Annotated in this window: 117 protein-coding genes and 4 pseudogenes (1 of these 121 only partly in view); 51 read left to right on the top strand and 70 right to left on the bottom strand. The window is 75.0% G+C overall.

The features are described 5' to 3' along the window. The 4 genes from ACFY00_RS16010 to ACFY00_RS15995 form a co-directional block, all read right to left on the bottom strand. Positions 1-243, bottom strand: partial view of an enolase C-terminal domain-like protein gene (locus tag ACFY00_RS16010; RefSeq protein WP_388031710.1) — the start only. The gene continues 915 nt to the left of window position 1, outside the view; only the first 243 of its 1,158 coding nucleotides appear in the window; its start codon is at positions 241-243; its stop codon lies beyond the left edge, outside the window. Positions 244-248: 5 nt separating this feature from the next. Next, the gene (locus ACFY00_RS16005; protein WP_388031708.1) at positions 249-1,544 is read right to left on the bottom strand and encodes an ABC transporter substrate-binding protein; all 1,296 of its coding nucleotides are present in this window, start codon (positions 1,542-1,544) and stop codon (positions 249-251) included. 120 nt (positions 1,545-1,664) lie between these two features. After that, positions 1,665-2,549 (bottom strand): carbohydrate ABC transporter permease, encoded by an 885-nt coding sequence (locus ACFY00_RS16000; protein ID WP_388031706.1) that lies wholly within the window; start codon positions 2,547-2,549, stop codon positions 1,665-1,667. Beyond that, on the bottom strand, positions 2,546-3,484 hold the full coding sequence (locus tag ACFY00_RS15995) for a carbohydrate ABC transporter permease (RefSeq protein ID WP_388031705.1): 939 nt from the start codon (positions 3,482-3,484) through the stop codon (positions 2,546-2,548). The genes ACFY00_RS16000 and ACFY00_RS15995 overlap by 4 nt, the downstream gene beginning before the upstream one ends. 198 nt (positions 3,485-3,682) lie before the next feature. Between ACFY00_RS15995 and ACFY00_RS15990 the strand changes: the two genes are divergently transcribed. Continuing rightward, positions 3,683-4,612: a 5-dehydro-4-deoxyglucarate dehydratase gene (locus ACFY00_RS15990; RefSeq protein ID WP_388031703.1), complete on the top strand. Its 930-nt coding sequence runs from the start codon at positions 3,683-3,685 to the stop codon at positions 4,610-4,612. Positions 4,613-4,738: 126 nt separating this feature from the next. Then, the gene (locus tag ACFY00_RS15985) at positions 4,739-5,887 is read left to right on the top strand and encodes a hypothetical protein (protein WP_388031702.1); all 1,149 of its coding nucleotides are present in this window, start codon (positions 4,739-4,741) and stop codon (positions 5,885-5,887) included. A gap of 68 nt (positions 5,888-5,955) precedes the next feature. Here the strand turns inward: ACFY00_RS15985 and ACFY00_RS15980 are convergent, their stop codons facing one another. After that, on the bottom strand, positions 5,956-7,275 hold the full coding sequence (locus tag ACFY00_RS15980; protein WP_388031700.1) for a polysaccharide lyase family 1 protein: 1,320 nt from the start codon (positions 7,273-7,275) through the stop codon (positions 5,956-5,958). Between the two features lie 221 nt (positions 7,276-7,496). Next, entirely contained in the window at positions 7,497-8,294 is a 798-nt protein-coding gene (locus tag ACFY00_RS15975; protein WP_388031698.1) for an IclR family transcriptional regulator, read from the bottom strand. A gap of 185 nt (positions 8,295-8,479) precedes the next feature. On the opposite strand from ACFY00_RS15975, the gene ACFY00_RS15970 reads away from it, so the two are divergent. Then, positions 8,480-9,955: an aldehyde dehydrogenase family protein gene (locus tag ACFY00_RS15970; protein WP_388031695.1), complete on the top strand. Its 1,476-nt coding sequence runs from the start codon at positions 8,480-8,482 to the stop codon at positions 9,953-9,955. 60 nt (positions 9,956-10,015) lie between these two features. Here the strand turns inward: ACFY00_RS15970 and ACFY00_RS15965 are convergent, their stop codons facing one another. Continuing rightward, positions 10,016-10,309 (bottom strand): DUF1330 domain-containing protein, encoded by a 294-nt coding sequence (locus ACFY00_RS15965; RefSeq protein WP_388031693.1) that lies wholly within the window; start codon positions 10,307-10,309, stop codon positions 10,016-10,018. A gap of 159 nt (positions 10,310-10,468) precedes the next feature. On the opposite strand from ACFY00_RS15965, the gene ACFY00_RS15960 reads away from it, so the two are divergent. Beyond that, on the top strand, positions 10,469-11,371 hold the full coding sequence (locus tag ACFY00_RS15960; RefSeq protein WP_388031692.1) for a LysR family transcriptional regulator: 903 nt from the start codon (positions 10,469-10,471) through the stop codon (positions 11,369-11,371). A 30-nt stretch (positions 11,372-11,401) separates the two neighbouring features. On the opposite strand, the gene ACFY00_RS15955 is transcribed toward ACFY00_RS15960, so the two are convergent. The 17 genes from ACFY00_RS15955 to ACFY00_RS15875 form a co-directional block, all read right to left on the bottom strand. Beyond that, positions 11,402-12,079 (bottom strand): 4'-phosphopantetheinyl transferase family protein, encoded by a 678-nt coding sequence (locus ACFY00_RS15955; RefSeq protein ID WP_388031690.1) that lies wholly within the window; start codon positions 12,077-12,079, stop codon positions 11,402-11,404. A gap of 7 nt (positions 12,080-12,086) precedes the next feature. Further along, positions 12,087-13,193, bottom strand: coding sequence for an alpha-hydroxy acid oxidase (locus ACFY00_RS15950; protein ID WP_388031688.1), 1,107 nt, complete (start codon positions 13,191-13,193; stop codon positions 12,087-12,089). After that, a complete protein-coding gene (locus ACFY00_RS15945) occupies positions 13,190-13,864 on the bottom strand; it encodes a hypothetical protein (protein ID WP_388031685.1) in 675 nt (224 codons plus the stop codon). Before ACFY00_RS15945 ends, ACFY00_RS15950 begins: the two co-directional genes overlap by 4 nt. Then, complete coding sequence (locus ACFY00_RS15940; RefSeq protein ID WP_388031682.1) at positions 13,861-14,139, bottom strand: phosphopantetheine-binding protein; 279 nt, start codon at positions 14,137-14,139, stop codon at positions 13,861-13,863. The genes ACFY00_RS15945 and ACFY00_RS15940 overlap by 4 nt, the downstream gene beginning before the upstream one ends. 28 nt (positions 14,140-14,167) lie before the next feature. Then, a complete protein-coding gene (locus ACFY00_RS15935; RefSeq protein ID WP_388031680.1) occupies positions 14,168-15,106 on the bottom strand; it encodes a 3-oxoacyl-[acyl-carrier-protein] synthase III C-terminal domain-containing protein in 939 nt (312 codons plus the stop codon). An 82-nt stretch (positions 15,107-15,188) separates the two neighbouring features. Next, entirely contained in the window at positions 15,189-16,742 is a 1,554-nt protein-coding gene (locus tag ACFY00_RS15930) for a hypothetical protein (RefSeq protein WP_388031678.1), read from the bottom strand. Beyond that, positions 16,739-18,418, bottom strand: a complete 1,680-nt coding sequence (locus ACFY00_RS15925) for a class I adenylate-forming enzyme family protein (RefSeq protein WP_388031675.1) — start codon at positions 18,416-18,418, stop codon at positions 16,739-16,741. Before ACFY00_RS15925 ends, ACFY00_RS15930 begins: the two co-directional genes overlap by 4 nt. After that, entirely contained in the window at positions 18,415-19,452 is a 1,038-nt protein-coding gene (locus tag ACFY00_RS15920; protein WP_388031674.1) for an alpha-ketoacid dehydrogenase subunit beta, read from the bottom strand. The genes ACFY00_RS15925 and ACFY00_RS15920 overlap by 4 nt, the downstream gene beginning before the upstream one ends. Position 19,453: 1 nt before the next feature. Beyond that, positions 19,454-20,467: a thiamine pyrophosphate-dependent dehydrogenase E1 component subunit alpha gene (locus ACFY00_RS15915; RefSeq protein ID WP_388031672.1), complete on the bottom strand. Its 1,014-nt coding sequence runs from the start codon at positions 20,465-20,467 to the stop codon at positions 19,454-19,456. After that, positions 20,457-21,392 carry a phytanoyl-CoA dioxygenase family protein gene (locus tag ACFY00_RS15910; protein WP_388031669.1) on the bottom strand — a complete coding sequence of 312 codons (936 nt, stop codon included), beginning with the start codon at positions 21,390-21,392 and terminating at the stop codon, positions 20,457-20,459. Before ACFY00_RS15910 ends, ACFY00_RS15915 begins: the two co-directional genes overlap by 11 nt. Beyond that, positions 21,389-22,456, bottom strand: coding sequence for a 4-hydroxyphenylpyruvate dioxygenase (hppD, locus tag ACFY00_RS15905; RefSeq protein ID WP_388031666.1), 1,068 nt, complete (start codon positions 22,454-22,456; stop codon positions 21,389-21,391). The genes ACFY00_RS15910 and hppD overlap by 4 nt, the downstream gene beginning before the upstream one ends. A 63-nt stretch (positions 22,457-22,519) precedes the next feature. Continuing rightward, on the bottom strand, positions 22,520-23,809 hold the full coding sequence (locus tag ACFY00_RS15900; protein ID WP_388031663.1) for a beta-ketoacyl-[acyl-carrier-protein] synthase family protein: 1,290 nt from the start codon (positions 23,807-23,809) through the stop codon (positions 22,520-22,522). Continuing rightward, entirely contained in the window at positions 23,806-24,399 is a 594-nt protein-coding gene (locus ACFY00_RS15895; RefSeq protein ID WP_388031661.1) for a beta-ketoacyl synthase chain length factor, read from the bottom strand. Before ACFY00_RS15895 ends, ACFY00_RS15900 begins: the two co-directional genes overlap by 4 nt. Beyond that, positions 24,396-25,565: a beta-ketoacyl synthase N-terminal-like domain-containing protein gene (locus tag ACFY00_RS15890; RefSeq protein WP_388031659.1), complete on the bottom strand. Its 1,170-nt coding sequence runs from the start codon at positions 25,563-25,565 to the stop codon at positions 24,396-24,398. Before ACFY00_RS15890 ends, ACFY00_RS15895 begins: the two co-directional genes overlap by 4 nt. A 141-nt stretch (positions 25,566-25,706) precedes the next feature. Further along, positions 25,707-25,931: an acyl carrier protein gene (locus ACFY00_RS15885; protein WP_388031656.1), complete on the bottom strand. Its 225-nt coding sequence runs from the start codon at positions 25,929-25,931 to the stop codon at positions 25,707-25,709. 2 nt (positions 25,932-25,933) lie between these two features. After that, on the bottom strand, positions 25,934-26,215 hold the full coding sequence (locus ACFY00_RS15880; protein ID WP_285737253.1) for an acyl carrier protein: 282 nt from the start codon (positions 26,213-26,215) through the stop codon (positions 25,934-25,936). A gap of 60 nt (positions 26,216-26,275) precedes the next feature. Beyond that, positions 26,276-27,655, bottom strand: a complete 1,380-nt coding sequence (locus tag ACFY00_RS15875; protein WP_388031653.1) for a class I adenylate-forming enzyme family protein — start codon at positions 27,653-27,655, stop codon at positions 26,276-26,278. Positions 27,656-28,194: 539 nt separating this feature from the next. Here ACFY00_RS15875 and ACFY00_RS15870 point away from each other — a divergent pair. The 9 genes from ACFY00_RS15870 (at position 28,195) to ACFY00_RS15830 (ending at position 35,698) form a co-directional block, all read left to right on the top strand. Beyond that, a complete protein-coding gene (locus tag ACFY00_RS15870; RefSeq protein ID WP_388031650.1) occupies positions 28,195-29,112 on the top strand; it encodes a methyltransferase domain-containing protein in 918 nt (305 codons plus the stop codon). Further along, entirely contained in the window at positions 29,109-30,653 is a 1,545-nt protein-coding gene (locus ACFY00_RS15865) for a glycosyltransferase (protein WP_388031647.1), read from the top strand. Before ACFY00_RS15870 ends, ACFY00_RS15865 begins: the two co-directional genes overlap by 4 nt. A gap of 74 nt (positions 30,654-30,727) precedes the next feature. Next, the gene (locus tag ACFY00_RS15860) at positions 30,728-31,492 is read left to right on the top strand and encodes an ABC transporter permease (RefSeq protein ID WP_388031645.1); all 765 of its coding nucleotides are present in this window, start codon (positions 30,728-30,730) and stop codon (positions 31,490-31,492) included. A 36-nt stretch (positions 31,493-31,528) separates the two neighbouring features. Then, positions 31,529-32,491 carry an ATP-binding cassette domain-containing protein gene (locus ACFY00_RS15855; RefSeq protein ID WP_388031642.1) on the top strand — a complete coding sequence of 321 codons (963 nt, stop codon included), beginning with the start codon at positions 31,529-31,531 and terminating at the stop codon, positions 32,489-32,491. Between the two features lie 2 nt (positions 32,492-32,493). Continuing rightward, the gene (locus ACFY00_RS15850) at positions 32,494-33,489 is read left to right on the top strand and encodes an NAD-dependent epimerase/dehydratase family protein (protein ID WP_388031932.1); all 996 of its coding nucleotides are present in this window, start codon (positions 32,494-32,496) and stop codon (positions 33,487-33,489) included. Positions 33,490-33,598: 109 nt separating this feature from the next. Beyond that, positions 33,599-33,994: a transposase gene (locus ACFY00_RS15845; RefSeq protein ID WP_388031639.1), complete on the top strand. Its 396-nt coding sequence runs from the start codon at positions 33,599-33,601 to the stop codon at positions 33,992-33,994. A 12-nt stretch (positions 33,995-34,006) separates the two neighbouring features. Further along, positions 34,007-34,477, top strand: a complete 471-nt coding sequence (locus ACFY00_RS15840) for a hypothetical protein (protein WP_388031637.1) — start codon at positions 34,007-34,009, stop codon at positions 34,475-34,477. Beyond that, positions 34,452-35,351: an NAD(+) diphosphatase gene (gene nudC, locus ACFY00_RS15835; protein WP_388031635.1), complete on the top strand. Its 900-nt coding sequence runs from the start codon at positions 34,452-34,454 to the stop codon at positions 35,349-35,351. Before ACFY00_RS15840 ends, nudC begins: the two co-directional genes overlap by 26 nt. Before the next feature lie 119 nt (positions 35,352-35,470). Beyond that, complete coding sequence (locus ACFY00_RS15830) at positions 35,471-35,698, top strand: hypothetical protein (protein WP_388031632.1); 228 nt, start codon at positions 35,471-35,473, stop codon at positions 35,696-35,698. A 119-nt stretch (positions 35,699-35,817) separates the two neighbouring features. Here ACFY00_RS15830 and ACFY00_RS15825 read toward each other — a convergent pair whose 3' ends face one another. Beyond that, positions 35,818-36,588 (bottom strand): alpha/beta fold hydrolase, encoded by a 771-nt coding sequence (locus ACFY00_RS15825; RefSeq protein WP_388031629.1) that lies wholly within the window; start codon positions 36,586-36,588, stop codon positions 35,818-35,820. 60 nt (positions 36,589-36,648) lie between these two features. Here ACFY00_RS15825 and ACFY00_RS15820 point away from each other — a divergent pair, with 60 nt between their 5' ends. Further along, positions 36,649-37,089, top strand: coding sequence for a MarR family winged helix-turn-helix transcriptional regulator (locus ACFY00_RS15820; protein WP_388031627.1), 441 nt, complete (start codon positions 36,649-36,651; stop codon positions 37,087-37,089). Positions 37,090-37,132: 43 nt separating this feature from the next. Continuing rightward, positions 37,133-38,227, top strand: coding sequence for a polyprenyl synthetase family protein (locus tag ACFY00_RS15815; protein ID WP_388031626.1), 1,095 nt, complete (start codon positions 37,133-37,135; stop codon positions 38,225-38,227). 25 nt (positions 38,228-38,252) lie between these two features. Here ACFY00_RS15815 and ACFY00_RS15810 read toward each other — a convergent pair whose 3' ends face one another. Continuing rightward, positions 38,253-39,176, bottom strand: coding sequence for an alpha/beta hydrolase (locus ACFY00_RS15810; RefSeq protein WP_388031623.1), 924 nt, complete (start codon positions 39,174-39,176; stop codon positions 38,253-38,255). 67 nt (positions 39,177-39,243) lie between these two features. Between ACFY00_RS15810 and ACFY00_RS15805 the strand changes: the two genes are divergently transcribed. Then, complete coding sequence (locus ACFY00_RS15805; protein ID WP_388031621.1) at positions 39,244-39,720, top strand: MarR family winged helix-turn-helix transcriptional regulator; 477 nt, start codon at positions 39,244-39,246, stop codon at positions 39,718-39,720. Positions 39,721-39,865: 145 nt separating this feature from the next. On the opposite strand, the gene ACFY00_RS15800 is transcribed toward ACFY00_RS15805, so the two are convergent. Next, positions 39,866-40,891: an aldo/keto reductase gene (locus tag ACFY00_RS15800; RefSeq protein WP_388031620.1), complete on the bottom strand. Its 1,026-nt coding sequence runs from the start codon at positions 40,889-40,891 to the stop codon at positions 39,866-39,868. A gap of 89 nt (positions 40,892-40,980) precedes the next feature. On the opposite strand from ACFY00_RS15800, the gene ACFY00_RS15795 reads away from it, so the two are divergent. Then, a complete protein-coding gene (locus tag ACFY00_RS15795) occupies positions 40,981-41,967 on the top strand; it encodes a DUF5937 family protein (protein ID WP_388031618.1) in 987 nt (328 codons plus the stop codon). Positions 41,968-41,997: 30 nt separating this feature from the next. Here ACFY00_RS15795 and ACFY00_RS15790 read toward each other — a convergent pair whose 3' ends face one another. Both ACFY00_RS15790 and ACFY00_RS15785 read right to left on the bottom strand, forming a co-directional pair. Then, positions 41,998-42,762, bottom strand: coding sequence for a sporulation protein (locus tag ACFY00_RS15790; protein WP_388031615.1), 765 nt, complete (start codon positions 42,760-42,762; stop codon positions 41,998-42,000). A gap of 145 nt (positions 42,763-42,907) precedes the next feature. Continuing rightward, on the bottom strand, positions 42,908-43,789 hold the full coding sequence (locus ACFY00_RS15785) for an NAD(P)H-binding protein (RefSeq protein WP_388031613.1): 882 nt from the start codon (positions 43,787-43,789) through the stop codon (positions 42,908-42,910). Between the two features lie 135 nt (positions 43,790-43,924). Between ACFY00_RS15785 and ACFY00_RS15780 the strand changes: the two genes are divergently transcribed. Then, positions 43,925-44,818 (top strand): LysR family transcriptional regulator, encoded by an 894-nt coding sequence (locus tag ACFY00_RS15780; RefSeq protein WP_388031611.1) that lies wholly within the window; start codon positions 43,925-43,927, stop codon positions 44,816-44,818. Between the two features lie 95 nt (positions 44,819-44,913). Here ACFY00_RS15780 and ACFY00_RS15775 read toward each other — a convergent pair whose 3' ends face one another. Both ACFY00_RS15775 and ACFY00_RS15770 read right to left on the bottom strand, forming a co-directional pair. Then, positions 44,914-45,306 (bottom strand): hypothetical protein, encoded by a 393-nt coding sequence (locus ACFY00_RS15775; RefSeq protein ID WP_388031610.1) that lies wholly within the window; start codon positions 45,304-45,306, stop codon positions 44,914-44,916. 427 nt (positions 45,307-45,733) lie between these two features. Next, entirely contained in the window at positions 45,734-46,612 is an 879-nt protein-coding gene (locus ACFY00_RS15770; protein ID WP_388031608.1) for an alpha/beta fold hydrolase, read from the bottom strand. A gap of 135 nt (positions 46,613-46,747) precedes the next feature. Between ACFY00_RS15770 and ACFY00_RS15765 the strand changes: the two genes are divergently transcribed. After that, on the top strand, positions 46,748-48,718 hold the full coding sequence (locus ACFY00_RS15765) for a BTAD domain-containing putative transcriptional regulator (protein ID WP_388031607.1): 1,971 nt from the start codon (positions 46,748-46,750) through the stop codon (positions 48,716-48,718). A gap of 17 nt (positions 48,719-48,735) precedes the next feature. On the opposite strand, the gene ACFY00_RS15760 is transcribed toward ACFY00_RS15765, so the two are convergent. The 3 genes from ACFY00_RS15760 to ACFY00_RS15750 form a co-directional block, all read right to left on the bottom strand. Beyond that, entirely contained in the window at positions 48,736-49,548 is an 813-nt protein-coding gene (locus ACFY00_RS15760; protein ID WP_388031606.1) for a hypothetical protein, read from the bottom strand. A 245-nt stretch (positions 49,549-49,793) separates the two neighbouring features. Next, entirely contained in the window at positions 49,794-50,237 is a 444-nt protein-coding gene (locus ACFY00_RS15755) for a hypothetical protein (protein WP_388031604.1), read from the bottom strand. 24 nt (positions 50,238-50,261) lie between these two features. After that, entirely contained in the window at positions 50,262-50,786 is a 525-nt protein-coding gene (locus ACFY00_RS15750) for a CGNR zinc finger domain-containing protein (RefSeq protein WP_388031602.1), read from the bottom strand. A 26-nt stretch (positions 50,787-50,812) separates the two neighbouring features. On the opposite strand from ACFY00_RS15750, the gene ACFY00_RS15745 reads away from it, so the two are divergent. After that, the gene (locus ACFY00_RS15745) at positions 50,813-52,075 is read left to right on the top strand and encodes an MFS transporter (RefSeq protein ID WP_388031600.1); all 1,263 of its coding nucleotides are present in this window, start codon (positions 50,813-50,815) and stop codon (positions 52,073-52,075) included. Between the two features lie 187 nt (positions 52,076-52,262). Then, on the top strand, positions 52,263-53,027 hold the full coding sequence (locus tag ACFY00_RS15740) for an NAD(P)-binding domain-containing protein (RefSeq protein WP_388031599.1): 765 nt from the start codon (positions 52,263-52,265) through the stop codon (positions 53,025-53,027). On the opposite strand, the gene ACFY00_RS15735 is transcribed toward ACFY00_RS15740, so the two are convergent. The 7 genes and pseudogenes from ACFY00_RS15735 to ACFY00_RS15705 all read right to left on the bottom strand — a co-directional run bounded on the left by ACFY00_RS15735 (position 53,020) and on the right by ACFY00_RS15705 (position 57,657). Continuing rightward, complete coding sequence (locus tag ACFY00_RS15735; protein ID WP_388031597.1) at positions 53,020-53,331, bottom strand: hypothetical protein; 312 nt, start codon at positions 53,329-53,331, stop codon at positions 53,020-53,022. The two genes, ACFY00_RS15740 and ACFY00_RS15735, sit on opposite strands and share 8 nt — an antisense overlap. Continuing rightward, a pseudogene (locus tag ACFY00_RS15730) lies at positions 53,322-53,930 on the bottom strand (Tn3 family transposase); the annotation flags it as partial. The pseudogene ACFY00_RS15730 and the gene ACFY00_RS15735, both read right to left, overlap by 10 nt. Continuing rightward, the gene (locus tag ACFY00_RS15725; RefSeq protein ID WP_388031929.1) at positions 53,897-54,271 is read right to left on the bottom strand and encodes a DUF4158 domain-containing protein; all 375 of its coding nucleotides are present in this window, start codon (positions 54,269-54,271) and stop codon (positions 53,897-53,899) included. The gene ACFY00_RS15725 and the pseudogene ACFY00_RS15730, both read right to left, overlap by 34 nt. Positions 54,272-54,583: 312 nt before the next feature. Beyond that, positions 54,584-55,612 (bottom strand): serine hydrolase domain-containing protein, encoded by a 1,029-nt coding sequence (locus ACFY00_RS15720; RefSeq protein WP_388031594.1) that lies wholly within the window; start codon positions 55,610-55,612, stop codon positions 54,584-54,586. A gap of 56 nt (positions 55,613-55,668) precedes the next feature. Continuing rightward, the gene (locus tag ACFY00_RS15715) at positions 55,669-56,598 is read right to left on the bottom strand and encodes a DUF6895 family protein (protein WP_388031593.1); all 930 of its coding nucleotides are present in this window, start codon (positions 56,596-56,598) and stop codon (positions 55,669-55,671) included. Next, positions 56,595-57,377 (bottom strand): hypothetical protein, encoded by a 783-nt coding sequence (locus ACFY00_RS15710; protein ID WP_388031591.1) that lies wholly within the window; start codon positions 57,375-57,377, stop codon positions 56,595-56,597. Before ACFY00_RS15710 ends, ACFY00_RS15715 begins: the two co-directional genes overlap by 4 nt. Before the next feature lie 73 nt (positions 57,378-57,450). Next, the gene (locus tag ACFY00_RS15705) at positions 57,451-57,657 is read right to left on the bottom strand and encodes a hypothetical protein (protein ID WP_388031588.1); all 207 of its coding nucleotides are present in this window, start codon (positions 57,655-57,657) and stop codon (positions 57,451-57,453) included. A gap of 540 nt (positions 57,658-58,197) precedes the next feature. On the opposite strand from ACFY00_RS15705, the gene ACFY00_RS15700 reads away from it, so the two are divergent. Together ACFY00_RS15700 and ACFY00_RS15695 are read left to right on the top strand one after the other, a co-directional pair. Further along, the gene (locus tag ACFY00_RS15700; RefSeq protein ID WP_388031586.1) at positions 58,198-60,069 is read left to right on the top strand and encodes a transketolase; all 1,872 of its coding nucleotides are present in this window, start codon (positions 58,198-58,200) and stop codon (positions 60,067-60,069) included. 358 nt (positions 60,070-60,427) lie between these two features. Next, positions 60,428-60,688, top strand: coding sequence for a hypothetical protein (locus tag ACFY00_RS15695; RefSeq protein ID WP_388031584.1), 261 nt, complete (start codon positions 60,428-60,430; stop codon positions 60,686-60,688). Between the two features lie 28 nt (positions 60,689-60,716). Here ACFY00_RS15695 and ACFY00_RS15690 read toward each other — a convergent pair whose 3' ends face one another. Further along, a complete protein-coding gene (locus tag ACFY00_RS15690) occupies positions 60,717-60,932 on the bottom strand; it encodes a DUF6480 family protein (RefSeq protein WP_388031582.1) in 216 nt (71 codons plus the stop codon). Positions 60,933-61,251: 319 nt separating this feature from the next. Between ACFY00_RS15690 and ACFY00_RS15685 the strand changes: the two genes are divergently transcribed. Both ACFY00_RS15685 and ACFY00_RS15680 read left to right on the top strand, forming a co-directional pair. Beyond that, complete coding sequence (locus ACFY00_RS15685) at positions 61,252-62,511, top strand: lycopene cyclase family protein (RefSeq protein ID WP_388031579.1); 1,260 nt, start codon at positions 61,252-61,254, stop codon at positions 62,509-62,511. A gap of 77 nt (positions 62,512-62,588) precedes the next feature. Then, positions 62,589-64,145, top strand: coding sequence for an FAD-dependent oxidoreductase (locus ACFY00_RS15680; protein WP_388031577.1), 1,557 nt, complete (start codon positions 62,589-62,591; stop codon positions 64,143-64,145). A gap of 16 nt (positions 64,146-64,161) precedes the next feature. Here ACFY00_RS15680 and ACFY00_RS15675 read toward each other — a convergent pair whose 3' ends face one another. The 4 genes from ACFY00_RS15675 to ACFY00_RS15660 are packed head-to-tail and all read right to left on the bottom strand — an operon-like array spanning position 64,162 to position 68,909. Beyond that, positions 64,162-65,160 (bottom strand): DUF5914 domain-containing protein, encoded by a 999-nt coding sequence (locus tag ACFY00_RS15675; protein ID WP_388031574.1) that lies wholly within the window; start codon positions 65,158-65,160, stop codon positions 64,162-64,164. Beyond that, on the bottom strand, positions 65,157-66,155 hold the full coding sequence (locus ACFY00_RS15670) for a phytoene/squalene synthase family protein (protein ID WP_388031572.1): 999 nt from the start codon (positions 66,153-66,155) through the stop codon (positions 65,157-65,159). Before ACFY00_RS15670 ends, ACFY00_RS15675 begins: the two co-directional genes overlap by 4 nt. Further along, positions 66,142-67,731, bottom strand: coding sequence for a phytoene desaturase family protein (gene crtI / locus ACFY00_RS15665; RefSeq protein ID WP_388031570.1), 1,590 nt, complete (start codon positions 67,729-67,731; stop codon positions 66,142-66,144). The genes ACFY00_RS15670 and crtI overlap by 14 nt, the downstream gene beginning before the upstream one ends. Continuing rightward, positions 67,728-68,909, bottom strand: a complete 1,182-nt coding sequence (locus ACFY00_RS15660) for a polyprenyl synthetase family protein (protein ID WP_388031567.1) — start codon at positions 68,907-68,909, stop codon at positions 67,728-67,730. The genes crtI and ACFY00_RS15660 overlap by 4 nt, the downstream gene beginning before the upstream one ends. Positions 68,910-69,224: 315 nt before the next feature. Here ACFY00_RS15660 and ACFY00_RS15655 point away from each other — a divergent pair, with 315 nt between their 5' ends. From ACFY00_RS15655 to ACFY00_RS15625, 7 genes are all read left to right on the top strand, one after another. Then, on the top strand, positions 69,225-69,635 hold the full coding sequence (locus tag ACFY00_RS15655) for a hypothetical protein (RefSeq protein WP_388031565.1): 411 nt from the start codon (positions 69,225-69,227) through the stop codon (positions 69,633-69,635). Beyond that, positions 69,622-70,554 (top strand): SDR family oxidoreductase, encoded by a 933-nt coding sequence (locus tag ACFY00_RS15650; RefSeq protein ID WP_388031563.1) that lies wholly within the window; start codon positions 69,622-69,624, stop codon positions 70,552-70,554. The genes ACFY00_RS15655 and ACFY00_RS15650 overlap by 14 nt, the downstream gene beginning before the upstream one ends. Positions 70,555-70,630: 76 nt before the next feature. Continuing rightward, positions 70,631-70,894 (top strand): UBP-type zinc finger domain-containing protein, encoded by a 264-nt coding sequence (locus ACFY00_RS15645; protein ID WP_388031927.1) that lies wholly within the window; start codon positions 70,631-70,633, stop codon positions 70,892-70,894. A 160-nt stretch (positions 70,895-71,054) separates the two neighbouring features. After that, positions 71,055-71,489 carry an Hsp20/alpha crystallin family protein gene (locus ACFY00_RS15640; protein WP_388031561.1) on the top strand — a complete coding sequence of 145 codons (435 nt, stop codon included), beginning with the start codon at positions 71,055-71,057 and terminating at the stop codon, positions 71,487-71,489. Between the two features lie 135 nt (positions 71,490-71,624). After that, positions 71,625-72,029: a DUF2267 domain-containing protein gene (locus ACFY00_RS15635; protein ID WP_388031558.1), complete on the top strand. Its 405-nt coding sequence runs from the start codon at positions 71,625-71,627 to the stop codon at positions 72,027-72,029. 71 nt (positions 72,030-72,100) lie between these two features. Then, a complete protein-coding gene (locus tag ACFY00_RS15630; RefSeq protein ID WP_388031555.1) occupies positions 72,101-72,508 on the top strand; it encodes a DUF2267 domain-containing protein in 408 nt (135 codons plus the stop codon). A gap of 95 nt (positions 72,509-72,603) precedes the next feature. Continuing rightward, a complete protein-coding gene (locus tag ACFY00_RS15625) occupies positions 72,604-73,785 on the top strand; it encodes a spore photoproduct lyase family protein (protein WP_388031553.1) in 1,182 nt (393 codons plus the stop codon). Here ACFY00_RS15625 and ACFY00_RS15620 read toward each other — a convergent pair. Beyond that, complete coding sequence (locus tag ACFY00_RS15620; RefSeq protein ID WP_388031550.1) at positions 73,773-74,318, bottom strand: hypothetical protein; 546 nt, start codon at positions 74,316-74,318, stop codon at positions 73,773-73,775. The genes ACFY00_RS15625 and ACFY00_RS15620 overlap by 13 nt on opposite strands. Positions 74,319-74,554: 236 nt before the next feature. Here ACFY00_RS15620 and ACFY00_RS15615 point away from each other — a divergent pair, with 236 nt between their 5' ends. Then, the gene (locus ACFY00_RS15615; protein ID WP_388031548.1) at positions 74,555-75,412 is read left to right on the top strand and encodes a YihY/virulence factor BrkB family protein; all 858 of its coding nucleotides are present in this window, start codon (positions 74,555-74,557) and stop codon (positions 75,410-75,412) included. 71 nt (positions 75,413-75,483) lie between these two features. Here the strand turns inward: ACFY00_RS15615 and ACFY00_RS15610 are convergent, their stop codons facing one another. Then, positions 75,484-76,899 carry an MFS transporter gene (locus ACFY00_RS15610; RefSeq protein ID WP_388031545.1) on the bottom strand — a complete coding sequence of 472 codons (1,416 nt, stop codon included), beginning with the start codon at positions 76,897-76,899 and terminating at the stop codon, positions 75,484-75,486. Between the two features lie 124 nt (positions 76,900-77,023). Between ACFY00_RS15610 and ACFY00_RS15605 the strand changes: the two genes are divergently transcribed. Then, complete coding sequence (locus tag ACFY00_RS15605; protein WP_388031542.1) at positions 77,024-77,950, top strand: LysR family transcriptional regulator; 927 nt, start codon at positions 77,024-77,026, stop codon at positions 77,948-77,950. Between the two features lie 70 nt (positions 77,951-78,020). Here ACFY00_RS15605 and ACFY00_RS15600 read toward each other — a convergent pair whose 3' ends face one another. The 8 genes from ACFY00_RS15600 to ACFY00_RS15565 form a co-directional block, all read right to left on the bottom strand. Further along, a complete protein-coding gene (locus ACFY00_RS15600; RefSeq protein ID WP_388031539.1) occupies positions 78,021-79,364 on the bottom strand; it encodes an LLM class flavin-dependent oxidoreductase in 1,344 nt (447 codons plus the stop codon). A gap of 64 nt (positions 79,365-79,428) precedes the next feature. Continuing rightward, a complete protein-coding gene (locus ACFY00_RS15595; RefSeq protein WP_388031536.1) occupies positions 79,429-79,914 on the bottom strand; it encodes a flavin reductase family protein in 486 nt (161 codons plus the stop codon). Then, on the bottom strand, positions 79,911-81,011 hold the full coding sequence (locus tag ACFY00_RS15590; RefSeq protein ID WP_388031534.1) for an LLM class flavin-dependent oxidoreductase: 1,101 nt from the start codon (positions 81,009-81,011) through the stop codon (positions 79,911-79,913). The genes ACFY00_RS15595 and ACFY00_RS15590 overlap by 4 nt, the downstream gene beginning before the upstream one ends. A 1-nt stretch (position 81,012) precedes the next feature. Further along, positions 81,013-81,831 (bottom strand): ABC transporter ATP-binding protein, encoded by an 819-nt coding sequence (locus ACFY00_RS15585; protein ID WP_388031531.1) that lies wholly within the window; start codon positions 81,829-81,831, stop codon positions 81,013-81,015. Further along, positions 81,807-82,763 (bottom strand): ABC transporter permease, encoded by a 957-nt coding sequence (locus tag ACFY00_RS15580; RefSeq protein ID WP_388031529.1) that lies wholly within the window; start codon positions 82,761-82,763, stop codon positions 81,807-81,809. The genes ACFY00_RS15585 and ACFY00_RS15580 overlap by 25 nt, the downstream gene beginning before the upstream one ends. Positions 82,764-82,765: 2 nt before the next feature. Further along, positions 82,766-83,833, bottom strand: a complete 1,068-nt coding sequence (locus ACFY00_RS15575) for an ABC transporter substrate-binding protein (protein ID WP_388031526.1) — start codon at positions 83,831-83,833, stop codon at positions 82,766-82,768. Positions 83,834-83,880: 47 nt separating this feature from the next. Continuing rightward, positions 83,881-84,831, bottom strand: a complete 951-nt coding sequence (locus tag ACFY00_RS15570; RefSeq protein ID WP_388031524.1) for a TauD/TfdA dioxygenase family protein — start codon at positions 84,829-84,831, stop codon at positions 83,881-83,883. Positions 84,832-85,241: 410 nt separating this feature from the next. After that, on the bottom strand, positions 85,242-86,426 hold the full coding sequence (locus ACFY00_RS15565) for an ROK family protein (RefSeq protein ID WP_388031522.1): 1,185 nt from the start codon (positions 86,424-86,426) through the stop codon (positions 85,242-85,244). Positions 86,427-87,014: 588 nt separating this feature from the next. On the opposite strand from ACFY00_RS15565, the gene ACFY00_RS15560 reads away from it, so the two are divergent. Further along, a complete protein-coding gene (locus ACFY00_RS15560; protein WP_388031519.1) occupies positions 87,015-87,398 on the top strand; it encodes an ATP-binding protein in 384 nt (127 codons plus the stop codon). Positions 87,399-87,563: 165 nt separating this feature from the next. Here ACFY00_RS15560 and ACFY00_RS15555 read toward each other — a convergent pair whose 3' ends face one another. Continuing rightward, positions 87,564-87,911, bottom strand: a complete 348-nt coding sequence (locus tag ACFY00_RS15555; RefSeq protein ID WP_388031517.1) for a PRC-barrel domain-containing protein — start codon at positions 87,909-87,911, stop codon at positions 87,564-87,566. 90 nt (positions 87,912-88,001) lie between these two features. Beyond that, on the bottom strand, positions 88,002-88,175 hold the full coding sequence (locus ACFY00_RS15550) for a CsbD family protein (protein ID WP_388031514.1): 174 nt from the start codon (positions 88,173-88,175) through the stop codon (positions 88,002-88,004). A 146-nt stretch (positions 88,176-88,321) separates the two neighbouring features. On the opposite strand from ACFY00_RS15550, the gene ACFY00_RS15545 reads away from it, so the two are divergent. The 5 genes and pseudogenes from ACFY00_RS15545 to ACFY00_RS15525 all read left to right on the top strand — a co-directional run. Beyond that, on the top strand, positions 88,322-88,492 hold the full coding sequence (locus ACFY00_RS15545; RefSeq protein ID WP_388031512.1) for a hydrophobic protein: 171 nt from the start codon (positions 88,322-88,324) through the stop codon (positions 88,490-88,492). 447 nt (positions 88,493-88,939) lie between these two features. After that, positions 88,940-89,290: a PRC-barrel domain-containing protein gene (locus tag ACFY00_RS15540; RefSeq protein WP_285737198.1), complete on the top strand. Its 351-nt coding sequence runs from the start codon at positions 88,940-88,942 to the stop codon at positions 89,288-89,290. A 171-nt stretch (positions 89,291-89,461) separates the two neighbouring features. Further along, complete coding sequence (locus ACFY00_RS15535) at positions 89,462-89,797, top strand: hypothetical protein (RefSeq protein ID WP_388031508.1); 336 nt, start codon at positions 89,462-89,464, stop codon at positions 89,795-89,797. Positions 89,798-90,141: 344 nt separating this feature from the next. After that, positions 90,142-91,227 carry a hypothetical protein gene (locus ACFY00_RS15530; RefSeq protein WP_388031506.1) on the top strand — a complete coding sequence of 362 codons (1,086 nt, stop codon included), beginning with the start codon at positions 90,142-90,144 and terminating at the stop codon, positions 91,225-91,227. Positions 91,228-91,316: 89 nt separating this feature from the next. Further along, a pseudogene (locus ACFY00_RS15525) lies at positions 91,317-91,640 on the top strand (transposase family protein); the annotation flags it as partial. A 10-nt stretch (positions 91,641-91,650) separates the two neighbouring features. Here ACFY00_RS15525 and ACFY00_RS15520 read toward each other — a convergent pair. Both ACFY00_RS15520 and ACFY00_RS15515 read right to left on the bottom strand, forming a co-directional pair. Further along, a complete protein-coding gene (locus ACFY00_RS15520) occupies positions 91,651-92,073 on the bottom strand; it encodes a carboxymuconolactone decarboxylase family protein (RefSeq protein ID WP_388031503.1) in 423 nt (140 codons plus the stop codon). Between the two features lie 359 nt (positions 92,074-92,432). After that, entirely contained in the window at positions 92,433-92,945 is a 513-nt protein-coding gene (locus ACFY00_RS15515) for a DUF664 domain-containing protein (RefSeq protein WP_388031500.1), read from the bottom strand. Positions 92,946-93,259: 314 nt separating this feature from the next. Between ACFY00_RS15515 and ACFY00_RS15510 the strand changes: the two genes are divergently transcribed. Next, the gene (locus ACFY00_RS15510) at positions 93,260-93,985 is read left to right on the top strand and encodes a carbohydrate-binding module family 20 domain-containing protein (RefSeq protein ID WP_388031497.1); all 726 of its coding nucleotides are present in this window, start codon (positions 93,260-93,262) and stop codon (positions 93,983-93,985) included. Positions 93,986-94,196: 211 nt separating this feature from the next. Here ACFY00_RS15510 and ACFY00_RS15505 read toward each other — a convergent pair whose 3' ends face one another. Further along, positions 94,197-95,216: an AsnC family transcriptional regulator gene (locus ACFY00_RS15505; RefSeq protein ID WP_388031495.1), complete on the bottom strand. Its 1,020-nt coding sequence runs from the start codon at positions 95,214-95,216 to the stop codon at positions 94,197-94,199. A gap of 162 nt (positions 95,217-95,378) precedes the next feature. Between ACFY00_RS15505 and ACFY00_RS15500 the strand changes: the two genes are divergently transcribed. The 4 genes from ACFY00_RS15500 to ACFY00_RS15485 all read left to right on the top strand — a co-directional run bounded on the left by ACFY00_RS15500 (position 95,379) and on the right by ACFY00_RS15485 (position 100,260). Next, a complete protein-coding gene (locus ACFY00_RS15500) occupies positions 95,379-96,293 on the top strand; it encodes an alpha/beta hydrolase (RefSeq protein ID WP_388031492.1) in 915 nt (304 codons plus the stop codon). Between the two features lie 100 nt (positions 96,294-96,393). Beyond that, a complete protein-coding gene (locus ACFY00_RS15495) occupies positions 96,394-97,260 on the top strand; it encodes an NAD(P)H-binding protein (protein WP_388031489.1) in 867 nt (288 codons plus the stop codon). A gap of 218 nt (positions 97,261-97,478) precedes the next feature. Further along, positions 97,479-99,860 (top strand): ricin-type beta-trefoil lectin domain protein, encoded by a 2,382-nt coding sequence (locus ACFY00_RS15490; protein ID WP_388031487.1) that lies wholly within the window; start codon positions 97,479-97,481, stop codon positions 99,858-99,860. Between the two features lie 268 nt (positions 99,861-100,128). Beyond that, entirely contained in the window at positions 100,129-100,260 is a 132-nt protein-coding gene (locus tag ACFY00_RS15485; protein ID WP_388031485.1) for a hypothetical protein, read from the top strand. 136 nt (positions 100,261-100,396) lie between these two features. Here ACFY00_RS15485 and ACFY00_RS15480 read toward each other — a convergent pair whose 3' ends face one another. Together ACFY00_RS15480 and ACFY00_RS15475 are read right to left on the bottom strand one after the other, a co-directional pair. Further along, a complete protein-coding gene (locus ACFY00_RS15480; RefSeq protein WP_388031483.1) occupies positions 100,397-100,930 on the bottom strand; it encodes an EF-hand domain-containing protein in 534 nt (177 codons plus the stop codon). 35 nt (positions 100,931-100,965) lie between these two features. Next, the gene (locus ACFY00_RS15475) at positions 100,966-101,520 is read right to left on the bottom strand and encodes a hypothetical protein (protein WP_388031480.1); all 555 of its coding nucleotides are present in this window, start codon (positions 101,518-101,520) and stop codon (positions 100,966-100,968) included. Positions 101,521-101,833: 313 nt separating this feature from the next. Here ACFY00_RS15475 and ACFY00_RS15470 point away from each other — a divergent pair, with 313 nt between their 5' ends. Continuing rightward, positions 101,834-102,037 (top strand): hypothetical protein, encoded by a 204-nt coding sequence (locus tag ACFY00_RS15470; protein ID WP_388031478.1) that lies wholly within the window; start codon positions 101,834-101,836, stop codon positions 102,035-102,037. A 121-nt stretch (positions 102,038-102,158) separates the two neighbouring features. On the opposite strand, the gene ACFY00_RS15465 is transcribed toward ACFY00_RS15470, so the two are convergent. Further along, positions 102,159-103,346 (bottom strand): Na/Pi symporter, encoded by a 1,188-nt coding sequence (locus ACFY00_RS15465; RefSeq protein WP_388031476.1) that lies wholly within the window; start codon positions 103,344-103,346, stop codon positions 102,159-102,161. A gap of 284 nt (positions 103,347-103,630) precedes the next feature. Then, entirely contained in the window at positions 103,631-104,077 is a 447-nt protein-coding gene (locus ACFY00_RS15460) for a MarR family winged helix-turn-helix transcriptional regulator (RefSeq protein WP_388031925.1), read from the bottom strand. A 55-nt stretch (positions 104,078-104,132) separates the two neighbouring features. On the opposite strand from ACFY00_RS15460, the gene ACFY00_RS15455 reads away from it, so the two are divergent. Continuing rightward, positions 104,133-104,621, top strand: a complete 489-nt coding sequence (locus ACFY00_RS15455; RefSeq protein ID WP_388031922.1) for an SgcJ/EcaC family oxidoreductase — start codon at positions 104,133-104,135, stop codon at positions 104,619-104,621. 208 nt (positions 104,622-104,829) lie between these two features. On the opposite strand, the gene ACFY00_RS15450 is transcribed toward ACFY00_RS15455, so the two are convergent. Next, the gene (locus tag ACFY00_RS15450) at positions 104,830-106,035 is read right to left on the bottom strand and encodes an IS110 family transposase (protein ID WP_388031473.1); all 1,206 of its coding nucleotides are present in this window, start codon (positions 106,033-106,035) and stop codon (positions 104,830-104,832) included. Positions 106,036-106,246: 211 nt separating this feature from the next. On the opposite strand from ACFY00_RS15450, the gene ACFY00_RS15445 reads away from it, so the two are divergent. Both ACFY00_RS15445 and ACFY00_RS15440 read left to right on the top strand, forming a co-directional pair. Beyond that, a complete protein-coding gene (locus ACFY00_RS15445) occupies positions 106,247-106,699 on the top strand; it encodes an SgcJ/EcaC family oxidoreductase (protein WP_388031470.1) in 453 nt (150 codons plus the stop codon). Next, entirely contained in the window at positions 106,603-107,358 is a 756-nt protein-coding gene (locus ACFY00_RS15440) for an SDR family NAD(P)-dependent oxidoreductase (RefSeq protein ID WP_388031469.1), read from the top strand. Before ACFY00_RS15445 ends, ACFY00_RS15440 begins: the two co-directional genes overlap by 97 nt. Positions 107,359-107,552: 194 nt before the next feature. Here ACFY00_RS15440 and ACFY00_RS15435 read toward each other — a convergent pair. Continuing rightward, positions 107,553-107,786, bottom strand: a pseudogene (locus tag ACFY00_RS15435) (IS5/IS1182 family transposase); the annotation flags it as partial. Positions 107,787-107,961: 175 nt separating this feature from the next. Here ACFY00_RS15435 and ACFY00_RS15430 point away from each other — a divergent pair. Together ACFY00_RS15430 and ACFY00_RS15425 are read left to right on the top strand one after the other, a co-directional pair. Then, on the top strand, positions 107,962-108,309 hold the full coding sequence (locus ACFY00_RS15430) for a hypothetical protein (protein WP_388031468.1): 348 nt from the start codon (positions 107,962-107,964) through the stop codon (positions 108,307-108,309). A gap of 223 nt (positions 108,310-108,532) precedes the next feature. Then, entirely contained in the window at positions 108,533-109,216 is a 684-nt protein-coding gene (locus ACFY00_RS15425) for a DUF6928 family protein (protein WP_388031466.1), read from the top strand. A 45-nt stretch (positions 109,217-109,261) separates the two neighbouring features. Here the strand turns inward: ACFY00_RS15425 and ACFY00_RS15420 are convergent, their stop codons facing one another. From ACFY00_RS15420 to ACFY00_RS15410, 3 genes and pseudogenes are all read right to left on the bottom strand, one after another. Further along, complete coding sequence (locus ACFY00_RS15420) at positions 109,262-109,426, bottom strand: hypothetical protein (protein ID WP_388031464.1); 165 nt, start codon at positions 109,424-109,426, stop codon at positions 109,262-109,264. Between the two features lie 26 nt (positions 109,427-109,452). After that, positions 109,453-109,863, bottom strand: a pseudogene (locus ACFY00_RS15415) (transposase family protein); the annotation flags it as partial. Between the two features lie 39 nt (positions 109,864-109,902). Next, positions 109,903-109,971, bottom strand: a complete 69-nt coding sequence (locus ACFY00_RS15410; protein ID WP_388031919.1) for a hypothetical protein — start codon at positions 109,969-109,971, stop codon at positions 109,903-109,905. Positions 109,972-109,989: the final 18 nt, after the last annotated feature.

The following is a 109,989-nucleotide window of genomic DNA, read 5'->3' as shown; positions in this document are numbered from 1 at the left end:
CCGCTCGCGCTCCAGCGCGTCCTGCCCCAGCAGCGCGGGCCGGACGTACTTCTCCAGCACGTGCGGGCGCAGGTGGTCGGGCTGCACCAGCACCCGCCCGGCGACGCCGTCGGCGTCGGTGACGGTCAGCAGGGCTTCACGGACCTCGTGCGGCTCGGCCGGGTGCCGGTGGCCGTGCGGGTCGACGGCGGTGCGGGCGAGGGTGGTGAAGAAGGACACCTCGACCGATTCGACGACTGCCACCGCCGTCAGCCGTTCTTCGCCTTGTAGTCGGCCTGCGCCTTGGTCAGCGCGTCGGCCACCGACTTGGCGAACTCCGCCGGGGACATCCTGCCCAGCAGCACCTTCTGGAAGTTCGGCTCCGCCTCGGTCTTGGTGATCTTCGAGTACTGCGGCAGGTAGACCGGCGGCTGCACCAGCCTCCCGCTGTTCAGCGCGTCCCCGGCCTGCTTGGTGATGCCGGACTTCAGGTACCAGTCGTCCGCGTAGGCCTCGGTGTTGGCGGGGATCTGCCCGGCGTTCTCGTTCCAGTACGAGTTGGAGGCGTGCGAGTCGAGGAACTCCAGGAAGGTCCAGGCGGCGTCCTGGTGCCTGGAGTTCCTGAACACCCCGAAGCCGTCGACCGGGTTGGCCAGCGTCGCGGTGCCGCCCGGCCCGGCGGGCAGCAGCATCCCGGCCGCCTTGTCGCCCAGCGCGGACTTCACGTCCTTGGTGGAGCCCAGGTTGTGGTGCACCATCATCACCTGGCCCGCCTGGAACTGGGCCAGCATCTGCGGGTAGGCGTTGGAGACGTCGGCCTCCGGGGTGGTGTTCCTGTACTGGGCGGCGATCTTCGCGATCAGCTCGACGTTCTTCGGGTCGTCGACGGTGGACTTCCCGCTCGCGTCGAACACCTCGGCCAGCCCGGAGTAGGCGTACGCCTCGGCCAGCACCTGGAAGCCGGAGCCCGCGCCGCCGCGGATGGTGAAGCCGTACTGGTTCCTCGCCTTGTCGGTGAGCTTCGCCGCGGCCGCGAACAGCTCGTCCCAGGTCTTCGGGACCTCCACCCCGGCCTCCTGGAACTTGTCCGCCCGGTACCAGATCACGTCCTGGTTGCCGGAGGACGGCAGTTGGTACAGGCCCTTGCCGCCCGCCGCCGCCTTCGCGGTCTCCAGCATCGCCGCCGACAGCTTCCCGTTCAGCGGGCTGCCCGCCAGGCGCTGGTCCAGCGGCACGAGTGCCTTCTGCGCGGTGAGCGAGGCCAGCAGGGCGGTGGTGACGCCGCCCACGTCGGGGGTCGAGCCGGAGGCGATCGCGGTGTTGTACTTCTCGGCGACCTCGGAGCTGGTCACCCCGACGTACTTCACCTCGATCTCCGGGTGCGCCTTCTCGAACTCGTCGATCAGGTGCTGGTAGAGCGGCGTGCGGGCCGGACCGGCGTTGTTGTCCCAGAAGGTGAGCACGGTCTTCTTCGCGGAGTCGCCGGGGGAGCCGCCCGAGGAGCAGGCGGTCAGCAGGCCGAGCGCGACGAGGGCCGCGGCGGCGGTGCGCAGGGAGCGGGCCATGGGTGGGGGTCCTGTCTGTGACGGGGCGGGGAGCTTGTGGGATCGGCGGGTCTGCGGGGCCGACGGGTCTGCGGGGTCGGCGGGTCTGCGGGGCCGGGAGGCTTGCGGGGCGGGCGGCGCTCAGCCCTTGACGGCGCCGGCGCTCATGCCCTGGACGAGGTACTTCTGCACGAAGGCGAACACCAGCACCACCGGCACCGCGGCGACCACGCCGCCCGCGGCCAGCGCGCCGAAGTCCACGGTGTTCTCGCCGATGGTGGTCTGCAGGCCCACCGGGACGGTCTGCAGTTCCGGGTCGTTGAGGAACATCAGCGCGAACAGGAAGTTGTTCCAGCTGCCGATGAAGGCGAACGAGCCGACCGCGACGATGCCCGGCCGCAGCAGCGGCAGCACCACCGCGAGGAAGGCGCGCAGCCGGCCGCAGCCGTCCACCATCGCCGACTCCTCCAGTTCCACCGGCACGTTCTTCACGAAACCGCTCATCAGGACCATCGCCAGCGGCAGTTGGAACACCGTCTCGGCGACCACCAGACTCCACCGGGTGTCGATCAGGTGCAGCAGCTGGAAGACGTTGAACAGCGGGATCAGCATCATCGCGCCCGGCACGAACTGGGTGCACAGCAGCGCCAGCACGAACACCCGCCGCCCGCGGAAGGCGAACCTGGCCAGCGCGTACCCGCCCATCAGGGCGAAGACGGTCACCGAGACCAGGGTCAGCGCGGCGATCAGCACGCTGTTGGTGAAGTAGGTGCGGAAGCCCATGCCGTTCCACACCGTGTCGAAGTGCTCGAAGGTCACCGGCCAGGGCAGCAGCGCGGTGGAACCGGCCGGGCGCAGCGCGAACAGCAGCATCCAGTAGAACGGCACCAGGGTGAAGAGCAGGTACAGGCCCAGCGGCAGGAACAGCCGCAGCAGACGCCCGGTGCCGGCCCGGGCCGCGGCGCGCCGGGCGGAGCGGGCGGCGGGACGGCGGGCGGCGGGCAGGCGGGTGGCGTCGACGCTCATCGCCGCACCCCCGTGTTCCGACCCGCGCCCCGGCCCTCGAAGCGGCTGAGCCGCAGGTACAGCACCGAGCAGAACAGCAGCAGCACGAAGGCCGCCGCGGTGAGCGCCGACCCGTAGCCGAAGTCGTAGGACTTGCGGGCCAGTTGGGCCACGTACAGCGGCAGGCCGGTGGTCGCCCCGGCCGGGCCGCCGTTGGTCAGGGTGTACAGCAGGTCGACGTTGTTGAACTCCCACACCGCGCGCAGCAGGGTGGCCAGCACGATCGCGTCCCGCAGGTGGGGGAGGGTGACGTGCAGGAAGCTGCGCACCCGGCCCGCGCCGTCGATCGCCGCCGCCTCGTACAGGTCCTTCGGGACGGACTGCAGGTCGGCGAGGATCAGGATGGCGAAGAACGGTACGCCGCGCCAGAGTTCGGCCACCACCACGGCCGGGAACACGGTGTCCGGGTCGCCCAGCACCGAGGTCGCCGGATCGCCGAGGCCGAACTCGGACAGCTGGTGGAACACCCCGGTGGCCGGGTTGTACAGCAGCAGCCAGATCCCGGTGGTCAGCACCCCGGAGACCGCCCAGGGCGAGAACACCAGCGCCCGGGCCACCGCCCGGCCGACGAAGCTCTCGTTCACGATCAGCGCCAGCGCCAGGCCCAGCAGCAGTTGCAGCCCCACCTCGGCGGCCACCCACTTCGCGGAGAACAGCAGGCTGTGCCAGAACTGCTGGTCGCCCAGCATCCGGGAGAAGTTGTCCAGCCCGACGAACGCGTCGTCGTACGGCTCGTTCACCACCCGGTGCTGCAGCGCGTAGTAGCCGACGCTGCCGAGCGGCACGAGCAGGAAGCCGACCAGCAGCAGCACGGTCGGGGCGATCAGGACGTACGGGGTGAGCGCCCGGCGAGTGCGGGCTCCGTACGGACCGGCGAGCGTCACAGGGGAGCTCACCTCCTCTACATTCGTGGACGCCGTTCACATGCGTGGACACACTAGGGAGGGTGTGAGGGGTCGTCAACCCTCTGGGCGCGCAAGGATTTTGATTCGTCGTTCATGGATGTGTACTGCGATCAGAATGATGTATAACGCTGCTGTGGCGCCCACCGCCCGGCCCGCCCCGTCGCCCCGCCGTTCCCACCGGAGGACCCCGTGCCCGACACGCCCGACCGCCTGCGCAGCCGCCTCGACGGCCTGCTGTTCTTCCCCGTCACCGCCTTCACCCCCGACGGCGGCCTCGACCTCGCCGTCTTCCGCGCCCACGTCCGGGCCCGCCTGGACGCGGGCGCGGGCGCCGTGTTCGCCGCCTGCGGCACCGGCGAGTACCACGCCCTCGACCTCGACGAGTACGAGGCCGTGGTCGCCGCCGCCGTCGCGGAGACCGCCGGGGCCGTCCCCGTCGTCGCGGGCGTCGGCCACGGCACCGCGCTCGCCCTGGAGTTCCTGCGCCGCGCCGAACGGGCCGGCGCCGACGGCGTCCTCGCCCTGCCGCCCTACCTGGTCAAGCCCTCCCAGCAGGGCCTGCTGCGGCACTACACCGACCTCGCCCGGGCCACCGAGCTCGGCGTCATCGTCTACGCCCGCGACAACGCCGTCCTCGAACCCGACACCGTCGCCGCCCTCGCCGCCCTCGACAACGTCATCGGGCTCAAGGACGGCATCGGCGACCTCGACCTGCTGCAACGCGTCATCAGCGCCGTCCGCACCACCCACCCCGGCCTCGACTTCCGCTACTTCAACGGCCTGCCCACCGCCGAACTCACCGGCCTCGCCTACCGCGGACTCGGCGTCACCCTCTACTCCTCCGCCGTCTTCTGCTTCGCCCCCGACCTCGCCCTCGCCTTCCACAAGGCCGTCAACGGCGGCGACGACGCCGGCGCCAACCGGCTGCTCGACGGCTTCTTCCGCCCCCTGGTCGAACTGCGCAACCAGGGCCGCGGCTACGCGGTCTCGCTGGTCAAGGCGGGCGTCCGGCTCGACGGCCTCGACGTCGGCACCGTCCGCGCCCCGCTGGCCGAACCCGCCCCCGAGCACGTCGCCGCGCTCGCCGAGCTCGTCGTCCGGGGCCGTGCCCTGCTCTGACCCGCCCTGCTCCGACCCGCCCTGCTCCGACCCGCCCGCCCGCCGTCCGGCCGGACCGCCCCCGGCCGGACGCCCCCGGGCCGCCGCCCGCCCCGTCTGTTTCCGCACCCACCACCAGGAGCACCCGTGCGCGCCGCCGCCTTCCTCTACCCGTGGGACGTCACCGGCGACCCCGCCGCCCCCGAGCTGCTGGCCGGGCTCGGCCTGCACGGAGCCACCCTCGCCGCCGCCTACCACTCCACCCGGGCCCTGACCCCCCGCCACCCCGCCCGCCGGATCGTCACCGCCCCGCACTTCGCCGCCTACTACCCGCCCGACCCCGCCCGCTGGCGCGGCCGCGCGCTGCGCCCCGTCGCCCAGCACTGGCTGGACGGCGAGGACCCGTTCGGCGATGCCGCCGCCGCCCTGACCGCCGCCGGGCTGGAGGTGCACTCCTGGGTGGTGCTGGCCCACAACTCCCGCCTGGGCCGGGAGAACCCGCGCTGCACGGTGCGCAACGCGTACGGCGAGCACTACCCCTGGGCGCCGTGCATCGCGCAGGAGGAGGTCGTCGAGTACTGCGCCGACCTGGCCGCCGAGGCCGCCGTCCGGCCCGGTGCCACCGGCACCGAACTGGAGTCCTGCGGCTGGTACGGCCTGGCCCACCTGCACGCCCACGACAAGATCGGCGGCGTCCCGCTCGGCCCCGCCGGGCAGTTCCTGATGTCGCTGTGCTTCTGCCCCGCCTGCCGCACCGGCTACGGCCCGGACGCCGAGGCCCTGCGGGCGGCCGTCCGCGCCGCCCTGGAACCGCTGTGGCGCGGCGCCCCCGAACCCGACCTGCCCGAGGAGTGGGACCGGATCGAACGGCTGCTGGGCGCCGACCTCGCCGCCACCGCCCGCACCCACCGGCTGGCCGCCGCCCGCCGCCTGCAGCACGCCGCCGTCACCGCCGTCCGGGCCGCCGCCCCGCCCGGCTTCCGGATCCTGCTGCACGCCGACCCCGTCCCGCACCGCAGCGGCCCCAACCCCGGCGTCGAGGCCGCCTGGCTGCTCGGCCTGACCGACGGCCTGGTCCTCCCGCACCACCTGCTGCCGCTCGCCGTCCCGCACCGCCGCCCGGGCACCGTGCTCGCCGCCAACCGGCCCGTGGTCGCCGCGCTCGGCGGCGGCCCGCCGCAGGACGTCCCGGGCGCCGACGAACTGCGGCTCTACCACGCCGGGTTGGCCTCCGACGCCGACCTGGCCGCCGTCCGGGCGTACCTGAACGGCCATGGGGAGCAACCCTCCTGGTGATCCGGCGGGGACGGGTGCGGGCCCCGGCGGGGTCCTCCCGGCGGGGCCCGTGCGGTGGGCGGCGGAACTCAGAGCCGACCGGCCCCCGCGCCCGCCGTGACCTTCGCCGGGACGGCGTTCGCCGGGTCCACCGCGGTGCGCAGGGTGGGCGTCCAGCCCGCCGAAGTGCCCAGCTGCTTGCTGGAGTTGGCGGCGTTCCAGGCGGCGACCAGGTCGGTGGTGGTGCCGTTGACCGAGTTGCCGCTCGCGGTCAGCGCGGTGCCGCCCCAGTTGTAGAGCACCTTGGCGGCCGTGACGCCGGAGGGCAGCGCGAAGTAGTTGTTCTGCGCGACGATCTGCGAGGACTTGCCGACCCCGATGCTGTACTCGTAGTCCCCGGCCGTCGGCGCGTAGTAGTTGTTGTAGGCGTCCACCTGCCCGAAGCGCACCCGGGGCGCGCGCTGCACGGTGTTCTGCCACAGGTTGTGGTGGAAGGTCACCCGCAGGTGGCCCGCGTCGGTCGCGGAGGCGCTGTCGCTGTTGCCGATCAGGTTGGTCTTGTCGTGGTTCCTGAACACGTTCCAGGAGGCGGTGACGTAGTCCGCGCCCTTGACCACGTCCAGCAGCCCGTCGTGGACCTGGTAGATCCGGCCGAAGTACGTCGGCAGGCTGGAGTCCGGGACGGCGCCGTCGGAGAAGGTGTCGTGGTCGACCCAGACGTGGGTGGCGCCGTAGACGGTCATCGCGTCGTACTCGGAGTTCCAGTTGCCGGTGGACCCGTCGGTCGGGTCCCACTGCGGGAAGCAGTCGGCGGCGTTCTCGAAGGACAGGTTGCGGACGATCACGTTGTCGACGTTCTTCACCACCAGGCCGCCGCCGCGCAGCGTGCCGCCGTTGACGCCCACGACGGTGGTGTTCGAGCCGACGTTGATCTGCACCTTGTCGGCCTGCTTCTTCTGCGAGGCGGCGCGGGCGTCCTCCAGGGCGCCGGAGGGCACCGCCGCGGTGCCCCAGACCTTCGGGTCGTAGGCGGCCAGGTACGCGGGCAGCGAGTAGCCGTCCGTGGCGTACGCCGAGCAGTCCAGGTGCTTGCCGGAGTCGTCGGTGTTGAGGTCGATGACGCCCGAGACGTAGACGATCTTGGGGGTGGCGTCGGAGCCGTTGGTGGAGTTCCTGCCGCCCAGCGCGGCCACCAGCTGGGCCCGGGTGGAGACGGTGACGGTGTGCGCGGCGTCGGCCTTGGCGCCGCCGGTGGTGCCGGTGGTGGCGGAGGCCCAGCCGTCCTTCGCGGCCAGCACGGAGTGGCCGAGGTCGGTGGCGTGGGCGGGCGGGACGCAGGCCAGCGAACCGCACAGGGCGGTGACGGCGAGCAGCGGTCCGGTGGTGCGGACGGAGCGGGGCAGGCGCATGACGGGGCTCCTCGTCGAGCTGTCGGGTGGGGTGCACGCGTGCGGCCGGGCGCCGTTTCGGTTCATGTCTGTGAACGACGGTCGCATCCGTGTCCGCAACCTAGGGAGGCGGTGCACCCCTGTCAAGGCGTCCGGCACCGGAACGCGACGGCGCCCCGCACGCGGGGTGCGGGGCGCCGAAAGGTACATGACGCCGCGTCAGCGGCGCCGCGGGGCGGGCGTCACAGGTGCCGGGTGGCCAGGGTCAGCCGGTCCCGGGCGTCGAACAGCGCGTCCCGGATCGTCTGCTCGCGGCCCGGCGTCAGCCGCGCCACCGGCACCGACACCGACACCGCGTCCCGGGCCGGGGTGCGGTACGGGATCGCCACGCCGAAGCAGCGCAGCCCCAGCGTGTTCTCCTCCCGGTCCACCGCGTAGCCCCGCGCGCGCACCTCGGCCAGCTCCCGGATCAGCTCCTCCCGGTCGGTGTGGGTGTGCTCGGTCAGCGGCTCCAGCCGCTCCGGCAGCAGCCGCCGCACCGCCTCGTCGCCCAGCGTCGCCAGCAGCGCCTTGCCGTGCGAGGTCGAGTACGCGGGCAGCCGCCGCCCGATCCGGGTGAACGGCCGCAGGCTGTGCTGGGACTGGCGGGTCGCCAGGTAGACCACGTTCGCCCCGTCCAGCCGGGCCAGGTGGATGGTCTCCCCGGTGTCCTCCGCCAGCACGTCCAGCGCCGGACGGGCCGCGGCCACCACCGCGTCCCCGTCGATGTACGAGCTGCCCACCAGCAGCGCCCGCACCCCGATGCCGTACCGGGTGCCGGTCGCGTCCGTCTCCACCCAGCCCAGCTCGGCCAGCGTGCGCAGCAGCATGTACAGGCTCGACTTCGGGTAGCCGGTCTGCTCCTGCACCTCCGCCAGGCTGTGCATGCCGGGCCGGCCGGCGAAGTACTCCAGCAGCTCCACCGTCCGCACGGCGGACTTCACCTGGGCGCCGCCGCCCGGGCTGGTGCCGCCCCGGGCGGCGTTGGTCGGCGAGGGCATCCTTGACCCCTTCTGTCCCGCGGCGTATCGTCCCGCGAAGTTCAAATAGTTGACTGTCGTTCAGCATACTGAACAAGTGGCTGAACGGGTGAGGGTCGCCGGACCGTCCGGCCCCGCGGCCGACCGCACCCCGCCGCGCTACCGGACGCTACCCGACCCCGCCGCCCCACGAGGAGGCCCGCGCCATGACCGCCGAACCCCGCCCCGGCGCCCCCGTCCCCAGCACCGACCCGCGCACCGGAACCGTCCGCGCCCACCCCGCCCGCGAAGCCGGACCCGCCGACGTCCACCGCGCCGTCACCGCCGCCCACCGCACCCTCGACGCCCTCGCCGACCGCCACCGCCGCGCCGCCCTGCTGCACGCCGCCGCCGACCTCCTCGACGCCGCCCACCCCGAGGTCCTCGCCGCCGCCGACGCCGAAACCGCCCTCGGCGAGACCCGCCTCACCGGCGAACTCGCCCGCACCACCCACCAGTTGCGCACCTTCGCGGAGACCGCCGCCGACGACGGCCACCTCGACGTCCGGATCGACCGGGCCGACCCCGCCACCGGCCGCCCCGACCTGCGCCGCACCAAGGCCCCGCTCGGCGTCGCCGCCGTCTTCGCCGCGGGCAACTTCCCGCTCGCCTTCAGCGTCCCCGGCGGCGACACCGCCAGCGCCCTCGCCGCCGGCTGCCCCGTCGTCGTCAAGGCCCACCCCGGCCACCCCGAGACCGGCGAACTCTGCGCCCGCCTGCTGCGCCGCGCCGCCGAGAGCGTCGGCCTGCCCGCCGACGTCCTCACCACCGTCCACGGCTTCACCGCGGGCACCCACCTCGTCCAGCACCCCCTCACCGCCGCCGTCGGCTTCACCGGCTCGCTGCACGGCGGCCGCGCCCTGCACGACCTCGCCGCCGCCCGCCCGCGCCCGATCCCCTTCCACGGCGAACTCGGCAGCCTCAACCCCGTCCTGGTCACCGAACGCGCCGCCGTCACCCGCCCCGAACGGATCGGCACCGGCCTCGCCGCCTCCTTCACCCTCGGCCACGGCCAGTTCTGCACCAAACCCGGCCTTGTCCTCGTCCCCGCCGGACACCCCGCCCTGGAGAAGGCCGCCGTCACCGCGGCCGCCCAGGTGCCCGCCGCGCCCCTGCTCGACCCGCGCATCCGCGACGCCTACCTCACCGGCGCCGCCCACCGCGCCGCCCTCCCCGGCGTCGAGGTCCTGCTCGCCCCCGGCCCCGCCCCCACCCCCGAAGCCCCCCTCGCCGTCCGCCCCGGCATCCTCGCCGTCGCCGCCGCCGACCTCCACGACGACCTCCTCGACGAGTGCTTCGGCCCGCTCACCGTCCTGGTCCGCTACCACGACGACACCGACCTCCACGCCGCCCTCACCCGCCTCCCCGGCACCCTCACCGCCACCCTCCACCACGCCCCCGACGAACCCCCCGCCCGCACCCGCCCCCTCCTCGCCCGGCTCACCCCCCTGGCCGGCCGCCTCGTCCTCAACTCCTGGCCCACCGGCGTCGCCGTCACCCCCGCCATGCAGCACGGCGGCCCCTACCCCGCCGCCACCACCCCCGCCACCTCCGTCGGCACCGCCGCCGTCCACCGCTGGCTGCGTCCCGTCACCTACCAGGACGCCCCGCAGGAACTGCTCCCCGCCGAACTCCGCGACTGAGCGCCCCCGACGGACCCGGTGGCGCCGGGTCCGTCGGGTCCGGCCCGCCGGGTCCGCCGGTCAGTCGACGCCTTCGACGATGCGGAAGTCCCGCGCGAAGCCGTCGGGAAGGGCCGCCAGCGCCTTCCGGTAGGCCTCGCTCCCGTACGCCGCCACGGCCCGCTCGAAGCTGTCGAACTCGACCAGGACGACGCGCTGCGCGGCTCCGGCCTCGCGGGCGACGACCCGGCCGCCCCGGGACAGCGTCCGCCCGCCCGCGGCCCGGACGGCCGCCCGGGCCAGCTCGTTGTAGGCGGCCAGCACCCCGGGGTCGGAGACGACGGGGTAGGCACTGACCCAGTAGCCCTTGGCCACGGAAACCTCCGGTGGTCGGGCCGGACCCGTCCGGCCTCGCCTCGACGCGCGGACCGATCGATCCCGCACGGGCAGGCTAGGACGTGACGCGCCGTCGGGGGAAAGACCGGTGCGGGATAGGCTCAGAACGGACCGTTATCAATCGGCGGGGGAGGGCGCGTGGCGCCGGACACGGTGAGCCTGCGCTACTTCCTGGTGCTGGCCGAGGAGTTGAACTTCACCCGCGCGGCCGCCCGGATCGGCATCGCCCAGCCCGCGCTCAGCGCCCGGATGCGCCGGCTGGAGGCGCAACTCGGCACCGCCCTGATGGTCCGCGACACGCGCAGTGTCGCCCTGACCGCGGCCGGTGCGGCCCTCGCGGAGTCCGCGCCGCCCGCGCTGGCGGCCCTCGACCGGGCCTGGGAGAGCGCCCGGAGCGCGGCGGCCGGGCAACTGGGCACGCTGCGCATCGGATACAGCCTCAGCGCCGGGGCCGGGACGGCACCGGCCCTGGTGGAGCGGCTGACCCGCGGCAACGGCGGCCTCCAGGTCGGCGCGGTCCCGATGGCGACACCGGAGATCTCCCCCGCCGTCGCCGACGGCCGCCTCGACGCCGGGATCACCCGCGGCGAACAGCCCGCCCCCGGCGTGCGCCGCCTCCTGCTGCGACGCGCCCGCACCGGGGTCCAACTGGCCCAGCACCACCCGCTGGCCGCACGCGCGGAGATCGAGGTCGCCGACGCGGCCGCGTACCCGCTGCGACTCCCGGACCGCACGGCCAACCCCCTGGTCCACGACCAGCTGTCCGCGCTGTTCCGGGACGTCCGACCGCACCCCCGCTTCCGCACGGCCGCCGTCTCCTACGACATGTCCCAGCGCGACCTGCGCGACGGACTCACCCTCGCCCCGGCCGGAGAGACCGCCACCACGGCCCAACCGGCCGGCCTCACCTGGCGCCCGCTGCGCGGCGCGCCCGACCTGACGTACCACCTGGTCCTCCCGCGCGAGCAGACACCCCTGCACCGCCGCGTCCGCGCCGTCGCCGAAGCCCTGGCGCACGAACTGCACTGGCTACCGGACTGACCTGTGGCCGGTGCGGGAGCCGCGGACGAGTCAACTCCAGCTCCAGCGGCGGAGGGTGGTGCGGAACGGGGCGGTGCCGGCCAGGGCGACGGCGGCGTGGTGGCCGGGCGGGGCGGGGGCGTCGGTGACGCGGTAGGAGAGGGACCAGGCGTCCTCGGGGGGCGGCGGGCCGTGGAGCGGGACGCGCAGGCCCTGCAGGAGGCGGCCGCCGTGCGCCTTGACCAGGGCCTCCTTGTGGGACCAGAGGCGGGCGAAGAGGGCGGCGCGCCGGGCGGGGTCGGAGACGGCGCGGAGGTGGTCGGCCTCGGCGGGCGGGAAGTAGCGGGCGGCGAGGGCGACGGGGTCGGTGGCGGGCAGGACGCGCTGGAGGTCGACACCGACCGGGCGGACGGGGGAGAGGGCGACGAGGGCGAAGGCGCCGGAGTGCGAGAGGTTGAACCGGGGCGCGTCGCCGGGGAGCGACGGTTTGCCGTGCGGGCCGTGCTGCCAACGGAGTTCGGCGGGGGCGGTGCCGAGCCGTTCGGCGAGCAGACGGCGCAGGGCGGCGTGCGCGAGGACGTAGCGGCGGCGGGTGTCGGGGTCGCGGCAGGCGTTGGCGCGCTGCCGTTCGGCGGGGGAGAGGTCGGCGAGCAGCGGGGCCAGGGGCAGGCCGGGGCCGGGATCGGGGACGAGGTGGAGCAGGACGGTGTCCCGGGGGTCGGCGGTCACTGGGCGGTCACCGGGCGGTGGCGGGGGCGAAGGAGACGGCGCCGCGGTCCAGGGCGGCGAGGGTCGGGCGGCCGGTGAGCGCCATGGTGTGGGCGAGTTCGGCGGTGGCCAGGTCGAGGACCCCGGCCACGCCGTCCGCACCGCCGGCCGCCAGGCCCCACAGGACGGGACGGCCCAGCAGCACCGCCCGCGCGCCCAGCGCCAGCGCGGCGTAGGCGTCGGCGCCGCTGCGGACCCCGCCGTCGAACAGCACCGGGCAGGCCCCGGCGACCGCGTCGACCACCTCCGGCAGGACGTCCAACCCGGCCGGGGCGCGGTCGAGTTGGCGTCCCCCGTGGTTGGAGACGACGATCGCGTCGGCACCGTGCCGGACCGCCAGCCGGGCGTCCTCGGCGGTCAGCACGCCCTTCAGGACCAGCGGCAGCGGACTGCGGGCGCGCAGCCAGGCCAGGTCGGACCAGGTCACGCCCGGGTCGACCGCCTCGGCGGTGTGCGCGGCGAGCGCCGATCGGCCGGGGGCGGAGCGGTGGGCCGCGGCCATCAGGGCCGGGTCCAGGTTGACGGCCCGGACGTCCGGGGGGACCGCGAAGCCGTTGCGGGCGTCCCGGTGGCGGCGGCCCAGGTACGGGGCGTCCACGGTCAGCACCAGGGCCCGGTACCCGGCCGCGGCGGCCCGCTCGACCAGGCCCGCCAGCACGTCCCGGCGGCGCAGCCAGTACAGCTGCAGCCAGCGCGGACCGTCCGCCGCGGCCGCGATCTCCTCCAGGGTGCGGGAGGCGAACACGCTCACCACGTACAGCGCCCCGGCGCGCCCGGCCCCGCGGGCGGTGGCGAGCTCGCCGTCGGGGTGCAGCAGCCGGTGGTACGCGGTGGGGGCGACGCCGACCGGGGTGGCCAGCGGGCTGCCGAGCAGCTCGGTGGCGGTGTCGGGCGCCGAGACGTCGACCAGCACCCGGGGCCGCAGCGAGACCCGGGCGAAGGCCCGCCGGTCCGCGCCGAGCGCCCGCTCGTCACCGGCCCCGCCCTCGACGAAGTCGCGCACCGAGTCAGTGAGTCGGCGGTACGCCGGTTCCCGGTAGTCGGTCAGCCGGAGCGGCGTGGCGGGCGCGGTCACCGGGCGGCCACCCGCCCCGCCAGCTCCTGCCCCGCCAGCTCCCACCACGGACCGGCGCCCGGCCGGACGGCGGCGGCGGTGGCGGCGGGGTCGACCCGCAGCGGGCGCTCGCCCGGCAGCGGATCGCCGAACAGCAGCGCCACGCCCCGGCTGGCCGCGGGCAGCGCGACCGGCACGCCGGGGTCGTACGGCAGCCGGTCCTGCTCGACCACCAGCAGCAGCGCCCGCCGCAGCCCGGCCGAGTCCGCGTACGCCGCCAGCAGCCGCAGCGCGGCCGACGCGGCCGCACCGCCCTGGTCGGTGACGGCGAAGGAGAGCGGCCGGCCCGGGCAGACGTGGCCCAGCCGGCAGGCCGTGGCCCGCCCCGGCGCCAGGTCGGGCACGGAGTGCGCCAGCACCAGCAGGTCCACCTGCTCACCCGCCGGGACGACCGCCCGGATCAGCTCCTCGGCCATCTCCCCGTACGACTGACCGGTGACGACCGGGTCGGGGCGCAGACCGTACGGGGCGAGCAGGTCGGTCAGGTAGCGCCGCAGCCGGGCCGCGTGCACCGGGTCGGCGGCCAGCGCGGACGGCTCCGGGAAGGCCAGCCGCGCCGCCCGGCGCACGCCCCAGGACGGGTGCGAGGAGGACGCGGCCGCGCCGGGCGGGAGGAGGACGCGGGTGCTCACGCGTCCGCCAGCAGGTGGTCCGCGACGTACGCCGCGAGCGAGCCGACGGTGGTGAAGTCGTCCCGGCCGAGGTCCTCCACGCTGATCTCCAGGCCGAGGCGCTCCTCCAGCTCCAGGACGAGTTCCAGGCCGGTGGTGGAGTTCAGCCCGAGGGCGTCGAGCAGCTCGGTGTCCGCGTCCGCGCCGGAGACCTCGCGCTTGAGCACGACCGGCAGCAACGCGCAGATGGCGGAGATCAGTTGGGTGGGGGAGGTCGGTTCGGTAGGGGAGGTCATCGGGAGGAATCCTTCGAACGGGGGGTGGTCAGTGCTGGAGGACCATGGCCGCGAACGTCGCACCGCGTCCGGCGCCCGCCGCGGCCATCACGTACGGTTCGCCCGGCTGCAGCAGGCCGCGCTGCCGGGCGGTGCGGTGGTTGAGGAAGTGGTCGGCGCAGAACACGTGCCCCACCGTCGGCACGTGCTCCAGCACCACCCGCTCGCGCGGATAGCCCAGGACCCGGCAGACCTGGTGCCAGGCCACCCGGTTGACGTTGTGCGGCAGCACGGCCGTGACCCGCTCCAGCGACAGCCCGGCCCGCTCGACGGCCGCGCGCACCACCGCCGCCAGCGCCTCGCCGTAGATCCGTTGGAACTCCGACTCCAACTCCGCGCGGTCCGCGACGGTGTCGAACTCGCCGCGCAGGTCGACGGCGTACGACAGCACCCGGTCGCGCCCGCCGGACGCCGAGACCAGACAGGCCCCGGCGCCCTCGCCGAAGAAGGAGCTGCCCGGCACCGCCGCGGCCTCCGGCGTGAACGCCTTCTCCCCGGCCAGCACCAGCGCCAACGCGTCCGGATCGCCGTCCGCGGCCAGCAGCCGACCCGCCGCGTCGATCGCCAACAGGCCCGAGGCGCAGGCGTGGTGGCCCACCGAGAACACCGGAACCCCCGCGTCCAGCCCCAGCTCCGCACACAGCTCCCGCACCGGATCGTGCGGGTACGGGACGACGGTCGGGAAGGAGCGGGCGTGCAGCACGTAGCGCACCAGGTGCTCCCGGCCGCGCAGCGCCGCCAGCCCCGCGACCGCACCGCGCAGCAGGTCCAGCAGGCTGCCGCCCTCGTCCCGGCTGACCTCGCCCAGCCCGTGGTAGCGGCGGAAGATCCGCACCTGCATCGGTGTCAGCCCGAGCTCGGCGCCCAGCACCTCGATCGGCACCCGGCCGGACGGCAGGTGGTCGGAGACCGCGAAGAGCGAGGTCACCGGCCCCACCTCCGCCGCGCACGCGAGTACGGACGCGGACGCGGGTGCGGGTGCGCGAGGGCGGGACGCACGCGCGGGGACCTCATCGCGGCACCCCCGCCCCCACGCCCGTGTCCGGGCTCGCGTCCGTAACCGGGTCCGCCGCCAGGAAGCCGAGCGCGGCCTCCACCGCCAGCTCCTCCACCGTGCGGGCCAGGGTCTCGGCGTCGGCGGGGGAGACGTGGTGGGTGTCGGTCAGGACCTCCATCAGCAGCCCCTCCGGCGCGTCCTCGAACTGGGACTGCAGGATCCGCCCCGCGAGGTCGGTGCGGCGCACCCAGCGGAAGGTGCTGCGGGCCCGGGCGGCCAGCAGTTCCTCCGGGGTGGCGGCCGGGCGGGCCGTCGCGGCGCCGAGCGTGCTGCGGTCGTTGAAGAAGCACTGCACGTCCACCTCCTCGCCGCGTTCCGCCGCGATCCGGGCGATGAGTTCCTTCAGCCGCTCCGGGTGGAAGTACGCGTGCTTGTACGCCGCCAGAGTCGCGCCCCGGGCCGCCGCGACGGCGGCCGGAACGCTGCCGTCGCCCACGTCCAGGACGGCGATGCCCGCCTGGGCGGCCATGCAGACCGTCTCGCCGATCACCGAGCGGAAGCGGTTGTTGACCACCGGCCGGAGCACCACCGGCTCGGCCGCGCCGATCCGGCGCAGCGCCAGCGCGTACAGCCCGAGCAGCGCCGTGCGCGGATCGCCGTCGGTGCGGGCGGCGACCACGGGCAGCGCCAGCGGGAGGGCGGGGGAGCGGAACTCGCCCGTCCAGTGCCGGGGGTGGCGCGGATCGGTGGAGGGGGCGAAGCGGCGGGCCGGGACGGCGCGCAGGATCCGCTCCCAGTGGCGCAGCGCCCGGGCGTTCTGCTGCAGCCCGGCCGCCGAGCCCTGCCAGGCCGCCTGCTCCAACTGCTGCAGGCCGACCACCGGACCGTCGGCCCGCTCGCGCACCTCGCGCAGCATGATCGCCCCGCCCGCGGCATCCGTCACCAGGTGGTTCATGATGCTGACCAGGTGCGTCGGACGGCCGCCCGCCCGTACCACCGCCATCCGCACCGGCCACTCCGTCGCGTGGTCGAACGGCCGCTCCCGGTAGGCGAGTTCGACCCGCGCCGCCAACGCGGCCGGATCCTCCCCGGCGGACGCGTCGTACACCTCCAGCCCGATCCGGCCGGACGCGAACAGCTCCTGCGTCGGGTGCCCGTCCAGGCCGAAGCGCAGCCGGGTGCGCATCGACGGGAAGCGGCCCATCAGGTAGCGCAGCTCCGCCACCACCGCTTCCACCGTGCTGCTCACCGGGAGGGCGGCGGTGCCACCGATCGGCAGCGAGTTGCGCTGCGCGACCATGGCGTGCCAGATCTCCCACATGCCCCAGGACAGTTCGCCGACGCCCGAACCGTGCCCGGCGAAGGAGACCTCGATCGTGCGCGGGCACAGTTCGCCGTCGGCCGAACCGTGGCCGGCATGGGGCACCTCGGCTGCGTGCGGGCACAGTTCGTCAACCGTCGAACCGTCCTCGGCGCGGGGTACCTCCACCGTGCGCGGGCACAGTTCGCCGACGGCCGAACCGTCCTCGACGTGGGCCGCCTCGATCCGCTCGGCGGGGCCCGTCACGGCGTCACCGCCCCAACCGCCCCAACCGCCCCAACCGCCCCAACCGCCCCAGCCGCCCCGGCCCGGTGCCGCTGTCGCATCAGGAACTTGCGGACCTTGCCGGTCGGCCCGAGGATCAGCTCCTCCTCGCCGATCACCAGCACCGCGCGCAGGGTCGCCGCCGCCGCGGGCGTCAGTGCCGCCCGGACGGCCGGGGTCCGGTCGACGGACGGGTCGGCGTCCGGGCGCAGTGCCAGCAGTACGTCCGTCACCACCGGGCCCTCGCCGTCCGGTACGCGCAGGGACACCACCGTGCAGTCGAGCACGTCCGGGCAGGCCGTCAGGATGCGCTCCTCGCTCAGTGCCGTGTACAGCCACTCGCCGCCGCCCAGGTCGACGGCGTCCACCGCCCGGTCGACGTGGAAGTAGTAGCCCTCCGCGTCGCGGTACAGCAGGTCGCCGGTCAGGTAGTAGCCGTTCAGCCGGTTGCGGTAGGTCGCCGCCGAGTCGTTCCAGTAGCCGGGCGCCAGCGTCGGCGCCTTCAGGCCGAAGTGGCCGACCTCGCCGACCGGGACCTCCCGGCCGGTGGCCAGGTCCAGCAGCGCGACCTCGGCGAAACCGTGCGGCACGCCGACGCAGCGCCCGTACCGTTCGGTGTCCGGGCCGTGGGTGAGGTGGAACGCGGAGTGGCCCATCTCGGTGGAGCCCAGGCCGTCGACGAAGTGCGAGCCGGGCACCCGCCGCACCCCCTCCCGGGTCACCGTCACCCGGGACCCGGCCGCCACCAGCCGGCGGACGTGCGGCTCGTGCGCGCAGTCACCGGTGTTGAACCACAGCGAAACCGACGACAACCGACGCTCCGTCAGGTCGTACCGGGCCAGCTGCGCCCAGGTCGCGGCGAAGCCGAACACCCCGGTCGGCTCCCAGCGCTCGATCGCCGCCAGCACCCCGTCGCCGTCCTGCGCGGAGAGGAACAGCACCTCGCTGCGGTGGCACAGCGCCAGGTTCAGCGTGGAGACGCCCGCCGCGTGCGCGGCCGGCAGCGCGCTGAGGATCCGCTCGGTGCCACGGGCCCGCGGCGCCGCCAGCCGGAACAGCTTCACCGCCGCGAACAGACTGGCGTGCGAGTGCACCACCGCCGCGGGCATCCGGGTCGTCCCCGAGGAGTGCGTGATCACCACCGGGTCGTCCGCGTGGTGCCGGTACGGGGCGGGCGCCGCCGCCGGATCACCGCCACCCGGACCGGCCGCGTCCGCGTGCAGCGCCACCCCCACCTCCTCTCCCGCCAGTCGCTCCCGGTGCTCGGCGTCCGTCAGCAGCGCCGTCGCCCGCAGCCGCCGCACGTACTCGGCCGCCACGTCGCCCGGCAGGTGCCGGTTCAGCAGCGCCGGGACGGCGCCCAGCCAGGTCAGCGCCAGGAAGTTCAGCAGGCAGTCCGCCGACCCCGACACGTACAGCGCCACCGGGTCGCGCGGCCCGACGCCCCGCCCGTGCCACCAGGCCGCCCGGGCCGCGACCCGGTCCCGCAACTGGCCCAGCGTCAGCCCGTGCCCGGCCGGGAAGCCGTCGACCGGGACGTCGAAGGCCGCGCCCGGCCCATCCGGGTCCGCGCCGTGCGCCAGCAGCGAGGTCAGCACGTTGCCCGTGCCCAGCCCCGGGTCGGCGGCCAGCCGCGCCCTGATACCGGTGTCCCTCACGTCCTGCCGCCTTCCTCGATCACGATCATGCCCATGCTCGCGTTCACGCCCGCGTTCACGCTCACGCTCACGCCCGTCACCTCTCCGATCGCCGCCAGCAGACCGGTCCGACCCGGCTGGCAGGCCCGGTCCAGCGCCGGGGCGAACGGCAGCACCGCCCCGTCCGGGCGGGTCACCCGGCGCGGCGCGGCCCGCAGCCGCGGCCCCTCGGCGGCCGTGGCCAGCACCTCCGCGGCGAACCCGCAGGAGCGGTTGGAGTCGTCCAGCACCACCAGCCGCCCGGTCCGCCGCAGCGAGGCCGCCAGGCCCGCCCGGTCCAGCGGGTGCAGGGTGCGCGGGTCGAACACCTCCACCGAGACGCGCCCCGCCAGCTCCTCCGCCACCGCCAGCGCCTCGTGCACCAGGTGGCCGACCGCGACCACCGTCACGTCCGTGCCCGCCCGGTGCACCCGGCCCCGGCCCAGCGGCACCGGCCCGAGCGCCGCCGGGTCCACGTCCTCGCGCACCCCCAGCGCCCCCGCCGGCGCGAACACCACCACCGGGTCGTCGTCGCGCAGCGCCGACAGCAGCAGCCCGTACGCGTCCGAGGGGGTGGCCGGGACGACCGTCTTCACGCCCACGTGCGCGAACAGGCCGTACGGGTGGTCCGAGTGCTGCCCCGCCCAGGCCTCCCGCGAGCCCGAGCCCGGCAGCAGGTACGTCACCGGCACCCGCGCCCGGCCGCCCGACATCAGCGAGACCTTGTGCGCCTGGTTGGCGATCTGCTCGAACGCCAGGAACAGCAGCGACGGGATCTGGAACTCCACCAGCGGCCGCAGTCCCACCAGCGCCGCGCCCGTCGCGAAGGAGGTGAACGCCTGCTCCGAGATCGGCGTGTCCAGCACCCGCTCCGGCCCGAACCGCTTCACCAGCCCCGCCGTCACGTTCGACACCGCGACCCGGACGTCCTCGCCGAGCACGCACACCGACGCGTCGCGCGCCATCTCGTCGCCCAGCGCCCGGTTCAACGCCTTCAGGTACGACAGCTTCGGCACCTCAGCCCACCTCCGGCGCGGTCGCGTACAGGTGCTCCAGCGCCGAGGCCGGATCCGGGTGCGGCGCGCCGCGGGCGAACTCCACCGCGGCGTCCAGCAGTTCGTCCAGCTCCGCGTCGATCCGCGCCCGCAGCCGGGCCGGGAGCCGGGCTCCCTGCACCTCCAGCGGGTCCCGGGCCCGGCCCGCCGCCTCCTCGGCCGCCGAACGGTAGCCCGGACGCGCCGTGTGCTCCCAGGTGTGGTGCGCGTCGAAGCGGTACACCGCGCACTCCAGCAGCGTCGGACCGCCGCCCGCCCGGGCCCGGGCCACCGCCTCGGACGCCGCCGCCAGCACCGCCCGCGGGTCCGTCCCGTCCACCGCCCGCGCCGGGATGCCGAACGCCCGGGCCCGGCCCAGGACGCTGCCCGCCACCGCGTCCGCCGTCCGCATCGAGGTCGCGAACCCGTTGTTCTCGCACACCAGCACCACCGGCACCCGCCACAGCGCCGCCAGGTTGAACGCCTCCAGCACCACGCCCTGGCTCACCGCGCCGTCCCCGAAGAACGCCACCGCGACCCGGTCCGAGCCCGCCCGGCGCAGCGCCCACGCCGCACCCGCCGCGATCGGCACCGCCGCGCCCACCATCGCGTTCGCGCCCAGCACGCCCAGCGAGAAGTCCGCCGCGTGCATGGATCCGCCCCGGCCCCGGTTCAACCCCGGCTCCCGGCCCGCCAGTTCGGCCATCATCCGGGCCGGGTCGGCGCCCTTCGCCAGCACGTGCCCGTGCCCGCGGTGGGTGGAGGTGAGCAGGTCGTCCGGCCGCAGCGCCGCGCACACGCCCGCCGCGACCGCCTCCTGCCCCGTGCACGGGTGGATGCCGCCCGGCACCACCCCGGCCCGCACCAGCTCCACCGCCCGCCGCTCGAAGCCCCGGACCAGCGCCACCGTCCGGTACAGGTCCAGGTCCAGGTCCAAGTCCAAGTCCAGGTCCAGGTCCACACCCGGGTCCGGGCCCGGATCCGCGTCAGCCGTCATCGCGACCCGCCCCGGGGGAGCGCCACAGCACCGGGCAGAACTCCGGGTCCGCGTAGTCCGGCCGCCCGTCCGGCAGCCGCCGCACCAGCGCGTCGTGGTTGTACACCGCCGCGCTGCCGTCCGACAGCGCGAAGCGCCGGTACTCGTTCGCCCCGTCCTGCAGGTGGAAGGAGACCGCCCGGCGCGGCCGCCCGCTGACGTTCGGGCCCGAGCCGTGGTACGTGCGGCAGTGGTGGAAGGACACGTGCCCCTTCGGGATCACCAGCGGCACCTTGCGCACCTCGGCGCCGTTGTGCGCCGCGTTCACCGCCAGCAGCCGCTCCAGGTCGTCCCGGTCGCGGTCCGCGAAGTGCCGGGTCACCGAGTCCTCCCGGCCCACCTCCCGCCAGCGGTGGCTGCCGTCCACCACCGTCAGCGTGCCCATCTCCTCGTCGCAGTCGTGGAACGGGACGAACGCCGTCAGCATCCGCTCCGAACTCGAGGTCGACCAGTAGTGCTTGTCGATGTGCCAGGGCACCACGTTGCTCGGCTCGCCCGCCACCGCGGGCTTCAGGATCAGCGTCGACTGGAACACCCGGATCTCCGACGCCCCCGCCAGCAGCGCCGCCACCGCCCCCAGCAGCGGCTTGCACAGCACGCGCGCGATCGGGTCGCTCTCGTAGTGCACGTAGTCGTTGTGCCGCTGCACCGGCCCGTCCGACGGCTTCCAGGCCGCCAGCCGCGGCGGCCGCACCGGCAGCTCCCGGCTGCGCGCCCCCGCGTAGTACGCCTCGGCGGCCGCCGCCAGGGCGTCCACCTCGGCGTCCGTGAACAGCTTCGGCGCCAGGTACCAGCCGTGCTCCGCGTAGAACGCGACGTCCGCCGCGCTCGGCAGCAACTCCATTTCCCCGGCGGTCAGTTCGAACCGCAGCGCCTCGGTGCTCACCGGGTCACCGCCGCCACCCGCAGGGCCGCCAGCTCGCGCTCCTTGGCCGCGTACAGCGCCGGGATGTTCGCGGTGCCGAAGGTGCGGGCGCCGTGCCGCTCGATCAGCTCCCAGAAGAACGTCCGCCGCACGTGCAGCGAGGTCGCGAAGATCTGGTACAGCTCGCCCCAGTGGTCCCGGTCCAGCAGGATCCCGCGGCTGCGCAGCCGCTCGGGCGGACGGGTCGCCAGGGTGTCGTAGTAGGCGTCCGGCGTCGGCGCGAACCCGACCCCGCGCGCCGCCATCGCGTCCACCGCCGCCGCCACGTCGCCGCAGGACAGCGCCAGGTGCTGCACGCCGGGGCCGTCGTGCCAGGCCAGGAAGTCGTCCACCTGGCCCGGCTCGCGCGCCCCGTCCGGCTGGATCAGCGTCAGGGTGATCCCGCCCGACGGACTCTGCACCACCCGGGAGAACATGCCCTGCCGGCCGACCTCGATGTACTCCTCGAAGACCACCTCGAACCCGAACGCCCCGCAGTAGTACGCCACCGTGGCGTCCAACTGCCCGTCCGGCACGCACACCGCCGCGTGGTCGATCGCCCGCACCAGTTCCGGCCCCGGCTCAGGGACCGGCAGCGCGGTCGCCCCCGGCAGCGCGGCCAGCCCCGGCAGCAGCCCCCCGCCCGCGCCGGGCCGCTCCACCAGCCGGTGCACCACGTCGCCGAACCCCGACACCACCGCCGTCACCACCCCGCCGCGCTCCCGCGGCGGCTCCAGCCCCAGCGCCCCGCCGGACACCGCCGCCGCGTACGCGGCCGCCGCGTCCCGGACGCCGAACGCCAGCACCGCCACCCCGTCGCCGTGCCGGGCGACGTACCGCGCCGCCGGGTGCCCCGGCTCCAGGCCCGAGGTCAGCAGCACCCGGCAGCCGCCCTGCCCCAGCAGCAGACTGCGCTGCCCCGGCAGGCCGGTCTCCGGCCCGCCCTGCGCCAGCAGGCGGAAACCGAGCCCGGCGGACAGCACGTACGCCGCCTGGCGTGCGTCCCCCACGTGGAACTCGACGTGGTCGAGATCGAGGAAATCCATTGCGTAGCAGTTCCTTCTCTTCGCCGACGGTGCGTCAGATTGCGTGTCCTGCAAGGAAGTCGGTCAGACCGGCCGGGCCAGTCGGGTGCTCGCCGGCCCCAGCACCAGGCTCACGTTGTGGCCGCCGAACCCGAACGAGTTGGCGACCGCGTACCGGACGCCCGGCGCCGGACGCGGCCCCCCGCGGACGTGGTCCAGCGCGCACTCCGGGTCCGGATCGTCCAGGTTGTGCGTCGGCGGCAGCAGCCCGCGCCGCAGCGCCAGCACCGACACCGCCGTCTCCACCACCCCCGAGGCGCCCAGCAGGTGGCCGGTGACCGCCTTGGTCGCGCTCACCGGCGGCCCGTCCGCCCCGAATACCCGGCGCACCGCCGAGGCCTCCGCCCGGTCGCCCAGCCGGGTGCCGGTGCCGTGCGCGTTCACGTACCCCACGTCCCCGGGCGCCAGGCCCGCGCTGCGCAGCGCCAGCCGCATGCAGGCCGCCGCGCCGTCCCCGTCCGGGTGCGGGGTGGTCGGGTGGTGCGCGTCGTTGGTCGCCCCCCAGCCCAGCACGTCCGCGTACCCCGCCGCGCCCCGGCCGTCCGCGTGCGCGGCCCGCTCCAGCACCAGCACGCCCGCGCCCTCGCCCAGCACCAGGCCGCCCCGCCGCCGGTCGAACGGACGGCTCGCCCCCGCCGGGTCGTCGGCCCAACCACGGGCCAGCGCGCGGGCGTTGGCGAAGGTGTCGGCCAGCGTCGGGAACAGCGGCGCCTCCGAGCAGCCCGCCACCACCACGTCCGCCAGGCCCTCGCGCAGCAGCCGCCACCCCTCCGCGACCGACTGCGCCCCCGCCGCGCACGCCGTCCCCACCGAGGAGCTGTAGCCCCGGATGCCGTGCCCGATCGCCACCCGGGCCGCCGCCATGTTCGGCAGCATCCCCGGCAGCAGGTACGGGCTCACCCCCAGCCGTCCGCGCTCCGTGCGCGCCACCACCTGCGACTCCAGCGTCGCCAGCCCGCCCGTCCCGGACAGCACCACCGCGATCCGGTACGGGTCCACGTCCCGGCCCGCCACGATCCCGGCGTCCGCCAGCGCGTCCGCCGCCGCCCGCAGCGCCATCACGATGTACCGGTCCACCACCCGGGTCTCCGGCGCGGGCAGCACCGACACCGGATCGATCGGCGGCGCGAACCCCGCCACCTCCAGCGACCCGGCCAACGGCCCGTCCGGCTCCGGCCGGCGCAGCCCCGACCGGCCCTCGCACATCGCGTCGAACACCGCCGCGGCGCTCCCGCCGACCGGCGTCACCACGCCCATCCCGGTGACCGTGACCGCGACGTCCGTGCCCACGGGTGCGCCCAGGGCTGTGCTCATGGCCGTGCTCCCTCCAGTTGACGGTGAGTGGGACAGTGCTCCTGCAGGGCCAGCAGGACGGCGGCGGCCCGGTCCGCCCCGCCCGGCCCGGCCGCCTGCTCGACCAGGACCAGCAGCGCCAGCTCGGCGTCCCCGTCCGCGAGCAGCACCTCGGCCACCTCGAACCCGGAGCGCACGCCACCGACGCACACCACCGGGCCGGTCAGGCCCCGGCGCGCCGCCAGGTGCCCGGCCACCGCGTTCGGCACGGCCTGGAAGAACAGCAGCGGCCCCAACCGGTCCCCGCCGTCCACCGCCTCCGCCACCCGCACCGCGCCCGCCACGTCTCCCAGCGCGCTGGCCACCACCACGGCGGTGACCGGCGACCCGATGCCGGAGCCGGACGCGTGCGCGTCCAGGCAGCGTCGGGCGGCCTCGGCGGCCAGCGGGCTGAACGAGGACCCGGCGAACCCCGGCAGCACCGGCGGCGCCGCGTCCGCGTCCTGCGTCGACTGCGGCCACCGCCCGGCGGCCAGCACCCGCAGCCCGAGCTCCGCCGCCACCCGCCACAGCTCCGGGTACGCGAGGGCCGGGGAGCCCGCCGCGCTCACGGGACGCCCACCAGCAGCGCCGTGTTCGCGCCGCCGAAGGCCGTGCTCAGGCTCAGCGCGAAACCGCCCGGCGAACCGAGCGCCCCGGAGCCCGCGGACGCCCGCACCAGGTGCAGCGGACACTCCGGGTCCGGCCCCAGCAGGCCCGCGTTCACCGGCAGCCGCCCCGCCCGCAACGCGGCCACCGTGACCACCAGTTCGAGCAGCGCCCCGGCCTCCAGGGCCTGGCCGTGCACCGACTTGGACGAGGAGACCGGCACCCGCGCCGCCACCGGCCCCAACGCCCGCAGCAGCGCCGCCGCCTCGGCCCGGTCGCCCAGCACGCTGCCCGCGCCGTGCGCGTTCACGTACCCGATCCGCTCCGGACCGATCCCGCCGCGCAGCAGCGCCGCCCCGACCGCCCGGGCCAGCCCCGCCCCGTCCGGTCGCGGCCGGCACACGTGGTGCGCGTCGCCCGCCCGGCCCCACCCCGCCAGCACCGCCAACGGCTCCGCGCCCCGGGCCCGCGCCGCGTCCGCCGACTCCAGCACCACCGCGGCCACCCCGTCCCCCAGCAGCAGCCCCGTGCGGCCCGCGCTGAACGGGCGCACCCGCCCGTCCCGGGCCAGCGCCCCGCCCGCGTCGAACACCGCGAACTGGTCAGCCTCCACCAGGTACCCGGCCGCCACCACCACCCGCTCCGCCCGCCCGCGCGCCACCGCCGAGGCCGCGTCCGCCACCGCGTCCGCCGAGGCCGTGCACCCCGAGGTGTACGCCCGGCCGCCCCCGGCCAGCCCCGCCCGCCGGGCCACCCCGGCCGCGAACGCCTCCACCGCGTGCTCCGCGCGCCGCACCGGCGCCGCCCGGGCCAGCGCCGGATCGCCGTGCACCGCCAGGTACAGCGGACACCCGGCCCGCCGGGCCGCGGACAGCCCCGCCGCCCCGCACGCCTCGTCGACCGCCCGGTCCAACTCCCGTGCCAGCGAAGGCTCCCCGGGGTGCAGCGCGGCCCGGTCCACCCGCCGCCCCGCCACCTCGAACCGCCCCACCGGCCCGAACCCGGCCCGCCCCGCCAGCGCCGCCGCCAGCAGCGGCCCCACCCCCCGCCCGAACGCGCTCAGCACCCCCATCCCGCCGACCACCACGGTCCGGGGGCCCCGACGGGCCGTCAGTACGGTGCCGGTCACCGTCGATCACCTCCCTGGTTGGCTGCGCCCCGCAGGGCCGTTGACCGTGCCGCGGTCTCCCGCGCTCTCCGGTGCGCACGCGGACGGGGACCGGCCGTACGGAGCCGGTTCCACCCGCTGCACCCCCGCTGCACCCCGCTGCTACCGCTCGGCGGCCCGCAGCCCCTCCAGCAGCCGCGCCGCGTCGGAGACGGTGGCGATCCGGGACAGCGTGTCGTCGTCCAACCGCCGCCCGTGCCGCTGCTCCAGCACGTGTGCCAGCCAGGCCAGCTCCATCGAGTCGACCCGCTCCGGCACCTCCTGCGGCGTCCGCCCGCCGAACTCCGCGAGCAGCGCCACCACTTCCTCCCGCGCCGTCTCCGCCACGGTCAGCGCCCCGCCGCCGCGGACCCCAGCCGGGCGGCCACCGCCGCGCCGAACTCGCCGACCGTCATGGTGCCCAGCAGCTCCGCCTCGTCGTCGTCGAACCGGACGCCGAACCGCTCCTCCACCCGGACGCCCAGTTCGGCCAGCGCCAGCGACTCCAGGTCCGCGCCGGCCGGGCCGAGCCGGGTGTCGTCGTCGACGTCGGTGGTGTCGTAGTTCATCTCGCGCAGCGCGGACAGCACGAACGCGCGGATCTCCGCCAGGGGCGCGGTCTCGATGGACATCGCCGTTCCTTCCTCTTCTGCCTTCATCGATGGATCGGACAAGTCGGTGGGGACGGGGCGTCAGCGCCCCGCGGCCGCGGCCGCCGCCAGCACCGCGCGCTCGCGCACCGGCTTCCCGGTGGCCGTGCGCGGCATCCGGTCGAGCACGTGCAGCAGCCGGGGCCGCTTGTACGCCGCCAGCCGCTCGGCCAACTGCTCCTCGACCCGGGCCGCGGTGCCGCCGGGGGCCAGCACCAGGTACGCCTCGATCACCGAGCCGTGCAGGACGACCGCGGACTCCACCCCGGGCAGCGCCAGGACGGTGTGCTCGACCTCGGTCAGGTCGACCTTCAGCCCGCCGACCGACACCTGCGAGTCCAGCCGCCCGCGGACCCGGACCCGCCCGGTGGCGGCGTCCACCGACCCGCCGTCCCGGGTGCGCAGCCAGCCGTCGGCCCAGCGATCCGCCCCGGCCCCGTCCAGGTACGGCGAGCGCGCGGCGGTGACCAGCAGTTCGCCGTCCACCGCCCGCACCCCCAGGCCCGGCGCGGGCGTCAGCTCGGGGCGGTGCGCCCCGTGCAGGTCGGTGGCGATCACGCCGACCTCGGTCATCCCGTACATGGAGCCCAGCCGGACGCCGTACCGGTCGACGAACGCCTCGTGCAGCTCGGCGCGTACCGGCTCGCCTCCGGTGGTCATGCCGGTGAGCTGGGGCAGCCGCGGCGGGTCCGGGAGCCAGCCGAGCAGCTCCAGGTGGAACGGCACGCCCAGCAGGGTGGTCGGCTCGGGGCCGGCCGCGACCGCGTCCAGGACGCCCCGCGCCGTCACCCGGTCCGGGAAGGCCAGCCGGACGCCCGCGTGCAGGCAGTGCAGCAGGCCGCCGACCAGACCCAGCACGTGCACCGGCGAGGCCAGCGACACCATCCGCTCGCCCGCCCGCGGCACCCCGTCGATCCGGGCGTACCGGTCGAGTTCGGCGACCAGGTCGGCCGCCGTCCGCCCGATCACCTTCGCCGGGCCGGTCGAGCCCGAGCTGAGCTGCACCAGCGCGTGCGGCCCCTCGGCCGGACGCCCCGGCCGGGCGGTGACCACCGCGCGCTGCGGGTGGTGGCCGCGCGGCGGGCCGCCCGGCACCGGGTGCTCGGCCGTGACCACCACCTGCGGCGCCAGCCGCTCCAGCGCCCGTTCGGCCTCGAACGGGGTCAGCCGGTGGTCGAGCAGCGCCGCCCGGGCCCCGGTCCGCCAGCAGGCCAGCAGCTGGACGACCAGTTCGAGCGAGGGCGCCAACCGGATCGCCGCCGACCCGCCCCGGCGCAGCCCGGCCGCGCCCAGCGCCGCCTGCCGCTCCCGGACCAGCCGGCGCAGCCCGTCCCGGGTGACCGGGGCGTCGGCGCCGAAGAAGAGGCAGGGCTCGCCGCCCGGGCCGCGCAGGAGCACCTCGTCGACCCATTCGGGCTCCAACGACCCGGAAAGGGCTGGTGGGAGCGCTCCCATACTGCTCGTCGGAGCTGCCGCAACATCTTTCATGGAGAACCCGAACCTCTTCCTGGCACGGTCGTGGGGAACCTGTGAAATTCCCACGCCGAACTTTCAACTCTGAATTGACCGGGTGTCAAGACCCGTCGCCGGAATCCGCGGACCGGGCCGAATTCCACCGCCGCGGTTCGGTTGCCACCGACCCCGCCGACCGCGTTGACGAGTGCCCACCCCCTCGCTAGTGTGACCGCCGGTTGGCCAACTTGCCTGGTACGGCAGCCTGTTGCCAGTCCCTGACGGTCCGTCTGCTGACGATCCGTCAGTCGCACCCCTCGTCCCGCCCGGCGCTCCCCGAGTGTCGCCACTCCTGCGGGCGGAGTGCCTTCCGCATGCCCACGGGTCGTTTCCCCGGCGGGTCGATCATGCGATGGACCAGACCAATCCGGCGTTATCGCGCGCATTTCCGCGGCATTTCGGCCGCCATTTATGGGCGCATCCATGTCAACTTTTCGAGGATCGGCCCCGTGGAACCTGCAGTGGAACCAGCCCCGGAACCCGTCCGGGGACCCGCGACCGGCCCCGGCCTGAACACGGCCGTGGAGCGCTACTACGACATCACGCTCGACCTGTACGAGGACCTGTGGGGCGAACACGTCCACCACGGCTACTGGGACGAGCACCAGACCCCGGCCCGGGACGGCGCCGACCGGCAGGCCGCCACCGACCGCCTCGTCCACGAACTCGTCGCCCACGCCGCCGTCCCCACCGGCGCCCACGTCCTGGACGTCGGCTGCGGCATCGGCGGCCCCGCCCTCCACCTGGCCGGCCCGCACGGCTGCACCGTCGAAGGCGTCACCCTCAGCGCCCGCCAGGCCGCCCGCGCCAACGAGAAGGCCCGCGCCGCCGGCCTCGCCCACCGCGCCCGCTTCCACCGGCAGGACGCCCTCTCCACCGGCCACCCCGACGGCACCTTCGACGTCGTCTGGGCCATGGAGAGCCTCATGCACCTCGACGACCGCCCCGCCTTCTTCGCCGAGGCCCACCGCCTGCTGCGCCCCGGCGGCACCCTGGCCGTCGCCACCTGGGCCGTCCGCGACGGCGCCCTCGACGCCGAGGAGCAGGAGCTCGTCCGACAGATCCTGCAGCACCAGGTGATGCCCGACTTCTCCTCCCTCGAGGAGCACGAACGGCTCGCCCGCGCCGCCGGCTTCACCGACATCACCACCGCCGACTGGAGTGCCGCCGTCGCCAACTCCTGGGACCCCTCCTTCGCCCGCGTCCCCCGGCTCGACGGCGGCCCCGCCGTCATGCGCGACCTGGCCCGCAGTCGCGGCGTCGACGTCCTCGGCTTCTTCCACGCCGGGCCGCTGATGAAGAAGGGCTTCGACACCGGCGTCATCACCTACGGCGCCCTACGGGCCGTCAGGCCCCACCGGCCATGACCGCGCACCCCCCGCTCCGCGAGGTCGCCGAACTCCTCCGCCGGATCCTCGGCCAGCCCCCCGCCTGGCTCGACACCCTCCGTCCCGAGACCCTCCTCGACGGCGAACTCCACCTGGAGAGCCACGACCTCGCCGCCTGGAGCCTCGCCCTCCGCACCCGCTACGGCCCCGCCGCCGACCTCGCCGCCCACCTCGCCACCCTCGACCTCGACGCCCTCACCGCCCTCACCCTCGCCGACGTCGCCACCCTCGCCGCCACGGCCGCCGACCCCGCACCGTCCGCCGACCCCCCGCCGTCCGCCGGTCCCGCGCCCTCCCCGACCCCCGACCCCCCGTACCCGCCCCCCGCTCCGCTCCCCGGCGTCCGCCCCCCGCGCGGGCGGTTCCTGTTCGTCTCGCTGCCGCTGTTCGGGCACGTGAACCCGATCGCGGCCGTCTCCCGCGAGCTGACGGCGCGGGGGCACGAGGTGCTGTGGGCCGGGTCGGAGGCCTTCCTGCGGCCGTTGCTGGGGGAGGGGACGCCGATCGCGCCGATCCCGCTGCGGGCGCACCGGGGGCAGGCCGACCGGGGGCTGGCGGCGGCCCGGTCGCGGTGGGACGGCTACATCGTCCCGCACGCCCGGCACACGCTGCCCGGCATCGAGCGGGCGGTGGCCGCGTTCCGCCCCGACGTGCTGGCCGTCGACCAGCACGCGGTGGCCGGGGCGCTGGCCGCGCACCGGGCGGGCCTGCCGTGGGCCTCGCTCGCACCGACCACGATGGAGCTGACCCGCCCGTACCGCACCACCGTGCCCCGGGTCGAGGAGTGGATCGGGCAGCGGATGGCCGCGATGTGGCACGCCGCGGGGCTGCCCGGCGATCCCCCGCACGACCTGCGCTTCTCGCCGCACCTGCTGGTCGCCTTCACCGGCGAGGCGCTGACCGGCCCGCTGGAGTGGCCGGGCAACGCGGTGCCGGTCGGTCCGGCGCTGGCCGCGCGGGAGCCGGACCGCGCCTTCCCGTGGGAGTGGATCGACCCGGCCCGCCGCCTGGTGCTGGTCACCGTCGGCACCCTCTCGCTGGACCTCGCCGCCGACTTCCACGCCCGGGTGGTGCAGGCGCTGCGCCCGCTCGGCGACCGCCTCCAGGCGGTGATCGCCGCGCCCGACGGCACGGTCGCCGACCCGCCCGCCCACGTCCTGGTCCGGCCCCGGGTGCCGGTGCTGGAGCTGATGCCGAAGCTGGCCGCGGTGGTCAGCCACGGCGGCCTGAACACCGTCTGCGAGGCGCTCGCCCACGGCGTGCCGCTGCTGGTCGCCCCGATCAAGGGCGACCAGCCGATCAACGCCGCCCAGGTCGCGGCCGCGGGCGCGGGCCGCCGGGTGCGGTTCGCGCACGCGAGCCCGCAGCAACTGCGCGCGGAACTGCTGGCCGTCCTGGACGACCCGTCCCACGCCGCCGCTGCCCGGCGCGTCCAGGCGTCCTTCGCCGCCGCCGGTGGCGCCCAGGCCGCCGCCGACCACCTGGAGACCCTGCTCCCCGCCGGTCCCACCCGCCCCTGACCCCGTACCGAGCGACCCCGCACCGGACGACCACGCACCGGACGCCCCCGTACCGAACAGGAAGAACGCCCACCGTGAAAAGCCTCCGCGACACCTGGCTGGTGTTCCAGCGGCACCTGCTGCTGATGGCCCGCTCCCCGCTGCAGATCTTCCTCGGGGTCGCCCAACCCGTCGTCTACCTCGCCCTGTTCGCGCCGCTGCTGAAGCCCGCGCTGGCCTCGATGGGCGCGGGCACGATGGCCGACGCCTACCGGATCTACGTCCCCGGCATGCTGGTCGCGCTCGCCCTCGGCGGCGGCCTGTACGTCGGCTTCGGCCTGCTCGCCGAGCTCGGCTCCGGCGTGATCGAACGGGCCCGGGTCACCCCGGTCAGCCGGGTCGCGCTGCTGCTCGGCCGCTCGCTGCGGGACGTGGTGGTGCTGGCCGTGCAGGCCGCCGTGATCATCGTGCTGGCGATCCCGCTCGGCCTGCTGGTGCGCGTCCCCGACCTGCTGCTGGCGTACCTGCTGCTCGCGCTGATCTCGCTGACCAGCTCCGCGATCTCGTACGGCCTGGCGCTCAAGGTCGGCAACCCGGACGTGCTGGGCCAGGTGGTCAACAACCTGGCCCAGCCGCTGATGCTGCTCTCCGGCACCCTGCTGCCGCTCGCGCTGGCGCCGCTGTGGCTGCGCCGGGTCTCCGACTGGAACCCGTTCAGCTGGGCGGTGACCGGCATGCGCGCCCTGTTCGCGGGCCACCCCGGTGACCCCGCGGTCTGGCGCAGCCTCGCCCTGATGGCGGCCGTCGCGCTGGCCGCCCTGCTCTGGTCGGCCCGCCGCTTCGCCCGCACCGTCCGCTGAGCCGCTCCGCCGACCCCGTACCGGAAGGACCCCCCGATGATCGAGACCAGCGGACTGCGCAAGTCCTACCGGACCGGCCGACGCGGCCGGGCCACCACCGTGGACGCCGTGGCCGGGCTGGACCTGCACGTCGCCGAGGGCGAGATCTTCGGACTCCTCGGCCCCAACGGCGCGGGCAAGACCACCACCCTGCGGATGCTCGCCACCCTGCTCCCGCCCGACGGCGGCGCGGCCACCGTGGCCGGCGCCGACCTGTTCACCCGCCCCGCCGAGGTCCGCCGCAGCATCGGCTACGTCGCCCAGGGCGGCGGCACCTGGGACGAGGTGACGGCCCGGGAGGAACTCGTGCTGCAGGCCCGGATGCACGGCCTCGGCAAGGCCGAGGCGCAGGCCCGGGCAGCCGCCGCCGTCGACTCCTTCGACCTGGCCGAGTACGCCGACCGCCCCTGCCGCGGCTACTCCGGCGGCCAGCGCCGCCGCCTCGACCTCGCGCTCGGCGTGGTCCACCGCCCCGCCGTGCTGTTCCTGGACGAGCCGACCTCCGGCCTCGACCCGGCCGCCCGGGCCCGGCTGTGGGCCGAGGTGCGCCGCCTGCGCGACGCGGGCACGACGGTCTTCCTGACCACCCACTACCTGGACGAGGCCGACGCGCTCTGCGACCGGATCGCCATCGTCGACGGCGGCACCCTGGTCGCCGAGGGCACCCCGGCCGAACTCAAGCGCTCGATCGCGGGCGAGGTGGTCACCGTCGGCGTCGCCGAACCCCACCTGGCGCCCAAGGCCGCCGAGGTGCTCGCCACCCAGGAGTGCGTCCGCGGCGCCGAGGTCCGCCCGGACGGCGCGCTGCGGCTGTCCGTCGACACCGGCGAGAGCGCCATGCCGCAGATCATGCGGGCGCTGGCCGGGGCCGACATCGCCACCGCCACCATCGCGCTGCACCGTCCGACCCTGGACGACGTCTTCCTCGCCCGCACCGGCCGCTCGCTGGAGGAGTCGTGACCGTGATACCCGCCCCCGTGCCCCTGCGCGACGTCCCGTCCCCGCGCCCCGTCCGCCGCGCGGTGGTCACCGGCGGTGCGGGCTTCGTCGGCTCGCACCTGTGCGACCGGCTGCGCGCCGACGGCACCGAGGTCGTCTGCCTCGACAACCTGCTCACCGGCAGCCTCGACAACCTCGCCGACCTCGCCGACGACCCCGGCTTCACCTTCCGTCACCAGGACGTCTGCGAGCCCTTCGACGTCACCGGGCCGGTCGACCTGGTCGTCCACCTCGCCTCGCCCGCCTCCCCGCACGACTACGCCCGCCACCCCGTCGAAACCCTCCGGGCCGGGGCCCAGGGCACCCAGCACGCCCTGGAACTCGCCCACCGCAAGGGCGCCCGCTTCCTGCTGACCTCCACCTCCGAGGTCTACGGCGACCCGCTCGTCCACCCCCAGCCCGAGACGTACTGGGGCAACGTCAACCCGATCGGCCCGCGCAGCCAGTACGACGAGGCCAAGCGCTACGCCGAGGCGCTCACCACCGCGTACCGCACCGCCCGGGGCACCGACACCGTCATCGTCCGGCTGTTCAACACCTACGGCCCGCGGATGCGCCCCACCGACGGGCGGGCCGTGCCCGCCTTCATCACCCAGGCGCTGGCCGGGCGGCCCCTCACCGTGGCGGGCGACGGCAGCCAGACCCGCTCGCTGTGCCACGTCGACGACACCGTGGGCGGCATCCTGGCCGCGGCCGCCGCCGGACACCCCGGCCCGATCAACCTGGGCAACCCGGCCGAGCTGAGCATCCTGCAACTCGCCCACCGCATCCGGGCGTTGTGCGGCTCCGCCGCCCCGGTCGAGTTCGTCGAACGCCCCGGCGACGACCCCTCGCTGCGCCGCCCCGACATCACCCTGGCCCGCACCGTGCTCGGCTGGCAGCCCGCCGTCGACACCGACCGCGGGCTGGCGCAGACCATCGACTGGTTCGCCCGCCGCCTGGTCGGCGCCCGGCCCTGAGTCCTGAGAGGGCGTTGGGTGGGGCTACGTCCGTTTCGTCGTTGTGCGTTCGTGTGGGGTCTTCGGGAACCGGCGGCGGTTGAGGCGTCCTCGGTGGTGCGCTGGCGCGGTGAGTGAGCACAAGGCGCATCCGTCGAGTTCGGGGCATTCCGGCAGCTACGAGTACCGGGGGGTCGTGAACGCGATCTTCTACCGGAACCGGACCGGGTGTCAGTGGGCCTATCCGCCTCACGACCTGCCGTCGAGCTCTGCGACGACCACTACTTCCAGACCTGGCGTCAAGGTGGAGATCGTCAAACGCAGCCCCGACGACGTCGGGTTCGTCCCGCAGGCCAAAAGCCGGGTATCCGAGCAGGTCAACGGCATCCTGATGTGGCACCGTCACCTGGTCCGCGACTACGAGGCACTACCGGCCAACGCCGAGTCCCGCGTGTACTGGGCGATAACGGCGAACATGTCCCGCAGGCCGACCAAGGAGTCGACGCCGAGCTGGCGCGGAGCGTAGGAGGACCCGCCGATGTCACGCACCGCACTGGAGGGGATCGCCGACCGGGAACAGGCGATCGGCGGCATCACCGAGCAGCTGTCCGCCGAGGTCGGCCAGGTCACCGCCCGCCTGGCCGAACTCGACCCGGAATGCGCCGACCTGGCAATCGCCCGCGAAGTCATCCTGTCCCTCGGCGACGACGAGCCCACCGGCGACCGGATGCCGGGCCTGCCCGACGACCCGACCTACCAGCACATCCTCGCCGCGCTCACCGACGCCGCAGCCCCGCAACGCTGCCGCGACCTGTGCCGCACCCTGGCCGCCGGCACCGAGCCCGCGCACATCTCCGACATGCGCAACAAGCTCAAGCGTCCGACCGGCGCCGGCCTCGTCGTCGAGACCGAGCTCGACACCCCAGTTGGTGGACGCCCACTATCGTGGAATCCGCGCAGGACAGGACGGGCTAGGGGGAACCTTGTATTACAGCGGCTTGGGGCTTGACCGGGTTGGCGGCCGGCGTACCGACTCGGAGTGGGTCGCCGGGCTGTTGACGAGCCCCAGTACCCAGGTGATTCCCTTGTGGCGGGACCACTGTCTGGTCCGCGACGACAGGCCCATCCGGCTGCCGCTGGCCGAGGCGAGGGGCATCCTCGACGCCGCCGACGACCCGGTGTTTCTCGGCCTGGACGGAGAGGCCGCGGTGTTCGCGGCCGACGTGTCCCGCGTCGACCGGTCCAACGCCGTCGAACTGGCCACCGCGGACACGGTGCTGGAGGTGCGAGCCATGGTTCCCACCATCACGCCGGACGAGGCGGGCCTGCTCGCGTATGCCCGTGGAATCCTGCACTGGCACCGGAACCAGCGGTTCTGCGGCGCGTGCGGCGGTCCGGCCGTCCCCAGCAACGGTGGCCACCTGCGGACCTGCCAGGACTGCGGCAAGCTGCTCTTCCCGCGGATCGAACCGGCCGTGATCGTGCTGGTCGAACTACCCGGCACGCCTAGGCGCTGCCTGCTCGGCCGGCACGCGGGATCCGGTCCGGACCGCTTCAGCACGCTGGCTGGGTTCGTCGAGATCGGGGAGAGCCTCGAGGACGCGGTGCGCCGTGAGGTCGCCGAAGAGGCCGGTGTCGAGGTGGGGACGATCACCTATCAGGGATCCCAGTCGTGGCCGTTCCCATCCGGGATGATGATCGGGTTCCGCGCCGAGGCCGTTTCCGACCGGATCGACGTGGACAACGTGGAGGTGGTGGAGGCGCGTTGGTTCACGGCGGCCGAACTTCGGTCGCGAATTACGGACTCCGCCGTCGGCGGGCCCTACCGGGTCGACTCCATCGGCAAGGTGCTCGTCGACCAGTGGCTGGCCGACGTGGAGTGAGTCAGCTTGCCACCCTGTTGGGGGGACTGTGAGCCGAACTCGACCCGGAACGCGCCGACCTGGCAATCGCCCGCGAAGTCATCCCGTCCCTCGGCGACGACGAGCCCACCGGCGACCGGATGCCGGGCCTGCCCGACGGCCCGACCTACCAGCACATCCTCGCCGCGCTCATCGACGCCGCAGCCCCGCAACGCTGCCGCGACCTGTGCCGCACCCTGGCCACCGGCACCGAGCCCGCGCACATCTCCGACATGCGCAACAAGCTCAAGCGTCCGACCAGCTCCGGCCTCGTCGTCGAGGCCGAGCCCGGACTGTTCGCAATCCCCACACCCAGAACAGCCGACTGACCGCGTGACCTGCCCACACACCGTCACAACGACGAAACGGACATGGCCTCACTCAACGCCCTCTGAGTCCTGAGCCCGGTGGCCGGGGGAGGGGCGGCCGGGGCGCCCGGGGGCGGCCCTCAGCCCGCCAGTACGGCGTCGAGGTGCGCGAACACGGCCTCCGGCCGCTCCAGGTGGGGGAGGTGCCCGGCCCCGGGCACCGTCACGAACCGGGCGTCGGCGAAGGCCCGGGCGTAGGCCGCGCCGTACCCGGGGGTGGCGACCCGGTCGCTCTCGCCCCACAGCACCAGGACGGGCACCCGCACCTCCCGCAGCCGCTCGCGCAGGCCCGGGTCGTGCATGTAGGGGTCGCCGGCCAGGGCGCGCATGGTGGCCATGTTGCCCCGGCGGCGGGCGAGTTCGGCCGGGGGCAGCGTCGCGGGGTCGACGAAGTGGCGGTCGGGGTCATGCCAGGAGTGCTCGGCGAGGCCGCGGGCGTCCAGGGCGAAGACGTCGGCGAGCGGCTCGCCGTCCACCCCGATGCCCACGGCGTCGATCAGCACCAGCCCGGTCACCGTCGCACCGCCGTCCTCACCGCTGCCGCCGCTGCCGCCGTCGCGGAGGGCCATCTCGGCGCCGATCCACCCGCCGAGCGAGGAGCCCACCACGAGGACGTCGCGCAGCCCGCGCCGCCGCAGCAGGTCGAGGTAGGCGTCGGCGAGGTCGCCGACCCGGGCGAGGGCGGCCGGGCGCTCGGTGCCGTCCCAGCCGGGGTGGACGGGGGTCAGGACGTGGGCGGAGGCGGCCAGGTGGCGGGCCAGCGGCGCGACGGTGGCCGGACCGCCGCCGCCGTGCAGGAGCAGGACGGGGCGGCCGGTGCCGGCCTCGGTGAGGAGGGGTTCGGTGGTCATGCGCCCACGATAACTAAGGATGCTTATTTAAGCTAGTTGAGTTAACGGTAGGGTGGAGGCATGAACCTCGAGCTCCACGTCCTCGGCCAGGCCGTCAAGCAGGTCCAGTACCGGCAGCACCGCGCCCTCGACACCGCCCTGGCCGCCGCCGGCACCACCCTCGCCCAGTGGGACGCCCTCCGGGCGGTCGCCCGCCGCCCCGGCGCCTCCGCCCGGGAGCTGGCCGCCGCCACCTTCCAGACCGAGCAGTCCTTCGGCGCCCTCGCCGGACGCCTCGTCACCCAGGGCCTGATCACCCGTCAACCGGGCCGCGGCCGACGCCTCGAACACCACCTCACCCCCGCCGGGGAGCACGTCCTCGCCACCGGCGAACAGGCCGCGGACGAGGTCCTGACCGCCCACTTCGCCCCGCTCCCCGCCGAGGACCGGGCCACCCTGCTGCGCCTGCTGCGCACCCTGGTCCCCGATACCGCCCCCGCCGCCGCCGCCGAAGGCCGCTGACCCCGCGGCGCCCACCGCCCCCGCGGCGTGAAAACCTGACGGGGTGACCGACGTCCTCGCCGCGGCCCTGCACCGCGCGGCCGCCCACCAGCGCCGCTTCGAGACCCGCTTCGCGGCCTACTTCGACTCCCTGACCGACCCGGCCGCGGGCGGCACCCTGGACGCGCCCCCGCACGGCCGGTTCCCCGCCCGCGCCCTCGCCCTGGTCCGCGAACTCTCCCTGCGCGGCGGCAAGCGCCTGCGGGTCGCCCTGCTGCACGAGGCCGCCGCCCTGGTCGCCGACCGCCCGGTGCCCGGCCTGGACGCCGCCGCCCTCAGCATCGAACTGCTGCACACCCACGGCCTGATCCACGACGACCTCATCGACGGCTCGCCCGAGCGCCGCGGCGGCCCCTCCACCCACCAGGCGTACCGCGAGGAGTTCCCCGACCGGCCCGACACCGCGCTCGCCCTCACCGTCCTCGCCGGAGACCTGGCCGCCTTCCTCGCCGTCCGGGTCCTGCTCACCGGCGACCTGCCCCCCGAGCGCGCCCTCGCCATGGCCGCCGTCCCCGTCGACGCCGGAGCCGACGCCGTCAACGGCCAACTCCTCGACCTGGAACGCGACTTCCCGCCCGAACCGGACACCGCCTTCCTGGACACCGTCACCGAGTACAAGTCCACCCGCTACTCGGTGCTGGCCCCGCTGCGCCTCGGCCTGCTCGCCGCCGGAGCCGACCCGACCCCGTACGAGGCCGAACTGCGCGCCTACGCCACCGCGCTCGGCACCGCCAACCAGCTCCACGACGACTGGCTCGACCTCTTCGGCGACCCGGCCGCCCTCGGCAAGCCGCTCGGCACCGACCTGCGCTCCGGCCGCCGCAGCTACCTCGTCCGCGCCCTGCTCGCCGCCGCCGACCCCGCCGAACTCCGCACCCTGCACGCCGCCCTCGGCGCCCCCGACCACGACCCCGGCGCCCTCGCCCCGATCCGCCGCATCGCCCGCGCCCACGGCGTCGACCGCGCCCTCCGGGCCCGCGCCGAGCGGCACGCCCACCGCGCCGCCGCCCTGGCCGCCGACTGGCCCACCCGCTGGCGCCCGGAGGCCGCCGCCTTCTTCGCCCACCTCCCCGCCTGGTCCACCACCCGCGATCACTGACCCCCGTCCGGGCGGGAGGCGGCCCTCAGCTCGTCGGCGCGGGTGCGGCGGCCCCGGTGCGGAGGTGCTGGCGGAGGAAGAGCGCGGCGCGCTCCAGCGCCTGGTCGGCCTCGTCCAGGACGCCCGCGAACGCCTGGAAGACGTGCGGGACGTCGGCGGTGACGTCCAGGACGACGTCCACCCCGGCCTCCCTCGCGCGCGCGGCCAGGCGCGTGGAGTCGTCCAGGAGCATCTCGTTGCCGCCCACCTGCAGGAGCAGCGGGGGGAAGCCGGTCAGGTCGGCGTGGACGGCGGGGCTGAGCGCGGGCTGGTGCGGGTCCTGCCCCGCCAGGTACATGCCCCCGGTGTGCTCCATGCCCGCGCGGGTGAAGAACGGGTCGAGGTCCGCCCTGCTGTCCATGCTCCGGCCCGTCCGGGTCAGGTCGAGCCCGGGGGAGAAGGCCACGATCGCGGCGGGCACCGGCAGGCCCGCGTCGCGGGCGGCGAGGCAGGTGGTGACGGCGAGGCCGCCACCGGCGGAGTCCCCGGCGAACGCGGTGGCCGCGGGGTCCTCCCCGCCGTCGAGGAGCGCGCGGTAGGCGTTCAGCCCGTCCTCGATCGCGGCCGGGAACGGGTGCTCGGGAGCGAGCCGGTAGTCCAGCGAGAGCGCCCTGGACCCCGTCCGGGTCACCAGGTTCCCGGTCAGCGACATCGCCGTCTCCGGTGAACCGGCCACGTAGGAACCGCCGTGGAAGTAGAGGATCGTCCCGCTGTTCGCCGCGCCGAGCGGCTCGACGAGCACCGCGGGCCGGTCGCCGAGCGCCGTGGCCCGGGTGCGGATCCCGGCCGGGACGATCATCCCGGCCATCAGGGCCCGCAGCCCGGCGCGGATGTCCTCCACCGACCGGGGGCCCTCGGGCCGGGGCCGCCGGACCATCGCGTCGATCTCCGCCCGCTGCTGCCTGCTCACTGTCGCCTCCATCGCAAGTACATGCCAGGGAACTATATGCCCAGGCATGTAAGCTAAGATATATGCCATGGCAGCCAAGTCAAGCGGTGACGGCATCGACCTCCCGGGCTTCTTCGTCGACCTCGTCCGCTGCGAGACGCGCCTCTACAACGCGCTGAACGACCGCCTCCGCGAACGGCACGGGATCGTCACCTCGCAGTTCGAGTTCCTGCGCTTCCTGCGGGACCACCCCGGCTCCCGGGTCGCGGACCTCGCCGCCGAGTTCGCCATCGGGATCGGCGCCACCAGCAAGGGCGCCGACCGCCTCGAGAAGCAGGCCTGGGTCAGGCGGCGCACCAACCCCGCGGACCGCCGCTCCTCACTGCTGGAGCTGACCGAGGACGGCCTGCGACTCGTCGACGCGGCCGAGGCCACCTTCACCGGGACGCTGACCGAGCTGACCGCGGCCACCCTCCGCGGCCCGGCGGGACCGGCCGCCGCCCGACTCCTCTCCGAGCTCCGCGCCGCACTCGAACACGACCGGATCGGCCTGCCCACGGGCTGACCGCACGTCCCTCCGGGCCGCTCACCCGCCGACCGGACGACCGGACGACCGGACAGCCGGCAGCCGGACAGCCGGACAGCCGGACGACCGGCCGCTGACGGTGCCGGACCCGGAAGCCCGGCCCCGTCCGGGCCCGTCCGTCGCCTCACCGCCGGTGCAGTGCGTCCAGCAGGGCGAGCTCCGCCGCGGACAGCCGCAGCGCACCGGCCGCGACGTTGGCGGCGAGGTGCGCCGGGTCGCCGGTGCCGGGGATCGCCAGGACGTGCGGGCCGCGGTGCAGCGTCCAGGCGATCCGGACCTGCGCGGGGGAGACCCCGTGCGCCCGGGCGACCTCCACCAGCAGCGGATCCTCCCCGCCCGCTGCCCCGCCCGCCGCTGCCCCGTACTGCCGGCCCGCGGCGGCGATCGCGTAGAACGGGACGAAGGCGACCCCCTGCTCCCGGCAGAGCTCCACGAACGCGTCCTGCTCCGGGGCGACCCCGAGACCGTACATGTTCTGCACGCACACCACCGGTGCGACGGCCTGCGCCTCGGCCAACTGGTGGGGCCGGACGTTCGACAGGCCGAGGTGCCGGACCAGCCCGGCCGCCCGCAACTCGGCCAGCGCGCCGAAGCGTTCGGCGACCGGGCCGTCCCCGACCACCCGGAGGTTCACCAGGTCCAGGTGGTCGCGGCCGAGCTGGCGCAGGTTCTCCTCCACCAGGCCGCGCAACTGCTCCGGCCGGGCGTGCGGCAGCCACGCCCCCGAAGGGTCCCGCGGCTGCCCGACCTTGGTGGCGATCACCAGGTCGTCCGGGTAGGGGGACAGCGCGCGGTTGATCAGCTCGTTGGCCGAGCGCAGCGGCGAGAAGTAGAAGGCGGCGGTGTCGATGTGGTTCACGCCGAGCTCGACGGCCCGGCGCAGCACGTCGACCGCCTGCCCGCGCTCGCGCGGCACCGCGCCGGGCACCAGGGCCGCACCGGTCTGGGCCAGCCGCATCGCCCCGAAGCCGATCCGGTTGACCTCCAGGTCGCCCAGGGTCCAGGTGCCCGCCGCTGCGGCGGGGACCGCCGACGGAGCCGGGCCGGAGAGCGGAGCCGGGTCGGCGGACGGTGTCGTACCGGCGGGCGGGGTCGTACCGGAAGGTCGGGTCGCGTCGGAAGACCGGGGTGCACGGGGGAGCGGGTTCATGCCGCAGATGATCGGCCGCCCACTACAGTGGCCGCCACGGATTCGGACATCCCCGAATCCACGCAGCCCGGCGCGAGGGAGGAGCGGACGTGGCCGAACTGGCCCTCCCCGCCCCCGACGTGGCCCGGGTGCGGTTCGCCGTCTCCCCGCTGTGGCAGCTCACCACCGGCTACCGCCTGCTCGCCTCCGGCGCCGCCGACCCCGTCCACCGCCGCTGGCTCGACCAGGTGCGCCCCCGGGCGGCCGCCGCCGGACTGGACCGCCGCTGGCTGGCCGAACTGCTCCCGCCCGGCGCCGGGTACGTCCCGGACTTCCTCAACCCCGCGCCCGCCACCCCCGCCCCGACCCTGGACGAGGAACTCGCGGCGGTCGCCGCCACCCCCGCCGACCGGATCCGCGCCGACCTCGACCACCTGCGCCACCACCAGGGCCGCACCGGCCCCCGCGCCCGCGCCCTGCACGCCGACCCGCCCGCCCACCTGCCCCGGCTGCTCCGGGAGCTCCGGTCCTACTGGGAGACGGCCCTGGCCCCGTACTGGCCGCGGATCCGCGCCCTGCTGGACGCCGACGTCTTCCACCGCGCCGGGCAGGCCGCCCACCACGGCACCGGACACCTCCTCAACTCCCTGCACCCCCAGATCAGCTGGGACGGCACCGGACTGCACCTGGAGCGCCGCGCCCGCACCCTGGCCCGGCACGCCACCGGCGGCGGACTGCTCCTCGTCCCCACCGCCTTCAAGGGCCCCGGCCTGTCCACCCGGATCGCCCCGCCCGACCCGCCCCAGCTCGCCTACCGCGCCCGCGGCACCGGCGACCTCTGGCAGCCCCGCACCACCCCCGCCACCGGCGCCCTCGCCGCCGTCCTCGGCCGCGCCCGCGCCCTCCTGCTCGCCGAGCTCGACACCCCCGCCACCACCACCGAACTGGCCCGGCGCACCGGCCTCTCCCCGGCCCACGTCTCGCAGAACCTCACCGCCCTGCGCACCGCCGGGTTCGCCACCGCCCACCGCACCGGTCGCACCGTCCTGTACGCCCGCACCGCCGTCGCGGAGACCCTCCTCGACCCCGGCCGCTGATCCGGCCGGGGTCGAGGAGCGGGCCCGCGGTCAGTGGCCCAGCACGCCGCGGATCCAGCCGTCCACCGTGCCGGTCAGGTCGTGCTGCCCGGCCCCGTGGTCCAGCACGAAGGTGCGCACCGAGTCGCCGCCGTGGAACAGGCCGCGCTTGTCGAACTCCAGCACCACCTCGACCCGGTGCGGGTCGGTGACGAAGGTCAGCTCGATCTCGTTGCAGCGCCCGGCGAACTGCGGCGCCGCCTTGTACTCGATCTCCTGGTAGAACGGCAGCGTCTGGCCGGTGCCGCGGATGTGCCCGGCCTCCAGGTCGGCCCGGTGGAAGTGGAAGCCGAGCGCCGACAGCGCCTCCAGCACCCGCTGCTGCACCGGCAGCGGCTGCACCGCGAGCGGGTCGGTGTCCCCGCGGTCCAACTGCCCGGCGATGTCCACGTCGGTGCGGACGCCCAGCGCCATGCCCGACAGGTGGTGGCCCCCGACCGCGGTCAGCGGCGTCTCCCACGGCACCGGGAAGGCGAACGGGACGGCCCGCCGCTCCCCGGCGGCCAGCCGCAGCGGGCCGCTGACCCGCACCCGGGCGAACTCCTCGGTGGTGTGGCCCTCGCCGTCCTCGTACTCGACCTCGACCCGGGCGGCCAGGCAGAGCGTGATGCCGTTGATCTCGGCCTCGCGCTCGCCCCCGACCAGGTTGACCTGGCCGTGCACGGTGCCGCCGGGGTGGACGGTCGGGGTGGACAGCACCGTGTCGACGGTCGGTCCGCCGACGCCCAGGGCACCGAGAAGCCGCTTGAACACCATCCGGGGCACTTCCTCACGCAGTCAAAGGGTCACCAGCGCCCCGATCGTACTTTGCCTGCCCTTTGCCACCGGCGGGAGGTCCCGGCCCCGCAGCGGCCCGGGCCCTCCGTCACCGCCCCCGGCACCGCCGCCGGGTGACGCCCCGTCAGGCCCGGACGGCGGGGGCCAGGACCTCCCGGCACCACTGCCCGAACCCGGTGGCGCCGGCCGCGCCCGGCTCGCGCGGCTCGGCGTCGTAGATCCCGTCGTTCTGCGCCGCGACCATGTCCGCCATGTCCCGCACCAGCGCCGGACTCGCCCCGTGCGCCAGCAGCCCGGCCCGGAACTCGTCCAGCGGCACCTGCCGGTAGCGGACGGGGCGGCCCAGGGCGGCGGAGACGGCCTCGGCCATGCCGACCGGGGTCAGGTCCTCCGGGGCGGCCAGCGGGACGCGGGCCCGCCCCTCCCAGGAGGCGTCGAGCAGCAGCTCCGCCGCCTTGGCCGCGACGTCCCGGGTGGCCACCGTCGGCAGCGGCCGGTCCGCGGCGTTCGGCAGGGCGAGCACCCCCTGCTCGCCGATCGCGCGGGCCTGGTGCAGCAGGTTCTCCATGAAGAACGGCAGGGCCAGCGCGCGGTGGGCCGCGCCGCTGGCGCCGATCAGCTCGTCCGTCGCCAGCGCGGCCGACAGCAGCCCGGCCCCGCCCCGGTAGCCGTGGCCCAGCGAGGTGACGCCCACCATCCGCACACCCCGACGGGCGGCCTCCCCGCAGGCGGCGCGGGTGAACTCCAGGTAGTACCGCCCGGCGGGTCCGGCGTCGCGGAACCCGGCCGGGGGCACCAGCCAGAACAGCCGGTCGGCGCCCTCCAGCGCCCGCGCGACGGTCGCCGCGTCGCCGTGCGAGCCCGGCACCACCTCGACCCGCTCCCGCACGCGCGCCGCCAGCCGGGCCGGGTCGCGGACCACCACCCGCACCGGCTCCCCGGCGTCCAGCAGGCGGTCCACGAGCTGCCGTCCGATGTCGCCGGTCGGCGTGGTGATGACGATCATGAGGTGCCTCCGTGAGGGTCCGGGCGAGTCCGCGAGCGGGGGAGCAGGGCCCCGCGGGCGCTGTCGTCCCCGAGTCAACCGGCCCCGCGCGGGCCGGTGAAGGACCGGTCCGGTCGGCATTGATACCCTGGCGGTATGGGTGATCTGGAGGTGCGGCAGCTGCGCTACTTCGTCGCGGTCGCGGAGGAACTGCACTTCGGCCGCGCCGCCGCCCGGCTCGACATGGCCCAGCCCCCGCTGTCCCGCGCGATCCGCGCCCTCGAACGGCAGCTCGACACCACGCTCTTCGAACGGACCACCCGGCAGGTCGCCCTCACCCCCGCCGGAGAGGTCCTGCTGCGCGACGCCCGCACCGCCCTGGAGGCCGTCACCGCCGCCGCCCGCCGGGCCCACCAGGCGGGCCGCACCGCCCCCCGCCTGCGGATCGCCCTCAAGGCCGACCTCGACGGCGGCCTGCTGCCCCGGATCCTGGACGCCTACGCCGCCGAGGCCGCCGCCCTGCCCCCCGAACTCGTCCTCGGCGGGTACGGCGAACAGCCGCAGGCCCTGCGCGACGGCCGCGCCGACGTCGCGCTCCTCCAACTCCCGTGCGACGACCGCGGCCTGGACAGCGAACCGCTGCTCACCGAACCCACCCTGGTCGCCCTCGCCGCCACCGACCCGCTGGCCGCCCGCACCGCGCTCCACCCGGACGACCTCTCCGGCCGCGAACTCCCCGACGGCGCCCCGGCCGACGGCCTCCGCCCCGCCCGCCCCGGCGGCCTCCGCCCCACCGCCGCCCGGCGCGCCTCGAACCTGTCGGAGATCCTCAGCCTGGTCGAGACCGGCAGCATCGTCTTCTTCGCCCCCGCCTCCCTCGCCCGCCGCCACCCCCGCCCCGGCATCGCCTACCGCCCCGTCCACGGCCTCCCCGACTCCACCCTCGCCGTCGCCTGGCCCCAGGACGCCCGCTCCCCGGCCGTCGCCGCCTTCGTCCGCGCCGCCTGCGCCACCGCCACCACCACCGCCGCCCTCGCGCCCGCCCCCTGAACCGCCCCGGAGCGCCCGGCGCGCCTCCGCCAGCGCGCCACGGACCGGTCCGACTCCCGTACCCTCCGGCGAAGTTCCCCTACGCCCCCGGGCGGTCAGTGCGCGTCGACCAGCCGGGCCGGGACCGCCAGGACGGACAGCCTGCCCGCGGCGGCGGCGGGACGCAGGTCGTACGGGGCGGTGAAGGGGCCGGTGACGATCAGCAGGGTGCGGTGGGCCCGCACGGCCCGGGCCCAGTCGCGGGCCGCCGCGAGCGGGCCGTCGTACCAGGCGGTGCCGTCGGGACGGGTGACGACCAGCCGGAGGCCGTCGAAGGCGGCCGACCACTCCTCCTGCAGCCGCGGCAGGACCTCGGCGCCGCTCCACCCCTCCGCGGCGGGCACCTCCCGCCCCGGAGCCAGCGGCACCACGAGGACAGGCCGCCGGTCGCCCATCAACTCGGGCCACGGCCCCCACACCCGCCCCGCCCCGACCTCGATCGCCTCCACCCGGCTCCCTCCCGACCGTGATCGTCCCACCCCGACCTGACGGGCGGCGGACAATTCCCGGATTCCTCCGGATCAGAGCCCCAACCGGATCACCCTCACCCTCCCGCCGCCCGCGGCCGGGATCGGTAGGAGCCGGTCCGGCCGTTGGCCCGCCGTCAGGCCGGGCGGCCCTTCGGATCACCCCCACCCTCCTACCGCCTGCGGTTGGGATCGGTGAGGAGCTGGTCCGGCGGTTGGCCCGCCGTCAGGCCGGGCGGCCCACGGAGGCGGCTGACCGCCCGCCCCTGCCTCAGCACCCGCCCACCTCATGGCTCGCCGTCTGGCGTCCGGTGGCTCGATCTGCTTGCTGGCCTGTCGGTCCGCCCGCTCCCTCGGCTGCCCGCTCGTCCGCCGTCCGCCGTCCGCCGCCCGCCGCCCGGCGCGGGGCTCAGCGGAGCAGCAGCTCGCGGATCGCCCCCGCGATCTCGTCGGGCGCCTCCTCGGCCATGAAGTGCCCCGCCCCGGTCAGCCGGTGGTCCAGGTCGGGGGCCCACGCCCGCCACACCCCGGCGGCGTCGTAGCCCAGTCGGGCGCCCCAGTCCTGTTGGATCACCGTCACCGGCATCGCCAGCTGCGACCCGGCGTCCAGGTCCGCCCGGTCGTGCGTGACGTCGATGCCCGCCGAGGCCCGGTAGTCCGCGACGATCGACGGCACCGCCGCCGCGCTCGCCCGCAGGTACGCGGCGCGCACCTCCGGCGGCAGCGCGGCCGGATCGCCCGCCCACGCGTCGAGGAACGAGCCGAAGAACGCGTCCGCGCTGTTGGCGATCATCGTCTCCGGCAGCCCGGGCGGCTGCGCCATCAGGAAGAGGTGGTAGCCGACCGCCGCCGGGACGCCGTGTAGCACGTCCCACATGTCCAGCGTCGGTACGACGTCGAGGATGCCCAGGTGGGTGATGGTCTCGGGGTGGTCCAGACCGGCCCGGAAGGCGACCAGCGCACCCCGGTCGTGGCCGACCAGGGCGAAGCGCTCGTGGCCGAGCGCCGCCGCCAGGGCGACCACGTCCGCGGCCATCGCGCGCTTGGAGTACACCTCGGGGCCGGTGGCCACCGGCTTGTCGCTGGCGCCGTAGCCGCGCAGGTCGGGGCAGATCACCGTGTGCCGGTCGGCGAGCCGCCCGGCGACGTGCCGCCACATCAGGTGGGTCTGCGGGAAGCCGTGCAGCAGCACGACCGGACTGCCGCTGCCGCCGACGGCGGCGGTCAGCTCCACCCCGTCCGCGCCGGGCAGGCGCAGGAGGTCGAAACCGGGAACGGAGAGCGTCATGACAGAGCCCCTTCCAGGGGTCGGTGGACCGGCCGGAGCACGGCCCGAGGACTGGTGCGACCAGCCTGGACGACACCGATCAGCAGCCGATCAGCACGCTTCGACGCCCGCCCCCCGGACCCGGAAGATGGGGGCATGCGAATCGACGTGCTCGGCGCCGTGCGGGCCCTCCACGACGACGGCACCCCCGTCGACCTGGGCGGCCCCCGCCACCGCGAGGTGCTCGCCCGGCTCGTCGCCGCCGAGGGACGGATGGTCGCCACCGACACCCTCGTGGACGACCTGTGGCCCGACCCGCCGGCGCGCGCCGTCGGCGCGCTGCGCACCTTCGTCGCCGCGCTGCGCCGCGCCCTCGAACCCGAACGGCCGCCCCGCACCCCGCCGCGCCTCCTGGTCACCGAAGGCCCCGGCTACGCCCTGCGCCTGCCGCGCGAGGCCGTCGACGTCCACCGCTTCGAGGACGCCCTGACCCGCGCCCGGCGCGTCCCCGAGGGCTCCGCCGCCCCCACCGCCCCGGCCGACCTCGACGCGGCCCTCGCCGCCTGGCGCGGCCCGGCCTACGCCGACGTGACCGCCTCCGCCTGGGCCCGGCGCGAGCGGACCAGGCTGGAGGAACTGCGGCTGGAGGCGACGGAACTGCGCGCCCGCCTCCTGCTCGACGCGGGCGCGGGCGCCGAACTCGTCGCCGAACTCGGCGCCCACGTCGCCGAACACCCCTGGCGCGAACCCGCCTGGGGACTGCTGGCCCGCGCCCTGCACGGAGCGGGCCGCCAGGCGGACGCGCTGGCCACCCTCCGCCGTGCCCGCACCATGCTCGCGGACCAGCTCGGCCTCGACCCGGGCGCCGGCCTCCGCCGCCTGGAGACCGACATCCTCCGCGGCACCCCACCTTCCCCGTCCCCGTCCGCGCCCCCGCGCCCCACCTGGCCCACCGGCGTACGGCTCGGCCCGCGCACCACCGTCGAACTGGCCCGCACCCTGGCCCTGGCGGGCGGCGACGCCCTGGCGCACTCGCGGCGCGACCGCCTCGCCGCCGTCCGGGCCGCGGAGCGCACCGGGGACGTCGCCCTGACCGCCCGCGTCATCGGCGCCTACGACGTGCCCGCGCTCTGGAGCCGGGCCGACGACCCCGAGCAGTCCCGGGCCGTCGTCGAAGCGGCCGAGCGCACCCTCGACGCGCTCGGCCCCGCGGGGCCCGCCGAGCTGCGCGCCCGCCTGCTGGCCACCGTCGCGGTCGAGAGCCGCAGCGCCGACCTGACCGGCACCGACGCCGAGGCGCGCGCCGCCCGGGCCGCCCGCGAGGCGGAGGCCCTGGCCCGGGGCCTGGGCGACCCCGCCCTGCTGGCCTTCGCCCTGAACGGCGTCTTCCTCCAGTCCTTCTCCCGGTCCGGACTCGCGCCCGCCCGGGACGCCACCGGCGCCGAGCTCCTCGACCTGGCCACCCGACACGACCTGCCGAACTTCGCCGTACTGGGACGGCTCGTCCGCCTGCAGTCCGCCTCCGCCCGCGGCGACCTCGACGCCGCGGCCGCGCACGCCGAGGCCGCCGAGCAGCTCGCCGCCACCACCGAGGCCTCCCTCGTCCCCGTCCTCACCGCCTGGTTCCGGGCCCGGGCCACGGCCGCCCGCAGCACCGAACCCGGCGGGCCGAGCGCCGCCACCGCCGCGGCGCACTACCGCGCCGCCGAGGACGCCCTCGCCGCGGCGGCCGCCATGCCGGGGCTGCACCGCGGCCTGTTCGCCCTCGCGCTGCTGGGTCTGCGCCTGCTGCACGGCCGCCCCGCGCCCACCGACCCCGCCCTCGACTGGGGCCCCTACCGCCCCTGGACGCAGCCCCTGGTCCTGCTCGCCCACCACCGGCCGGAAGAGGCCCGCGCCGCCCTCGCCACCGCCCCCGAACCGCCCCACGACCACCTGCAGGAGGCACTGTGGTGCCTCACCGCCCACGCCGCCGCCCGCCTCGGCGAACCCCGCACCGCGGCCCGCGCCGCGACCGCCCTGCGCCCCGCCCGGGCCGAGCACGCGGGCGCGGCGAGCGGGCTGCTGACGCTCGGACCGGTGGCCCGCTACCTGGCGGAGGCGGAGGCCTGCGCCCAGCGCGGCTGACCACCGGAGCGGCCCGTTCAGGCCCCGGCGGCGTCCCAGTAGCCGGGGTCGGCGGGCCGGCGCCCGCGCAGCTCCTCCCGGACGGTCGTGGCCAGGCGCAGAGTGTCCTTGCGGTTGACCCGCGCCCCGATCACCGCACCGGCCAGCAGCGGAGCCAGGGTCGGGAGCTTGCGCAGCCCCGAGCGCATCAGGCGCCTGCTCACCTGCCGCCGCAGCGCCGCGCTCCGGTTCAGCGCCAGCAGCGTCCCCGGGCGGGTCAGGTCCAGGGCGCGTCCCTCGCTCCACACCGCCAGGTACGCGTACGAGCGCTGCCGCGCGGAGCCCTCCGGCACCTGGCCGTAGACCGCGTACAGCTCGGCGATCAGTTTCAGCTCGATCGCCGCGGAGGCGAGCAGCTCGGACGCCAGCTCGACCGGCATCGCCAGCGGTACGGGCATCATCGCCACCGCCCCGGCGCTCGCGCCGACCGCGGTCGAGGCCCGCACCGACCCGGCGATGAGCAGGTCCGCCAGCTCCTCCGGCGTCCGCGCCCCGGGGTGCTGCGCCCGGAGCGTCGCCAGGCTCCGCACCGGGATCCGCGGGGCCGCGTCCAGCAGCCGCTCCGTCAGCAGCCGCAGCCCGGTGCGGGGGCCCGCCCCGAACCGGTGGCCGCCGCGGGCCAGGCCGTTGCCCAGCCGCCGCGCCAGCGCGCGCACCCGGCGCGCCGTGCCGCCCCGCGACGCGTCGTCCGGCTCCTCCACCTCGGCGGCGATCCGGGCCAGCTCCGCCGCGATCTCGTCCGGGTCCTCGGGAAGGCCCTCCGGCCGTTTCGGCTCACCGATCGGTGCCATGTGCTCGCCTCCACTCCGTACGGACTCCCCACCAGCCCGTCTGCCCGGACAGCGGCCCGGCCACTCCCGGCCCGCCCCACCCGCATCGATGCCTCCCCTCGGGGGCTGCCCGGGCCGACTGCCCCACCGCGCTCTGGCCCACCGACCGACGCAGTGTGCCCGCCCCTGACCAGGGGGCCGGGCCGGTCGGTCCGGTGCGGGCCCGTCGCCCGCGGCCCCGGACTTCGAGGCCCTGGAGTCCTGGCTCAGACACCGGCCGCACACCAGCCCGGGGACCACGCGCGCGCCGCAGCAGCAGCCTGTTCGTCGTGTTCCCGCACCATCCGCATGACGGTGGCGGGCGAGGGGTGACGGCCCTTCTTCGTGTCGGTGGTGATGACGAGCCGCTTGGCGATGTCGCGCAGGCCCATCTCCTGGTCGCGCAGACGGAGGGCCATGGACAGCATGGACTCGTCGGTGACGCCTGCGCCGCCGATGGTCCTGCCGCGCTTGCGGGTGGACTCGTGGCCTTCGAGGGCGCGGTCGCGGATGTACGCGCGCTCCATCCCGGACATGGCGTGGAGGACGAGGGTCACCGCGACGCCGGAGGACCGGATCTCCCCGGCGAGCTTGACGGCGGCCTCCAGCTCGGGGCAGCTCGGTCCACACAGGTGGACCGCCGGACGGGCGGCTGTTTCACGAGCGACCACCTGTGAAACGGCCTCGGCGAATGGTCAGGTGACCGCGGCTCGTGCCCGGTGCCTGCGTACGGCGTCGCGATTGGCGCAGCGATGTGAGCAGTAGCGCTGTCGTCCGGTCCGCGAGGTGTCGGCGAAGGCCCTGCCGCACTCGGTCACCTCGCAGCGCCGCAGCCGGTGCATGCCCCGGCTCGCCAGATGCATTGCGGTACCGACCGCGAACAGTGTGAACAGCACGGAGCCGAGCGGCTGCTCCGCGTCCCGGTAGTGCAGATGCCAGCCGGTGCCGGGGTGGGAGGTCAGTCGCGGGTAGGCGGCCGCCTCGGCCAGCATCCGGTTCAGCAGATCAGCGCGCTCCTGCTCTCCGGCCGCGTCGACGATCCGCTCCCAGGCGTTCAGTGCGGCCTGGCAGCGGCTGAGATCGTCCGCTGTCACCCGGCGTTCCAGCACGAGCCCGGCGGCGCGGCAGCGGTCTGCCAGCTCAACTGCGCTCTCAGGCCGGCGGTTGGCCAGGTCTGAGGCCAGGTTCACCGCGTCCTCGCCGTAAGGGTTGAGTTGCATAAGACCATTACACCAATGTTGTCGGCATGACACAACAAGCCGCCGGACTCGCCGGATCCCAGGCCCGCGACCCATGGCGCCATCGCTGGATCGTGCTGGGCATCGCCACCTTCACCCAGGCCGCATCCGGCTTCTTCGTGGGCGGCCTCGGAGCGCTCGGCGTCCTTTTGCAGAGCGCCCTGAACCTGAGCACGGCGCAGCTGGGCCTGCTCGTCTCGGCAGCCCAACTGATGCCACTGGCAGGCCTGTTGGTGGCCGGCGAGCTCCTTGACCGCTACAGCGAGCGCTGGGTGGTCGGGATCGGGGCCGGCGTGGTCGCACTAGCCCTGGGCGCGGGGAGCCTGGCTCCGGGGTACGCGGCCCTGTTGGTCGCGCTCCTGGTGGTCGGTACGGGATACAGCACCGTCCAGCCGGGCGGGAGCAAGTCGGTGGCCTCCTGGTTCGACGCGTCACAGCGCGGCTTCGCGATGGGCATCCGACAGGCCGGGCTGCCGCTGGGAGCGGCGCTCGCCTCAGCCGTACTGCCCGTCGTCGCCGAGGAGTTCGGCTGGCGGGCGACGCTGCTGACCGGCGGCTTCGTCGCGCTGCTGGGAGCCGGCCTCTTCATGGGCTGCTACCGCCGGCCGCCCGCCGCGTCCGCCCCGCAGGACAAGAAGCCGTCGGACCCGCTCGCGGTGCAACTCCGCGCCCGGCTGCGCATGCTCCGTGAACCGTCCACGGTGAAGATCATGTTGTCGGGGACCAGCCTGATCTCGGTGCAGTACGGCGTGGGTATCCTGACGGTGCTCCACCTCCATCAGGCGTCATCGGTCAGCGCCGGACAGGCCGCTCTGGTCCTGGTGGCCTCCCAGGGCGCGGGCGTTGCGGGCCGGATATGCCTGGCGGCTTGGAGCGACCGGAGCGGTTCGGGGCGCTATGCCATCGTGCTGGTCTGCATGGTCGCTGTGATCGCCGGACTGGTCGTGCTGATGACACCGGCCGGGCGGGCGCCGGTCGTCGCTTCCGGCGTCTTCGTCTGGCTCGGCTTCTTCGGATTCGGCTGGTACGGCCCGTGGGTCGCCCACGTCACCGAAGCGGCTCCACCGGGCAAGACCGGCTTTGCCCTGGGTCTGGCCATGTCCGTCAACCAGATCGCCATCGTCACGGTGCCGCCCGTGCTGGGCCTGCTGGTCGACCTCACCGGCAGCTTCACCCCGGCCTGGGCACTGCTTTCCCTGCTGACCATCGTCGCCCTGGCGGTCACGGCCAAGGGGGAACTCGGCACTCGCCAAGAACCCCTGACGAAATGACCTTCGCGCTTGTCGGGTCACCCCGGGACCAAATGATCCGGGGCGCCGCGCAGTGGCACGGGCAAGGCCGTGGAAGCAGCCCTGCACATCCGTCGCCGGGACATCAGGCAGGCTCTGTCACATCCACGATCGGCGGCCCGCGTATCGGAGCGAGGGCCGTCGCTTGGCAAGACGACGGGAAGACACAGTGCAACGCATCGGGATCATCGGCGTAGGCGAGATCGGCCGGGCCCTCGTGGACGGCCTGTGCGACGGCGTCGAGGAGCCACCGGAGCTCCATCTCTCGCCACGGGGCGCCCGTGCAGCCGCCGAGCTGTCGCAGCGGTATCCAACCGTGCATGTGTGCGCCGACAACCAGGACGTGCTGAACCGCTCGGAGTTGGTGATCCTCGCCGTCCGCCCCCAGGACCGTGTCGATGCCCTCGCCGGGCTCCGGGTCGGCGAGGGCCGGGTCGTGGTCAGCGTCATGACCGGTGTCGCCATCAGCGAGGTGCGCCACATGCTGGGCACCGATGCCTCCGTGGTGCGCGCCATCCCGTTGCCCTCCGCGCGCGAGCGCCGGTCCGTCACCGTGACCTGCCCCTCCCACCCGGCCGTGGACGACCTCTTCGACGGCCTCGGTGGGACGCTCCCCGTCGCGGACGAGGCGACCCTCAACGTCTTCCAAATGCTGACGGGCACGCTGACCACCCATTACCGGTACCTGGCCACGCTCGCCGATTGGGCCGCCCGGCAGGGCATTCCCCCCGAGGAGGCGGACCGCTACCTCCGTGGCCTCTTTCAGGGCGTCGGGCGCGCGCTGGGCGACGACACACGCTCGTTGCAGCAGCTCGCGGGCGACCACGAGACACCGAAGGGACTCAACGAGCGCCTTCGCAGCACGTGGTTCGACCCGGCCAATGCCGAGGCCCTGACCAAGGCGCTCGACGCGCTCCTTGCAGACCTCAGGTAGTCGCGTCGGCACAGCCCCGGCACCCCCTCGCCATACCCGCTCGACCAGTCAGAAGAGTGGGCACGGGCGCCTCCTGCAGCTCCGTGCTCGAGCGGTCGCCGAAGTCTGCTGGGGTGCGGGGGCGGGGGCGGGGCACCGTGAGCCCCAGGTCGAGGTGCTTGTCCGTGTTCAGGCGGAAGGCGCCGTACGGATTGACGTTCGACCAGAACAGCGCGGTCGGCCCGCGCCGGTCCTCGTCGCTCAGCTTCTTCTCCCAGGCCGGTTCGGCCAGGACGTGCTGCACCGGCAGGGTGTTCACGTGCACAGCGCGGACTGAAGCAGGTGCAGGGCGAGCATCGAAGTCTCGGAACGTTCCTTGTCCGGCCCGGTCAGGGCGCCGTCCCTGCCGTAGCGGAGCACGGTGTTCGCCGAGTTCCAGTCCTCCACGACCTGGAGGCCGCCGTGAATCCCGCGGCGCAGGCCGGGGCTGGCGAGGTAGTCGCAGGCGGAGACGGTGCGTACGGCGCGGCCGAGCTCTTCGGGCGCGGCGTAGGTGGGGTGCTCGGGGCCGCCACGAGTGAAGCGCCGCAGCACCTGCTCCGCCTCCGCCGCACCGAGCCGGAGCGCGGTGGCGTACTTGACCATCTGGTCGTACTGCTGCTCGATCAGCTCCCAGCGGATCGGCCGCGTCAGCGGGGCGCCGAGCGTCGGCCGGCCGGGCGGGGCGTCGTCCGGGCGGTGGAGGCGGATGCTCCCGATGTTCCTCAGCCGTGGCAGCAGGCGGAAGTTCAGCAGCTCGGTGAACGCGAACCCGACCACCGAGGCGCCGTGCGTGTCGACGTGGTTCGCCTCGATCCCGGCATCCGTGCAATGCCGCAGCAGTCCCCCGATCATCGCCGCGACCTCGGACGACGAACAGCTCTTGAGCTGGGAGTATCGGCCGGCGCCTTTTCGTCGGCGACCGTCGACGGCCGAAACCCCAGGGCCTCACGGATCTGCTTGCGGTGGTATTCGGCGGTACGGCCGACCAGCGTGTACTTCGCGAAGTCGGTGGCCGGGACCTTCACCAGACCGGCGACGTACTCGACCGCGGCCGGCGGGACCTCTTCCGGCAAATCGGGGAACCGGCCCTCCGGCTCGAAGAACTCCAGCGACATGCTGAAGCCGAGCCGGGTCGCCCCGCTCCTGTTCGCCACCAGGTCCCAGTCGCCGTCTACCAGCGTCCAGTTCGCCAACAGCTCCTCTGGCGACCACTCCTGCCGCACGCCCACCCCTTTGGCCTCGATCACTCGATCAGACCAACGACGGCGCCCGGAACCGGAAAACAGGGGCGGGTCTGGCTACCCGCGACCTACTTTGCGGCCGGTGTCAGAGCTAGGACACCGGGGCCTTCGACATTGGGCGCGCCCCGGCCGGCCTCACCGGCTGATGCCGTGCCCCTGCCTCCCGCTCCCGCCCAGTCCACTCCGGGCCTCCGCCCGGCCCCATCGGCCGATGCCAGGCGGCTGCCTCCCACCTCACCCCCGCCCGGGCCCGTCCGCCCGGTTCCGGGGCGCAGGCTCCTGCGCGGGGGCCGCTCACGCCTGCCGTCCCGCCGCCCGCAGCACCTCGTACCCCGCCTGGACGAACCGTCCGTTCAGCACCGGCCCGGCGTTGGCCAGCGCCGCCACCGCGACCGACCCCTGCGGCGAGAATCCGACGAAGGCCGTGAAACCCCGGGTGCCGCCGGAGTGGAAGTACAGCTCCCGGCGGCCCGAGCGGCGGCGGTTCCACACCAGGCACAGCTCGTCGCCGGAGCCCGGCAGCCGTAGCCGCGGCCGCCGGACCTCCCGCAGGGCGGCCGCCAGCGCGGTGGGGCGGGCGTCGAGGTGGGCCCGCAGATAGCGCAGCAGGTCGGCGCCACCGGCCCGCACCGCGCCCGCTCCCGGCAGGCCGGGGATCCGCCAGGGCGGCAGCGCGCGCCCGCGCCGGTGCCCGACCGCCTGCCCGGCCGCGTCCGGGGCGCACGTCGTGGCGCCCAGCCCCAGCGGCGACAGCACCCGCTGCGCGAGCAGCCCGCCGTACGGCAGCCCGGCGCGCTCCGCCAGCGCCCGGCCCAGCAGGCCGACCCCGTAGTTGGAGTACCGGTACCGACTGCCGGGGGCGGCCCGCACGGTGGTCCGGGCGAGGGCCGCCCGCAACTCCTCCTCGCCGAAGGCCTCGTACGGGTTGCCGCCCCAACTCGGCAGGGCCGAGACGAGCAGGCCCGGCGGCAGCCGGGGCAGGCCCGAGGTGTGGGTGGCCAGGTGCAGCAGCCGGACCGGACCGCCGGAGCGGACGGTCGGTGCGGGCCAGTCGGCGGGCAGCAGGTGCTCCACCGGGTCGTGCAGGCCCACTTCGCCGTCCGTCGCCATCGCGGCCAGCAGCAGCGCGGTGAACGTCTTGCTGACGGAGCCGAGTTCGAAGACGGTGTCCGGCGTGCACGCGGCGGCTCGTCCCCGGCCCGTCCGCCCGAAGCACCGCACCTCCTCCCGCTCGCCGACCGCCACGGCCACCACCACCGCGGTCGCGGACGAGGCAACGCCCGCCCGCACCGCCGCCGCGACCGCCGCCTCCACCCCGCTCACGCGCTCTCCACCCCGTTCACGCGCCCGCCATCCCGTTCACGCGTCCGCCATCCCGTTCACGCGTCCGCCGTCGCCCGCAGCGCGCGGGCGAGCGTGACGTCACCGGCCACCACCGCGACCACGGCGGTGTGCTGGTGGTCCAGGAACACCCGCTCGCGGTCCCCGTCAACCGGGTCGCCGTCGCGCGGCAGCAGCCCGTCCTCGTGTTGGACGGCGGCCAGCGCGTCCCAGCCCTGCCGCCCGGTGGTGGGCTCGCCGAAGCAGGCGTCGACCACCAGCAGCTCCGCGGCCAGGTCCCACTGCCCGACCTCCGCCCAGACGTCCAGCCAGACGGGCAGCCAGTCCCGGACGTAGTCGCGCATCGGCTCGGGCAGGCCCTCCGGGCGGGCGCCCCAGTCGGTCAGGTGGAAGACGGTGTGGGTGATGTCGTAGCCGGTCATCCAGTTCACGGCCCAGGGCTCCGGGCGGGCGCCGAGCCAGGTGCCGCGGGCCAGCGCCTCCCAGTCGGGCCGCTCGTCGAGCCCGATGACCCGCCGGGCGTTGGCGACGCCCAGGCGCCGGTTGGGCCGGATCTCCTCGGCGTGCGCGGCCCGTAACCGGCTGAGCGAGTCGAGCAGCTCCTCCAGCGCCGGGTGCCGGTACCCGGCCCGGGCGAAGTGGCCGTAGGTCTCCAGCGGGTCCGTCATGGTGAAGTGGTGCAGCTGGCGCTCGTACAGCAGGTCGCCCTCGCGCAGCTGCGCCCAGCAGCCGTCCAGGAGTTCGCGCGCGGCCCGGGTGTCGGCGGGGCCGCTGACGCCGTCGCGCAGGACCAGCGAGGTGGCGAGCGCGACCTCGCCGAGCGGCTTGTAGGCGTTGTCGGCGTCGGCGAAGTCGATCAGGGTGTTGTCCGGGATCCGCCCGAGGCCGTCCCGGTGCGCGGCGTGCAGCCAGGACAGCGCGCGGGAGCCGAGCCGCTGCGCGGTGGCGAGGACGTCGGTGTCGATCATGCGGTCCACCTCCCGTCAGCAGGACCCCCGGAACCCTCAGAACCCCCCGACCCCCCAGAACCTCCCGACCCCCCGGAGCCCTCGGACAGGCGGCGGGCGACCGCGAGGCCCAGCCCGCTGCGCGCACTGCCGTCCCCGGCCAGCCTGATCCGGTCCAGTACGGGCCGGACCTCCAGCCGCGGCGGCAGCCCCTCGGCCTCGGCCCAGGCGAGCCAGCGGACGAGCCGGGCGGCGGTGGTGAGGTCGTGGCGCAGCAGCGAGCGGACGGTGCCGCGGGCGAGCCCCAGGACGTGCCCGCGGGCGTCCTCGTGCACCGGCCCGTCGAGCCCGGGCAGCGCCAACCCGGACAGCTGGGCCATCCGCACCGACCAGGCCCGCCAGCCCACTTCCTCCGGCCCGGGCAGGGCCGCGGGCCGCGGCACGGGGCTCCCGTACGGGGTGCGGGCGAGCAGGTGCCCGGCGGCCCAGTCCTGCCACCCGAGCACCCGGGCGGCCTCCTCGGACGGGGCGAGCGGAGCCGGGAGGACCCGCCGGGCCTCGGCCAGCAGCGCGGCGGTGGGCCCGTCCGGCTCGGCCCCGGCCAGTAGTCGGGGGGCGAAGAGATCGGGTCCGAGCACCCGGGCCGCCGCCAGCAGCGGTCGGGGCGCGGTCGCCGCCGACATCTCCGTGAGGGCGGCGGCGGTGGGGGAGCCGTCCCGGAGGGCGTCGAGCGTCAGGCGTGCCACCCGTTCGACGGCGGCGGCGTACTCGTCGCGCAGCGGTGTCTCGGCGAACGGCATCTGCGGAGTCCCTCCTGGTGCGGTACCGGGTCGGCCCGCGCGGCGGACCGGCCCGGCGGTCAAACCGCCCCGACTACCGGGTCGGCTTCTCCTTCGGGGGCTTCGGCGACAGCAGCAGCCCCAGCACCAGGAGTCCACCACCCACCGCCTCGGGGGAGTACGTGGGCGCGTCGGACACGACGGCCTCGTCCTCCAGCATCAGGCTCGCCAAGGCGGTGGCCTCGGTGGACGTCGCGGTGCGTGACGTCGGAGCCGTTTCGGTCCGGAACTGAGTAAGCATCAGATGTGCCTCCTCGCCTGGATTTCATCACCCGATCGGGTGACGCCCCCTCATTCGACAGTACGGGTACGAACCAATCCCTGCATCCCCAGCCCGGACCCCGCGGTCGCCCTGCCCGCACCGGCGGACCCGTCACTCCGGCCCGCGCCGGACGGCGGGTTCAGTAGGGCATCGGACGGCCGGAAGGGGTACGCAGGTCGAGCGGGGGACGCGGACGCGGCGGCGCGGGGCGCCGAACCACGGTGGTCGCTGCCATCTCCATCACCTCCTCGACTTCCTCCCGCCTCTACCCGTCCCACCTCGTCCGACACCCTGACCCATCCCGTCCCATCCCGTCCCGTCCGACACCCCGACCCCGCCCACCCCGTCCGACAACCCCGCCCCACCTCACCCCTCAGCCCCCCCGGCGGCCGGTCCGTGCGTCGGCCCGGCCGCAGCGGGTAGGCGCGCCGCGGCCCCGAGGCCCCTACCGGTGCGCCCCGCGGCCCCGCGCACCCCACGACCAGACGCGACCAGACACGACCAGGAAGGCCGTCCGACATGACCACCCCGCCCCTGCTCGGCCCCGACACCGAACCCGCCCGGCTCTTCGACCTCGCCCAGCAACTGCGCGTCGACGCCGTCCGCGCCAGCACCTCGGCCGGGTCCGGGCACCCCACCTCCAGCCTGTCCGCCGCCGACCTGATGGCCGTGCTGATGGCCCGCCACCTGCGCTACGACTGGGAGGCGCCCGACAACCCGGACGCCGACCACCTGGTGTTCTCCAAGGGCCACGCCTCCCCGCTGCTGTACGCGATGTTCAAGGCCGCGGGCGCGATCGACGACGAGGAGCTGATGACCACCTACCGGCGCTTCGGCCAGCGCCTCCAGGGCCACCCCACCCCGGAACTGCCCTGGGTCGACCTGGCCACCGGCTCGCTCGGCCAGGGCGTCGCCTACGCCGTGGGCATCGCGCTGGCCGGCCGCGACCTGGAGCGCCGCGACTTCCGGGTCTGGGTGCTGTGCGGGGACAGCGAGACGGCCGAGGGCTCCGTCTGGGAGGCCCTGGACGCGGCGGGCCGCCACCGGCTCGCCAACTTCACCGCGATCATCGACGTCAACCGGCTCGGCCAGAGCGGCCCCACCGAGCTCCAGTGGGACACCGACGCCTACGCCCGCCGGATCGAGGCCTTCGGCTGCCGCGCCCTGGTCGTCGACGGCCACGACCTGGACGCCGTCGACCGGGCCCTGACCACGGCCGCCGACGGCACCGCGCCGACCGTGGTCGTCGCCCGCACCGTCAAGGGGCAGGGCGTCGCCGAGGTCGCCGACCAGGAGGGCTGGCACGGCAAGCCGCTGCCCGAGGACCTCGCCGAACGCGCCGTCGCCGAACTGGGCGGGCAGCGCGACCTGCGGGTGCGCGGCCCGCAGCCCCCGCACGGCAGCCCCGCCCTCAAGGTGCACGCCCCCGAGGTCGAACTGCCGCGCTTCGAGACCGGCGAGAAGGTCGCCACCCGGGTCGCCTACGGCAGGACGCTCGCCGCCCTCGGCGCCCGCCCCGACGTGGTCGCCCTGGACGCCGAGGTCGGCAACTCCACCCACGCCGAGGACTTCGCGAAGGCCCACCCCACCCGGTACTTCCAGAGCTACATCGCCGAACAGCAGATGGTCGCCACCGCCGTCGGCATGGCCGTACGGGGCTTCCGGCCCTACGCGACCACCTTCGCCGCCTTCCTCACCCGCGCCCACGACTTCATCCGGATGGCCGCCGTCTCCCAGATCACCATGACGCTGTGCGGCACCCACACCGGCGTGGAGATCGGCGCCGACGGCCCCTCCCAGATGGGCCTGGAGGACCTCGCCATGATGCGCGCCGTCCGCGGCTCCACCGTCCTCTACCCGGGCGACGCCACCGCCACCGCCGCCCTGACCGCCGCCGTCGCCGACCTGCCCGGCATCTCCTACCTGCGCACCACCCGCGGCGCCTACCCGGTGCTGTACGGCCCCGAGGAGGAGTTCCCGATCGGCGGCTCCAAGACCCTGCGCCACGGCCCGGACGACCGGATCACCCTGGTCGGCGCCGGGGTGACCCTGCACGAGTGCCTGGCCGCCGCCGACCGGCTGGCCGAGGAGGGCGTCCCCGTCCGCGTGCTCGACCTCTACTCCGTCAAGCCCGTCGACACCGACGCCCTGCTGCGCGCCGCCCGCGAGACCGGGGCCCTGGTGGTGGCCGAGGACCACCACCCCGAGGGCGGCCTCGGCGAAGCCGTCCTGTCCGCCCTCGCCGCCGCCGACGCCCACCCCGCGGTCACCCACCTCGCCGCCACCGGCCTGCCCGGCTCCGGCACCACCGAGGAGCTCCTGCACGCCGCCGGCATCTCCCGCGACGCGATCGCCGCCGCGGCCCGCGCCCTCGCCGACCGCCGGCACTGACCCCGTCCGGCCGGACGCCCGGGCGCACTGCTCCCGGGCGTCCGGCCGGGCCCGCCACCGGGGGAGAGCGGCGCAACGCCGCAGGTGCGGGCCCGGGCCCGGAGAAAAGGTTCGTGGACGCCGAGGGGCGGCGGGCGTAGAGTTCCGCACCGGCAAGACCAGGACCACAGGAGGGGGACCTCGTGGCTCAGGACCACGTACGGACCGCGCACCTCGACCGGCCGTCGGCCGTCCGCCCCGGCGCCCCGCCGCCGGACGCCCGGCCCGGCCCCCCGCCGGTCCACCACGCCTCGGCCCCGGGGAGAACCGCTGCCCTCCCCGGCCGCTCCTGACCCTGCCCACCCCGAAGGAACACCGCATGGACTGGCAGTACGACGGATGGCGCACCGTCTACGGCTCCGCACCGCGCAGGCGACCGGCCCCGGACGGCGTCTACCTCGAACTCCACGGCGGCCCGTTCGACGGCCAGCTCCTGGACGTCGCGGGCTGGACCCCGGACGAGCTCGCCGGGGGCGCCCGGCTGGTCATCCCGGGGGACCGGACCGGCCCCCGGGCCAACTACGAGTCCGACCCCGACGACCCGTTCCGCTGGCACTACCGCGGGAACATCCACTGCTGACCCGCCGAGGCCGGGGACGGGCGGTTCCTCAGGCGAAGATCCGTCCGACGGCGAAGCCGATGCAGCAGACCACCATCACCATGATGACCAGCAGGGGGACCCAGCCGGGCCAGGCCGTGTGCAGCTCCACCGCCTCGGGCGTGGAGATGCCGTGCGTGGTCGAACCCTCACCCTCGGGTGTCTCGACCGGCACGGAGTGGCCGGGCAGCTGGGCCGAAGCGGGGACGGAGTGGCTGACGGACATGGCGTCCTCCCGGTGGTCCCGAGTCCGATGGCGTGCTGGTTCGCTTCCACCCCCCACGGTCCACCCGGCCGCGCCCGGACGCAAAGGCGCACCCCTTCCGCACCGTTCGGGCGGAGGGCGGACCCGCCGCGCCCTGCCGCGCCGGCTCCACCGGACAGCGGACACGGCGGCATGTCCCGGCGAATGGCACGGCCGAACCGGGGCAGAGGTGGCAGGGTGGGGACACCCTCGCGGCGCCCGCCGCCCGGATCCCCGGCAGCGCGCCGGGTGACGGGCCGAACGCCCCGCGCCCCGTCCGGAGCCGGAAGGCGGAAGCGAGTTGAGAGGCACTCCGGAGACCGAGCCCCTCGCGCTGGTGGTCATCGGCGGGGGAGCCGCCGGACTCAGCCTGGCCGACTGCCTGGTCAGGCACGACCCGCGCGGAGCCGACGGCGGCCCCCGGTTCGACGTCACCCTCGTCGAGGCACCGGAGGGCCCGCTGCGCCCGGCCCCCCGGACCTGGTGCTTCTGGGACGACGGCCCCGGGGCGTACGAGGAGGCCGTCGCCGCGCAGTGGTCCCGGCTGCGGATCACCGGCCCCGACGGCGAGGGCGTCGAAGCGGCGCCCGCCCCCCTGCGCTACCGGATGCTGCGCTCCACCGCCTTCGAGCACCTGGTCCACACCCGCCTCGCGGCCCACCCCCGGGCCCGGGTCCTGCGCGCCACGGTCCGGCACGTGCGGGCGCGGCCGGACGGACGGCCCGGCGCCCGCGTGCACGCCGACGACCCGGCCGGGCGGCCGCTCACCCTCGACGCCCGGTACGTCTTCGACTCCAGGCCGCCCGCCCGGTTCCCACCGGCCCGCACCGCCCTGCTGCAGCACTTCCGGGGCTGGTTCGTGCGCACCGACCGCCCGCGCTTCGACCCGGGCGCGGCGGACCTCATGGACTTCCGCGTCCCGCAGCCCGCCCACGGCCTCGCCTTCGGGTACGTCCTGCCACTGGCCCCCGACCGGGCCCTGGTGGAGTACACCGAGTTCTCCCGGCACCCGCTGACCCTCCCCGCGTACGAGCGGGCCCTGCGCGCCTACACCGGGGAAGTCCTGGGCCTGGGCGGACTCACCGTCGAGGACGTCGAACAGGGCGCCATCCCCATGACGGACGGCCGCTTCCCCCGCCGCACCGCCCCCGCGCACGTGCACATCGGCACGGCCGGCGGCGCCACCCGCCCCGCCACCGGCTACACCTTCGCCGCCGTCCAGCGGCAGGGCCGCGCCATCGCCGAGTCCCTCGGCCGACCGGCCGCGCCGCACCGCCCCGCACCGGCACCCGCGCCGCACCGCCGACGGGCCCTGGCCATGGACGCCGTCCTGCTGCGCGCCCTGGACACCGGCCGCGTCGACGGACCCCGCTTCTTCACCGACCTGTTCCGCCGCACCTCCGCCGCCCAGGTGCTGCGCTTCCTGGACGGCGCGAGCACGCCCCTGGAGGAGCTCCGCATCGGCCTGCGCTGCCCCGTCGGCCCCATGCTGCGGTCGGCCGCCGAACTGCCGCTGCTGCCCCGCCGGGCCGCGCCCGGCACCCGCCCCGCACCCCCGTGAGGACCACCGTTGACCACGCCCCCGCACCACCACGACCACGCCGCCCGTCCCACCCCCGCCCTCCCGGCGGTGCGGGGATGAGCCGCACCCCGTCCGGCGCCCGCCACGGGCGGGACCGCCGGGCCGAAGTGGTGCCCGCCGCCCCGGGCCGCGCCCGCTTCCCCGGGGCCGAGCCGCCCCGGGTGGCCGTCGTCGGCGGCGGGATCGCCGGCCTGGCCGCCGCGACGGCCCTCGCCGAACGCGGCATCGACGTGGTCCTCCACGAACGGGAACCCGTGCTGGGCGGCCGGGTCGCGGGCTGGAGCACCCGACTCGCCGACGGATCGACCGCGACCATGAGCCGCGGCTTCCACGCCTTCTTCCGCCAGTACTACAACCTGCGCGGCCTGCTGCGGCGCACCGACCCCGGCCTGACCCGGCTGGCCGGACTGCCCGACTACCCGCTGCACCGGCGCTCCGGAGCGACCGACAGCTTCGCCCGGGTGCCGCGCACCCCGCCGCTCAGCGCCGCCGGTTTCGTCGCCCTCAGCCCCACCTTCGGCCTGCGCGACCTCGCCTCCCTGGACGTCCGGGCCGCCCTCCCGCTGCTGGACGTCCGCCTCCCCGAGGTCTTCGAACGCCACGACACCACCAGCGCGCACGACCTGCTGCAGCGGATCAACTTCCCCGAGGCCGCCCGCCACCTCGCCTTCGAGGTGTTCTCCCGCAGCTTCTTCACCGACCCGCGCGACCTGTCCGCCGCCGAACTGCTGCTGATGTTCCACATCTACTTCCTCGGCTCCTCCGAGGGCCTGCTCTTCGACGTCCCCACCGAGCCCTACCCGCAGGCCCTGTGGGAGCCGCTGGCCGCCTACCTGAGCGCCCTCGGCGCCGACCTGCGCACCGGCTCCGCCGTCGACGCCGTCCGGCCGCTGCCCGGCGGGGACCTCGAAGTGGCCACCCCCGACCGGGGCGCCGAACGCCACCAGGCCGTCGTCCTCGCCCTGGACCCGGCCGGCCTGCGCACCCTCGTCGCGAACTCCGCGGCGCTGGGCGACCCCGCCTGGCGCGCCGACATCGCCGCGCTGCGCACCGCGCCGCCCTTCCTGGTCTCCCGGCTCTGGCTGGACCGCCCCGTCGCCGCCGACCGGCCGGGCTTCCTCGGCACCAGCGGCTACGACGGACTGGACAACGTCAGCGTGCTGGAGCGCTGGGAGGGCGAAGCCGCCCGCTGGTCCGCCCGCACCGGCGGCTCCGTGGTCGAACTGCACGCCTACGCCGTGGCCGAGGACGCCGAGCCCAAGGAGGTCCAGGAACGGATGACGGCCCGGCTGCACGAGGTCTACCCGGAGACCCGCGACGCCCGGACGGTGGACGCCCGCCACGAATGGCGTCGGGACTGCCCGGCCTTCCCGGTCGGCGGCTGGCCGCGCCGCCCCGGCGTCACCACCCCGCACCCCGCCGTCGTCCTCGCCGGGGACCTCGTCCGCACCGACCTGCCCGTCGCCCTGATGGAACGCGCCGCCACCACCGGCTTCCAGGCCGCCAACGCCCTGCTCGCCCGCTGGGGCGTCACCGGCCAGACCCTGTGGACGGTGCCCCGCTCCGGCCGCTCCCGCCTGCTGCGCGCCCTGGCCCGCCGGGCGGCCCGCTGACCGCCCGGCGGCCCCCTCAGCCGGGGAAGCGGCCGGTGCTGCGCAGCGCCCAGCGGCGCTCCGCGTAGGCCAGGTCGTCGCGCCACAGCCGCCCCGCGGTGCGGCGCACCAGCGGCCGCAGGGCCGGGGCCAGCGCCCGGGCCACGGCGAAGCCCCGGCGCTCCGAAGCGGCGACGACCGCCTCCACCACCGCCGTGCGCGGCGCGGGGGAGGAGGGGGCGGTCAGCGGCGTCGCGTGGGTCTCCACCACCGACCCCGCCCCCTCGCCTTCGACGATGCGCATGACGACCGTGCGCGGCCCGGGCGCGATGAAGACCGCGCGCACCGGCACCACCAGCCGCCCGGCCACCCGGAACGACACGTCCACCGCGAACCGGTCCTCCCCGGTGCCGTCCGGCACCTCCCGCACCGTCAGGTCCGCGAACGAGTAGGGGTGGAACCAGGAGCCGTGCCACGGATCCAGCCGGTTGGCCACCACGTCCTCGGGCTCGCAGCGCCCCCACCCCGTGTACACCGCCGCCACCGCCCCCCGCAGCCCGGGCCGCTCCACCGCCACCGGCCGCTCGGTCGGCTCCCCGCCCCCCATGGCGTCCAGCCGCACCCAGGCCAGCACCCCGTCCTCGTACGCCGGGAAGGGCTCCCACCCGGCCGTCGGCCCGCCGTCCAGGGCCAGCCCGTGCCAGCGGCAGACCAGCGTGCCGCACACCACCCGGCCGTCCTTCAGCGGCGCCCCCAGGTGCGGGCAGACCCCCGGCCCGGCCCGCAGCACGCCCGCGGCGTCCCGCCACAGCACCACCTCCGTGCCGCCCACCAGCCGCCCGCACGGCCGACCGCCCGCGGCGACCTCCCCGGCCGCGCCGACGGCGAACCAGTTCCCGGCGGGCCGCGCCCCCGCCCGCTCCAGCGCGGCGGCGATCAGCGCGGGCCGCGCCTGCCGCCACGACGGCTCCTGCCGCGCCCAGTCCGCCCCCCGGCGCAGCCGCAGCGGCGACCTCCATCGGCGCGCGGCGCTCACCGCCCCGCCCCCCGGCCCGCCCGCCGACGGCCCGGCCGCCCGGGCGGGGGACCGCCCCGCCCCGGGGCCCGCACCCGGGCCGCCACGACGCCGGTCAGCCCCGACACGGCGACGGCCGCCCTGCGGCGCACCGGCACCACCGCCCGCCGGTGCAGCACCGGGTAGCCGCCCTCGGCGATCGCGTCGAGGATGCCGCCGTACAGCAGGAAGGCCGTCCGGATGCACGGCCGCACCCGGGGCTCCAGCATCGCGATGCCCGGCTCGGCCTCCCGGTAGACGCCGCGGGTCAGCGCGGCGGCGGCCACCAGCGCGGCCCGGATGCGGGCGTCGTCCCGGCCCGTGCGGCGGCTCCACTCCAGCAGCGGCCGGTCCACCCCGTGGGCCGCGAGCAGGTCGGCCGGCAGGTACACCCGGCCGCGGTCCAGGTCCTCGCCCACGTCGCGCAGGAAGTTGGTCAACTGGAACGCCACCCCGAGGGCGGCCGCGTGCGGCTCGGCCTCGGCCCGGCCGGTCACCGTCCCCAGGACGGGCAGCATCTGCAGGCCGATCACCGCCGCCGAGCCGTGCATGTAACCGCACAGGTCCCGGTAGGTCGGGTAGTCGGTGACGGTGAGGTCGGCGCGCATCGAGGCCATGAAGTCGGTGAACAGCACCGGGTCGATGCCGTACCGCCCCGCGGTGTCCGCGACCGCCCGCACCACCGGCTCGTCCGCGTCGCCGCGCCGCAGACCCTGCGCCAGGTCCCGCTCCAGCGCCGCCAGCAGCCGGTCGCGCTCGGCGGGCGTCTCGCGGCGGTCCAGCCCGTCGACGATGTCGTCCGCCCACCGGGCGAAGCCGTACAGCGCGTGGACCGCGCTCCGGCGCTCCGGCGGCAGCAGCCGGGTCGCCAGGAAGTACGTGCGCCCGTGCCGGGCGTTGAGCTCGCGGCAGGCGGCGTACGCCGCCCGCAGGTCGGGGGCGGTGATCCCCGCGGCGTCCAGTTCACGGGCCGTCATGCGGCACTCCTGCGGTCGGGGGCGGGGCGGGCGTCGCGCCGGTGCCGGGCGCGGGGGGACGGGCCGCGGGCGCACGGCCGCGCGCCCGGGCCGGGCGCGCCGCGCCGGTGATCCGGGCGGCGGCGAGCTTCCCGCTGATCAGGACGGTCGGGACGCCGACCCCCGGAGTGGTGCCGCACCCGGCCAGCACCACGTTCTCCAGGCCGCGCACCAGGTTGCGCGGCCGGAACGGACCCGTCTGCGCGGAGGTGTGGGCCGCGGAGAACGGCGTGCCGGCCGCGTGCCCCAGGGCGGTCCAGTCCGCCGGGGTCACCAGGCACTCCTCCTCCACGGCCGCACCGATCCCGGTCAGCCCGCGCCGTTCCAGGGTGTCGAGCAGCCGGTCGCGGTAGCCGGGCGCCAGGTCGCCCCAGGCCGCGGCGTCCGGACCGATGACGGTGTTCGGCACCGGGGCCAGCACGTAGTGGGTGTGCCGCCCGGCCGGGGCCGCCGACGGGTCCGTGCCGGTCGGGTGGGTGATCAGCAGCGAAGGGTCCGTCATCAGGCGGCCGGTGCGGGTCAGTTCGTCGAACGTCCGCTCCCAGGCGTGCCCGAACGACAGGGTGTGGTGGGCCAGCTCCGGCCACGTCCGGTCGGTCCCCAGGTGCAGGACCACCGCCGACGGGGAGAACCGCAACGGCACCGCCCGCCGCGGCGCCCGCCCCAGCAGCCGGTACGCCACCGGCAGGTCGGGCGTCAGGACGACCGCGTCGCAGGCGATCCGCTCGCGGTCCGTGACCACGGCCGTGACCCTGCCCCCGCTGCGCTCCAGGCCCACCACGGTGCTCCCGTAGCGGAACCCGGCCCCCGCCGCCTCGGCGACGGCGGCCATCGCCCGGGGCAGCGCGTGCATGCCGCCGCGGGGGAACCAGACCCCGGCCACGGTGTCCATGTAGGCGATGACCGCGTAGGCGGCCAGCGCCCGGGCCGGGGCCACCCCCGCGTACAGCGACTGGAACGAGAACACCCGCTGCAGCCGCTCGTCGCGCAGGTGGCGCCCGATCCGCGGCGCGAGCCGACCGAACCCGCCGAGCGCGGCCAGCCGCACCAGGTCCGGGTTGAGCAACTGCCACGGCGAGTCGAAGTTGGCGTCGATGAAGCGCCGCATCTGCGCCCGGTGCAGCCGGACCAGCCAGCGGCGCAGCTCCCGGTACCCCGCGGCCTCCCGCGCCCCGGCGAAGCGCGCCACCTCGTCCTCCATCGCCCGCGCGTCGGTGTGCACGTCCAGCGTGCTGCCGTCGGCGAACCGGGCCCGGTACGCGGGGTGCAGCGGCAGCAGGTCCACGTGCGCGCGCAACGAGGTGCCGACCGCCGCGAACGCCTCGTCCGCCAGGTCGGGCATGGTCAGCACGGTCGGCCCGGTGTCGAAGAGGTACCCGCCGCGCCGGATCCGCCCCGCCCGCCCGCCGGGCCCCCCGTCCCGTTCGACGACCGTCACCCGCCGACCCGCGCCGACCAGGTGGCAGGCGGCGGACAGCCCGGCCAGGCCCGCCCCGACGACGACCACGTGATCGGACGGCGGCACGGCGCGCCTCACCGCGCCGCCCCCGCACCGCGCGCCCCGACGGGCGGCATCCCGGCGGCCGCCCTGAGCAGGTCGGCCAGCCGTCCGGCGCCGGGACCCGTCGGGCGCGCCCGCTCCAGGTGCTCCGCGCTGCGCGCGGAGAGCCGTTCGACGCGGGACCGCACCGCGGTCGGCGCCCCCGTCCTGACCAGCACCTCCCTGACCTCCGCCAACCCCGCGTCGTCCAGCTCCGGGTCGCCCAGGCAACGCTCCAGCACCTCCGACGAGACCCGGTCGCCGCGGGCCGCCGCCCGGGCGCGCGCCACCGCGACCAGGTACGTCGGCTTGCCCGCCCGGAGGTCCTCGCCGCAGGGCTTGCCGAGGCGCGCGGGATCCCCGAAGACCCCGTCGAGGTCGTCCTTGAGCTGGAAGGCGATCCCCGCGCAGCGGCCCGCGCGGCGCAGTTCCGCCACCTGCCCCGGCTCCGCCCCGGCCAGCACGGCGCCCAGGTGCACGGGCCGCTCCACCGAGTACATCCCGCTCTTCAGCCGGGCGATCCGGATCGCCCGGCCCGGCGAACGCGACCGGGTCACCTGGCCGTGCACGTCCGCGTACTGACCGGCCACCAGCTCCGTCCGCAGGTCCGACCAGACCTCCCGCACCAGCGCCCCCACCCGGGGCCGCAGCTCCGCCTGCGCGGCGGCCGCCAGGTCGTCCGCCCAGGCGAGGGCCAGGTCCCCGGCGAGGACGCCCGCGGCCGCGCCCAGGTCCGCGGCACCCCGCCCGCCCGCGCCGGGCGCGTACTGGGCGGCCACCTCCCGGTGCAGGGCCGGGCGGCCGCGGCGCGTCGCCGACCCGTCCATCACGTCGTCCTGGACGAGCGCGCAGGTCTGGAGCAGCTCCAACGCCGCCGCCGTGGCCAGCGCGGCGCCCACCGGCCCGTCCCCCCGCCCGCACGCGCGCATCGCCCACCACAGGAACTGCCCCCGCGTCCGCTTGCCCCCGCTCCGGGTGAACTCCGCCACCCGGCGGGCGACGTCGGCCGCGAAGGCCCCGTCCGCCGCGGCCGCCCGCGCCACCCGGTGGTCCAGGAACCGGTCGAGCACCCGGCCGACCGCGCCCGGCACGTCGCCGTCGACGCACCCGGCCGACGCCGCGACCGGCCCCGCTCCGCCGGGCGAACCGCGTCCTTCGGCCGGGGGAGCGAGCACACCGGGGGGACCGGCCTGCCCGGGCGGGGCGCCTCGGCCCCCCGCGGACGCCGACAGTGGTACGGAGGACATCGGACTCGCTTTCCCGTCGGGTTCCGGCACGCGCCCCGTGCGGGCGCCTGGGGCGCCGCGCACCGGCGGCGCAGAGGGCTTCCTCCGTCTATCCCCCTCCCGGCGCCCCAGTCGTCCGCGGCACGCGATTCACCCCCCGGATGCACCCGTACGGCCCCGTGTGGCCCGGGCCCCGATCGGGCAGACGCGGCGGCACCGGTCGACGGACCCGGGCCCGGTGCCCGGAGGAAAGCGGGAGGCGAGATGGCTGACGGCACGGAGGGAAGGGCCCGGCGGTACGAGCGGCCGCCAGGCACGGACGACGCGACGGTCGAGGCGCTCGGGCTGCTGTCCGAGGCCCTGGAGACCACCCAGCGGGCCCGCGGCCGCCTGTACGACTTCCACCAGCTCACCGGCGGCGCGGACAAGGCGGTCGGCGAGGCGGTGCGCCGACTGCGGGAGGCCGGGCACGGCGAGCAGGCCGACCTGGTCGAACGCGAGGTCCAGGGGGCGGACGTCCTGCCGGGCATGTGGACGTTCCAGGTCGTCGAGGCCTACGACGACGGTTACCACCGGCGCTTCACCGAAGTCGAACGGCGGGTCCGCGAGGCCCTGGGCGACGGCCGCGCCCACATCGCCGAGGCCGAGATGAAGGAGCGCCGTGAAACGACCTGACGACCCGCCGCGCACGCCCCCGCCGGACGGGAGGAGCGGCTCGCCCCTGGCGGGCCGGGTCGTCGTCGTGACCGGCGCCGCGCGCGGCCTGGGCGCGGCCGTGACCGCCGAACTCTCGCGGCGGGGCGCGACCGTCGCGCTGCTCGGGCTCAACGGGAAGGCGCTGGAGCAGGTCGCCCGCTCCCTGCCCGGGCGTAGCGGTTGCTGGGAGGTCGACGTCACCGACGACGCGGCGATGGACGGCGCCGCCGCCGGGGTCCGGGAGGAACTGGGCCCGCCGTCGGTGCTCGTCGCCAACGCCGGGGTGGCCGAGGGCGGACCGTTCGCCGACTCCGACCCCGCCACCTGGCGGCGGGTGGTGGAGGTGAACCTGATCGGCAGCGCGACCAGCGCCCGCGCCTTCCTGCCCGACCTGCTCGCCACCCGCGGCTACCTCCTGCAGATCGCCTCCCTGGCGGCGATGGGGACCTCGCCCATGATGAGCGCGTACTGCGCCTCCAAGGCGGGCGTCGAAGCCTTCGCGCACGCCCTGCAGGCCGAACTCGCCCACCGGCGCGTCGGGGTCGGCATCGCCTACCTGAACTGGATCGACACCGACATGGTCCGCGGCGCCGACCGGCACACCGTCCTGCGGGAGCTGCGCGCGCACATGCCCCGCCCCGCCCGCAAGGTGTACCCGCCGAGCACCGTGGCGGCCAGGCTGGTGCGGGCCGTCGAGCGGCGGTCCCCCGCCGTCTACGTCCCCGGCTGGCTGCGCGCCGTCCAGCCGGTCCGGGCCGCCCTGCCGCCACTGGTCACCCACCTGTCCCGCACCGAGGTGCCGCGGATCGCCGCCGACCACCCCTTCCAGGCCACCGGCCTGCTCGGCGCCGGCGGCCGGGACGCCGCCACCCGCGACGGACCGGACCGGGCGCAGTAGGCCGGGTACCGTGGACGGTGTGAACGACCAGCACGTGTGGCGCGTCGCGGTGGACCGGGGACTCGTCGTCCAGCCGGTGTGCCACCACCTCGACTCGATCCGGGACGTCCCCGCCCGCCCGGCCACCGGCTGCGAGGACTGTCTGCGGGAGGGCGGCACCTGGGTGCACCTGCGGGCGTGCCTGACCTGCGGACACGTCGGCTGCTGCGACAGCTCCCCCCGGCAGCACGCCCACCGCCACGCCCGCGCCGAGGACGGCCACCACCTCGCCCGGTCGCTCTCGGCCGGTGAGAACTGGGCCTGGTGCTACACCGACGAACTCTTCCTGCTCCCCGCCTGACGGCACCGGCGGCGTGCCCCGCCCCCGCGGAGCGCGCCCGTCCACGAAGTCACTCCATCGGTGACACCGGCACTTGTCATCCGATGGATGACGCGCTACAAAGGTGTCAGGTGAAGCGCACCGGCAACCACTCGACCAGTGGAAGTGGAGGTGTTTCGCGATGCTGCTGCGCACCGATCCGTTCCGCGACCTGGACCGCCTGGCCCAGCAGTTCCTGGGCGGCACGGGAACCTGGTCCCGCCCGACCCCGATGCCGCTGGACGCGTACCGGGCCGGCGACGAGTACGTGATCTGCTTCGACCTGCCGGGGGTGGACCCGGAGGCGATCGACATCGACGTCGAGCGCAACGTGCTGACCGTCAAGGCCGAGCGCCGACCGCGCCAGCAGGGCGAGGACGTGCAGTGGGAGCTGTCCGAGCGTCCGCTGGGCGTCTTCTCCCGGCAGGTCGTGCTGGCCGACACCCTCGACCCGGACGGCATCACCGCCGAGTACGACGAGGGCGTGCTGACGCTGCGCATCCCGGTCGCCGAGAAGGCCCGGCCCCGCAAGGTCGCGATCGGCCACACCGGGAGCCGCAAACAGATCCAGGCCTGACCGGCCCCGAAGCCGTTCCGCGCCGCCCCGATCCCTCCCCCTCGATGCCAGGGGCGGCCGGAACACCCCCCCCGACCGCCGGGCCCCGGCCCGGCGCCTGTCGCGCCCGTCCGCTGGAACGGAGGGAGAACGGCGATGACCCTTCGATGGGAGGCGTTCCTGGAGGAGGTCCAGGAACGCGGCGAGTACGCCACCCCGCAGGAGGCCGAGCGGGCCGCCCGGATCGTCCTGGCCCTGCTCGGTGCCCACCTGGTCGGCGACGTGCGCGCGGAACTGGCCGTCCGCCTGCCGGAGACCATGGCCCTGGTCCTGCTCAACCCCCTGCAAGCCGCCGAGCCGCTCAGCCAGGAACGCTTCGTGCGCGCGACCGCGGCCTGGATCGAGGGGGCCACCGACGCCACGGCCCTGTGGGACGTCGGCGCCGTCCTGTCCACGGTGGCCGACGCCGCCGGCGACGACCTCACCCGGCGCGTCCTGCTCCAACTACCGCCCGGCTACGACCTGCTGTTCGGCCGCCCGACCGCAGGCGAACGACCCTGACCACCCCTCAGACCACCCCCAGAGCACCCCTCACGCCGCCACCCGTGGGCGGCCGGTTCCGGAAGGCCCCCATGGTCATGACCCGCTACCGCCACCTCCTCCGGCAACTCCGCCACCTCGGCCGCTACCCCACCGACGCGGAAGCCGAACGGGTCCTGGACGCCGTCCTGGCCCTGCTCGGCACGCAGCTCACCGGTGACGAACGCTGCGACCTGGCCGCCCGCCTGCCCGGACGGGCCCGCACCGTCCTCGCCGCCCAGCTGCCGCTGCCCCGCCCCGTCACCGCCCCCGCCTTCGTCGAGAGCCTCGCCCACACCCTCGGCACCAGTCTCACCGCCGCCCGCTGGGACGCCTCCTCCGTCCTGGCCGCCCTCACCGAGCTCACCGACGACGACGGCCTCACCGACCGCCTCCTCGACCACCTGCCGCGCGGCTACGCCCTGCTGTTCGGCCGCGCGGACCTGGTCGCCGCCGCCTGAAGCCGCGCCCGCCCGCGAACGGCCCCGCGAACCGCCCCGCGGGCCGGGCCCGCGCCGTCCCGGAACGGTCAGCGCCCTTCCCTACACTGGTGGGCATGCGACAGCGCCCCGGAGGACCGGAGGACGGGGCCGAGGGCCTGTTCGACCTGGACGAACTCGTGGCCGCCTCGGCACCGGACGCGGAGCGGGCAGGCCGCTCCTTCCGCGACGGGGAGCAGGCGCGCCGACTGCTCGACGTCGCCGAGATCCACGCCGAACCGGCAGCCGCGTGCTCCTGGCGGGGCCGGCAGATCATCGCCCGCTTCCCCGGCGCGCGGGTCGTCGAGACGGCCTCCCACTGGCGCGTCCCCGAGCTGCACGGCAACGCGGGCAACGTGGAGCGCTGGGTGCGGGTCAAACGCGGCACCCTGGTCCTCGGCGAGCGCAAGACCTTCGGCATCCGCCCCAACGGACGGTCGGCCGACTGGATCGCCCCGGGCCTCTCCAACGGCTGCGCCATGGCCTGCGCGTACTGCTACGTCCCGCGCCGCAAGGGCTTCGCCAACCCGATCACCGTCTTCACCAACGTCGAGCGCGTCCTCGCCGCCGTCGAACGACACGTCGCCTCCACCGGCCCCAAGCGCGAGCCCAACCAGTGCGACGAGCGCGCCTGGGTCTACGACATCGGGGAGAACGGCGACTGCTCGGTCGACGACCTGATCAGCGACAACACCGCCGACCTGGTCCGGGCCTTCCGCCGGCTGCCCACCGCCAAGGCCTCCTTCGCCACCAAGTTCGTCAACCCCGACCTGCTGCGGCTCGACCCCCGGGGGCGCACCCGCATCCGATTCTCCGTGATGCCGCCCGACGACTCCCGACACCTCGACATCCGCACCAGCCCCGTCCCGGAACGCCTCGCGGCGGCCGCCGACTTCCTGGACGCCGGCTACGAAGTGCACTTCAACCTCTCCCCGGTGGTCATCCGCCCGGGTTGGGAGCGCGACTGGGGCGAACTGCTGCGCGCCATGGACGACACGCTCCCGGGACGGGTCAAGGACCAGGCCGCCGCGGAGATCATCATGCTCACGCACAACCGGGACCTGCACGAGGTCAACCTCGGCTGGCACCCCCGGGCCGAAGAGGTCCTGTGGCGGGAGGACCTCCAGGAGCCCAAGCGTTCCGAGAACGGCAGCTGGAACGTGCGCTACCGCACCGGCGTCAAGGCGTCCGCCGTGCAGACGCTGCGTGCGCTGATCGACGCCCGCGCCCCGTGGCTGCGGGTGCGCTACGCCTTCTGAGCGGCGCCCCGCCCGGCCCGGACGGCGTCCTCCAGGGCGGCGGCCAGGACGTCCAGTTCCGGGGCGAGGTCGCCGCTGACCGTGCCGGGCATCGCCGCGGCCAGTGCGCACGCCGCCACCAGTGCCAGGCGTTCGGCGGCGGTCAGTTCGGGCAGCGTCTGCGCGTCCCGGCCGTAGTGGTAGACCGGGCCGATCGCCCACGACGCGAGCAGGTGGTAGCGGCTGCCGCCGTCCAGGGCCGAGCCGTCCCCGCCGGGCACGACCGCCGCTCCGCTGGCCGCCTCCAGCGCCGCGGCCGTGCGCAGCAGCGCCCGGCCGTGCGCCCGTTCCGGCTGCCGCCCGGCCAGCGCCCGCACCCACGCCGCGGCCCGCTCCCCGGCCCTGCGCGCCCGCGCCAGCGCCCGCCGCTCCTGCAGGTCCGGCTGGTACCGGCCGTTCCCGTGGCCGTCCGGGCCGCCGCTCCCGTCGTGGTCCGGGGCGGGCGGTGGGGGAGCGGGGAAGCGGCCGGTGACGACGACGCCGTGGGTGTCCATGCCCGGTCCAACCCCGTACCGGTCCTCCGGGTCACGGCCCCCGCCCGCCCCGCTGTCCGGGGTCGGGTCCGGGGCCGGGTTTGGCGCCGGTCGGAGCGGGAAACCGGTCCGGGCGGCCGCTCGGGCGCGTTCGGTTCTCTCAGCGGTGGGGGTTCGCGGTGGTCGGGGTGTCGGGCGGGGGAAGACGGTGGGGGAGGAGGCGGTGGGGGAGGGCGCTGCGGCGCACGCCGCTGACGATGTGGAACGAAGACGTCACCGACTTCGCGGCAGCGCTGACGTACTACGCGGTCCTGGCGATCCTCCCGGCCCTGCTCGCCACGGTGGTGGGCTTCGCGCTGATCAGCCCGGCCGCGGCCCGGAACGCGGCGGTGCACCTGGCGGGCGTGGTGCCGGGCCAGGCCGGAACGGAGCTGGGCGAGGTCCTGATCCAGGCGCTGGGCGGCGGCTCGACCGGTTGGACGCTGATGGTCGCCGGGACCGGCAGCGCGCTGTGGTCGTGCTGCAGCTACCTGGCGGTGTTCCGGCGGGCGCTGCACCGGATGCACGGCACCAGCGACCGGCGCTCCCCGCTGCGCAAGGCCCCGCGGATCGTGGCGACCGCGGCCGTGCTGCTGGTGCTGCTGGCCGTGAGCGCCCTGGCGCTGATCCTCAGCGGCCCGGCCGCGCAGGAGGCGGGGGAGGTGCTGCACCTGGGCGGGACGGCTCCGCTGGTGTGGTCGGTGGTGCGCTGGCCCGTGCTGCTGGTGGTGGCGGCGACGCTGGTGATGATCGTCTTCCGGACCGGTCCCGAACCGGCCTGGCGCCGGTGGGGCAGCCTGCCGGGCGGCGTCCTGGCCGCGGCGCTCTGGCTGGTCTTCTCGGCGGGCTTCGCCCTGTACACCAGTGCCGTCGGTACTTACAGCCGCCTGTACGGTTCGCTGGCGGGGACGGTGGTCTTCCTGATCTGGCTGTGGCTGACCAACCTGGCACTGCTGGCGGGCGCGCAGTTCACGGCGGAACTGCACCGCGCCGCCGGACACTTCGGCACCTCCCGGCCCGCTGCGGAGCCGCCCGCCACCCGCCCCGCCCCGGCCGAAGGGCCGGACCGCCCCTGAGCGCGAGCCCCGCCCGGGCCCGCGGCCGCGCGTACGAGCAGCACCCGGGGCCGGGCGGGAGGCGGCCCCGCTCAGTCGGTCCAGCGCACGACGAGGACGGCGACCAGGGCCACCACGACGGCGACCACCCGGAAGCCGGAGTCCATCGCGGCGCTGAGGGCGGCGGCCGAGGCGCCGGAACCGACGGCGTGGGCGCCCAGCGCGGTGCCCATCGCCGCGACACCGACGGCGCTGCCCACCTCGCGGGCGGCGCCGTTGAGCCCGGAGCCCGTACCGGCCCGGTCGGCGGGCAGCGCGGCCATGAGCCCGCCGGACAGCGGGGGCAGCGCCAGGCCGATGCCGGCCAGGGCGAGCGCCGGGCAGAGCAGGTACAGGGCGTACGGGGTGCCGGCGCCGACGAAGGAGAAGGCGCCGAGACCGGCCACCAGCCCGGCGAAGCCGAGCGCGACCACCCGCCGCGCGCCCCAGCGCGCCACCAGCCGGCCGGAGGAGCGCGAGGCCAGCGTCATGGCGACGGCGATCGGCGCGATGGCGAAGCCCGCCAGGGCGAGGGAGTAGCCGTGGGCCAGCGTCAGGTACTGGGCATTGACGTAGAACATGGCGAACGCCCCGGCGAAGGCCACCGCCACCCCGACCGTCCCGGCCCGCACCGGGCGCAGCGCGAACACCCGCGGGTCCAGGAGCGGGTGCTCGCGGCGCAGCGCCACCCGGGCGTACAGGGCCGCGAGCGCCGCCGCGGCGGCGAAGGAGCCGAGCACCCAGGCGGAGGTCCAGCCGCGCTCGCGGCCCTCGATCAGACCGTGCACCAGGGCGACGATCGCCACGGCCAGCAGCACCGAGCCGGGCGCGTCCAGCGGAACGGACCGCCGGGGGGTCCGGGGCGCCCACCGCGCGCAGGCCGGCAGGAGCAGCGCCCCGGCCGCGCCGAACACCAGGAACAGCCCCTGCCAGGGCAGGAGTTCGAGCACGACGCCGCCGACCACGTTGCCGAGGATGCCGCCGACGGCGAGCGACGCGGTCCAGGTCGCCACGGCGGCCGGGCGGGCGGCCTGCGGGAGGACCAGCACCAGCAGTCCGAGGGTGACGGGCAGGGCGAGGGCGGCGCCCACCCCGGCGACCAGCCGCCCGGCGATCAGCAGCGGCACGTTCCCGGCGCAGGCCGCGAGCAGCCCGCCGCCCGCGAACAGGCCCAGTCCCGTCAGCAGGACGCCCTTGCGCCCGAGCCGGTCGGCCAGCGCGCCGCCGGGGATCAGCAGGCAGGCGAAGGCGATCAGGTACGCGTCCACGATCCACACCAGCGCGGTGGGGCCGGGGCGCAGGGCGCTGTGCGCGATCGAGGGCACCGCGAGGTTCATCGCGGCGGCCATGGCCTGCAGCGTGCCCGCGCACAGGGACATCAGGGCGACGACGCCCCTAGTCCCCGCCCGCTCCGCGGCCGCCCTCTCGCCGGGCCCGGCGTGCCCGACGGGCAGGTGCTCGGTCTTCATCTCGTCCCCTCCAGGTCGTGGACCTCACTGGGGGAGACGTTAGGAGCGGACCGCCATGACGACAAATGCACCCACCGCACGAGTACAGTGCACCGGACGCAATCATCCAGCTGGGAGGGCATCCGTGGCCGCCACCACCCGGGACGTCGACCTGAATCTCCTCACCGCGCTCGACGTCCTGCTCGACGAGTGCTCGGTCTCCGCCGCCGCCGACCGGCTCGGCCTCTCCGCGCCCGCGATGAGTCGGACGCTGGCCCGGATCCGCAGCGCGTTCGACGATCCGATCCTGGTCCGCTCCGGGCAGACGATGGTGCCGACCCCGCGCGCCGAGGCGGTGCACGCGGAGGTGAAGGCCGTCCTGGAGCGCTCGCGCGCCCTGTTCGCCCGGGACCGCCCGGTGGACCCGGCCCGGCTGGAGCGGACGTTCACGGTCGTCGCCAACGACCTGCTCGCCGGGGCCCTCGCCGACCGCCTGCTGCCGCGCCTGCGCCGCAGCGCGCCGGAGGTGACCGTCGTCCTGCTCTCCGAGGGCCCCCACCCCGACGAGCTGGTCCTGCGCGAGGGGAGGGCCGACCTGGAGGTCCGGGTGATCACCGCCCCGGCGCCGGAGACCCGCGTCGAGCCGCTGCTGGTCGACGAGATGGCCACCGCCGTCCGGCCCGGGCACCCGCTCACCCGCGGCCCCCTCACCCCGGCCGCGCTCGCGGGCGCGCTGCACGTCGTCCCGTCCCGGCGCGGCCGCCTGCGCGGGCCGCTGGACGACGCGCTGGAGGCCGTCGGGCTGCGGCGCCGGGTGGTCGCGGCGATGCCGACCTTCGCCTCCGCGCTCCAACTCGTCGCCGCCTCCGACCTGGTGAGCCAGGTCCCGGCACGCACCGGCGCACCGCTGGTCGCCGCCCTCGGCCTGACCGCGCTGCCGATCCCGCTGCCCCTGCCGCCCATCGACATCTCCATGGGCTGGCACCCGCGCCACGACAGCGACCCGGCCCAGCGCTGGTTCCGCCAGCAGGTCCGCTCCGCCCTCTCCGGCCTCGCCCCGGCGGCCACCTGAGCCGCGGCGCAGCGCCCGGGCGCACCCAGGCACGCACCGCCCAGGCACGCACCGCCCAGGCACGCACTGCTCAGGCGGACACGGCCGCGGCCCCGGCGAACGCGTACTGGTTGGCGGGCCGGGGCAGGCCGTAGTGCTCGCGCAGCGTGGTGCCCTCGTACTCGGTGCGGAACAGGCCGCGCCCGCGCAGGATCGGCAGCACCTCCGCCACGAACACCTCCAGCCCGGACGGCAGCACCGCGGGCATCACGTTGAAGCCGTCGGCCGCGCCGTGCTCGAACCAGTGCTGGATCGTGTCGGCCACCTGCACCGGCGTACCGGTGAAGGTGCGGTGGCCGCGGCCGCCGCCGAGCCGCCCGATCAGCTGCCGCACCGTCAGGCGCTCCCGGCGCGCGAGGTCCACGATCAGCGTGTAGCGGCTCTTGGCGCCCTCGACCTCGTCCTCGGTGGGCAGGTCCGCGGGGAGCTGCTCGTCGAAGCGCAGCCGCTCGGGCTCCACCTTCAGCACCGTGGCCAACTGCTCGCGCGCGTACTCCGGCCTGATCAGCCGATCCAGTTCGGCCTCCAACTCGCGGGCCTCGGCCTCGGTGGCGCCGATCACCGGGACGATCCCGGGCAGGATCTTGACGTGCTCGGGGTCGCGCCCGGCGGCCACCGCGCGGCGCTTGACGTCCGCGTAGAAGGCCTGGCCCTCCGCGAGGGTCGGCTGCGCGGTGAACACCGCCTCGGCCCACCGCGCCGCGAACTCCTTGCCGTCCTCCGACGACCCGGCCTGCACCAGCAACGGGTACGCCTGCGGCGAGCGCCGCACGTTCAGCGCCCCCTCGACCCGGAAGAACCGGCCGCGGTGGCCGACCGGGCGCACCCGGTCGGGGCTGGCGTGCACCCCGGCCTCCTTGTCCGCCACCAGTGCCCCGTCGGCCCAGCTGTCCCACAGCTTGGTGGACACCTCCAGGAACTCCGCCGCCCGCTCGTAGCGGGTGCGGTGCAGCGGCTGCCCCTCCAGGCCGAAGTTGCGGGCCGCGGCGTCACCGGCGGTGGTGACGATGTTCCAGCCCGCCCGGCCGCCCGAGAGGTGGTCGAGCGAGGCGAACCGCCGCGCCAGGTTGTACGGCTCGTTGTAGCTGGTCGAGGCGGTGGCGATCAGCCCGATCCGGCTGGTCCCGGCGGCGAGCGCGGCCAGCAGCACGGTCGGCTCCAGCTTGGCCGAGGGGCGGCGGCTGGGATCGCCCCACAGCGACGGGCTGTCGGCGAGGAACACCGAGTCGAACTTCGCCTCCTCGGCGATCCGGGTCAGCCGCTGGTGGAAGGCCAGGTCCAGGTCGGCGGCGGGATCGGACTCCGGCAGCCGCCAGGAGGCCTCGTGGTGGCCGGTGTCGTGGATGAACAGGTTGAAGTGCAACTGCTTGCCCATGGGGCGGTCCTCCGTCGGTGGGTCGGTGGGTGGATCGGTCGGTGAATCGGGGGGGGGTAAGGGATCAGCGGCTCAGGGAGCGGAACGTGCTCGCGTGGAAGACCAGCGGGTCGACGGCCGGATCGAGGTGCAGGTCGTGCACCCGCAGCACCGCCACGTCGTGGTCCCCGGCCCGCACCTCCTGCTCGACCGAGCACGCGAACCAGGCGCCCGCACCGTCCAGCAGCACGGCCCCGCCCGGCGCCGCCCGCCACGCGGCGTCGGCGAACCGTCCGGCGGCGGGGCCCGCGAGCCGGCGGCACAGCGCCGCGTGCTGCGCACCGAGCACGCTGACGCCCAGCCGCTCGGCCCTGCGCAGCACCGGCCAGGTCCCCGAGGTGCGCGCCACGCACAGCGAGACCAGCGGCGGCGCCAGCGACACCGGGGTGAACGAACTGGCCGCCATGCCGACCGGCCGCCCGTCGACCAGCGCGGCCACCGCCGTCACCCCGGTGGGGAAGGCCCCGTACACCGCCCGCAGGGCCCTGCCGTCGGGGGCTACGGCGGTCATCCGCGCACCTCCCCGGGAGCCGCGGCCACCGGATCGGACCGCCGCAGCAAGGGCAGGAGCCGGTCGCCGACCCGGGCCGCCTCCTCCCGGTACGGGGTGTCGGACAGCACGAAGTGCGTCACCCCGAGGGCGCGGTACTTGCGCAGGGCGTCGGCGACCTCCCGCGCGGAACCGACCAGCCAGGTCGTCCCGGCACCCCCGCCCCCGTAGCGGCCCGGCGCGGTGTACAGGCAGTCGTCCAGGACCTCGCCGCGCTCCGCGAGGTCGAGCAGACGGCGCTGGCCCACCGCCGCCCGGCTGCGGAACGCCTCCGGTTCCTGCGCGCCCCGCCGGGCCATCAGCTCGACCTTCCGCTCCGCGGCGCGCCACGCCTCCGCCGAGGTGTCCCGCACGACGGTGGTCACCCGCAGTCCGAACTCCAGCGGCCGGTGCCGCCGTCCGAGGCTCGCGCCGAGCGCGCGCAGCCGCCCGACGCGCTCGGCGACGCCGTCCAGCGGCTCGCCCCAGAACAGCTGGACGTCGGCCTCCTGCGCGGCGACCCGCTCGGCGGCCGCGCTCGCGCCGCCGAAGTACAGCCGCGGACGGCGCCCCCGCTCGGCGCCCCAGGGCCGCGGCCGCAGCGCGGAGTCCGTGACCCGGTAGTGCTCCCCGTGGAAGGTCACCCGCTCCTCGCCCCACAGCCGCCGGACCAGGCGCAGGAACTCCAGCGTGCGGCCGTAGCGGCGCGAGCGGTCCAACTCGCCGTCGCCGTAGGAGGCGACGTCGTCCAGCCCGCTGACGACGTTGACCAGCACCCGCCCCCGGCTGAGCCGGTCCAGGGTGGCCGAGGCCGAGGCGAAGTTGGCCGGGTGCCAGTAGCCGGGCCGGACCGCGATCAGCGGCTTGAAGGACGTGGTGCGGGCGGCGAGGGCCGTCGCGACGGTGAAGGTGTCCGGCCGGCCCCAGCCGGTGCCCAGCAGCGCCCCGTCCCAGCCGTGCCGCTCCACCGTGCGGGCGAGCTCGGTCGAGTGCTCGAGGCTGCCCCAGTCCTCCCGCGGCTCGTCGCCGCGGTGGCCGGGCTCCACCGTGTTGGGGAGGTACCACAGGAACTCGCCCACCTCAGCCCTCCCCTCCGGGCTCCGCGGAGGCCGCACCGGTCCCCGCCGCCCCGGCGGTCGGCCCGCCGTCCGGCCGCACCCCGAGGGCGGCCAGCAGCCGCTCGCGGTACTCGCCCAGCAGCGGGTCCCGGTAGGAGCGGGGGTGCGGCAGGTCGACGTCCAGGTCCACCGAGATCCGGCCCCGGTCGAGGACGAGCACCCGGTCGGCCAGCGCCGCCGCCTCGTCCACGTCGTGGGTGACCAGCAGCACGGACGGGCGGTGGCGCTGCCACAGCTCGCGCAGCAGGGCGTGCATCCGGATCCGGGTCAGCGCGTCGAGCGCCCCGAACGGCTCGTCGGCGAGCAGCAGTTCGGGCTCGCGGACCAGCGCCCGGGCCAGCGCGGCCCGCTGCTGCTCACCACCGGAGAGCTCGCCGGGCCAGGCCCGCTCACGGCCCGCCAGCCCGACCTCGGCCAGCGCCGCCCGGCCGCGCTCGGCCGGCGGGCGGCCGTCCGCGTCCCGTCTCCCCACACCGAGCAGGACGTTCTCCAGCACCCGGGACCAGGGCAGCAGCCGGGAGTCCTGGAAGACCACCGACACCCGCTCCGGGGCGGACAGCCCGCCGCTGCCCGCGGTGTCGTGGTCGATCCCGGCGATCGCCCGCAGCAGCGTGCTCTTGCCGGAGCCGGAGTGGCCCAGCAGCGCGACGAACTGACCGGCCGGGATCTCCAGGTCGATCGCGTCGAGGACGGTGCGCGACCCGAACGAACGGGTCAGACCGGCGAGTCGGACAGCGGGCCGGACAGCGGGCGGGGTCAACTGCTCAGCGATCGGCGCCACGACAGGACCCTCCTCTCCAGGAGACGGACGACGGAGTCGGAGACGAAGCCGAACACCCCGTAGATGAGCAGCCCGAGGACGATGACCTCGGTCCGGCCGTAGTTCTGCGCCTGGAACATCATGTAGCCCAGGCCGTTGGTGGCGTTGATCTGCTCCAGCACGACCAGCGACAGCCAGGAGCCGGTGACCGCCAGCCGCAGCCCCACGAAGAAGCCGGGCAGCGCGCCGGGCACGACCACCTGCCGGACGAACCGCCGGCGGCTGAACCGCAGCACCTCCGCGAGCTCGACGTAGCGGGAGTCGATGCCCGCCAGCGCGGCGTGCAGGTTCAGGTACACCGGGATGTAGACGACGATCGCGATGATGACGACCTTGAAGGTCTCGCCGATGCCCAGCCACAGGATGAACAGCGGGATCAGACCCAGCGTCGGCACGGCCCGGTTGACCTGCACCGTCCCGTCGATCAGCGCCTCGCCGACCCGGCTCAGCCCCGCGGCCAGCGCCAGCACCACACCCGCCGTCAGGCCGATCGCGAAACCCTGCGTCGCCCGCCACAGCGAGGTGCCCAGGTCGGTGCGGAGCGACCCCTCGCCCCACAGCTCCGCCCCGGTCCGCACCACCGTCCACGGGGCGGGCAGGACCCGCGGGTCCAGCACCCCGGCCGCGCTCGCCCCGGCCCACACCGCCAGCAGCAGCAGCGGACCCACCAGCCGGGCGTACGGACGGCGCGGCCCGGGGCCCAGCCGACGCGCCCGCGGGCGACCGGCGACCGGCCCGCCCGGAGCGGGCACCGGCCCGGTGGCGACGGCAGCGGACCGCGCCGCGAGCGCCTCCGCTGCCGCCTCCACGGGCGCTCCCGCAGCCGCGTCGACGGGTCGGCCGGGAGCGTCCACCACGCCGGTCGCCCCGGTGGTTGACACGTGTTCAGCCATGATCAACTCCGGTACTCGGCGGGAACGGCCGCCGCCGCGAGGTGCTCGAAACGGCGGTCGAAGAGGACGTCCGCCTTGAAGGACTTCACGAAGCCGCCCTCGGCCAGCAGGTCGACCGTCTGCTGCTCCCAGGCGATCGCCTCGTCCCAACTCGGCGGCAGCAGCGGCTTGTTGCTCAGTTCCGTCACCTGCCTGGCCTGCTCGGCGGTGATCTTCTGGGACTTGACGTAGTACTCCTGCTCCCAGACCGGGGCGTTCTCGTACACCCAGACCAGCCCCTTGGCCCAGATCGGGACGAACGCCGCGATCGCCGCGGCCCGGCGGGAGTCGGCGAGCACCCCGGCCGGGGCCCACAGCAGGCTGAGCAGGTCCACCACGTCGGTGGTGATGGTGTGCGCGCCGTCCGCGCCGTACTGGTTGAGGTAGGCCGGGGCCTGCGAGATGCCCAGCGGGGCGATGTCCACCTGCCCGGCCTGCAGGGCCGTCAGGAACTGGTTGCTGGTCAGCGGCACCAGCTGCACGTCCGAACTCTTCAGCCCGGCCTGCCGCAGCGCCCGCAGCAGCACCACGCCCTGCGCCTGCCCCTGGGAGAACGCCAGCTTCCTGCCCGCGAACTGCGCCACCGACTGGATGTCGCTGTGCGGCTTCGTCGCGAAGAGGTAGGACGGCTTGCGGGTCAGGTTGACCGCGACGATGCGTGCGTCGTAGCCCTGGAAGTGGGCCTGGATCGGCGGGATGCCGGCGTTGTTGGCCAGGTCCAGGGAGTTGGCGCGGAAGGCGTTGATGACGTCCGGCCCCGCGCCGATGTTCGGCCACGACGACACGTCGAACGGGATCTGCCGGATCAGGCCGGAGAGCTGGAGCTGGAGCTGCTGGGCGCCGAGGGAGGAGGCGATGCGCAGGCTGGTGCCGGAGGGCACCTCGGTCGGCAGCGCGGCGTCCGCTGACAGCGCGGGGCCGCTGGCGGCGGCGCTGGCGCAGGCGCCGAGGCCGAGGGCGGCACCGGCGCCGAGCAGGGTCCGGAGGAAGAGCCTGCGGTCCGGGGCGGGGAGGTCCTGGAGCGGGGACACGGGAGTGCGGTTCCTTTCGGAGCGGGTCGGCCGGGGTCGGTACGGGGTCAGGAGGCCACCGCGACGCGGTGGTCGGCGGTGAACGGGCGTCCGGCGACGAGCTCGGAGCGCTGCCCGTCCGGCCCGACCGGGACGTCGCCGATCAGGGTGACCCGGTGCAGCCGCCGCTCGACGTCGAGGTGGTCCAGGTCGAGCGGCGCCAGGTGGGCGGTCACCCGGTTGTCCCAGAAGGCGACGTGCCCGGCCTCCCAGCGCAGGCGCACCGTGTACTCGGGCCGGGTGATCTCCGCGTAGAGCAGGTCGAGGATGCGGCGGCTCTCGACCGCGGTGACGTCCACGACGTGGCTGGTGAAGACGGGGTTGACGAACAGCGCGCGCTCCCCGGTCTCCGGGTGGACCCGGACCACGGGGTGGACGGCCACCAGCAGGTTGTCGTTGATCCGGCGGCCGTACTCGCTGTCGCCCTCCACCCGCTGCCCGCCGCCGTAGCGGTGCTCGGCGCGCAGGGTGTCGACGAAGGCCCGGACGGGCGCGGACAGGCCCTGGTAGGCCGCGACCAGGTTGGTCCACTGGGTGTCGCCGCCGACCGCGGGGACGGTCTCGGCCCGCAGGATCGACCCGGCGGGCGGGTTCACGGCGGCGGTGACGTCGGTGTGCCAGCCGTCGACGTAGCTGTAGCGGCGCTTGCGGTACTCCTCCTGGAAGCCCTTGCCGTAGCGCTCCTCGAAGCGGCGCGGGTCGACGGTGAAGATCTCCGGGTGGTCCGCGGGCGGGGCGTCGTCGTGCGGGTGGGCGTAGGTGAGCTCGCCGAACTGGCGGGCGAAGGCGATCTGGGCGGCGTGGTCGAGGTCCTGGCCGCGGAAGAAGACGACCTTGTGGCGGTGCAGGGCCTGCCGGACGGCCGCGACGTCCTCCGCGGCCAGCGGCCGGGAGAGGTCGACACCGTCGATGTCGGCGCCGATGTGACCGGCGACGGGGCGGATGGTGAGCGTGCTCATGACAGTGAGGTCCTTTCGGTGGTGGACGGGCCCCCGGGCACCGGGGAACGGCACCGCGGTGCGGCGGCACCGCGAAGCGGCGGCACGGCGGCAGGGCGGCGTGGCGGTGCGGGGGAGGGGTCCGCCGGGTACGTGCCCGCCCGCGGCTACCGCGAGCAGGACGGAAGGCGCCGTGCACGGCTCAGGGCCAGACGGCGTACGCCCGGCGGGGCGTCGGCGTGGTGCCGGTCAGCAGGCGCGACAGCGCAGGCCGGCGAAGTGGTGCGCGCGGAAGGCGTTCACGGGGAGCCGCTGTGCGGCTGCCCGGATCGTGGCCTTCTCCTGCGCGTCCATGGCAGCAGTCTGCTGCCCCGGCCGACCTGCGGGCAACGGTTTGTGACGGCGCGGAAGAAACTCCGCCGGGCGTCCCCTCACCGGGCGCCCCGTGCCGTGCGCAACCCCAGCGGATCCTGGTACACGGCCGCGAGCACCGGCACCGCCGCCGCCACCGCGAGCGTGTCCGGGCCGAACGAGCCGGTCCGCACCACAGCGTCGGCCCCACCGATCTCCCGGCTCAACTCATCCAACAGGTACGGCAGTTGCAAGGTGGCGGCCTCGGTCAGCACCACGGCGTCCGGGCTGATCACCTCCAGCATCGGCCGCACCGCCCGGGCCACCATCCGCAACCGGGAACGGCACAGCTCCACGGCCCGGGCATCGCCCCCGCCCGCGGCCCGCAGCAACAACTGCAGGTCCGGACGCGGCACCACGCCCTCCGCCACGGCCCGCCCCAGCAGGCCCCGGTCCGCCACGGTGGCCTGCAGGCAGCCGGTGCGGCCGCACGGGCACGGCTGGGCCGAGCCCGGAACGGGCAGGTGCGCGATGCCGCCCGCGCCGTGCCGACGGCCCTGCAGCAGGACCCCGTCGGTGGCGATCGCCGCGTCCACGGCGTTGCCCACGAACAGGTGCACCAGCACCCCCTGGCCGATTCGGCCGAACAGCATCTCGGCCCGGGCCAGCGCCCGGGCGTGCCCCTCCACGTGCACCGGAAGGCGCACCGCCCGCTGCAGCGCGTCCCGTACCGGCACGTCGCGCCAGCCGAGTGCGGTGTTCTCCACCACCACCCCGGCCTCCGGGTCCACCCAGCCCCCGGTCACCACCCCCAGCCCCAGCACCGACCGCCCCCGGGCGTGCCGCCCCAGGAAGCCGGGCAGCCGCGCGGCGACGTCCGCCACCACCGCCTCCGAGTGCTCGGCCCTGGGCAGGTGCTCGGAGGCCACGACCCGCCCGCGCAGGTCCGTGAGCGAGAAGGTGAGCCGCGGCAGTGCGACGTGCACTCCCGCCGCGAGGTGGTGCGAGGTGTTGATGTCGAGCGGAACGCGGGGCCGCCCGGGACGCGGCCGCTGCGCGGGCTCCGGCGGCTGCCAGAGCAGCCCCATCGCGAGCAGGTCGGCCGAGTGCCGCGACACGGCGGCCGCACTCAACCCGGTCTCCCCGACGATCGCGGTGCGGCCGAGCGGCCCTTGGTCCAGCACCGCGCGCAGCACGGCGGCGGCACTGTCCGGACGGTCGGCGGCGGTCGGCGGGCCGGGTCTGGCAACGAGCGCTGGCAGCATGGGAGTTCCTCTGTCCGGAGTCGGCCACGGGACGGCGTGGTGGCCCGGAGACCACGGGCTACCTGCGGCAGGGACAGTGCGACGACTTCATGCGCCGGATGCTCGCAAGCCGGACGCGGCCGGTCAATGGACCACCGTTACAGCGGCATGGCGCTTCCCTGACATCCTCCCCGGCCTTCCGCCCTCCCCACCCGGTGCGCGGGGAACACCACCGGCCGCCCCAGGCCCTCGGCCGGGCAGGCGGCGATGTCGCCGCCGTGGACGCCGAGGGCGCGCCGCCGGAGCCGCCCCCGGGCCGGAGCGGGCACCGCGCCTGGTGGGCAACGCACCTCGACGGAGCGGCACTCGTGTGTCGTTCGGGTCGAATGTCCTGTTTGCGCAAGGGTAGGCGACCTGCCGACCGGGCCCCACGAAGGGCCCCTGCCGTACCTGGAGAGCCGCACAAGAGGACCTGCTGCCATGACCGACACCTGCAAAGCCGCCTTCCGTCCCGATCCGCCCTCCCGAGGGGCGGGCCGACCCCCTGCCGAGGCAACCGCCCGGACGTCCCCGCCGCCGTCCGGGAGGGCGGGGTCCGAGGGCGTACCGGTGACCACCCCCGCCCGGGCCCGCCGGTTCGTGCAGCAGCTCCTGCGCGAGGCCGGCCCGGTCGCCGCCGCCGGTGAGGCGGACGCCCTCCTGACCGTCAGCGAACTCGTGACCAACGCGAACCTGCACGGCGGCGGCGTCACCGCCTTCAGCGCCCGCACCGAGGCCGCGTACCAGGCCGACGGCCGCCCACCCGGCCTGCGGCTGCGCGTCACCGTCGAGGACGCCGGCAGCCGCCTGCCGCGCGCGCACCCGCGGGCCCTGCTCGACCCCGCCCGGCCGGGCGGCCGCGGTTGGGCCCTGGCGAGGATGCTCGCCACCACCTGCGAGGTCACCGTGCTGTCCGGCGGTGGCAAGCGGATCAGCGCCACCCTCGTCCTGTAGGGGCGCGGGCGACCGCGGCCCCGCGACGGGAGCAGCACGCCGAACGGCGGTTCGAGGCCGGCCATCGGGTGGGACCGGCCTCGAACCGCCGTTCGGCGGGACCCTCTGCGGTGGTCGCCCCGGGAACGGAGGAACACCGTTCCCGGGCGGTGGAGCGGGCAGTGTTCAGGCGCTTCCCAGGTAGTAGGCGCCGAGGGCCTGGTGGTAGGTGGAGCCGTCGCCGTGGGCGTCGGGGTCGAACTCGGGTGAGTTGCGGACCTCCTCCATGGTGCGGTCCAGCCACACGGACCTGTCGTCGTGGTCGACCCGGTTGACGGTGCCCGCGGGGACGACCACGGTGCGGCCGAAGATCCACGGGCCGGTGTCGACCACCAGGTAGGCCCGGCCCACCTCCTCGCTGTGCTTGTCCACCTTGCCGATGCGGCCGTCCGCGGCCTCCACCCGGTACCCCGTCAGATCGTCGCCCGCGTTGTACCCCTCGGCACTCTCGTAGTCCCAGATGCCGCTGGCCACAGCAATCTCCCTTCTCGTCGATGTACGGCTCACCGCTGCTCCGCCGCCCCGGTGCCTCCACGGCGGACGGACACCCCCGCGCGGCGGCACTCAGTCCTTGAAGGCGTCCTTGACGTGCTCGCCGGCCTGCTTGAGGTCGCCCTTGGCCTTGTCGGCCCTGCCCTCGGCTTCGAGGCGCTCGTTGCCGACGGCCTTGCCGGCGGTCTCCTTGACGGTGCCCTTGAGCTTGTCGCCGGTGTTCTCGATCTTGTCGCCCGTGCTCATCGCGTCCTCCTCGAACCGCCCGCGCCCTCGTGGGGCCCTCGTTCTGACGGGGCATCGCATGCCCCCTCGCACCGGGGAGATTCGTAGGAATATTCGCCGGGGGCGGGGGCATGCGGCGGTCCGACACAGACTGTACGGAGGTCGTCATGGTTCCCCTTCTTCTCGTTCTGCTGCTGGCGCTGATCCTGTTCGGCGCCGGGTTCGCGCTCAAGGCCCTGTGGTGGGTGGCGGTCGTCGTGCTGGTGGTGTGGCTGGTGGGCTTCGTCGCCCGCGGCACCAACGCCGGTGGCACCCGCGGCCGCTGGTACCGCTGGTAGCCGCCCCACCCCGTCCCCCGAGATCCCACCGAGCGGGCCCGCGCACGAGCGCGGGCCCGCTCACCCGTATCCGACGTATCCGACTTCATGATCCGGACCCACCCGCCCGGGGCGGGTGGCGAGGTGAAGCAAGGGGGACGCACGCCGCGCATGTCCCGGCGGCCACGAGCCGGACGCCTTCCCGACGGGCGGGTGATCCGCGTCCCGGAGGGGGGCAGGCCGCCCGGCGACCTCCACGCCACCGTCCGCATCCAACCCTGACACCGGCCGTCGGTACGGTCGGCCACCCCCACGGACCGCCCCGGCGGTCGCGACCGCCGCGTTCAGCCGCCCTCCGACTGCGCCTCCCGCGGACGAGGAGGCACGGGGCGGGCATGTTTGCCGGATGTCCGGGCAGGCGGCGTGCCGTACGGAGAACGAGGTACGCCGAGAACGAGGAGGCAGCAGATGACTGAGGCGATGTGGGGCTACGAAGGTGCCGAGGGCTACGCTGCGGGCGCCGACCTGACGGGGTACCGGGTCGAGGCGACGGACGGGCACATCGGCAAGGTCGACAAGCACACCGTGGACGTCGGCGCGGGTTACATCGTGGTCGACACCGGCCCGTGGATCTTCGGCCGCGAGGTGCTGCTCCCGGCGGGCACCATCACCCGGGTCGACGACGCGGAGAAGACGGTGTGGGTCAACCGCACCCAGGACGAGGTGAAGAACTCCCCGGAGTACGACCGGGACAAGCACGCCGACGACCCGGCCTACCGCAACCAGGTCGGCGGCTACTACGGCGGCACCGCCGTCTGACCCACCTGACCCAGGCCGTCCGGGGCCCCGCGTCCGACGACGCGGGGCCCCGGACGTTCCGTGCCGCACCCGCGCTCCCGCTCCGGACGGCGCACCGGCCGGACGGCGTGCGCGTATCCCGCCGGGGCGAACCGGCGTGTGCCCGGCCACCAGTCGGGGGAGCATGGACCGATGGCGAGGAACGAGCAGGTCGAACACACCCCCGACGGCCACCACGTCGTGATCGGCGGTCGACGCTGGCGGGCGAGCGATCCCGAGCTGCCGGACGACGCCCGGGAACAGCTGGTCCGCCACCTGATGGCGGCCCGCCGGGCGCTCGCCCGGACCGGCGACGACCGGGAGGCGGAGCAGGCCGCCCGCGCCCGGGTGCAACTCGCCAAGGTCGGCCTGGGGGAGAGGGGCACCCCCTGGTGGGAGCAGACCCTCCCGGAGCGCCGCCACCGCTGGGAGAACAGCCTGCGCGCCCTGGACGACGCGCACGACCCGCACCCACCGACCGCGCCGTGACGCGGCGCCGTGCTGCATCGCAGGCGGTTGACGGTGTTTCGCCCGCACTCGCCCGCACTCGCCGACACGACCCGTAACGGCGCCACCTACCACTGAGCCTTTTCAGGGCAGCCACCGATCGGATGACGATCGGCCTGATGGCTGTGGGGATTGGATGCCGGAGCTGCGGCTCGGGTGGCTGGGATAGGAGCTGTGGAACTGATGGGCGAGGGCGCTGTGATGACCCTGCGCTCTGCGGAGGCCCGGTTGGCTGCAGCGGCTGTCGGAGGCCGCGTCTAGGGTGGCCGGCGAGATCGCCGTCGGGACCCTCCCGGACGTGGCAGGAACCGTTTGCAGGGGTTGGCATGGGCTGGTGGGACAGGGCGCCGGGGGAACGCGAGCAGTGGGTGCTCGATCCGCTGGCGGGGGTGGGGCCGCTGCGCTTCGGGATGAGCCCCGCGCAGCTCCGGGAGGCGCTGGAGGGGGCGGGTGTCCGGCCTCAGATGACGTGGCGGAGGGGAGACTCCCGGGAGTACTACGACGAGCCGGGGCTGACCGCGTTCTACGCGCCGGGGCCGCGGCTGGTCGCGGTGCTGATCGACGCGACGGGCGGGCCGCTGGTGCGGCTGCGGGACGTCGAACTGGTCGCCCGGGTGCCCTCCGAGGCCCGCGCCGACATCCACCGCCTCGCACTCCTGACCGGAGCCGAGGTGCGGGTGAACCGCCACGGGGAACCGGAGGTGCCGGCCTGGGGGCTGTCCGTGTGCGCGGCGCAGGAGTGGGGGCACTCCTCCACGGGGCACCGGGAGCGCCGGGACAACATGATCACCGGCCTCCTGGTCACCGGCCCCGAACTGGCCGGGGATCCCTGGAACACGGAGCCGGTCGCCGACTTGCCCCGGAATTCGTATGAGCGGCGGACGCCCCCAGTCCCGCCGTCGGTGACGGCCGGTCAGGACCGGCCGCGCTGGGAGTGCGCACCGCTGCGGGGGGTCGGTCCGCTGCGGTTCGGGATGAGCCCGCGGCAGGTGGCCGCCGCGCTGGGCGGCCGGGAGCCCGCCGGGCGCGAGGGCCATCACCCGTTCCGGCCGGGCGGGGGCCGCGACCTCGACAGGTGGGAGCTGGACCACGAGCACTACGACCACGTAGGGGTGAGCGCGCACTACTGGGAGGGCACGGACGGCCCCGAACTGAGCGCGGTGAGCGTCCACGGCCGCACCGGCCCGCAGGTCCTCTTCCAGGGAATCGAACTGATCGGCCGCCGGCCCTCCGTCGTCGAGGCGGAACTCTTCCGGCACGCCGAAGACCATCCGCTGGAACTCCGCTACGCCCAGCAGGGGAATGTGGGCTCGGTCGAGCTCAACGTGTGGGTACGGGCCGAGCGGGACGGAGACAGCACGATCACCGGGGCCGTGTTCTGCATCGAGCAGTGGGAGTACAGCGACGACTGACGCCGAGCCCGTCGCGGCAACCGCCGATCGGGTGGTGGCGGGGAAGGAGCAAGTGGCAAGGCTTTCGGGCGGTCGAATGAGGTATCCGACTCGCCGAGTGCGACCGCGTCGGCGACGGCCGCGCCGACTACTCCGGCAAGCACCGCCGCCACGGCGTCAACCACCGGGTCATCACCGGGCAGAACGGCAAACCCGTCCGGATCTCCCGCGCCCTGCCCGGTCGCACCCACGACCTGACCGCAGCCCGCGCCCACCGCATCGTCAAGACCTGCGCCCGGCTTCGCATCCCTGCCCTGGCCGACATGGCCTACACCGGCCCCGGCGGAGCGTTCGCAGTGCCGACCAGACGCCCACCCCGAAAGGAACTCGACAACAGACAGAGATCGCCGAACCAGGCCCGCGCACGACTTCGCTGTCGTCAGGTCAGGCGTCGGCGGCCGGCAGCAGTCCGCGTTCGGCGAAGACCTTTTTGGCGACGAAGGTGGCGTTCAGTGCTTTGGGGAAGCCGCAGTAGCCGGCGGAGTGCAGCAGGGCCTCGACGATCTCCTCGGGGGTGAGTCCGACGTTGAGCGAGGCGTTGATGTGGAGCTCGAGCTGGGGTTCGCAGCCGCCGAGTGCGGTGAGCATGCCGATCGTGATCAACTGCCGGTCGCGTGGCGCGAGTTGGGGTCGGCTGTAGATCTCGCCGAAACCCCAGGCGACGATCTGGTGGCCGAGTTCGGGGCTGATGTCGTCCAGCGCCTGCACGACCCGCTGCCCGGCCTCGCCGTCGATGCGGGAGAGCACCTCCATCCCGCGCTCGTAGCGTTCCCGACGGGCCTGCGCGTCGTTCGCGGCCGTGTTCATGCGCGGTGCTCCCCTCTCGCGGCCGCCCCGTCGGCGGCTGTCTCCGTCCCGGACGCCTCCCGTCCCGCCGGGCCCGGCGGGACGCTGACCAAGGCACAACCGTAGGACCTGGGTGTACCCCGGATCCGAAGCCGACACGCCTGGCACGGCGAGTGGCCGAGGGCCACGAGGAGGCCACGGAGTGGCTGCCGCCCGCGGCCGCCCACCGTCGCACCCACCCACCCGACCGACCGGCCTGCGGCGAGGACCCACTGGGCCTGAGGGTGGACGAGGTCGAGGCGGACGTGCTCCACCGCCCGGCTGCCGCCGCTCGTGGGTGAGGATCGGCCGGGCCGTCGGCGGGGAGTGGCGGGTGCCCGTCAGCGGTGGGTGCGTTCGAGGACGCCGCGGACGAACGCCGCCTGCCCCGCGTGCTGGTGGCAATCCGCGATGACGCTGACCAGGCGCACGCCGAGGGTGACGTGCGGGGTCCAGCGGGTGTCCACCACGCGGTCGAGGTCTTCGTCGGTGACGGAGGCGATGTGGCGCCGGGTGCGGGTGTGCACGGCGTCGAAGTAGCCGAGCAGGAGGTCGGCGGGGGCCCGGACGGCGGCGACCTGGTCGCTGTGGAAGCCGTATCCGGTGGCCTCGGCCGGGAAGGGCAGCCCGAAGCGGTCGCGCCAGCCGTCGGCCGTCCACACCTGGGCACTGTCGAAGGCGTCGGCGAGGTGGTCGTCCTGGACGCGGGTCAGGTGCCAGACCAGCCAGGCGATGGTGTTGGCGTCCGGATCGAGCCGGGCGGCGAGCTGCTCCTCGGAGAGCCCTTCGACAGCCTGGTTCACGGCTTCCTCGATCCGCCCGAACCCGTCCACCAGCAGCGCGGCACTGTTCATCCCTCCACGCTACGCGCCAAGCCGCATGAAAGGTTTTGCGCCATCTTGCGCAAGGCTCGGATGGCGGCGATGTGACAGGACGGCGGCCACCGGGAGACATCGTCCTGGCGAAGAAACGACCTTACTCCAATTCCCCGCTTCCTTCATCTCTTGAATGAAGAACGCGGAGCGAAGTCGGAAGAAGGCTTGATCGCGTCCATGAGCGAACAATCCAGGCGCTCTGCGTCACCACATGCATTCAAGCCGTGTTGGTATGTGGTCGAGCGGCAGCGCCACTGGTCGCTGCCGACCGCACACTGACGAAGGAGAAGGACATGGTCTCGACTCACCCACGCACCAGGGCCGCCCGACGCCCCATAGTGGTCCTCGGCGCGTTCCTCGCAGCGCTCCTCACCGGGCTGCTGGCCGGTGCCGCGCCGCACGCCCGGGCCGCCGTCCTCGGCGACGCCGCAGTGGCGGTCAGGGTCAGCGCCACCACCGACTTCGGCGATACCGTGCTGCTGTCCGGCAGCGCCCCGGAACTCGGCGGCTGGAACCCCGCGCAGGCGGTCGCGCTCACCACCGGCGCGGGCAGCTACCCGGCCTGGACGGCCACGGTCCACCTGTCCCCGGGCGCCACCGTGCAGTACAAGTACCTCAAGCGGTCCGCCGCCGGCGTGCTGACCTGGGAGGACGGGGCCAACCGCACCCTGACGGTCTCCCCGGACGGGCAGGTCGCGCTCGACGACCAGTGGGGAGTCCGCACCACCGCTCCGGTCACCGTCACCTTCCACGCAACGGCTCAGACCCAGAGCCTCTATGTCGTCGGGGACCGCCCCGAACTCGGCGGGTGGGACCCGGCCGAGGCCGTCCCGCTCGGCAACACCGCGAGCACCTACCCCGTGTGGACCGGCACCGTGCAACTGCCGCCGGGCGCCACCGTGCAGTACAAGTACCTGACCAAGAGCCCCGACGGCGTCGTCACCTGGGAGGGCGGCACCAACCGCACCGCCGTCACGCCCCCCACCGGAACGCTCACCCTGACCGACGCCTGGCACTGACGCTCCAGCCGCCGGGACCGCCGGAACTGCCCCCGGGCTCCGGCGGTCCCAAGTCTGCGATGCGGTGGTCTACCGGTAGTTGCGGCAGCGACCTGCGCAGCCTGGCACCCAGCTTGCGGCCGGGTGGACCGGCGGTCAGGACGTCGGCTGCGAACTGCCGCGAGGCGGGCCGGCCGGGTCCCTGGGTTCCGGAGCCGTCACCGCTCGCCCGCTACCTCGGGAGGGCGCCGTCCAGCAGTGGGGTCGGTCCCGGGGTCCGCTTCGCGGCGTGGCCGACGACGGCCGTCTCGACGTGGGTGATGCCCAGACCCGTCAAGTCCCGGGAGAGGAAGCCGTAGAGCGCCTCCAGGTCCGGGAAGTACGCGGCGGCGTGCAGGTTCGACGGCCCGGAGGTGGCGAAGGCGCCGTGCACCGCCGGGTGGGCGGCCAGCGCCCGGCCGGCGGCGTCCAGGTGGTCCGGGGCCACCCGGAGCAGGAACTTGGCCTCGATCGGCAGCCCGAGCCGGCGGGGGTCGACCACGACCTGGGTGACCAGCCGCCCCTCGGCCGCCATCCGGGCCAGCCGTCGGCGCACCGTGCTCTCCGGGTGGCCGCACCGGGCGGCGAGGGCCGCCGCGGGCATCCGGGCGTCGGGGGCGAGGGCGTCCAGGACGCACTGCTCCAGCGCGTCGGCCTCGATCCCGTACGGGCCCGGGGAGTGCGCGGACGCCGGCTCCGGTTCGGGCGGGGTGAGCGCCGCCCGTTCGACCGGGGCGAGCACCTGGTGGCGCCACTCCGAGGTCAGCCGGAACACGTGCAGGATCGTCGCGCTCTCCCAGGACTCCACCGCGCTGGTGGCGGGCAGTTGGCGGAACACCAGGCGGTCCCGCGACCCCGGCTCGGTGCGGGCGACCGCGAAGATCTCGTCGCCCGCGGTGGTGACGTCGATGAACGGGATGTCCTCGCGGGCCGCGAGCGCGGCCACGATCGGGTCCAGTCGGCCGCGCAGGACCCGGATCCGCAGGAACAGCGCCCCGGCGGACCCGCCCCGGCGCGGACGCGCCACCGGGGAGACCACCACCCGCACGGTGCCGTCCGCGATGAGCGCGCGCAGCCGGCGGCGGACGGCCGCGGCGCCGAGCCCGAGGACCCCGGCCGCCCGCTCCGCGGTCACCCGGCCGTCACACTGCAGCGCCGCCACCAGCCGTTGGTCGGTGCGGCTCAGTACCGAATCCGCCGCTTCTCGTGCCATGGAGAAGAGTTTCGCCCATTCCGGCGTCCGGCGGGGCCCGTTCCCGGTGCCGGGGCCGAACGATGGAACCCGTCCGCCGCACCGCCCCGCCCGGGCGACCGGCGGACCGGACCGCGGCACCCGCCCCGGCCCGTCCAGCTCCGATCGGCCCAGGAGGCACCGGTGCACGCTCCCGGACAACGGACAGCAGCGTCCTTCACCAGCGGCGGCACCACGTGCGCCGCCTGGCACTACCGGGGGACCAACGGCGGCTGCGTGGTCATGGCCGGCGGCACCTCGGTGACCAAGGAACCGGCCACCGACCTGTTCGCCGCCAGGTTCCACGCGGCCGGCTTCTCGGTGCTCGCCTTCGACCACCGGCGCTTCGGCGCCAGCGGGGGGACGCCCCGCCAGGTCGTCCGCGTCGACAAGCAGCTCGCGGACTGGGACGCCGCCGTCGCCCGTGCGGCCCGACTGCCCGAGGTCGACCCGGGCCGGATCGCGGTCTGGGGCTTCTCGCTCGCGGGCGGCCACGTCCTGCGCGTCGCGGCCGACCATCCGGAGCTGGGCGCGGCGATCGCCCAGACCCCGCTGGCCGACGCCCGGGCGATCGCCCCGCACGCCCTGCGCTCGATGACCCCGTCGGCCGCCCTGCGACTGCTCGGCCTGGCCGTCGCGGACCTGCTCGGCGGGCTCGCCGGGCGGCCGCCGCTGCTCGTCCCGACCGCCGGGCCCCGCGGCACGGTCGCCTCGCTGACCACGGCCGACGCGACGGACGGCGACCGGGCCCTGGACCCCGACGGCCGCCACACCGACTGGGAGCGCACCGTCGCGGCCCGGATCGCCCTGCAGATCGGCGGCTACCGGCCCGGCCGGGCGGCCGACCGGATCCGCTGCCCCCTGCTGGTCGTGGTCTGCGACCAGGACAGCAGCGCCCTGCCCGGCCCGGCCCTCCGCGCGGCCCGGGCCGCGCCCCACGCCGAGGTCCTCCGCCTGCCCGGCAGCCACTACGCCCCGTTCCTGACGGCGCACGAACCGGCCGTGCAGGCCCAGATCGCCTTCCTGCAAAGGGAGTTGATCGCACCGAAGACGACCTGAGGACACCCTGCGTACGGCCCGGGCCCGGGCAGCGGACCACCGCCCGGCCCCGCGCCGACCGGAACGGACCGCAATCGACCGTGGAACGGAAGGACAGGACATGATCATGGTGACCGGAGCGACCGGAACGATCGGGCGCGAGGTGACGCGCCTGCTGGCAGCCCGGGGCGTGGAGACGCTGGCCGTCACCCGCGACCCCGCCGCGGACCTCCCCCCGGGCGTGCGGCGGGCCGTCGGCGACCCGTCGCGGCCGACCTCGCTGGCACCGGCGCTCGAACGCGCCGGCGGTGTCGAGGCACTGCTGCTGAGCCCGCGCGCGACCGGCCGCGCCGCTGCCGAGCTCCTGACGCTCGCCGCCCGGCACGGGGTGCGGCGGGTCGTGGTGCTGTCGGCCGTCACCGTCGAGTACGGCGGCGGGTACCGGCGGTTCGCCGAGGAGTTCGAACGGGTGGAGCGGGCCGCCCGGGACGCCGGGCCGGCCTGGACGTTCCTGCGGTGCGCCGACTTCGCCGCGAACGCACTCGCCTGGGCCCCGCAGATCCGAGCCACCGGAGCCGTCCGAGGCGTGCACCCCGAGGCCGCCACCTCTCCCGTCCACGAACGGGACGTCGCCCAGGCAGCGGTCCGCACCCTCCTCGACCCCGGCCACGAAGGCCGGACCTACGCCCTCACCGGACCGCAGTCGCTCACCCAGCGGGAGCGGGCCCGTCTGATCGGTGAGGCCCTCGGCCGGGAGATCCCCTTCGAGGAGGTGCCGCCCGAGGCCCTGCGCCGCGCGATGCTCGCCCAGGGCCTGCCCGAGGACGTGCCGGACCGGCTGATCGGCTACTCCGCCGCCTGCCTCCGGGACCCGGGCCCCACCACGGACACCGTCGCCCGCCTGCTCGGCCGCCCGGCCCTGACCTTCGCCGCCTGGGCCGCAGCCCACACCGCCGACTTCGGCGGCTTCGAGCACCCCGAGCGCTGAGGCGGACCCACCGCGCTGCGCCCGGTCAAGACGATCACCCGCCACGGGCGCTCGGCCCTCCTCGTCCGCGGAACCTCCATGCGCGGTTTTGTTCAACCGTGTTGACTCCTGCGCGGAACGCCACCATATTTGGCACGTCTCAGGGACCTGTCGGCTCGATTCTCTGACGCACGGTCAGTTGTCGTCCTCCGCCCGCCCGTTCGCCCTGAGGAGCCCGAATGGCACCCGTACGCTTTCGACCGGCCGCAGCCGCGGTCGTCGGCCTGCTACTGAGCACCGTGGTCGGCCTGGCCGGGCCGACGCCCGCGCAGGCCGCCACGGCCACCAGCATCACCGTGGACGGCAGCAGGTCGGGCCTGACCTTCGACGGCGTCGGGGCCATCTCCGGCGGCGGAGGCAACTCGCGCCTGCTCGCCGACTACCCGGAGCCGCAGCGCGGCCAGCTGCTCGACTACCTCTTCAAGCCCGGCTACGGCGCGAGCCTGCAGCTGCTCAAGCTGGAGGTCGGCGGCGACACCAACTCCACCGACGGCGCCGAACCGAGCATCGAGCACACCCGCGGCACCGTCGACTGCAACCAGGGCTACGAGTGGTGGCTCGCCGAGCAGGCCAAGGCCCGCAACCCCTCGATCAAGTTCGCCGCGCTGTCGTGGGGCGCGCCGGGCTGGATCGGCGTCGGCAACTTCTGGTCCCAGGACACCATCGACTACCTGATGTCATGGATGGGCTGCGCCGCCCAGCACCACCTCACGGTGGACTACCTCGGCGGCTGGAACGAGCGCGGCTACAACAAGGGCTGGTACGAGAACCTCAAGAGCACCCTGGTCACCAAGGGCTACACCACCAAGGTGGTGGCCGCGGACGACAGTTGGGCCGTCGCCAACGACATGGCGACCGACGCGGCCTTCAAGAACGCCGTCGACATCGTCGGCACCCACTACCCGTGCGGCTACCTCGGCAGCTACACCACCTGCAACAGCACCGCCACGGCGCAGGGCCTCGGGAAGCCGCTGTGGGCGAGCGAGAACGGCTCCGAGGACACCGACACGGGCGCGCCCGCGGTGGCCCGGGCGATCAACCGCGACTACGTCGACGGGCGGATGACCGCCTTCTTCAACTGGCCGGTGATCGCCGCGCTCTACCCGAACCTGTACTTCTCCACCGACGGCATGTCGGTCGCGAACCAGCCCTGGTCCGGCAACTACAGCATCGGCCGCACCACCTGGGTCACCGCGCACACCACCCAGTTCGCCAAGCCCGGCTGGCACTACATCGACTCCGCGAGCGGCTTCCTCGGCGGCAACCGGGCCAACGGCAGCTACGTCACCCTGAAGTCCACCGACAACACGAACTACAGCACCGTCATCGAGACCGTGGACGCGACGGCCGCCCAGAGCGCCACGTTCACCGTGACCGGCGGCCTGTCCACCGGCCAGGTGCACGTCTGGGCCACCGACCTCGGGTCGGGCAACCCCGCGGACTGGTTCGTCCACCAGCAGGACGTCACCCCGAGCGGCGGCAGCTACTCGCTCACCCTCCAGCCCGGCCGCGTCTACACCGTGACCACCACCACCGGCCAGGGCAGGGGCACCGCCGCCCCGCCGGCCGCGGCCCCGCTCGCGCTCCCGTACTCCGACACCTTCGACACCCCGGCCGCCACCACCTCGCCGAAGTACTTCACCGACATGAACGGCGCCTTCCAGACCGTCCCCTGCGGCGGCGGCCGCGCCGGGACCTGCCTGCGCCAGATGGCCCCGCAGACGCCGATCCGCTGGACCAACGAGCCGTACAACGCCCCGTACACGATGGTCGGGGACGGCCGCTGGACCAACTACACCGTCTCCGCCGACGCCCTGTTCGAACAGACCGGCACCGTCGAACTGCTCGGCCGGGTCAGCCAGCAGGGCCGCAACAACAACGGCCTGAACGCCTACCACCTGCGGGTCAGCGACAACGGCACCTGGTCGATCGACAAGAGCGACACCACCTGGACGTACACCACCCTCGCCCACGGCACCACCGCGGCCCCCGGCACCGGCAGCTGGCACACCGTCGCCCTCACGCTGCAGGGCGCGACCCTCACCGCCGCCCTCGACGGTCGCACGCTCGGCTCGGCCACCGACTACAGCTTCTCCGACGGACGGGCCGGCCTCGGCGTGACCGGCTACCGGACCGAGCAGTTCGACAACTTCTCGCTCACCCCCGGCACCGCCTCCACGCTCACCGGACCGATCGCCTCCGCCCTCGCCGGCAAGTGCGTCGACGACAACGCCGACAGCAGCGCCAACGGCGCCCGGGTACAGCTCTGGGACTGCAACGGCGGCGCCTCCCAGGTGTGGACCCGGACCAACGGCAGCTTCACGCACAACGGCAAGTGCCTCGACGTCACCGGCCAGGCGACCGCCAACGGCAGCCCGGTCGAGCTGTGGGACTGCAACGGCGGCACCAACCAGCAGTGGATCCCGCAGACGGACGGCACCATCAAGGGCGTCCAGTCGGGCCGCTGCCTCGACGACCCCGCGGCGAACACCACCAACGGCACCCAGCTGGTCATCTGGGACTGCAACGGCGGCACCAACCAGCGCTGGACCCTTCCGTAACGGGACCCCGACGGATCTCCACCCGGCCGCACCTCCCGGCCACCCCGGCCGCCTCGAACAACACCGTTCGGGCACCTGCCCAGCGGGGCCCCGTCACCACGGGCCCCGCTGACGGGCCCGGAGGCGGCGCGGGTGCGGGCCGGCCCGGTGACGCTGCGGGCCGTGCCGCCGAACACCGGGGCGTGGAACGGGGCGACCGACCACCAGCAGGCATGGCCGACCGGCCCGTGCGGGTGGAAGAGGGCACGCCGACTGCGGATGCCTCCCGATGAAGGCCTGCGCCCTGCTGAACCCCGGCGACGCACTCGCCGAGGCCGGTGCCGCCCCCGCCGTCCGTGACGAGCCCGTCCGCACCCGTGCACCGGGCGGCCGCACGGGCGTCCCGATCGCGTCCGCGTGACGGCCGGGCCACGGTGGAAGTACCGCGCTCGTACGGCCTGCGGTGGAGCATGACGCGATGCCGGCGCCTGTGGCCGCCGTCGGCTTCCGTGAAGAGATGAAGCGTCGCGACCGGCGTGCCCACGCAGTGGGTCCGGTCAGTACAGTGCCGCGCCCATGGGGGAGGGCTCGCCGGTGACGTAGGCGCGGATCGCCGCCAGGTACGCGTGGCGGTGGACGCGTCCGTCGCGGTCTTCGTCCAGGGCGTCGAAGGCGGCGTCGGCGTTGTCGGCCGCGTTGCCCAGGGCCTGGCGCAGCGCGGTGAACTGCGCGCGGTCCAGGGCGCCGTCCTGGTCGAGGTCGACGAGGTCGAACAGGGCGCCCAGGGCGTACTGGCAGACGGTGTCGAACTTCTCCGCGTCCACCCAGGCCGCGTACTCCCGGTAGGTCATCAGGCCGTCGCCGTCGGCGTCCATCGCGGCCCAGGCCCGCTCGCCCAGTGCGCGGGCGGTGATGACGAGGGGGTCGTCGTCGGTGCGGCCGCTGGCCCGCTGCGCGCGGTCGATGCGGACGAAGTAGTCGTGGCGGGAGGCGGTGCCGTCGCCGTCGGTGTCGAGCATGGCGTAGACGCGGGCCTTGGGAGCGTGGGGGTCGGCGGGGGCCGGGCGGGGGGCGGTGCGGGGCAGCGGCATGTCGGTGGTGTCCTTCGGGGGCCGGGCGGAGGGGGTCAGTGGGTGAGGCGCAGGACGAGGGTGGAGTCGAGGGCGCTCTCGCCGGCCGGGCTGCCGCAGCCGGTGCCGGTGCTGGTGCCCACGGCGTTGAGCGCATCGCCCGCGAAGCGCCCGCTGTCGGGGGTGACGGTGCCGGTGACGATGAGGGAGGCGGTGCCGTTGACCTTCACCACGTCGGTGTGGTCGAACCGGAAGGTGGAGGTGGTCTTGTCGGCCCAGTGGACGGTGGTGGTGGAGGTGTCGCCGTGTTCGTCGCCGGTGCACTCGGCGGCCGGCATGGTCACGGTGCGCTCGAACGCGCCGGTGGCCGAGGGCGCTCCGGCGGCATCCACGCACTCCACCGTCCCGGTCATCGCCAGGGTGTTCCCCACGGGGAGGTCGACACCGCCGAGGCCGACCGCGGTGGCGAACACGCCGTGCGCTTTCAGCACGCAGGTGGCGTCGGTCACCGGCACGACGGGCTCCGCGTGGGCCGAGGCCCCGAACAGCAGCGGGGCTGACAGCAGCAGCGGAACGGCGGCCAGCACGGCACCGCGGGACGTGATCTTCATGAGGCGTTCTCTCTGATCGCTGGGCTTCAGGACGAGCACCAGGCGCGCCCGGACCGGGGCGCGGTTCTCCAGTGCCCGCTCATGATCGGCGATGGAGAGCTTCGTACTCTGACGACACGCCAGCCCGGCGGTAGGAGCCGGCCATGCCCTCAGAGCGGGCCTTTCACCTCGGCGCCGGATCGCCAAGCCTGGTCCACGCCGGCTTCGGCTTCGGCTTGGGCGGTCGGGCGCGCCGCCGCTTCCAGCCCGACACCCACGTGCAGCCGGACGGCCCGGTGGGGTTGGGCCGGTGGCGGGAGGACAGACTGTGGCCATGAACGTTGACCGCAGCCCGCTGGGGCAGCCCCTGTTCTCCTCCTCCGCCGTCGACGAGCCCGTCGCGCCCGACAGCCTGCCGCGTCGGCCCGTGGAGTCCTCGCCGTTCCTGGAACCGGCCCCCGCCCCGGCTGCGGCCGCGACGGTGTCCTCGAACGGGCGGCGCCCGCTCGGTCACGGCTACCTGGCCTCGCAGACCTGACCCCGGACGGCGTGCCGGAAGCGCAGGAAAGGGCAGCGCAGTATGGGCACGGCAGCAGTTGGCGTGCGTGGCGCACCTCGTGCCGGGTCCTCGGGGGTCAGGGCCCCGGCCGCTCGGCTGCTCAGACCACGCCCACCAGCACGATGACCAGGGCGGGCAGGGCGACGAAGACCGTGCCGAGGTAGACGCCGAGGATCCAGCGCCGTTCGGAGGCGAGGCGGGCGAGTTGCTCGGCGCAGCACAGCGGCACGGGGCGCAGCAACGGGATCACGTAGATCGCCACGATCGCGAAGAGGTTGTAGACCAGGTGCACGAACGCGGCCTGCAGTCCGATCTTCGCGTCCGGCCCGACGCCGGCGAAGGCGGCGAAGACCACCGTGAAGGTGGTGCCGAGATTGGAGCCGACCACGACGGGATACACCTGAGCGGGCGTCAGGATGCCCGTACCGGCGAACGGTACCAGCACCGAGGTGGTGATGGTCGAGGACTGGGTGACCACGGTGACGCCCATGCCGGTCGCCATGGCCAGGTACTCGTTGCGGCCGACGGCCTTGAGCAGGGCGTCCCGGGCCCGGCCGACCATCAGCAGCTTGAGCAGCGTGCCCAGGTAGCGGACCGCGACCAGGATCAGCGCGGCGCCGATCACGATGGTGAACAGCGGGCCGAGTGCGGCGCTGACCTGCGCGGTGCCGTGCACCACCGCGTGCTCCACCGGCCGGGTCACCGACCTGACGACGTTGAAGTGGGCGGGGTTCGGCAGCCAGTCGGTCCCGTACAGGGCGTCGGTCAGCGCGCGGCTGATGCGTTGCAGCGGGTGCCAGATCAGCTCGACCGGGAAGAAGAGCAGCAGCGCCAGCCAGTTGTAGAAGTCGTGGACGGTCGAGGCGCCCAGGGCCCGGCGGAATTCGGTGCGGTTCCCGATGAAGGTGAGCGCGACCAGACTGGTCGTCACCGTGGTGCCGACGTTCGCGCCCAGGATGATCGGGACGGCGCCCTCGATCGGCAGCGCGCCCGAGCCGACGGCGGTCACGGCGATGGCCGTGGTGGTGGTCGAGGACTGGATCAGCACCGTGCCGAGCACGCCCACGCTCAGCCCGACCCACGGGTTCGCGGCGAACGCGAACATGGTGTGCGCGGCGTCCCCGCCCAGCCCCGCGAAGCCGCGGCTGATGATGCTCACGGCGCAGATCAGCAGGTAGATCAGCCCGGCGACACCCAGCCAGCCCAGGACCGTCGTCCCGGCGGAGAGTCCGCCGGCTCCGTCCGGCTCGCTGCGGTCCGGCTCTCGGTCGGGGGTGGCGTCCGGCATGGGCCCAGGCTACGAGCCGCGGCGGCACGGCGGTCGCCGACACACCCGTCCGACGGTCCAACGGCCCGGGGTCCAGCGGTCCGGTGCCCCGGGCCGTGGTCGTAGGCCGTCACCGGTATGCCCCGCGCCATCGGACGGGTGGTGACCAGCGGTTCGATCAGTTCCCAGAGGCCACCGTCCGGCCCGCAGCCGATTCGGGGCAGGTGGACGGACGCCCCGAGCCACCGTGTGATCCCCGACGCCTCCGGGCGTGTCGTGTGCTTCGTGCGCGTCGTGTGTGTCCGTCAGCCCGGGGGGTCGTCGCGGAGCTGTTCCGCGGCGGCCTGGTAGGCGTCCGCGGCGCGGGCGAAGTAGTCGAACAGGACGGTGAGCTGGTCGGTGTCGTAGTCGGCCAGCAGTTCGCCGATCCGGGCTCGGGCGGGCGCCATGGCCTGGTCGAGCCCGGCGGGTTTGCCGACGGGTTCGACGATCACCTTGCGGCGGTCGTCCGGGGCGGGGGAGCGGCGCACGTACCCGGCTGCTTCCAAGCGGTCGATCAGGCGGGTGGTGGGGCCGGTGGTCAGCCCGGTGCGGGCGCCGAGTTCGCCGGGGGTCATCGGTCCGGCCAGGCCCAGGACGTTGAGCGCGTACAGGTCGGTGGCGCCGAGTCCGCAGGCTTTGGCGCTGGCGTGGCCGTGCAGCAGGACGGCGCTGAGGTAGCGGCGGTAGGTCTCACTGGCTCCGGGTGGCATGGCGGGCGTTGACACGGGGTTCCTCCCTCCCTAATCTCTTCTTCAAGGAAGAGAAATCCTCCAAGCAGATACATCTTCTCTGAAGCATCTGCATGGGAGAAGTTATCAGAGGGGGCGCCATGCGCACCGCCACCACCGCACGCACTGTCCGACGTGTTCCCGGCGCAACGGCCCTGACCGTCGCACCGGCCGCCGTCGGCGGCTACTTCTGGCTCGACGCCACGTCGTCCGATGTCCGCGCGCTCGGCGCGCGGTCCGCAGCACCCTGCGGCCGCTCACCGACGCCTGGGGCCGCGGCGACGCGGCCGGGTACGGCGAGCAGTTCACCGCGGCCGCCACCTACACCACCTACGTCGGCACGCACCACCAGGGACGGCAGGACACCGCCGACGCCCACCGCGCACTGTTCGACGGCTTCGTCAAGGGCGCCCGCCTCGCCGACTCCTTCCTCGCCGTCCGCTTCCACGGCCCGGACACCGCCGTGGTCACCAGCCGCAGCGACACCTACACCGGCAACCGAACCGGCCCGCGGCCGCGGACCTGACGAACACCCAGACCTACACGCTGGTGCGCGAGGACGGCGGCCGCTGGCGCATCGCCGCCTTCCACAACACCAAGCGGCAGAACGTGATGGAACGCCTCTCCTCCCTCCGGGACCCGGCCACCGCGCCGCAGGCCGAGAAGTGACCGCTGCACCCCGCCCAGCCGCCCTGCCCACCCCCGCCCACCCGAAAGGAATCTCAATGATCGTGTCAAGCCGTCTGCGTGACCGGCGGAGTGGAGGTGAACAGCCTCTTGTCACGCAGCATCGCCCAGAGCACGTCGACCCGGCGGCGGGCGAGCGCGAGCAGGGCCTGGGTGTGCAGCAGCCCTTCGCCGCGCTTCTTCAGGTAGTAGTCGCGGGAGGGGCCGGGCCGCATCATGGCGGTCTGCGCGGCCATGTAGAAGATGTGCCGCAGGCGCCGGTGATACCGCTTGGGCCGGTGGTAGTTGCCGGTCCGACGGCCGGAGTCCCGGGCGACCGGGGCCAAGCCGGCGTGGGAAGCCAGGCGGCCCGCGTCCAGGTAGCCGGACAGGTCGCCGACGATGGCCACGAACTCGGCACCCAGGACGGGGCCCATGCCGGGCATCGACTCGATGATCTCGGCGCGCTCGTCAGCGCGGAAGGTCTCGCGGATCTCCCGGTCGTTGTCCTTGATCCGTTCGTCCAGGGCCAGGAGGTGGTGGGCGAGGTCGCAGACCAGATTCGCAGCCCGCTTCTCGCCGGGCAGTTCGGTCATCTGCGACTGCGCGGCCTCCACCGCCTTCGCGGCGATGTCGCCCGGGTTGCGGACCTTGCGGCGCTCCAGCCAGGTGGTGAGCCGCTTGACGCCGGTCCGCCGCAGGGCGGCCGGGGTCTGGTACTCGGTCAGCATGACGATGGGGCCCTTGGCCGCGGAGTAGTCGAAGGCCCGCTCCAGGGCCGGGCAGATGCCGACCAGCAGATCGCGCAGCCGGTTGACCAGCCTCACCCGGTCGGCGATCAGGTCGGCCCGGTAGTTGGTCAGCACCTGGAGCGTGGCGACCAACTCGGGAGGCGTGTTCAGCCGGGCGAAGCCCTTCGGGCGCATGCGGGCCTGGTCGGCGATGACGCGTGCGTCCTTCGCGCCGGTCTTGCCCTCGCCGCGGTAGGCGCCGGACATGCGGTTGACGGTGCGGCCGGGCACGTAGACGACGTGCTGGCCGTGCGCGATCAGCAGGGCCAGGAGCAGGGTCGATGCGCGGCCGGAGATGTCCACCGCCCACCGCACGTCGCTGGCCTTCTCCCGGGCAGTGTCGATGAGTTGGAGGATCTGCGACTCGTCGTTGATCACCTTCGTCGAGAACAGGGTCTCGCCGTCGGCGTCAACCGCCACCGCCCAGTGGTGTCCCTTGCCGGCGTCGATGCCGACCCATATCCGCTCGTGAACCGCGCTCAAGCCCGTCGCTCCGTATCCACCGTGGCCAGCACTTGCGTGGCCCGAAGAACACTCCGCCGACAGGTCCCTAACCAGCGATGACCGCAGTTCTCAATCAGTGGTCGGAGCGCCCCGAAGAACCGGGCGGCCATTCCTTCCGAGCCACAAACGGCAACCCACCATCAGCCACACCCGGTCCTCCCGGACCGCCAACCATTCTTAGGGACCCGCCATGACCGCCACCCCCGCCGACACCGCAGCCGTCCAGGCCCTGCTGCGGCGCAGCGCCGACGCCTGGGCCGCCGGGGACGGTGCCGCCTACGGCTCCTGCTTCACCGCGGACGCCACCGACGTCACCTACGTGGGCACCGTCTACCGCGGCGGCCCGGAGATCGGCCGTGCGCACCAGGCACTGTTCGACAGCTTCCTCAAGGGCACCCGGTTGGACCTCGAGCTGATCGACCTGCGCTTCCACGGTCCGGACACCGCCGTGGCCGTCGCCCGCGGCGACGTGCGCAAGCGGACGGCGAAGGCCGGGCAGCTCGGCAAGGTCGCCACCTACACGGTGGTGCGCGAGGCGGACGGGCGGTGGCGGATCGCCGCCGTGCAGAAGACCGCGCGCCGGCCGCTGATGGAGGCGTTCTCCTTCCGCGCGCAGCCCGCGACCCGTCCCGCCGCGCAGTGACGCCGCTGCGCCGCTGCCCGCCACCACCCCGGCCGCAGACCTGCCCACCGCACTGGTCACAGGGGCGAGCGTCGGCACCGGCCGGGCGTTCGCCCACCGGCTCGCCGCCGACGAGGGCCTGCGGCGCGCCACCGGCCTGCTCGCGGACCGCCGCGTCCACCTGCTGGCCAACAACGCCGCGACCGCTGCTGCCGACCTTTCGCCCTCGGCGCACCCGACCGGACGGAGGAGATGCTGCGGCTCAACTGCCGGGCGCTGACCGTACTCTCGCAGACCTTCCCGGCCCGTGCCGACACGGCGACGCCCTGCTGGACGTCTCCTCCACACTCGGCTGGACGCCGAAGCCGGACCTCGCCGTCTACAGCGCCACCAAGGCGTACACCACCGCCCTCACCGAGGCGCTCTGGGCGGCGCACCGGTCCGACGGCGTCCGGGTGCTGGCGTCGTGCCCCGGAACGACCCGCACCGAAGCGCAGCCGCGCGAGGACGTGCCTGCCGCGCCGGTCCAGGCACCCGAGCAGGTCGCCGCCGCCCTGCGCGCGCTACGCCGGGGTACTGCGCCAACGGCCGTGTCGGGAACGGCCGCCCGCCGCCGCCTCCTCCTCCTCGCCGCCCGCCTCCTGCCCCGTCGGCGGACGCCGGCCCTGTTCGCGCGGTAGGCGCACGCGGGCGCGCGGTAGACAGCCGGCCCTGGCGGCCGGACGGCACGGCCGCTTTCCGAAGCAGCCCATCGAAGGTGCTCGACCGCACAGCGCACAGGACCCGACGGGCGCGACGCCACCTCCGCCGTGCCCGCCGGATTGGCCATCCGCACCACCTCGCGCTCGGGCGCCACCTGGACCAAGACCGTGTCCTATGTGGTGAGGATCGCCAGCCGCTTGTAGCAGCAGAGGGTGGCGGAGAGGCCGAGGAAGGCCACGTGGTTGAGGGGGTCGTATTCGTAGCGGTGGTTGAGCCTGCGGTAGCCGGTCAGCCACGACATCGTGCGTTCGATGCGGACGCCGATGCGTTTGCCGCGCAGCCGTTTTCACAGGTGGGGCACGCCGTACGCTTTGTCGGCGTGGAGTCGTCCGGGCTTTCGGTAGCGGTCGCCCCAGGTGTGCTGTCTCATCAGGTAGGTATCTGCGTACTCGCCAAAGTGCTCAGTCGGGTACAGATGAACGTGCTCAGCTTGGGGGCGAAGTAGGTATCGGCGTGGTGCCGAAGCGTGCGACGATTCTCGGATGAGGAGCCCTGATCCTTCACTTCGAAGGCGTTTGCTCGTGGAGTCGTTGACCGTGGTGGCGGCTGATCCGTCGGCTCAGCTGGCATGGGTGGACGAGTACGGTCTCCTGCCGGACGAGGTCGCACTGGACTTCGACCACGCCTTCCGCATGGCCGCGAGCCTGGTCGAGGACAGGGAGGTCAGCCGTGAGGTGCTCCCTGACCTGCAAGCGATTGATGCGGTCTTCGCCGGGATGAGTGGTCAGGAGAACTCGGATCGGTGGAGCAGAGAGGCCGTGGCGGTCGATCCAGGTTGGGGTCAAGCCCGGGAGCTATCCCGTCGGGTGCTTGTCGATCTGGTGGGCGAGTGGCGCCTGCCGATGCCGGAGATCCGCGTCGTTCGGTAACCGGTCAAGCTTCGTGCTGTCACGCTGCGTTGGCATCGCGTTCGATAGCCCTGGCGCTACACCAGTGCCTACCTCGACCCCGCCGGCCTCCACAGGCTGGGCGCCCGCTGCTACTGAACTTGAACTCGTGATGTCGGCCTGGGCGTCGGTGGACTGCGGGTCGTCTGTCGGAGGTAATCGGTAGCCTCCCGGCAGGACTTCACACAGACCGAGGACGGGGAGCATGGGAGCGAAGATCGCGGTGCTGGCCTATGCAGACGATGCGATTGCCAACCTGCTCCAAGGCGCGTCAAAGGGCGAGATCGACGGGGCTGCGGCACTGGTTGCTCGGGTTCGCCCCGGTCACCGCATCGATGCGGACAACGAAGAGGCTTGGGAACTGGCGGACGCGCTCTACCCGCCGGAGGGGACCATCTGCGCGCTATCGGCGCCGGGCCTCGACCTGGTCTGCGACCAGGAGGTCATGCTCGACCGGCCCTCGGAACTGCCGCAGCACCTGGTAGCGGCCAGCCAGGGCCGACGCCTCTATCTCCACGCCATGCACAGCGTCGTCGACTGGCTGGCCTTCGCAGTCTGGGACGACGGCAAACTCGTACGCTCACTGAGCCTGTCCCCGGACAACGGCATCATCGAGGACATCGGCGAACGGCTCCCGTTCGAGCTGCCGTACTGGGAAGGCCGGCACCCGGTGGAGCCCTATCCGCCCTTCGAGGACGAGGAGCCGTACCCGCTGCCCTTCCATCCCCTGGAGCTGGGCGAGCGAGCTCTGCTGGAGTTCTTCGGCTTCTATGTCGAAGGCTTCTCCGGCGAGGACGATGACACCCCCGAGCCGATGGTGGACATCTGGGACGTTGAACTGCATGGCTTCCGCGTGACAGCGACGTCGCAGGACGAGGCCACGGTCTGAGCCGCGCACTCCCGAAGGCTCAGCCCAGTGCCACCCAGGCAGCCGTCAACCACCGTCGGGGCGGTACTGGAACGTCTTCAGTCGGCGCTTCACCGCCCGGGTGATCTCCGCGAGGTTGGTCGCGGCGAGGTTGCCGATGTCGCGCTTGACCAGCGACCAGATCCCTTCGGTGGGATTGAGGTCAGGAGCATAGGTCGGCAACTGGAACACCGTGAGCCACTCGGAGTTCGCTTCGATACAAGTTTGCCTGTCGGGCCGGTGATGACCTGGTGGTTGACGCCGTGGCGGCGGTGCTTGCCGGAGTAGTCGGTGCGGCGGTCGCCGACGCGGTCGCACTCGGCGAGGGTACCGTCGATCAGGACGTACTCGGGGTCGGCGTCGCGCAGTGCCTGGGTCAGGCTGGGCGCCTTCCGGGCCAGTGGGTCGGTGACCTGGTGGACGTAGACGTGGGCGGTGCTGACGCTGATCCGGAAGCCGGCGGCGATCTGGGCGAGGGTGTCGTGCTTGCGCAGGTAGACCAGCGCGATCAGGGCGCGTTGGGACGGTGGGAGTTTGCAGCGGCGGTCACCCTCGCGGGTGGCGATGATCATGGTGACCCACTCGACGAGGGCGTGCGGCAAGTCCAGTGCGGCAGGATAGGTGACCAACGAGGCTTCCTGGCTGGCTGCTTGAGACGTGAGAGGGCGTTAAGTCCGTTTTTGGTAGAGGCCTCGTCGGGGCTGGATAAGCGTGCCTTGGCGGACGAGTCTGCCCAGACGGTTCCGGGTGACGTT

This window comes from Kitasatospora sp. NPDC001540, assembly GCF_042894345.1.
Taxonomy (GTDB): Bacteria; Actinomycetota; Actinomycetes; order Streptomycetales; family Streptomycetaceae; genus Kitasatospora; species Kitasatospora phosalacinea_C.
This window is presented reverse-complemented; position numbering and strand designations above follow the sequence as displayed.

Bases quoted from the DNA above. Each gene is read 5' to 3' on its own strand.
- ACFY00_RS16005 (WP_388031708.1), bottom strand. From the start codon at position 1,544: ATGGCCCGCTCCCTGCGCACCGCCGCCGCGGCCCTCGTCGCGCTCGGC.
- ACFY00_RS16000 (WP_388031706.1), bottom strand. From the start codon at position 2,549: ATGAGCGTCGACGCCACCCGCCTGCCCGCCGCCCGCCGTCCCGCCGCC.
- ACFY00_RS15980 (WP_388031700.1), bottom strand. From the start codon at position 7,275: ATGCGCCTGCCCCGCTCCGTCCGCACCACCGGACCGCTGCTCGCCGTC.
- ACFY00_RS15975 (WP_388031698.1), bottom strand. From the start codon at position 8,294: ATGCCCTCGCCGACCAACGCCGCCCGGGGCGGCACCAGCCCGGGCGGC.
- ACFY00_RS15970 (WP_388031695.1), top strand. From the start codon at position 8,480: ATGACCGCCGAACCCCGCCCCGGCGCCCCCGTCCCCAGCACCGACCCG.
- ACFY00_RS15940 (WP_388031682.1), bottom strand. From the start codon at position 14,139: ATGACCTCCCCTACCGAACCGACCTCCCCCACCCAACTGATCTCCGCC.
- ACFY00_RS15915 (WP_388031672.1), bottom strand. From the start codon at position 20,467: ATGACGGCTGACGCGGATCCGGGCCCGGACCCGGGTGTGGACCTGGAC.
- hppD (WP_388031666.1), bottom strand. From the start codon at position 22,456: ATGGATTTCCTCGATCTCGACCACGTCGAGTTCCACGTGGGGGACGCA.
- ACFY00_RS15900 (WP_388031663.1), bottom strand. From the start codon at position 23,809: ATGAGCACAGCCCTGGGCGCACCCGTGGGCACGGACGTCGCGGTCACG.
- ACFY00_RS15880 (WP_285737253.1), bottom strand. From the start codon at position 26,215: ATGTCCATCGAGACCGCGCCCCTGGCGGAGATCCGCGCGTTCGTGCTG.
- ACFY00_RS15865 (WP_388031647.1), top strand. From the start codon at position 29,109: ATGACCGCGCACCCCCCGCTCCGCGAGGTCGCCGAACTCCTCCGCCGG.
- ACFY00_RS15855 (WP_388031642.1), top strand. From the start codon at position 31,529: ATGATCGAGACCAGCGGACTGCGCAAGTCCTACCGGACCGGCCGACGC.
- ACFY00_RS15840 (WP_388031637.1), top strand. From the start codon at position 34,007: ATGTCACGCACCGCACTGGAGGGGATCGCCGACCGGGAACAGGCGATC.
- ACFY00_RS15830 (WP_388031632.1), top strand. From the start codon at position 35,471: ATGCCGGGCCTGCCCGACGGCCCGACCTACCAGCACATCCTCGCCGCG.
- ACFY00_RS15825 (WP_388031629.1), bottom strand. From the start codon at position 36,588: ATGACCACCGAACCCCTCCTCACCGAGGCCGGCACCGGCCGCCCCGTC.
- ACFY00_RS15820 (WP_388031627.1), top strand. From the start codon at position 36,649: ATGAACCTCGAGCTCCACGTCCTCGGCCAGGCCGTCAAGCAGGTCCAG.
- ACFY00_RS15805 (WP_388031621.1), top strand. From the start codon at position 39,244: ATGGCAGCCAAGTCAAGCGGTGACGGCATCGACCTCCCGGGCTTCTTC.
- ACFY00_RS15800 (WP_388031620.1), bottom strand. From the start codon at position 40,891: ATGAACCCGCTCCCCCGTGCACCCCGGTCTTCCGACGCGACCCGACCT.
- ACFY00_RS15790 (WP_388031615.1), bottom strand. From the start codon at position 42,762: ATGGTGTTCAAGCGGCTTCTCGGTGCCCTGGGCGTCGGCGGACCGACC.
- ACFY00_RS15785 (WP_388031613.1), bottom strand. From the start codon at position 43,789: ATGATCGTCATCACCACGCCGACCGGCGACATCGGACGGCAGCTCGTG.
- ACFY00_RS15780 (WP_388031611.1), top strand. From the start codon at position 43,925: ATGGGTGATCTGGAGGTGCGGCAGCTGCGCTACTTCGTCGCGGTCGCG.
- ACFY00_RS15770 (WP_388031608.1), bottom strand. From the start codon at position 46,612: ATGACGCTCTCCGTTCCCGGTTTCGACCTCCTGCGCCTGCCCGGCGCG.
- ACFY00_RS15765 (WP_388031607.1), top strand. From the start codon at position 46,748: ATGCGAATCGACGTGCTCGGCGCCGTGCGGGCCCTCCACGACGACGGC.
- ACFY00_RS15760 (WP_388031606.1), bottom strand. From the start codon at position 49,548: ATGGCACCGATCGGTGAGCCGAAACGGCCGGAGGGCCTTCCCGAGGAC.
- ACFY00_RS15750 (WP_388031602.1), bottom strand. From the start codon at position 50,786: ATGCAACTCAACCCTTACGGCGAGGACGCGGTGAACCTGGCCTCAGAC.
- ACFY00_RS15745 (WP_388031600.1), top strand. From the start codon at position 50,813: ATGACACAACAAGCCGCCGGACTCGCCGGATCCCAGGCCCGCGACCCA.
- ACFY00_RS15715 (WP_388031593.1), bottom strand. From the start codon at position 56,598: ATGATCGACACCGACGTCCTCGCCACCGCGCAGCGGCTCGGCTCCCGC.
- ACFY00_RS15710 (WP_388031591.1), bottom strand. From the start codon at position 57,377: ATGCCGTTCGCCGAGACACCGCTGCGCGACGAGTACGCCGCCGCCGTC.
- ACFY00_RS15705 (WP_388031588.1), bottom strand. From the start codon at position 57,657: ATGCTTACTCAGTTCCGGACCGAAACGGCTCCGACGTCACGCACCGCG.
- ACFY00_RS15700 (WP_388031586.1), top strand. From the start codon at position 58,198: ATGACCACCCCGCCCCTGCTCGGCCCCGACACCGAACCCGCCCGGCTC.
- ACFY00_RS15695 (WP_388031584.1), top strand. From the start codon at position 60,428: ATGGACTGGCAGTACGACGGATGGCGCACCGTCTACGGCTCCGCACCG.
- ACFY00_RS15690 (WP_388031582.1), bottom strand. From the start codon at position 60,932: ATGTCCGTCAGCCACTCCGTCCCCGCTTCGGCCCAGCTGCCCGGCCAC.
- ACFY00_RS15680 (WP_388031577.1), top strand. From the start codon at position 62,589: ATGAGCCGCACCCCGTCCGGCGCCCGCCACGGGCGGGACCGCCGGGCC.
- ACFY00_RS15670 (WP_388031572.1), bottom strand. From the start codon at position 66,155: ATGACGGCCCGTGAACTGGACGCCGCGGGGATCACCGCCCCCGACCTG.
- ACFY00_RS15655 (WP_388031565.1), top strand. From the start codon at position 69,225: ATGGCTGACGGCACGGAGGGAAGGGCCCGGCGGTACGAGCGGCCGCCA.
- ACFY00_RS15640 (WP_388031561.1), top strand. From the start codon at position 71,055: ATGCTGCTGCGCACCGATCCGTTCCGCGACCTGGACCGCCTGGCCCAG.
- ACFY00_RS15635 (WP_388031558.1), top strand. From the start codon at position 71,625: ATGACCCTTCGATGGGAGGCGTTCCTGGAGGAGGTCCAGGAACGCGGC.
- ACFY00_RS15630 (WP_388031555.1), top strand. From the start codon at position 72,101: ATGGTCATGACCCGCTACCGCCACCTCCTCCGGCAACTCCGCCACCTC.
- ACFY00_RS15625 (WP_388031553.1), top strand. From the start codon at position 72,604: ATGCGACAGCGCCCCGGAGGACCGGAGGACGGGGCCGAGGGCCTGTTC.
- ACFY00_RS15620 (WP_388031550.1), bottom strand. From the start codon at position 74,318: ATGGACACCCACGGCGTCGTCGTCACCGGCCGCTTCCCCGCTCCCCCA.
- ACFY00_RS15615 (WP_388031548.1), top strand. From the start codon at position 74,555: ATGTGGAACGAAGACGTCACCGACTTCGCGGCAGCGCTGACGTACTAC.
- ACFY00_RS15610 (WP_388031545.1), bottom strand. From the start codon at position 76,899: ATGAAGACCGAGCACCTGCCCGTCGGGCACGCCGGGCCCGGCGAGAGG.
- ACFY00_RS15600 (WP_388031539.1), bottom strand. From the start codon at position 79,364: ATGGGCAAGCAGTTGCACTTCAACCTGTTCATCCACGACACCGGCCAC.
- ACFY00_RS15595 (WP_388031536.1), bottom strand. From the start codon at position 79,914: ATGACCGCCGTAGCCCCCGACGGCAGGGCCCTGCGGGCGGTGTACGGG.
- ACFY00_RS15580 (WP_388031529.1), bottom strand. From the start codon at position 82,763: ATGGCTGAACACGTGTCAACCACCGGGGCGACCGGCGTGGTGGACGCT.
- ACFY00_RS15570 (WP_388031524.1), bottom strand. From the start codon at position 84,831: ATGAGCACGCTCACCATCCGCCCCGTCGCCGGTCACATCGGCGCCGAC.
- ACFY00_RS15565 (WP_388031522.1), bottom strand. From the start codon at position 86,426: ATGCTGCCAGCGCTCGTTGCCAGACCCGGCCCGCCGACCGCCGCCGAC.
- ACFY00_RS15550 (WP_388031514.1), bottom strand. From the start codon at position 88,175: ATGAGCACGGGCGACAAGATCGAGAACACCGGCGACAAGCTCAAGGGC.
- ACFY00_RS15545 (WP_388031512.1), top strand. From the start codon at position 88,322: ATGGTTCCCCTTCTTCTCGTTCTGCTGCTGGCGCTGATCCTGTTCGGC.
- ACFY00_RS15540 (WP_285737198.1), top strand. From the start codon at position 88,940: ATGACTGAGGCGATGTGGGGCTACGAAGGTGCCGAGGGCTACGCTGCG.
- ACFY00_RS15535 (WP_388031508.1), top strand. From the start codon at position 89,462: ATGGCGAGGAACGAGCAGGTCGAACACACCCCCGACGGCCACCACGTC.
- ACFY00_RS15530 (WP_388031506.1), top strand. From the start codon at position 90,142: ATGGGCTGGTGGGACAGGGCGCCGGGGGAACGCGAGCAGTGGGTGCTC.
- ACFY00_RS15520 (WP_388031503.1), bottom strand. From the start codon at position 92,073: ATGAACACGGCCGCGAACGACGCGCAGGCCCGTCGGGAACGCTACGAG.
- ACFY00_RS15515 (WP_388031500.1), bottom strand. From the start codon at position 92,945: ATGAACAGTGCCGCGCTGCTGGTGGACGGGTTCGGGCGGATCGAGGAA.
- ACFY00_RS15510 (WP_388031497.1), top strand. From the start codon at position 93,260: ATGGTCTCGACTCACCCACGCACCAGGGCCGCCCGACGCCCCATAGTG.
- ACFY00_RS15505 (WP_388031495.1), bottom strand. From the start codon at position 95,216: ATGGCACGAGAAGCGGCGGATTCGGTACTGAGCCGCACCGACCAACGG.
- ACFY00_RS15495 (WP_388031489.1), top strand. From the start codon at position 96,394: ATGATCATGGTGACCGGAGCGACCGGAACGATCGGGCGCGAGGTGACG.
- ACFY00_RS15490 (WP_388031487.1), top strand. From the start codon at position 97,479: ATGGCACCCGTACGCTTTCGACCGGCCGCAGCCGCGGTCGTCGGCCTG.
- ACFY00_RS15485 (WP_388031485.1), top strand. From the start codon at position 100,129: ATGAAGGCCTGCGCCCTGCTGAACCCCGGCGACGCACTCGCCGAGGCC.
- ACFY00_RS15480 (WP_388031483.1), bottom strand. From the start codon at position 100,930: ATGCCGCTGCCCCGCACCGCCCCCCGCCCGGCCCCCGCCGACCCCCAC.
- ACFY00_RS15475 (WP_388031480.1), bottom strand. From the start codon at position 101,520: ATGAAGATCACGTCCCGCGGTGCCGTGCTGGCCGCCGTTCCGCTGCTG.
- ACFY00_RS15470 (WP_388031478.1), top strand. From the start codon at position 101,834: ATGAACGTTGACCGCAGCCCGCTGGGGCAGCCCCTGTTCTCCTCCTCC.
- ACFY00_RS15465 (WP_388031476.1), bottom strand. From the start codon at position 103,346: ATGCCGGACGCCACCCCCGACCGAGAGCCGGACCGCAGCGAGCCGGAC.
- ACFY00_RS15460 (WP_388031925.1), bottom strand. From the start codon at position 104,077: ATGCCACCCGGAGCCAGTGAGACCTACCGCCGCTACCTCAGCGCCGTC.
- ACFY00_RS15445 (WP_388031470.1), top strand. From the start codon at position 106,247: ATGACCGCCACCCCCGCCGACACCGCAGCCGTCCAGGCCCTGCTGCGG.
- ACFY00_RS15425 (WP_388031466.1), top strand. From the start codon at position 108,533: ATGGGAGCGAAGATCGCGGTGCTGGCCTATGCAGACGATGCGATTGCC.